This is a genomic window from Streptomyces sp. NPDC026206 (genome assembly GCF_040638465.1).
Classification (GTDB): domain Bacteria; phylum Actinomycetota; class Actinomycetes; order Streptomycetales; family Streptomycetaceae; genus Streptomyces.
This window is the reverse complement of the sequence record NZ_JBEZYL010000004.1, coordinates 54606-168403: the sequence shown is the minus strand read 5'-3', so window position 1 is coordinate 168403 and position 113798 is coordinate 54606. Positions and strand designations below refer to the sequence as shown.

Sequence of the window (113798 nt, the reverse complement as noted above, 5' to 3'; positions counted from 1 at the left end):
AGGTCCGCGTAGTGCGCGAGCTTCCCCGCCGAGGGGTGCACGGCGTACGGCACGACGTCCGGCTCCCCCTGACGCCCCGCCTCCTCCCACACCCGGCGCAGCTGCGGCAGCGTCTCCCGCAGACCGCTGCCGCCCACCGGAATCCAACCGTCCGCGTACTCCGCGACATGCGCGAAGAGCTTCGGCCCGGCCGCCCCGCCGATCAGCGTGCGCGGCCCCACCAGCGGCTCCGCGTCCTTGCGCTCCCGGGCCGGGTGCACGGGCTTGGGGTGCGCCCAGCTCGCCTGTACGGAGCCGAACTCACCCTCGTAGGCGGTGGGTTCCGCGGCCCACAGCGCCCGCATCAGCGCCATCCGGTCGCGCACCAGCTCGCGGCGGGTGTGCCACTCCACCCCGTGGTCGGTGGCCTCCTCCACGTTCCAGCCGTACCCGATGCCGAAGGTGAACCGGCCGCCGCTGAGGAAGTCGAGCGTCGCCGCCTGCTTGGCCAGCACGATCGGGTCGTTCTGGGCGACCAGCGCCACACCCGTACCGACCACGATCCGGTGCGTCACCGCGGCGGCCTGCGCCAGCGCGACGAACGGGTCGACCGCGCGCCCGTACTCGGGCGGCAGCGGGTCGCCCGCGGGCGCCGGCGTCTCCCGGCTGACCGGGATGTGGGTGTGCTGGGGAAGGAAGAGCCCGGCGAAGCCGCGCTGCTCCAGTTCACGGGCAAGCCGGACCGGGCTGATCGTCTCATCGGTGAGGAAGATCGTGGTGGCGATCCGCATGTGGGGGCACCTCCGTCGTCGCGTGGGACCACGGTATGCCCTGCGGTTCCACTTCGGCCCCCACGACAAACTGCCGACACACAACAGACGGGCATAACAACGCCCGCACCCGTTCCGCTGCCCGCCACCCGGGCGTACAACAGTGACACCACCGCACACGCGAGGGGGCAGCCGATGCACCGGCGCGACGTACTGAGACTGACGGCTATCGCCGGAGCGGCGGGTGTGCTTACGCTCGAAGGCGTGAGCTTCGCCCACGCCGACGGCCCCGACCGGACCGGCGGCGAAGAGACCCGTAAGGTCACCGGCCGGCTGCCGGCCGGCGCCCCGGACTACGTCCACCTCCCCGTGGAAGTACCGCGCGGCGTCCGCGAGATCGCCGTCTCCTACACCTACGACCGGCCCGTCGTCCCGCCGGGCACCCAGGGCAACGCCTGCGACATCGGCATCTTCGACGAGCGCGGCACGCAGCCGGGCGGCACCGGCTTCCGGGGCTGGTCGGGCGGCGCGCGCACGGAGTTCGCCATCAGCGCCGAGCGCGCCACGCCCGGCTACCTCGCCGGCCCCGTCCGGCCCGGCACCTGGCACGTCGTCCTCGGCCCCTACACCGTGGCGCCGCAGGGCCTGGCCTACGAGGTCATGGTCACCCTGCGGTACGGCAGCCAGGGAGCGACCCCGCAGGCCGTCTACCCGCCGCAGCGCGCCAGGGGGCGGGGCCGGGCCTGGTACCGGGGCGACAACCACCTGCACAGCGTCCACTCCGACGGCAGACGCACCCCGGCCGAGATCGCCGCCGCAGCCCGCGCCGCCGGCCTCGACTGGATCACGACGACGGAACACAACACGACGTCGTCCCACAGTGCGTGGCAGGGCCTGTGGGGCGACGACCTGCTGATCCTGACGGGCGAGGAGGTGACGACCCGTAACGGCCACGTTCTGGCCCTCGGCACGCACCCCGGCGCCTTCATCGACTGGCGCTACCGCGCCGGCGACGACCTCTTCGGACGTTTCGCGCGCAGAATCCGGCAAACAGGCGGGCTCGTCGTTCCCGCCCACCCGTACGCCACCTGCATCGGTTGCAGCTGGAAGTTCGGCTTCGCCGAGGCGGACGCGGTGGAGGTCTGGAACGGCCCCTACACCCCGGACGACGAGATGGCCGTCGCCGCGTGGGACGCCATGCTGGTCGCCTCCGCCCGTTCCAGCGGCCACTGGCTACCCGCCATGGGCAACAGCGACGCCCACCGCGAGCCCCAGGCGGTCGGCCTGCCCCAGACGGTCGTCCTGGCCGAGGACCTCTCCCGCGCCGCCCTGCTGGCCGGCATCCGCGCGGGCCGCAGCTGGATCGCCGAGTCCTCGGCCGTCGGCCTTTCCTTCTCCGCGACGGGCGGACCCGGCGCGCACGCGGGCATCGGCGAGCGGCTGCCCGTCGACCGCGACGCGGATGTCACGGTGACCCTGCGGGTCTCCGGCGTGCCGGACTGCTCGGCGTCCTTCATCACGGACCAGGGGCGGCTGTTCACCACCCCGGTTCCGGCGGGCGGCCGTGTGCAGTGGCGGACGTCGGCCGCCCGATCGGCGTACGTACGGGCGGAGGTCCGGCATCCGCCGGCCGACGGCGCCCCGGCCGACCTGCCGGGACCGATGGCGGCCATGACCAACCCCGTCTTCCTGGGCTGAGGCCGGGGGGCGGGACCGCCGGACGGAAGGGGGAATAGTTGGGAATCGTTCTCAGCCGTGCTCGGCGAAGGCCGCGACGATCTCGTCGCGGCCTGCACCGGAGGTGAGCAGCAGCCGCAGCAGCACCCGCGCCTTGTACGGATCGAGCATCCCGCCGTTGATCAGCCCGCGCCGCTGCAGATCCGCCTCCGAGCCGACCGCACCGTAGGTGTGCCGCAGCACCGAGCCACCGCCCGTCCGCGACGTCAGCACCACCGGCATGCGCGCGGCCAGGGCTTCGAGACCGGGCACGAGGACGGACGGCACATGACCGACACCGAACCCGGCGACCACCAGGCCCTGGTGCGACTGGCCCAGCACCTCCAGCTGCGCGCCGTCGTCATCGAGCGCGACACAGTGCAGGGCCACGCGCGTGGCGTCGAGCCGTACTCGTTCGAGCCCGCCGGTCAGCACCTCGCGGCGAGGCGGGCCGGTGAGCACGCGCACCCGGCCTTCGATGACGTGCCCGACCGGCCCGGCGTTCGGCGACGCGAACGTCGCCGTGCTGGTGCTGTGGGTCTTGCGCACCCACCGCGCCGCGTGGATCTCGTCGTTGAGGACCACCAGCGCCCCCAGCCCGCGCGCCGGTGACGACACCGCCACGCGCACGGCCGCCAGCACGTTGGCCGGACCGTCCGCCCCCGCGAGATCCGGGTTGCGCATGGCCCCGGTCAGCACGAACGGCGCCTCGTGCCGCCACACGAGGTCGACGAGGAACGCGGTCTCCTCCAGCGTGTCGGTGCCCTGCGTCACGACGACACCCGCCGCCCCTTCGCTCACCGCCCGCGAGGCGTCCTCCACCACGTCGAGGACTTGCGCAAACGTCAGACTGGCGCTGGGCACGGCCCTGACGTCCTGAACATCGAGCGCCACGCCGAGCTCCCGGAGCCCCGGCACGGCCGCGACGATCTCGTCCCCGCTCAACCGCGCCCCGGCTCCCCCGCCACTCGGCACACTCGGCACACTCGGCACCGAAATCGTGCCCCCGAGCGTGAACAGTGCGATCTCCACTCCGCGTTCCCTCCCCCGACACCGGCGCCCGGCGTCCATGCGCGTTGGGCGCCATCACCGTACAAGTGCGGGATTTCCCCGGCCTCATGAGGTGAGCCAACGGCGAGCGCGACGGGGTCGAGGCGTTCGGCAGACGGGCCTGCGTCAGAGCCTCGGCTGGGTGAAACGGATGCGGTTGCCGAAGGGGTCACGGAGGCCGCAGTCGGTTCCGTACGGGCGGTCGGTGGGCTCCTCGGTGAACTCCACGCCCCGCCGCAGCAGCGTCTCGTACGTCTTGCGGCAGTCGTCCGTGGTGAGGATGAGCCAGCCACCCATCGCACCCTTGGTCACCAGCTCGCGGACCTGCTGCGCCGTCTCCTCGGACATCGCCGGAGCGCCCGGCTTCTCCAGAAGGATCTGGCGCTCCGGGTGGCCGGGGACGCTGACGGTCAGCCAGCGCATGAAGCCCATGTCGACGTCGGCGTTGACCTCCAGGCCGAGCTTGCCGACGTAGAAGTCGAGGGCCTCGTCCTGGTCGAGGACGTATATCTGCGATTGCGTGATGGCGTTGAACATGTGCATCACGCTACGGGGCGAGCCGGACGAAAACTTATCCAAAACTGCTCAGCCGACGGACGGACGGTACGGGCAGTGCGGACGGTCAGATGCTCGGCCGCATCCACGCCATCGTGAAGCACGTCGGTACGCCCGTGGGCGCCGCTTCCTTGCGGTACGTCCTCGGCGACCGCCCGATGATGTCGCGAAACGTGCGACTGAAGGTTCCCGGGCTGCCGAAGCCGACTTCGAAGCAGATGTCCGTCACACTGCGGTCGGTCTCCCGCAGCAGGAACATCGCACGCTCGACACGGCGGCGCTGCAAGTAGCGGTGCGGCGTCTCGCCGAACGTGGCCCGGAAGGTGCGCGTGAAGTGCGCCTCGGACACATGGGCGATCCTGGCCAGGGCCGGGACGTCCAGCGGCTGCGCGAAGGAGCGGTCCATCGCGTCCCGTGCCCGAAGCATGCGGCGATTGGTCTCTTCTGCGGCGCGGCTCACGGCGCCATCACACCACGGTTCTGGTGCACTACGCCGCGCGTGCCCAGAGGTACTGCCGACCAGGCTGTCCTTTTCGGATCGCCGGACCGTTGGTCTGGAAGAAGCAGCCAGCCTAGAAGACTGATGAAGATCTTGGGGTGGTTGGTAGGGACCAGGTTCCGTTGTGGTGGTTGAGGCCGAGGTTGATGAGTCGGCGGAGGTTGAGGGCGGCGGCCCGGTGGTGGATCCAGCGTTCGCCTTTGATGGTGCCGCGACAGGGTATGCGGCGGTTTCCGTGGGCGACGAGCCAGGCGATGGTCCTTTCGACAGCGGGTCGCCATCGGCGGTAGTCGGCCTGCCAGGCGGGGTCGGTGGCCTGTTGCCGGGCGGTGGCTTGCAGGTGGTGGTGCGGTCGCCAGGTGACGACCCGGCCTCGTTTGGATGTGGTGCACCGGGCCCGCAGTGGGCACTGGGTGCACTGCTGGGCGTTGAACCAGGCCTTGCGCTGGTGATGCCGGCCGACGGGTGGCCCGAGCGGGGTGGTGCGTCCAGCGGGGCAGGTCACGGTGCTGGTGGTGGTGTCGATGCGGAAGTCGTCGAGGGTGAATCCGCCGGTCACGGCCCGCTTCGGTGCCGGCGGTTTGATCAGCAGGCGGTGCCCTGCGGCGATCAGCCGTTCCCGCAGGCGCCAGCTTGAGTAGGCGGAGTCGGCCAGGACTTCCAGCGGCTCGGTCTCCGCTTCGAGCAGGTCGGTGGCGACAGCAGCCTCGTGGTGTTCGGCTCCGGCGGCGGGTCTGAGCGTGACGGCGGTGATCAGCCCGGTTTCCGGTTCGACGGCGAGGTGGGCTTTGAACCCTTCTCGTCTTTGTGAGTACGACTTGTGCACGTGCCGGGCCTCGGGATCGACCGTGGAGACCATGCGGTCATAGGCGGTGCCGCGGGCGATGCGCCACCGTCCGTCCGTGCCGTCGGAGTCTTCGGCCGGCTCGACATCCTGCCCGCGACCAGGGCCAGAATCCCCACGGCATCCGCCGCTGCGGAGCCAAGATCCTGCTCGGGCAAACGGCCCAGCAGGTGCAGGGCGTCGGTGACCAAGGCGTCCACCAGTTGGAGGCGTGCCTGCTCGTCGTTCCAGGCGATGCGGGGTTTGCCCGGATCGGCGTAGTCGTGGGCCCCGCAGTCTGCGGCGGCCACGGTGTCGGCGCCGGGCACTTCGCGGATCACCCGGCGGATCGCGGCGATCAGCTGGGTCACTGTGTCCTGGGTGGCCACCGCGTCGTCCAGGACCGCGGAGTCCAGCGCCCTGCGGGGCTTGCCGTTCAGCACACCAGTGGCATCGACCACCTCGCGGACCGCGTCGAAGAGCCGGTCCGGACGTGCGGAGCGGGCCAGTCGGCGCCGGAAGTAGGCCAGTAGCGAGGAGTGGAAGCCAAGATCGTGCAGGCCCAGCCCGCATGCGGCCTTCCAGCGCAGGTCACACCGCAGTTCCTGGGCGGCCTCGATGTCGGACAAGCCGTTAAGAGTCTGCAGCACGATCGCACAGGCCAGCACTCCGGGCGGGACGGAGGGCCGGCCGTTCGGCGACGGATACATGTCGGCGAACACCGTCTCTGGGAACAATGCCTCGCGATGCTCGGCCAGGAACGCGTACACACTCCCGGCCGGGATCAACTCCCGGCACGTCGCCCACACATCCGGCCCCACTGGCTCAATCCGCGCCTGCCCCATCACGCCCGCAACCTTGGTCCGAGATCCGGGCCGTGGAGCAGGACATCGCGGGGCCCTCACCACCCGGCCCCAAGATCTTCATCAGTCTTCCAAGGACTGTCCGGCGGGTCACTATCGGATCCACAGACGGATCGCGGCGACGGTGACCGTGCCGTGAAAGACAAACGCTCTCTTGTCGTACCGGGTCGCCACGGCCCGGAAGCCCTTGAGCGCGTTGATGGTCCGCTCGATTTCGTTCCTTCGGGTGTAGCGCCCGGTCGAACCCAGCGGGGCGACCGCCTCGGCTGCCGCGCCACTGTCGGCTGGCCCGCTGGTCCCTGCGTTCTGGAATGGTGTGCCGGATCTGCCGTCGCCGCAGGTAGAAGCGGTTGCGCCGGGAGCTGTACGCCTTATCGCCGCACAGTTGGCCAGGGCGGGGCCGCGGGTGCCCGCCCGCCGGGCGTGGGACACGGATGCGGTTCAGGACCGGGATCAATTGCGGCGCATCACCCCACTGTCCGGGCGCGATCCCGCGACCCGGCTCAAACTGACGACACCACGCCTACAACCTCAGTAGAAGGCGTTGCTGGACCCAAGATGGCCAGGCCGACGCCCAAGCCGCCAGGAGAGGTGAAACAGGGAGCCGTTCGTCATCAGGAGGCCCGGCTGGCGCCGGGCCTCTTGTCTATAGCGCCCTGACCTCTTGACCACTGTGGCGATCGGGCAGTCAGCTGGCCTGAGCAGACCCGGCGGCCACGCGCTGGGGGCGCGCCGGGGCAGCTCGTGGTGAAACGTCTCGCAGGGGAACGGGCTTCACCAGGCGAGGGTAACTTCGCCGTGGCCGCCGGGGCCTGTCACCGCGCTCTTCCCGGCCTCGCCCGGCTCCCCATTTCCTCCCCCCCTGGCAGGGTGGCCGACCCCACTGGTACCACCGTCGCCTGCGCTGGCGCCGAGCCCTCCTTCACCGGTGTATCCGGTGTGCCCTCCCCTGGGGCGTCCACCCACGCCGCCCTGGCTCGGTCTGCCGCCGATTCCGTGGCTACGGCCGTGATGCCCCGCACCGGCGGCGTCGGTATCGCGGCCGGAAGTTCCGCGGTAGCCGTTGCCGACGGCCCCGCCGGTACACTTCCCCGTGCCTCCGACGCCGCCAAGGGCCGCAGGGCCGCCAGCACCACCGTCGGCGTCATTCCCCTTGCCGCTTTCCAACCAGACTCCGTACCTTTCGCCGCCGTAGCCGCCCTGGCCGCCCTGGCCGGCTTGGCCGCCCTTGCCACCGTCTGCTACCGCGGGCGTGCTGCCGTCCGGCAGGCCCAGGGAACTGGCGCTGCCATCGCCTCCATCTGTTCCGTTCATGCCGGCCTCGCCCCGCCCGCCGTACCGCGAGGTGTTCGCCTGGCCTCCGGCGCCCTCGCTGCCTCCGGTTCCGCCCGCTCCGCCCTGTCCGACAGTGATGGTCAGGGTGCTGCCCGCGGTGACCGCCACGAGGCACACGGTGTGGCCTCCACCACCCCCACCGCCTCCACCGCTGCCGGCTCCTCCGCCACCGCCGCGGCCACCGAACCCCCCGCTTCCGTAGCCGCCCGAGCCGCCTCCCGCGCCCCCGCCGCCACCGGCACCACCGCCACCACCGCCCCACAGGGCGACGGTGATCGCATCGACGCCTTCAGGCACCGTGAACGTCGTTTGCCCCGGCGACGAGAAGTGTTTGGTGTGGCTGGCGGCGGCAGCTTGCGCCGGCGAGGGCAGAGCGGGCAGGAGAGCAAGGGCAGCGGCAGCAGCAATCAGCTGTGTCGTTGCCGCCCGGGAAATCTGTGTCACACGGACTCCTAAGAAGGAAAGTGAGCCGCCGCACCAGCACGGGAGCCGGGCGGTGGCGGTCTGGCCCATGGGTGGGACCTTGTCGGGACAAGCCCCCCACCGGCTGCTCCCGGCAGGCGCAGGAGCTAGAGAACTACTCTTGGCCAGCGCGGCGTCGACCGTGCTGGAGGATGAGGTGGTCGCCGAGGCAGTCAGGTGCTGCGGGTCAGGGCACCGGAGATGGCTGCGTCTGGGAACGGCTGCCCTAGCACCGAACAGGGAACCAACGCTTCCGTACGGGGAGTTACTTCAGGGCGGAGTCGACGGTGGCGCCGGCGCCGGAGGTCACGGACTGCGCGGCGGAGTTGGCGGTGTCCTTGAGGTTGGAGACCGGGCCCGGCTCGGGGGTGGGCGGCGGGGTGGAGCCACCGGGGGGCGGCTGCTCTTCGGAGGAGCCGCCATTGGCGTCGCACTGGTAGGTGTCGGTGACCTTGTGCTCCTTGGTGATCTTCCCCGGGGCAGGGGGAGACGATCGCGACCGGCAGCGGGCCCAGGCCATGACCGCGGCCGTGGCCGTCGGCCATCGCGGCGGACGCCTGGCCGAGGACCATGGCGGACGCGGCGGTGGCCACCAGGGCGGCGGCCAGACGGGTACGCGCAGCGAACATGAACTACTCCTGATGACGCGTAGTTTCGAGTTTGGGAAGAAGATGAGGCGTGGCCGGCGTGCTGGCTGGACGGCCGGGGCCTCGGCGGACTGCCGGAGCAACCAGCAGGAAGGAAACCCCGTCAGGGAGAAACCCGGCGATGAGCACCGTTTTTTACGGGCCTTCGACCGGACCGGTCAAATTGTCTGATGAGCAGGCCGAAAACGTTCCCAGACGCATGTGCGAGTCTCGTCGATATCAGCGATCACGGCCGAGGCGGGACCTGTATCCGGCTCGCTCGGCGTTACCTCAAACTCGTACGCGGCGCATCGGACGAGTGAACATCGCCGTCCGCAACTCCCGATTCCCGTGTGCGCCGAACTCATGTGTCCGTACGAGTGATGACTGTCTACCTAAATGGTCATCACACCGCTGCGGGGGACCTACCGCTTCCCCGACCCGCTTCCGGGGTTGACTTCCTGAGGGCGGGTGGTTCCGTCATCGCGGACGACTGCCGCCCGCACGGCGGTCCCGTGCCAGCCAGCCGATGCCCCGGAGGGGGGTACGCACGCACACCCGAGGCGCCGTCACCGGACGGCGGGGAACCGTTTCTGGAGCCCGACCGCACTCGCCCGCTGTTTCCCGTGCCGGAGCAGGTCCGGCTCATCCTTCGTCCAGCGCATCCTTCGAGAGCGGTGAGTACGTGAACGAGCCTGGGCAGCCCGGTCCTAGTCGGACGCGGCCGGGCCCGCGCCGCCCTCCACAGCTGGAGCCCCACCGACGCCACCGCGGTGTACGCCGCACTGCCACCGACCGGCGGGGCAGTACGGCCGTCGCAGCCCTGTGCTGCTACAAATGGGTTACCGCTTACCACCTGCCGCGTCCTACACACCCGACCTCAACCCCGTGGAAGGCATCTGGTCGGTCCTCCGCCGCATCAGCCAGGCCAACCCCGCCTACACCGACCCCGGCCACCTCATCCGCCGGCTACGACACGGCCTCCGCCAGATCCAATACCGCAGCGACGTCATCGACGGATGCCTCACCGCGACCCGGCTCAAACTGACGACACCACGCCTACAACCTCAGTAACGACTGCGCGGTGATTCCGCCATCGCCCGCCCCGCCCTGTGTTCCTTGGAAGGTGCGGCTCCAGCCGAGCCCACTCCGCGTCCGTAAGATCACCCCGCCCCCACACGGGACCGAACGATCCACCACCAGCCCCGTCACGCGACCCGTAGGACAGGCCCTAGAAATCCAGTGAAGATGTTGGGATTGGGCCCTTCGGCGGATGGGCGGGGTGGCCCCTTTCCCCTGTTCAGGGGCTGGTTGGTGTCAGGGTCCAGGTTCCGTTGCGGTGGTCGAGTCCGAGGTTGATCAGTCGGCGGAGGTTGAGGGCTGCGGCCCGGTGGTGGATCCAGCGTTCGCCGTTGATGGTGCCGCGGCAGGGCAGGCGGCGGTTGCCCCGGTTCACGAGCCAGGCGATGGTCCGTTCGACGGTGGGCCGCCAGCGGCGGTAGTCGGCCTGCCAGGCGGGGTCGGTGCCTTGCTGCCGTGCGGCTTCCTGCAGGTGGTGGTGCGGGCGCCAGGTGACGACGCGGCCGCCTTTGGCGGTGGTGCACCGTGACCTGAGCGGGCATCCGGTGCACTGCTTCGCGGTGAACCATGCCTTGCGTTGCTGGTGTTTGCCGCCTGGCGGCAGCAGGACGGTGGTGTGGCCGGCCGGGCAGGTCACGGTGCCGGCCGCCGCGTCGATGCGGAAGTCATCGAGGGTGAACCCGCCGGTGACGGCCTTCTTCAACGCGGCCGGTTTGATCAGCAGCCGGTGCCCGGCCTGGGTCAGAGCCGCGCGCAGGACGGCGGTGGAATAGGCGGAGTCGGCCAGGACGTCCAGGACCGGTGTCTCCTCGTTCAGCAGGTCCAGGGCGACTGCGGCTTCATGGTGCTCGGCCCCGGCGGCGGGCCGCAGCGTGATGGCGGTGATCAAGCCGGTCTCGGGCTCGACGGCGAGGTGAGCCTTGAAGCCGTCCTGATAGCGGGAGAGGGTCTTGTGGACGTGCCGGGCATCGGGGTCGACGGTGGAGACCATCCGGCCGTAGGCGGTGCGGCGGGCGATACGCCACCGTCCGTCGGTGCCGTCGGAGTCGTCAGCGGGTTCCACGTCCTGCCCGGCCACCAGGGCCAGGATCCCCACGGCATCGGCCGCCCTGGGGCCGAGGTTCTGCTCGGGAAGGCGGCCCAGTAACTGCAGGGCATCGGTGACGAGCGCGTCCACGAGCTGGGCGCGCGGGCCTCTTCATCGTTCCAGGCGATCCGGGGCTTGCCCGGATCGGTGTAGTCGTGCGCCCGGCAGTACTCGGCGGTGACCGTGTCGGCGCCGGGGACGTCGCGGATCACGCGGCTGATCGCGGCGATGAGCTGGGTCACGGTGTCCTGGGTGGCCACCGCGCCCTCGAGCACGGCCGAGTCCAACGCCCGCCGGTGCTTGCCCTTGATCACTCCGGTGGCGGCCACCACCTCGCGCACCGCGTCGAAGATCCGGTCCGGTTGCCGTGAGCGGGCCAGCCGGCGCCGGAAGTACGCCAGCAGGGACGGATCGAAGGCCCGGGTCACCCAAGTCTGGTCGGTGCAGGCCAGTCGCAGCCACTCGTCCTCGCCGATCTCCTCGCGCCGTACGGGCTCCCAGGCGGTGCCGTTGGGGCGATAGACGGCGTTGCCGAGGAAGAGCTCCCGCGGCACGCTCTCGACAGCTTCGCGGAGCGCGGGATCGGTCAGCGCTCCGGTGGCGGCGATCGTGTCGGCGAGTTCCCGGCGGTACCGGGCGCTGTCGGCGTTCATCGAGGTCCTCCTCGGTATTCGAGCTGATCAGCGATGGCCCGGGGTAGGCGCGTACAGCCTTGGTCACATCGGGCGGAACCTCGACGGGGGCGTAGACCAGCTTCTCGTAGTGCAGCCGCCCTCTCCTTTGATCGCGTTCCGGCTGATCAGTGTGGTGCGTTCGTGGCCCGGCCAGTAGATGGCGGTTTCCGACGCGCGTGTACGGAGTCTCTGTGTTCCACGAGCCGGGTGTTCGCTCTCCTCATTCCGGCCCAGTCGTGCCGTCGCTCGGACGTGTGCCGCTGTGCGGTGAGCCCGAGGCATACGGCGCAGGTCTCGGCAGGCCCTACGACGATCACGCCGGGTCCTGACCCGTGGGCCATGGCGACGACGGAGGTTCCTCCTCCTTTGGGCTGCAGCTGCCGCTGGTGGTGGCGGAGCTCTTCGGCGGACCGGGCGAGGCCCCTGGCGAAGCTGATCGCCGAGACGTAGCCGTCACCGGGGCCGAGCCCGAGCCGGTGCCGGGCCTCGCGCGCTGCGGCGAGGGCGTCGTCGCGGAACGGGTCCCCCACGGGCCGCCCGGCGGCGGCTGCCTCCACCTCGTAGGCGGCCGCGCTGATGAAGGCCCGCAGGCGGTTCGTGAGCGCCCGCACCTGGCTGGGCGCGGGCAGCCAGCGTTCGGTGGCAGTGGCCTCGCGGATCGCGTCCTCGATCAGCGCCATAGGGGTGGCGGGCGGCGGCTGCTGCGGCCTGAAGGTGATCCCGCCGGCGGTGTTACCGGTGCGGGTGAATGGAGGCATGGCGGCTCCTTGGAGGGATGCACATACGGCGGCCGGATCTGTGGCTCGTGCTCTTCAACCACCCTGCCGGGGGGCGGACTTAAGATTCAAGCGAATCTGCGCTGAATCCGCGCTAGCGTCAGAACTGGCAAATGCCACGGCGCCAACAGAGCTGCGGCGCAGGACACTTCCGGCACGTCCGGCGACCACATAGGCGCGCAGGAGGGGAACAGGGAGGTGCAAGACGCAAACATGCGGTGCCACACTCAGCCATGGAAGCAAGCGGCCACGGAAGGCGATGAGGGTGGGAGCACGGATCGGCCCGACGGCTCGACGGATCGAACTCGGTATCGAACTGCGTAGGCTGCGCAACGAAGCCCGGATGACACTCGAGCAGGCAGCCAAGGGGCTGGGATTCAGCGAGACCCAGCTTCAGCGCGTCGAGACCGGGAGCATCCCCCTCAAGCAAGCCGGGCACTTGCGGAATCTACTCAAGCGGTACGGCATCACGGACGAGGAGCACGTCACGACCCTCATCCAGTTGCACCGTGAGTCTGGAAGCCAGGAATGGACTTCCTTCGCCAGCACGGTGCACCCCACCGTAAGAACGTTCGTAGGCGTCGAATCCGTAGCATGCGCCATCAAGGCGTGGCATCCGACCCTCGTTCTGGGATTGCTCCAGACCGAGCGGTACGCAACCGCCGTCTTCGAGATGGAGAAGATGCACGACGAGTTCACGAGCGAGTACATTGAGCAGAGCGTTCGTCTGCGCATGCTGCGCAAGGAGCTATTGACTCGGCAGGCAGACCCAGTACAACTCTGGGCAATCCTGGGAGAAGCAGCGCTGCGTCACGTCGTCGGAGACACCGACGTGATGCACAAGCAGTACGCGGAGATCGCTGCACTGTCGGAGCTGGAAAACGTCACGGTTCAGATCCTGAGAACAAGCGAGATCGGCTACCGGTTCGGGAGCGACTTCACGGTCCTCGATCTGGGCGAAGCATTGCCTTCGGCAGTCCAGGTCGACGTGCCGTGGGGTGCTGTGTCCATGTCGGATAAGCCACGTGAGGTCGGGCGATTCTCGCGCAAGTTCGATGGCCTTCGCGCCTCGGCCATGCCACCCGAAAAGACTGCGGGGTTCCTGCAGCAGCTATCGAGAGAACTCACTGATGCCTAACATACGCACCACGTCGACACCTGCCTCCACTCAGGAGAGTGCGTGGGCCAAGTCCTCCTACAGCAACGCCGGTCAGAACTGCGTTGAGGTCACCGGCCTCACGGCGCGGTCCGCCCAGGTAGGAGTCCGCGACTCCAAGGACAAGAGCGTCCCGGCGCTCCACGTAATGCCGTGGGCCTGGGCCTCGTTCATCCACGAGGTCCAGTCCGGCCAGTTCGGTTGAACAGCCCGTAGGGCCGCGGTGTCCTCCCGCGCACCAGGAAGGGCACCGCGGCAAGGGGTTCAAACGCAACCGCCCCCTCACCTAACCTCTCCCTGTCCACACCCATCGTGATCGTCGCCGCACGGGAGAAGCCGCATGTTCTGGGACCCGCCGCCCACCATCGACCGCGAGCCCGCCACCGGCGCCGTCCTGCTGACCGGCATCCCCGGCAGCGGCAAGTCCACCGTGGCGGCGGCGTTGGCGGCCCGGTTCCAGAGGTCGGCTCATGTCGAGGTGGACGGACTGCAGGGGCTGATCGTCAGCGGAGGCCGGTGGCCGTCGATGACGCAGGACGCGGAGGCGGACCGGCAGATCTTCCTGCGGGCCCGCAACGCGTGCCTTCTGGCGGGCAGTTTCCTCGCGGCCGGTTTTCTGCCCGTTCTCGACGACGTCGTGGTCCGCCGCGCCCACCTCGACTTCTATCGCACCACCCTGACGGCCGGGCCGCTGCACGTCGTCGTCCTTGCCCCCGGCCCGGCCGTGGCCTGGCAGCGCAATCTCGCCAGGGAGAAGGCGCTGACCACGGACTGGTCCCCGCTGGACGAGGCGATGCACTCGGAGCTCGCGCACCAGGGGATCTGGATCGACAACGCGAAGCAGTCGGTCGAGGAGACGGTCGAGGAGATTCTGTCCGCGACCGGACTGACGCACCTCGCGAGCGCGAGCCCAAGCAAAAGCGCAACCGCAACCGCAACGAGCCTCAGTCCTCGGCCACCAGCACCGGCGTCGTCCGAGTGAGCACCTCGCCCCGGAAGAACGCCGGGCTGCGGCGGCGCATCAGTTCCATGAGCACCGCTCCGGCAAGCAGCAGACCCACCCCGATGACGAAGACGGAGCCGACGCCGAACACCGAACTGCCGCTGCCGTACTCCGGGTCCCACATGTCGTAGAGGGTCTTGCAGAAGACGGCCGCCAGCAGCAGGCCGCCTATTACCGGGAAGACGCCCTTGAAACATGCGTCGCGCAGGGACCTGCGCAGCTCGCCGCGGAAGAACCAGGCGCACGCGAACGCCGTGATGGAGTAGTAGAAGCAGATCATCAGGCCCAGCGCGTAGACCGTGTCGATCAGTACGTTCTCGCTGACGAAACTCATCACCGCGTAAAAGACGCCCGTGGCCACCCCGGCCGCGATCGTCGCCCGTCCGGGCGAGCGGAAGCGCGGGTGGATGCGCGCGAACGACGGTGGCAGCGCCTGGTACGTGCTCATCGCCAGTACCGTCCGCGCCACCGGCAGGAACGTGGTCTGCAGGCTCGCGGCGGCCGAGGCGAGGACGGCGACGAAGAGCAGGACGCCGAGGGCGGTGCCCATGACGGGTCCGGCGAGGGCGGCGAAGACGTTGCCGGCGGTTTCGGGGTTGCCGAGACCGGTGCCCTTGTCGCCGACGCCGGAGAACATCTGGGCGGCGACGGCGGTCAGCAGGTAGGAGCCGACGAGTACGACCATGGCCACCAGGGCGGCCCGGCCGGGGGTCTTGGCGCTGCCCTCGGTCTCCTCGTTGACCGTCAGGCACACGTCCCAGCCCCAGTACATGAAGATCGACAACGACAGCCCGGCCGTGAAGGCGCTGAAGGACTGCACCCCGAAGGGGTTCATCCAGCTCCAGGAGAAGTCGAGGGAGCCGGAGAGCTCGCCGGATCCGGCCTTGCCGATGGCCATCGCGATGAACACCGCGAGCACGGCCAGTTGCAGGCCGACGAGGGCGTACTGCACCCCCTTCGTGGCGGTCATGCCGCGATAGCTGACGGCGGTGGCCACGGCGATGAAGGCCAGGCAGGTCAGGACATGGACGAGCCGGTCGTCGTCCAGGGCGGCGATCGAGTCAGTGCCGGTGAGTTCACCCAGCAGCAGATAGAAGAAGGAGGTCGCGACGCCCGCGAGGTTGGACAGCACGATGATCGTGGCGATGACCAGGCCCCAGCCGCACATCCAGCCGATCCGGGGCCCGAAGGCCCGTACCGTCCAGGTGAAGGACGTCCCGCAGTCGGGGACGGCGCTGTTCAGCTCGCGGTAGGCGAAGGCGACCAGCAGCATCGGGAGGAAGCCCGCGAGGAAGACGGCGGGCATGTGCACCCCCACCTGGCCGGCCGTCGGGCCGAGGGTGGAGGTCAGGCAGTAGACGGGCGCGACGGTGGAGATCCCGATGACGGCGCTGCCCAGCAGCCCGACGGAATTGCCGCTGAGGCCCTTGGCGCGTACTTCTCTGCCGTCGCTGCCCGCGACGTTCATTACCGTGTCTCCGGCCTGTGGCCGCGGATGTACCTGAACCATGGCGAGGACGTTAAACGCTGCTGTTTCCGCATCCGGAGGTTTAGCTTCCGAGCATCGGACCTTGAATTGTCCAAGCTACGAGGCCTATTGACCTTGCAAGCGAAGACAGTGCCCCCCTTACGGACGGTAACACCCAGGAGTAACCCGTCCCACCGCCCCTGCGGGAACCGCAGCGCCGCCCCTTTTGTGCCGGTTCAAAAATTTCCCGTCGCCACCGTCCCGGTGTCCCGCCCCGACCGCAGCACCCGCCCCGGCACCGCCCCCGTGATCACATCGTGCCGGACCGTCTCCACACCGTTCACGCGCACGCTCACCACGCCCAACGCCCGTGAGTCCAGGCGCGGTCCGTCCCCCGGCAGGTCGTGCACCAAGGTCGCCGGCCCCGCGTCGATCCGCTCCGGATCGAAGAGCACCAGGTCCGCGCACCACCCCGCGGCGATCCGGCCCCTGTCCCGCAGGCCGAACAGCCGCGCCGGGTCGTCGGTCAGCATCCGCACTGCCCGCTCCAGGGACACCAGCCGCCGCCCCCGCAGGCAGTCCCCGATGAAGCGCGTCGTGTAGGGCGCCCCGCACATCCGGTCCAGGTGGGCGCCTGCGTCCGAGCCGCCGAGCAGGATGTCCTCGTGGTCCCAGGTCTGCCGGCGCAGCTCCCAGCTCGCGGGGTCGTTGTCGGTGGGCATCGGCCACAGGACCGTCCGCAGCTCGTCGGCGGCGCAGATGTCGATCAGGGTGGCGAAGGGGTCGGTGCCGCGCTCGGCGGCGATGTCGCGGACGACGCGGCCGGTGAGGCCGTCGTTCTCCTTGGCGTAGGTGTCGCCGATGACGTACCGGCCGAAGTCGGTCAGCCGGCGGAAGCCGCCCGCCTCGGGGCTCGCCGCGCCGCGCAGCATCGCGGCCTGTACCGCCGGGTCGCGCAGGCGGGCGATGCGCTCGGGCACCGGCAGCGCGAGGAGCGGCCCCCAGCCCGGGAGGAGGTTGAGGGCACAGTAGGTGCCCAGGGACATGTTCATGGGCGTGAGGATGGGCATGGTCAGGGCGACGATCCGGCCGCCCGCCGCGCGGGCGCGCTCGCTCGCGGCGAGCTGGTGCGGCACGCGCCCGGGGGCGGCGGACTCGATGGTGAGGACGTTCCAGTTCAGGGGCCGCCCGGCGGCGGCCGTCAGCGCCACCAGGAGGTCGGCCTCCTCCTGCGTGAAGCGGTCCAGGCACCCGGCCACGATGGCCTCCAGCTGGGTGCCCTCGTGCTCGCCGACGGCGCGGGCGAGGGCGAGGAGCTCGCCGGGGCGGGCGTGGCGGGAGGCGACGGGGTTGCCGTCGCCGTCGGAGTGGGTCGCGGAACGGGTGGTGGACAGGCCCCAGGCGCCGGCGTCCATGGCGTCGTGGAGGAGGGTGAGCATCCGCCGCAGGCGGTCGTCGTCGGGCGTGCCGCCGACGGCGTCCGGCCCCATCGCGTAGCGGCGCAGGGCGCAGTGGCCGACCATGAAGCCGGCGTTGACGGCGGTGCGCCCGTCCAGCGCGTCGAGGTAGTCGCCGAACGACGACCAGGTCCAGGGCGCGCCCTCCTCCAGGGCGGTGAGGGACATGCCCTCGACCTTGCTCATCATCCGGCGCGTGTAGTCGGCGTCGGCCGGCCGGCCGGGGTGGAGGGGGGCGAGGGAGAAGCCGCAGTTGCCGCCGACGACGGTGGTGACGCCGTGGCTCATGGAGGGTGCGGCGTAGGGGTCCCAGAAGAGCTGGGCGTCGTAGTGGGTGTGCGGGTCGACGAAGCCGGGGGCGAGGACGAGTCCGTGCGCGTCCTCCTCGGTGCGGGCCCGTGCGCCCACCCGTCCGCCCGCCTTCACCGTGGCCGGGCCGCGGTCGATCACCGCGATCCGCCCGTCCCGTATGCCGACGTCGGCGACGTAGGAGGGTGCTCCGGTGCCGTCGACGACGGTGGCGCGGCGGATGAGGTGGTCCAACACGGGTGGGGTCCTCTCACTCGACGTTCCGGCGGTACGGGCGTACGGGCGTACGGGCGTACGGCGAGCAGGGGCCGGGGCGGCGGCCCGGGAGGCGCCGCCCCGGCGTGTGAGGGCGCCGGCTCAGGCTCCGGCGGCGGCTGCCCGGCGGTAGCGCGTGGTGCGGTGGACCGGGTCCGTGTCGATCTTCGGGATGACGTGCTCGCCGATCAGCCGGATCGTCCGCAGGGTGTCGTCGCGGGGCATGCCGACCGGCAGCCCGAAGGAGAGCTGGTCGGCGCCCGCCTGCTCCCAGCGCTTGCACTGCCGGAAGACCTCGTCCGGATCGCCGCAGATCATCAGCTCCTCGGCGATGAGCAGCTCGATGAGCTCCTCGGTGTACTCGGGCAGCAGCTCGGGCCACTCGGGGATGCCGTCGGGGCGCGGGAAGGTGTCGTGGTAGCGGAAGAGCAGCGACTGCAGGTAGTGGAGGCCACCGTTGACGGCGACCTCGACGGCCTTCTGGTGCGTCTCGGCGCAGATGGCGGTGGAGGTGACCATCACGTTGTCGTTGACGAAGTCGCCGACGGCCCGGGCCTCCGCGATGGCGGTCTTGTACGAGTCGACGACCCACTCCATGTCGGAGACCTTCTGCACGCTGAAGCCGAGGACGCCCAGCCCCTTGCGGGCCGCCATCGCGTACGAGGAGGGCGACCCGGCGGCGTACCACATGGCGGGGTGGGAGGGTCCGTACGGCTTGGGCAGGATCCTGCGCGGCGGCAGCGACCAGTGCTTGCCCGCGAAGCCCCCGTACTCCTCCTGGCGCCACATCTTCGGGAACTCGGCGATCGTCTCTTCCCAGATCTCCTTCGTGGCGTCCATGTCGGTGACGCCCGGCAGGAAGCCGAGGATCTCGTGGCTGCCCGCGCCCCGGCCGGTGCCGAACTCGAAGCGCCCGCCGGAGAGGTGGTCGAGCATGGCGGCCTTCTCGGCCACCTTGACGGGGTGGTTGACCTGGGGCAGCGGGTTGAAGATGCCGGAGCCGAGGTGGATGCGCTCGGTGGCGTGAGCGAGGTAGCCGAGGAAGACGTCGTTGGCGGACAGGTGCGAGTACTCGTCCAGGAAGTGGTGCTCGGAGGCCCAGGCGTACTTGAAGCCGGAGCGGTCGGCCTGGATGACGTATTCGGTCTCCTCCATCAGCGCGTGGTGCTCGGCCAGGGGGTCGGTGCGCGAGCGGCTCGCCGGTACATAGCCCTGCACGAAGATCCCGAATTCCACGGAGGTCACCGCCCGTCTTCCAAGGTATCTGACGGATCGTCAGACGAAGTTGAAGCGACTCTGGCACCGCCTCCGGGGAGCGTCAAGCGCCCCGGCCCGCTCACTGTGGCGCAAGGCCCGGCCACTCGCCGGGGGCAACCCCTGCCACTCGCCGGGGCAATACCCCGCCGCTCGCCGGGGCAATGCCCCGCCCCGCTCACTGGGGCAGCGCGGGGCCCGCCAGCCAGCCGCCGTCCACGACGATCGGCTGCCCGGTGACGTACGAGGAGTCGTCGCAGGAGAGGAACAGCGCCACCCTCGCCATCTCCTCCGGCCGCCCGACCCGCCCCAGAGGTACGCACTTCCCGAAGTACGCGTCCATCTCCTGCCGGGGCACCTTCCCGCCGGGGTTGGCCATGGGGGTGTCCACGCCACCGGGGCACAGGGCGTTCACGCGGATGCCCCGGCCGGCCAGCTCCAGCGCCGCCACCCGGGTCATGGCCACGATCGCACCCTTGGTCGCCGCGTACGCGGCGAGGGAAGGCAGGCCAGAAAGGGCGGCGTACGAGGCGGTGTTGACGATCGTTCCACCGCCGGACGCGGCCAGTTCGGGTGCCGCCGCCCGCATGCCCAGGAAGGTGCCCGTCTGGTTGACCCGCACCACCTCCTCGTACTCGGCGAGCGAAGTGTCCACGAGGCCGTTGCGGGGCGCGATTCCGGCGTTATTGATGAGCCCGTCGAGTTTGCCGAAGGCCCTCTTGGTGAAGGCGACAGCCTCGTCCCAGCCGGCCTCCTCGCCCACGTCCAGATGGATGTAGCGCGCCGCGCTCTCCCCGAGCTCCTTGGCGAGGGCCTCCCCCGGCGCGTCCAGTACGTCGGCCAGCACGACCCGGGCGCCCTCGGCGACGAAGAGCCGTGCCTCCTGTTCGCCCTGGCCGCGGGCCGCGCCCGTGATGAGTACGACGCGGCCGTCCAGCTTGCCCATGTCCCCTCCTCCTTGCCTGCCGTCACGTCCGTGCGTCGCGCTGCCGGTCGGGCTACGCGTTGAGCCCTGGCGCCACCTCGGCGGCGAACGCGGCCATCTGGTCGAGAAGTTCGCCGGCGTCCCGGCAGCGGAAGCGCACCTGTATCTGGTCGACGCCCATGTCGCGGTAGGCCCGCAGTGACGCGGCGAGCGCGTCCGCCTCACCCGTCAGCGTCCGAGGTCCGGTGTCCCAGCCCGGCCGCCCGACGTACAGCGCCCCGGTGATGGCGCCCACCGCGAACGGCCCTGACCGCCCGGCCTCCTCGCGCAGCCGCCGCAGTTCCGCGATCCGCCGCGGAAGACGGTCGCGGGGGTCGCCCTGGGAGAGCCAGCCGTCGCCGCGCTGCGCGGCCCGGCGCAGCGCGGCGGGCGAGGAGCCGCCCACCCACAGGGGCGGGCGGGGGCTGCGTACGGGACGGGGGGCCTGGCCGAGATCGCCGAAGGCGAACCGCTCGCCCCGGAACTCGGGGTACTCCAGCGGCCCGAGTGCCGCCTTCAGGGCGTCGACCGTCTCGTCCAGGACCGCGCCGCGCCGTGCGAAGTCCACGCCCAGGGCCTCGAACTCCTCCCGCACGTGCCCGGCGCCGATCCCGAGGACCAGGCGGCCGCCCGCGAGCCGGTCCACCGTCGCGTACTGCTTCGCCGTGAGCAGGGGGTGCCGCAGTGCGGCCACGGCCACGTGGCTGAGCAGCAGGACGCGTTCGGTGACGGCGGCGAGGTGGGCGAGCGTGGCCACGGGGTCGTACCAGACGGTGCCCATGGCGGCCGCCAGCCGTCTCGGCACGGCCACGTGGTCGCAGGTGGCGACGTAGGCGAAGCCCAGCCGGTCGGCGGCCCTGGCCACCCGGCGCAGTTCCGCGGGGCCGGCCGCGGCCTCCCAGGGCTCGGCGTAGAGGGCGCTCTGCGACTGGACGGGCAGCTGGAGCCCGTACGACAGCCTGCCCTCGGGCAGGACCCGCAGGCCGTGCGGCGCCCCCGTCTCAGGCACCGGGCCACAGGCCGTCGGAGGTGAGGCCGAGCAGTTCGATGGCGTTGCCGCGCACGACGCGCTCCACGGTCTGCGGGGCGAGGTGGGCCATCTGCTCCTCGGCGACCTGCCGGGACCTGGGCCAGGTGGAGTCGGAGTGCGGGTAGTCGGTCTCGTAGAGCACGTTCCGGGCACCGATGGCGTCGAGGTTGCGCAGGCCGAAGGCGTCGTCGAAGAAGCAGCCGTACACATGCCGGGCGAAGAGCTCGGAGGGCGGGCTGAGCACCTTGCCGGCGACACCGCCCCAGCCGCGGTTCTCCTGCCACACCACGTCCGCCCGTTCCAGAATGTACGGAATCCAGCCGATCTGGCCCTCCGCGTACATGATGCGCAGGCGCGGGAAGCGGTCGAACTTGCCCGACATCAGCCAGTCGGCCAGTGAGAAACAGCAGTTGGCGAAGGTCAGCGTGGAGCCGACGGCGGGAGGCGCGTCCGCCGAGGTGGAGGGCATCCGGGACGAGGAGCCGATGTGCATGGCGACGACGGTCCCCGTCTCGTCGCAGGCGCGCAGGAAGGGGTCCCAGTCGTCGCTGTGGATGGAGGGCAGGCCGAGATGGGGCGGTATCTCGGAGAAGCACACGGCCGGTACGCCCCGTGCGGCGTTGCGGCGGACCTCGTCGGCGGCCAGACCGGCGTCCCACAGCGGGACGATCGCCAGCGGGATCAGCCGGCCGTGCGCGTCCGGTCCGCACCACTCCTCGGCCATCCAGTCGTTGTAGGCGCGCACGCACAGCAGGGCCAGTTCGCGGTCGGACGCCTCGGCGAAGGTCTGGCCGCAGAAGCGCGGGAAGGTCGGGAAGCAGAGCGCGGATTGGACGTGGTTGAGGTCCATGTCGGCCAATCGCTCGGCCACGCTGTACGAACCCGGCCGCATCTGTTCGTAGGTGATTCCTTCGAGCCGGATCTCGTCCCTGGAGTATCCGACGGCTGTATCCAGCCGCGTGAGAGGACGGAACAAATCCTCATAGACCCACCAGTCCGCCACCGGGCCGTCGTCCCCGGGGGCGCCCATGACGGGCGTGAAGCGCCCGCCCGTAAAGGTCATGTCCTTGACCGGAGCTCTTACGATCCGCGGTCCGGTGTCATGGAATTTCGCCGGAAGCCGGTTCCGCCAGACGTCGGAGGGCTCGACCGTATGGTCGTCCACCGAGATTATCTTGGGGAAGCTCGCCATGGCGAACACGGTAGCGCCGATCTGACATACCGTCAGCAGTGGGCCGTAGCGCTCCCCGCACGGCCGCCCGGAGAGGGCCGGACCCCTGCTGACGCAGAGGGCCTGAACAAGGCAGACTGGCCGGTGCGACCGAGCAGGACAGGCAGGGGGTCACGATGGCCGGCGACACAGGGCACGGACAGCAGCTGCGGTTCACCGTGCTCGGGCCCGTCCGCGCCTGGCGCGGAGACGAACCGCTCCACACCGGATCGCCCCAGCAGCGGGCTCTGCTCGCCGCCCTGCTGCTGCGCGGCGGGCGCACCGCCACCGCGCCCGAGCTGGTCGACGCCCTCTGGGGCGAGGAGCCACCGCACGCGGCCCTCGCCGCGCTGCGCACGTACGCGAGCCGGCTGCGCAAGGCCTTCGGGCCCGACGCCGACGCCCTGGTCAGCGAGGCGGGCGGCTACGCGATCCGGGTCGGGTTCGGCGGACTCGACATCGACACCGCGGAGCGGCTGGCCGCCGAGGCCGACAAGGCCCGCGGCGCCGGCGACCGCTGCCGCGCACGCGACCTGACGAACGAGGCCCTGGCCCTGTGGGACGGCGAGCCGCTGGCAGGCCTGTCCGGCCCGTACGCCGACACCCAGCGCGCCCGCCTGGAGGAGTGGCGCCTGTCCCTCCTGGAGACCCGGCTCGACCTCGACCTGGAGGTCGGCTGCCACGCGGAGGCCGTCTCCGAGCTCACCGCGCTGACCGCCGCGCACCCGCTGCGCGAGCGGCTCCGCGAGCTGCTGATGCTCGCCCTCTACCGCAGCGGCCGCCAGGCCGAGGCCCTCGCCGTCTACGCCGACACCCGGCGGTTGCTCGCGGACGAGCTGGGCGTCGACCCCTGCCCCGAGCTCGCCGAGCTCCAGCAGCGCATCCTGAACGCGGACACCGAGCTCAACGTCCACTTCTCCACCGCCGACCGCCCCCTCGCCGGTCCCACGTTCGTCCGGCCCGCGCAGCTGCCGGCGACCGTCTCCGACTTCACCGGCCGGGCCGCCTTCGTCGACGAGCTCAGCGACCAGCTCGCCACGGCCGAGGGCCGGGTCATGGCGGTCTCCGCCGTCGCCGGCATCGGCGGCGTCGGCAAGACCACCCTCGCGGTGCACGTCGCCCACGCCGCCCGGCACCACTTCCCCGACGGCCAGCTCTATGTCGACCTGCAGGGCGCCGGCCCCGTGGTCGCCGAGCCGGAGGCCGTGCTGGGGGCGTTCCTCAGGGCCCTCGGCGTACCGGATTCCGCGATTCCGGACGGAGTGGAGGAGCGCGCCGCGCTCTTCCGCTCCACGCTCGACGGCCGCCGCGTCCTGGCCCTGCTGGACAACGCCCGCGATGCCGCCCAGGTCCGCCCGCTGCTGCCCGGCAACGAGGGCTGCGCCGCCCTCGTCACCAGCCGCGCCCGCATGGTCGACCTCGCCGGCGCGCACCTCGTCGACCTCGACGTGATGAGCCCGGAGGAAGCGCTCGTCCTGTTCACCCGCATCGTCGGCACGGAACGGGTCGGTGCCGAGCGCGACGCCGCCATGGACGTCGTCGCCGCCTGCGGCTTCCTGCCGCTCGCCATCCGCATCGCCGCCTCCCGGCTGGCCGCCCGGCGCACCTGGACCGTCTCCGTCCTGGCCCGCAAGCTCGGCGACGAGCGCCGCCGCCTGGACGAGCTCCGCGCCGGCGACCTCGCCGTCAAGGCCACCTTCGAGCTCGGCTACGGCCAGCTGGAGCCCGGCCAGGCCCGCGCCTTCCGCCTCCTGGGCCTCGCCGACGGCCCCGACATCTCGCTGGCCGCCGCGGCCGCCGTGCTGGACCTGGACGTCGACGTCACCGAGGAGCTGCTGGAGTCGCTGGTCGACACCTCTCTGCTGGAATCCGCCGCACCGGGCCGGTACCGATACCACGACCTCGTACGCCTCTACGCCCGTTCCTGCGCCGAACGCGACGAGCAGCCGCCCGCCGAGCGGACCGCCGCGATGTCCCGGCTGCTGGACTTCTACCTGGCCACGGCCGCGGGCGTCTACGTCATGGGACGGCCCGGCGACCAGCTCCTCGCCCACCTGACGCCCACCACCCACCCGGGGCTGGACTTCACCGACCGCACCGCCGCCGGCGACTGGCTGTTCGCGGAGGCCGGCTGCCTGCTGGCGTGCGTGCGCCAGCACGCCGACGCCACCGGTGACACCCTGCGGCGCGCCACCGACCTGCTGCTCGCCGCCAAGGACCTGGCGGAGTCGGGCGCCGACTCACGGCAGTACGAACAGGCCGCCGCGGCCCTGCTGCGCGCCTCCCAGGCCGCCGGCGACCCCCGGGCGGAGGGACGCGTGCGGACCGTGCTGACGCATGTGCACAACTGCGCGGGCCGCTTCGACCAGGCCGACGAGCAGGCACGGCACGCCGTGATCCTCGGTCGCAAGTACGGGGACCCGATCCCGTGCTGCTACGCCTCCAACAGCCGTGGCATCACCGCCATGTACCAGCGCCGCCACGAGGACGCCGAGGCGTACATCGGCCAGGCGCTCGCCGCGTTCCGCGCCGACGGCAACCGCCCCGGTGAGGCCAGCGCGCTCTGCAACCTCTCCCGCGCGCACCAGGCCACCGGGCGGGTCCAGTCGGCCGTGCACCTCGCCGAGCAGGCGATCGTCATCTACCGCGAGGCCAACGTCTCCTGGCGGCTGGCCAACGCCCTGTACGCGTACGCGGTCGCCCTCACCCACGCCGGGCGCCACGAGGAGGCCATGGCGAGGCTGGTGGAGGCCCTGCCGGTCTTCCGGGACAACAGGCAGCGGCTGTGGGAGGGAATGACGCTCTTCCGCATGGCGGAGCTGTACCTGGCCACCCGCCAGCCCGCCAAGGCCGCGGCCTACGCCGAGCAGGCACTGGCCCTGCTGCGGGGCATCGGCGGGGAGTGGCGGCGGGCCAACATCCTGACCGTCCTGGGCCGTTCCCTGGAGGCGTTCGGGCAGTCGGGGCGCGCGCACGCCTGCTGGACCGAGGCACTGGCCATCTTCGATCAGCTGGACGCGTCCGAAGCAGCCGAGGTACGAGGGCTGCTGGCGCCGGCCGCTGCCGCATAAAGGCGCCCGGGAAACCCTGCCACGTGCCCGTTCATCGATCGTTTATCGCGACACGCCATTCTAAGGAATGTCGATCCGTCGCGTCGGGGGGCAGTCGGGTCGTAGGTGAGGCCTCACCTCTAGGGTGAACAGCCCTAATGTGCCCGTCCGGCGGTCCTCGGGGGAGTCGCCGGGCGGGCTCTGCACTCCCCATCAGCCCGGAACGACTCGCACTGACCATCGGAGACTGACGCCATGAGCGATGACACGAAGCTCAAGCCACCCGCAGCGGACACCCCACAGGACGACCACATGACGGACGACCCGCTCGTCGGGGCCAAGGTGGCCGGGGCGAAGGCGGCCGGGGCGAAGCCGGGGGATGCGCCGCTCACACCGCAGGACGACCACATGACGGACAACCCGGCGTTCGTGATGAAGGACGATCACATGACGGACAACCCGGCCTTCGTCCTGAAGGACGACCACATGACGGACGTTCCGGCGTTCGCGATGAAGGACGACCACATGACGACGGACAAGCCGATCTGACAGACCTGGTTCGCGTGCCGGGGAGCTTCCGCCAGACATCGGCCGGAAGCTCCCGGACACACCGGACCGCCCGGGGGGGGAACGGGGGAACGGGGGACCCCCGGGGGAAACAGCGACCCCAGCGGGAAAGCCGGCGGGTAGTGCTACGGGGGGTAGCAACGGGGGCCCGTCGGAATACGGAGGACACGGCCCTACGGGGGCACCAGACACCCGGGGGGATGGGCACTGTTCGCCGAAGGGGGCTCGCAAGGGGTATCGACAGGGGCCGGCGTCGACGGCGCGGAGGGGGAGCCGTCGGGGCCGGCCCTTGCGGCTGCCCGGACGTTTTCGGCCGAACGCCTTACGCCGCCTTCACCCACCGGTACGTTCACTGACAAAGCACCACGACCGACCCGCGCACCACAACCCCCGAGCAGAGGAGCCGAAATGAATCTCAGAATGACGGACCACGCCACGGCGCGCAGCAGGAAGGCACTCGTCGTACTCGGTGTCGCCGCGGCCGCGGCGGTCCTCGGTGTGGTGCCGGCAGCAGCCGACGATCACGCCCGCGTCGCCGCGGCGCCGGCGGCCCACGGCGTGGCGCCGGCACCGGCCGATGACCACTCCACCACCGTGCAGTCCCTGTACGCCCCCACGGCGGCCGCAAAGATATTCGACGACCACTCCACCGGCGTCCTCGACCAGCTGAACGGCGGCGCCGACGATCACAGCACCGGTGCCACCACGGTCCTGCGTCTGCGCTGACCGGCGGCCGGCGGCGGGGCATGCCGCCCCACCGCCCACCGCCCGCGGGGCCGCGGCCGGCCAGGACCGGCGGCCGCGGCCCCGCCCACCGCGCTACTCCGCGGCACGCTCCCGCAGCAACCCCTTGCGCACCTTCCCCGAGGCGTTGCGCGGCAGCTCCTCCACGAACTCCACCTCGCGCGGCACCTTGTAGTTGGCCATCTCCCGGCGCGCCCAGGCGATCACTGCCTCCGCCGTGGCCCCGGCCCCCTCTTCCCCTCCCGTGCGGCGCACCACGAACGCCTTGCCGACCTCGCCGAGCCGGGCATCCGGCACGCCTACTACGGCGACCTCCGCGATGGCCGGGTGCCGGGCCAGGACCTGCTCTATCTCGGCGGGGCAGGCGTTGAAACCGCCCACGATGAACATGTCCTTCACGCGGTCGGTCACCCGCAGATTGCCCTCGGCGTCCAGGACGCCGATGTCGCCCGTGTGCAGCCACCCCCCGGCGTCCAGCACCCGCGCCGTGCCCTGCGGGTCCTCGAAGTAGCCGGACATCACCTGGTAACCGCGCACCAGGATCTCGCCGGGCTCGCCCGGAGCCAGCGCGGCCCCGTCGGCGCCGGTCACCTTGACCTCGGTGTCCGGGATGGCCCGGCCCGAGGTCCCTGCGACGACGTCCGCCGGGTCTCCGCGCCGGCACATCGTGACCAGCCCGGTGGCCTCGCTCATGCCGTACGCGGTCAGCACGGTGGCGATCCCCAGCTCGCCCCGCAGCCGGTCGATCAGCTGCCGGGGCACGACCGCCGCCCCTGTCACGACCACCCGCAGCGACGAGAGGTCGTGCGCCGCCCGGGCCGGGTGGTCCAGGAGCGACTGAAGGAGGGTGGGCGGGCCGGGCAGTACGGAGATGCGCTCGGCCGCGATCCTGGCCGGCACGGCCTCCGGGGTGAAGACGGGCTGCGGGACCATGGTCGCGCCCCGCATCAGACAGGCGATGACGCCCGCCTTGTAGCCGAAGATGTGGAAGAACGGGTTCACGATCAGATAGCGGTCTCCTTCCCGCAGTCCGGCCAGCTCGCTCCAGACGCCGAAAGCGCGCAGCGTCTGGGCGTGGGTGATGACGACGCCCTTGGGCTCGCCCGTGGTGCCCGAGGTGAAGAGGATGTCCGAGGCGGCCCCGGGATCCACGGCCTCGGCACGGGCCCTCACGGCTTGGGCGAGCACGGCGTCCCCGGCGGTGAGGAACTCCTTCCACGTGCGGAGGTCGCCGGGTGCGTCGTCCGCCAGGACGACGACGTCCCGCAGGTGCGGCAGCCCGGGCAGCGGCCCCGCCCCTCCAGCGGCGCCGCGGGGGTGCGGCTCCCCCGCGGCACTGCGCAGCGCCGCCACGTAGGAGGTGCCGAGGAAGGTGCCGGTGACGAAGAGCAGCCGGGCCCGTGTGCGCTCCAGCACCCGGACCGCCTCTGCTCCCTTGAAGCGGGTGTTCACCGGGACGAGCACGGCACCGGCGGTGACTGCGCCCAGGGCGGAGACGATCCAGTCCAGGGTATTCGGGGCCCAGACGGCCACCCGGTCGCCGGCCCCGGCTCCGGCGGCGACGCACGCGGCCGCGGCCCGCTCGACCCTCTCCCCGAGTTGCCGGTACGTGATCCGGGTCCGCCCGTCGACCACGGCCTCGCGATCCGCGTACCGCTCGGCCGCCGTGCGGACGAGCGCGGGTATCGAGCCGAACTCCAGGTCGCCGCGCATCGCACGCCCTCCTTCACCCCGGGCCGGCCCCGCACCCGGCACGCCAGCTGACGTAGCGTCAGATTAGCGATAGCCTTCCGCGCTGTCAGCACCGACAGCACGGAGGTGGCGATGACGGCAACGCTCAAGGACACCACTGCGATCGTCGGCATTGGCCAGACCCCCTTCGCCCGACAACTCCCCGAATCCGAAAAAACGTTGGCCTGTCACGCCGTCCTCGCCGCTCTGGACGACGCGGGCATCTCCCCCTCCCAAGTCGACGCGTTCGCCTCCTACACCATGGAGACCACCGACGAGGTCGAGATCGCCAAGGCCATAGGCGCGGGCGACGTGACCTTCTTCTCCCGAGTCGGCTACGGCGGAGGCGGCTCCTGCGCGACCGTCGCCCACCTCGCCGCCGCCCTCACCACCGGACAGGCGACCGTCGGCGTCGCCTGGCGCTCACGCAAACGCGGCTCCGGCCCGCGCCCGTGGGCCGACACCCGCGCACAGCTGCCCACCCCCGGCCAGTGGACGCGGCCCTACGGGCTACTGCGCCCTGCCGACGAGATAGCCCTGCTGGCCCGCCGGTATATGCACGAGTACGGCGCGACCCGCGACCACTTCTTCAACGTCGCCCTCGCCTGCCGCAACCGCGCCAACCAGAACCCCGCCGCGATGATGTACGAGCGTCCCCTGACGCGGGAGATGTATATGACCTCCCGCTGGATCAGCGAGCCGCTCTGCCTCTTCGACAACTGCCTGGAGACGGACGGGGCGCTGGCATGCGTCGTGGTCACCGCGGAACGCGCCCGCGACTGCCGCCGCCCCCCGGTCTATGTGCACTCCACGGCCCAGGGACTGCCGCCCCAGCACCACGGCATGGTCAACTACTGGACGCACGACCCGCTGGCCGGCCCCTCCTGGACCGCGGCCCGGCAGCTGTGGAAGACGGCCGACTTCGGCCCGGCGGACGTCGACGTCGCCCAGATCTACGACGCCTTCACGCCGCTGATCCCGCTCTCCCTCGAGGGCTATGGCTTCTGCGGACGCGGTGAGGGCGCGGCCTTCTCCGAAGGCGGCGCGCTCGAACTCGGCGGCCGGCTCCCGGTGAACACCGGCGGCGGTGGTCTCAGTGAGGCTTACGTCCATGGCTTCAACCTCATCAACGAGGGTGTCCGGCAACTCCGCGGCACCTCCACCTCGCAGGTGCCCGGCGCCTCGACCTGCCTGGTCACGGCGGGCGAGGGCGTCCCCACATCGGCACTGCTGCTGAGGAGTTGAGTGCTCATGCCCTCCATGATGAGGGGCACCACTGACAATGGGCTTCTGCTGCCCGTCCCGGACGAGGACGGGCAGCCCTTCTGGGACTTCGCCGCCCGTGGTGAGCTGCGGGTTCAGGCCTGCGCCGACTGCCACCGGCTCCGCTTCCCGCCCCGGCCCTGCTGCCCTTACTGCCGGTCCTTCACCGACGAGTGGCGCCGGATGTCCGGGCGCGGCCACATCTGGTCGTACGTACTGCCCCACCCGCCCCTGCTGCCCGGCTATGCGGAACAGGCCCCGTACAACGTCATCGTCGTCGAGCTCGCCGACGCCCCGGGCATCCGCCTCGTCGGCAATCTCGTCGCCCAACCCGCTGCCGCGCTCGGCTCCGCCGACCCGGCCGGACTGCGGATCGGCGCACCCGTCACGGTCGCCTTCGCCGAGGTCGCGCCGGGCGTCACCGTGCCCCGCTGGCTGCTGGAGCGTTCATGACCCTGCACACGGAACGGCGCCCGGACGGCGTCGCGCTCGTGATCCTCAACCGGCCCGAGCGGCACAATGCCATCGACCTCGCCACGGCGAAACAACTCGAGTTCGCCTGGCGCGACTTCCGCCGCGACGACTCCGTACGGGCCGTCGTGCTCACCGGCGCCGGGGACCGCGCCTTCTGCACCGGCATCGACCGCTCCGCCGACGTGCCGCAGCCACGTTCCCCGTACTCGGTGGACGACCCCCTGCGCACGATCGGGCCCAAGGCCGCCGATCTGTGGAAGCCCGTGATCGCCGCGGTCGGGGGCATGGCGTGCGGCGGGGCGTTCCACCTGCTGGGCGAGGCCGAGTTCATCGTCGCCTCCGAGAACGCGACGTTCTTCGACCCGCACACGTCGTACGGCATGGTCAGCGCTTACGAGTCCGTTCGCATGGCCCAGCGCATGCCGTCCGGCGAAGCCGCGCGGCTGGCCCTGATGGGCACCGCGGAACGCCTCTCCGCCCGCCGGGCGTACGAGACCGGCCTGGTCTCGGAGCTGACACCGCCCGGCCAGGCCACGGCCGCCGCCCTGCGCGCGGCCGCCGTCATCGCCTCCTACCCGACAGAACCGGTCCAGGGCACGGTCCGCGCCCTCTGGGCGGCCAAGGAGGCCGCCGGGGCGCATGCCCTGGCCCTGGCCCCGCACTTGATATCGCTGGGCAACCTGTCCGGCGCCGACCAGACGGCGCGCTTCGCCGCCCGCGACCGCGGCTACCGGGTGCGGTGACGCCTCCCGAGTGCCGGGAGGCCTCGCCCGCGGCTGCGGTGAAGCCTCCTGCCGGGAAGACAGGGACGGTAGACCTGCGGAGCCGCACCCCGGTCCGGCGCCTGCAAACGGCCCCGCACCGGGGTCAGCGCCGGGAGTGTCCCGTGCCCTTCGCCGCGTCCAGGGCGTAGACGCACCGGTCCTTGCTGCAGGCGTAGACCACACCGGCCACGGCCACCGGGGATCCCGTGATCTCGCCGCCCGTGGCGAGCTTCCAGCGGAGCTGGCCGCCCGCCGCGTCCAGCGTGTAGAGGCAGTGGTCCGCGGAGCCGAAATGGACCCGGCCGTCGGCGACGACGGGGGCGCCGACGATGTCACCGCCCGCCGCGAAGCGCCACTTGGGCGTGCCGGTGACCGCGTCCAGTGTGTACAGCGCACCACCGCTGCCCAGGTGGACGGCGCCGGCCGCGACCAGCACCGGCTCCGTCGACTGGCGGGCCTCCGTCGCGATCCGCCAGCGGTCACGGCCGGTCGTCGCGTCCAGGGCGTACACCGTGCCCAGGTAGTCGGCGATGTAGACACCGCCGCCCGTCACGGCGGGGCCCGGGGCGAAGGCGGGCGGGCTCAGGAAGACCGCCGGCGCCTCGAACCGCCAGCGCACGTCACCGCGTGCCACGTCGATGGCGAGTACCCGCGTCCCGGCCGCGACGTAGACCATCCCGTCCGGTGCGGACAGCAGCCGTACCGGCACCCCGCCGCAGGACGCCGCATCGCCCACCGGGTACGACCAGCGCTCCACGCCCGTACGGGCCTCGAGCGCGCGCAGCCGCGCGTCGGCCCAGACGTAGACCGTGCCGTCGTGGACGGCCGGGCCGCAGTCCGGGGTCTCGAAGTCGGTCTGGGCGCCGCTCATCTCCCACAGCAGTTCGCCGTTGGCGGCCTCCCACGCCTGCACACCGCCGCCGCGGGTGCCCGTGACGATCGTTCCCCGGTCGGCCTTGAGCGAGTAGACCCAGCCGTCCGTGGCCAGTCGCCACCGCTCCGCGCCGTCGGCGGCGTCGAGCGCGTACAGCGTGGGCCCGTCGGAGGCGTGTATGCGGCCGTCGGCGACAGCCATCGCCCAGGCGACGTCCCGCGTCTTGAACTGCCGCCGCCCGCTGGCCACGTCGAGCGCGTGGACCTCGAAGGACGTGACGTACAGCAGCTCTTCGGACACGACGGGCGTGCCCCACACGTCGTTGGACATGCGGAACCGCCACGGCCGCCAGCGGCCCTGGTCGCTCTGGGCATTGGTCCCGCCGTCGGGCGACGGCGCCGGTGCGGGCGCCTGCCCGGGCACGGCGGCCGCCGAGGCCCCCGCCGGTGGCCGTACCCAGCCGGTGGTGGGCCCCGCTCCGGCCTGCGCGTGCGGCTCCCGGGCATCGGCGACCCGCGGCCCGGGCCCGATGGGCACCTGCGACCCGGCCAGGCGTACGGTCCCCTCCGGCGCGGGCGCGGCGGGCGCACCGGCGTGCCGCCCCTGGGCACCGACGGCGCCGGCCGCGGGCCGTACGCCGTGCGGCCCACTGAGACCGCCCCGCGGGTCGGGGGCGCCGACGAGGCCGGAGCGCCCGGCGCCCATGTGCCCCTCGCCCCATCCGGTACCGGCCCGGGCACCCGGAGGGGGGTCGTAGGCCATTGACGGCTCCGGCGCGGGGGGCTGGACCGGTGGCGGTGGGGCGGCCGAGCGGCTCCGGCTGCCGCCTCGCCCGCCGGCCGCGCCGATGGCCGAGGGCCGGTGACCGGCGCGGCGCTGTTCGATCAGGGTGACCGCGTTGTCGGGCAGCCACGCCGAGGCCGTGCCGCTGTCGTCGCCCCCGCCGGAGGCGAACAGGTGCGGCGCCAGCTGCGACTGCAGGTCCGCCGGGCTCGGGCGGTTCTCCGCCGCCATCTGCATGCAGGAGTCGATCAGGGGGCGCAGCTCGTCGGGCAGGCCGCTCAGGTCGGGCCCTTCCCGCAGCAGCATGAAGACGGTCTCGACCGGATTCGCGCCGTGGAAGGGCGCGTGCCCGGTCGCGGCGAAGACCAGGGTGGAGCCGAGCGAGAAGATGTCGCTGGCCCCGGTGACGCTGCGGGAGTCGCGCGCCTGCTCGGGTGACATGTACGCAGGCGTGCCGACGGCGACGTTCGTCATGGTCAGCCGGGTGTTGGAGACACCGGAGGCGATGCCGAAGTCGATGACCCTGGGGCCGTCCTCCACCACAAGCACATTCGACGGCTTCAGATCCCGGTGCACCAGCCCCGCGCCGTGGATGGACTGCAGCGCCTCCGCGATGCCGGCGGCGAGCCAGCGCACGGCCTGGGCCGGCAGCGGCCCGCACTCGGTCACGATCTCCTCGAGCGAAGGCGCGGGGACGTAGGCGGTGGCCAGCCACGGGACGGCCGCCCTCGGGTCGGCGTCGACGACGGCGGCGGTGTAGAAGCCGCTGACCGCCCGGGCCGCTTCCACCTCACGGGTGAACCGGACCCGGAAGAGCTGGTCCTCCGCGAGTTCCGTGCGCACCGTCTTGATCGCCACCCGCCGGCCCGACGCCGAGCGGGCGAGATAGACCAGCCCCATGCCGCCCGCACCGAGTCGGCCGAGCACCTCGAACGGGCCGATCCGTCTCGGGTCGTGCTGCGTAAGCTGCTCCACCACTGACCTGCCACCTCCCCGTGGGGCTTGAAGGGTTTCAGCCCCGTGCAGCGCATCACCGCGAATTATCCCGGGGTACGCACCCTGATTCTTCCTGGCGAAGCCCCCGGTTGCGAACCCGGGGCACGCTTCGCCGTGTCTCCGCCATACAGGCCCATATGCCGCCATATGCGGACCTGTCCGTCTTGCGCGCCTCTCCCTCTCCTCCCCGCCCCCGCCGGTCAGCCCGGTATCGGGTGGGAAACGTCGATGACGGCGAAGTCGGCCCCCTGGTCATCGGCGAGCAGCGCGAAGCGCCCGTACGGGGTGTCCTGGGGCTCCCAGCGGATTCTTCCGTGCAGGCGCTGCACCGCGCGGACGACGGCGTCGCAGTCCTCCACTACGAAGTAGACCAGGAAGTGGGCGGGCATCTCCCGGGGGAACCGGTCGTCCATGACGGCCCGGCCGGCGACCGCGTTCTCGGGTGTGGCCGGCGCCCCGGCGGGCGTCCAGACAGCGAACTCGATGCCCGCCTCGTCGCTCAGGTCATGGGTGGCGAACCCGAAGACCTCCTCGTAGAAGGGATCGATCGCCTTGGCGTCCCAGGTGTAGGCCTCGGTCCAGCCGTACGCGCCCGGCTCGCCCCGCTTCTCGAACCCTTTGTGGCTGCCGGCCTCCCAGACGCCGAAGACCGCGCCACCGGGGTCGGCCGCCATCAGCATCGTGCCGAATCCGCCGATGGCCATCGGCCCCATGATGATCTGGCCGTGGGCGGCCCGGATCCTGTCGCCCGTGGCCGCCGCGTCCCGTGAGGCGAAGTAGACGGACCAGGCCGTCGGCATCCTGCCGTCCGGCTTGGGGGCCAGTGCCGCGACGTTCTTCCCCCCGTGGAAGGCCTGGGTGTAGTGGCCGTACTCGCCCCCGGCGTCCTCGAACGTCCAGCCGAGGATCTCGCCGTAGAAGCGCTTGCCGGCCGCGACGTCGGACAGCATGACGTCCGCCCAGCACGGGGCGCCTTCCGGGAATCCGTCCGTGACTGTGCTCATGGTCCGGCCTCCTTCTGCGCGGTCGGGCGAGGCGTCCTGTCCACTCGGAGTGTTTGCGAGGCGCCCTGTCCACTCGGAGTGTTCTCGCCTGCCACGGTAGAGGCGGAACGCGGATCCCGCGCGGCCTGTGGAAAACCGCGAAGCGGCCCCGGCAGACACCTCGCCGGGGCCGCCGTCCACGGCTTGTTGATAGGACAATTCACCGGTACGGGCCAATCCGCTCTCGCCGTCTCGGCGCCCCTTCACACCCAACCTGACCTGCGCTTATACCCCATCGACCACCCCCGCCCCCATTTGCATGCGGCCGAATCGCGCTCCGATCACCCCTCGGTAAGCTGACGGCATGACAGGACAAGTACGCACCGTCGACGGCCGGGTGGCCGGTCGGCGCGGCCAGGCGACGCGGCAGAAGCTGCTCGACTGCCTCAGCGAAATGCTCAGCTCATCGCCGTACCGCGATGTCAAGGTCATCGATGTCGCCCGCAGGGCCGGCACCTCCCCCGCGACCTTCTACCAGTACTTCCCCGACGTCGAGGGCGCCGTGCTCGAGATCGCCGAGGAGATGGCGAAGGAGGGCGCCGATCTCACCGGCCTGGTCGCCGGGCGCTCCTGGGTGGGCAAGTCCGGCTGGCAGGCGGCGGAGGAGCTCGTCGACGGCTTCCTCGGCTTCTGGCGCAAGCACGAGGCGATCTTGCGCGTGGTCGACCTGGGAGCCGCCGAGGGCGACAAGCGGTTCTACAAGATCCGCATGAAGATTCTCAACGCGGTCACCAATTCCCTCACGGACTCCGTCAAGGAACTGCAGTCCAAGAACAAGGTGGACAAGGACGTCAGTCCGGCAGCCGTGGCCGGTTCGCTCGTCGCGATGCTTGCGGCCGTGGCCTCGCACCAGAAGGGCTTCCAGAGCTGGGGCGTCAAGCAGGCCGAGCTGAAGCCGAACCTCGCGCTGCTCGTGCACCTCGGAATCACCGGCAAGAAGCCGACGAAGTAGCCCACAGCGCGCAGGCGCCACAACCGCACCACCTCGCACGTCCTGTCATCGCAGCGGCGGGCCGTCCGGGCTCGGCCCCGGGCGGCCCGCCGCGGCGCACCGCGACGCGGCCTGCCCGCCCCGCGCTCCCGGCCGCTGCGGCCCTGGGGCCCGCGCCGCCGGCCCTACCGGCGCTCCAGCCGGAAAAGCCGGATCTCACGCTCCACCCGCGCCTGGTAGCGCGCGTACGGGGGCCAGAACTCGACCACCGCCGCCCATGCGGCCTCCCGCTCGGCGCCGCGCAGCAGCCGCGCCCGCACAGGGATGTCCCGCCCCTTCCAGCTGATCCCGGCCTCGGGGTGCGCCATGAGATTCGCCGTCCAGGCAGGGTGGCCCGGCCGCCCGAAATTGCTGCCGATCAGGGTCCAGGCGCTGTCGGTGCCGTCCGGCATGCACGCGAGCGGCGTCCGCCGTGCCAGTCCGCTCTTCGAACCCGTCGACGTCAGCAGGACGGAAGGCAGCATGTACGCGGTCAGCAGTACTTTGCCGCGCGTCAGCCGGTGAACCGCCCGGTCGACCGCGGGAACGAAGTGCGGTGCGACCCGCGCGAACGAACGGGTCGAGGAGACCGTGCGCACCACGCGTCTGACAGCGGACATCACAGCACCACCGCTTCCCGGGCCCCCGGCGCGTCAAACAGTCCGGCCACGCGCGCCGCGCGCGCCCTGAGCCTGTGCACGGGACCGAACAGCAGCTCGTCGGACGCCGCCCGCTTGAAGTACATCTGCACATCGTGTTCCCACGTCACCCCGATGCCTCCGTGCAGCTGGATCGCCTCTCCGGCGGCCACCCGGGCCGTTTCCAGAGCCTGTGCGAGCGCGAGCCCTCCCACGGCGGGCTTTCCTGACCACGCCGCGTAGTACGCCGCCGAGCGGGCCGCCTGCACGGCCACGTACAGGTCCGCCAGCCGGTGCTTGACGGCCTGGAAGGACCCGATCGGCCTGCCGAACTGTTCCCGCACGCGCGCGTACTCCACGGTTCGCTCCAGCACCCGGCCCGCCGCGCCCACCGCCTCGGCCGCGAGAACGGCGGCCACGCCGCCTCCTGCCGCAGCCAGCGCGGCCCGCACATCACGGTCCGGCGCGCCGAGCGGCTCCGCCTCCGCGTCCCGCAGCTCGATACGGGCCTGGGGACGCGTCTCGTCCAGAGCGGTCAGCCGCGTACGGACCACCCCGTGCGCCGCCTCCGGCCGGAGGACGAACAGCGAGGTGCGGCTGCGGGCGTACCCGCCCGCGTGTGCGGCGATCAGCAGCAGGCCCGCACTGTGGCCGTCGAGCACCTGCCCGGCCTGCCCGTAGAGCCGCCAGCTGTCGCCCGTCCGGTGCGCCTGCACACCGCCGGCGCGCCCCCCGCCCGACCAGTCGCCAGGGGCCGGGCCGGTCAGCGCGAACGCGTCCGACAAGGTGCCGGCGGGCACCGCGAACGCCCCGGTCAGCCGGCCGGACGCGAGGCGTGGCAGCAGCGCCGCGCGCTGCCGCGATGTGCCCAGGGCGGCTACGAGAGGGGTGGTCAGCGCCGCCGTGGCGACCAGTGGCGACGGCAGCAGCGCCCGTCCGGTCTCCTCGCAGGCCAGGGCCAGCTCGGTGGGGCCGCAACCGGCTCCGCCGTACCGCCGCTCCACCGCGAGCCCCGGCAGCCCCAGCTGGTCCGCGAGCCGGTGCCACAGCTTCTCGTCGTGGCCGGCCGAGGTCAGCACTGCCGCCCTGGCCTCGTCCGGACCGGAGTTCTTGAGCAGCATGTCGCGCAGGGTGCGCCGGATCTCCACCTGCTCTTCGCTGAACGCGGAATCCATCGGCGGCCTTCCCTCAAGCGGTACTGACGGGCCGTCATATTAGGTGCGGGCGGGCCGCTTTCCCAGGGCCGAGACGAAGCCGATGCCGGACCGACGAGCAGTCCAGCTGATGTACCGTCAGTTTCATGACCCCAGGCAAGCGCAAGGTCGCTGTCGTCGGCGTCGCCCTCTCCGACTGCGGCCGGCTCGATACGGTCACGCCGTACGCCCTGCACGCCCAGGCCGCCCGCCGGGCCCTCGCCGACTCCGGCCTCGACAGGTCCCTTGTCGACGGCTTCGCCTCGGCCGGGCTCGGCGCGCTCGCCCCTGTCGACGTCGCGGAGTACCTGGGGCTGCGACCCACCTGGGTGGATTCGACCTCCGTCGGCGGCTCGACCTGGGAGATCATGGCCGCCCACGCGGCCGACGCCATCGCGGCAGGCCACGCCGATGTCGTCCTGCTCGTGTACGGCTCCACCGCCCGCGCCGACATCAAGGCCGGCCGCCGCACGTCGAACCTGTCCTTCGGAGCGCGCGGCCCCGCGCAGTTCGAGGTGCCCTACGGGCACACCCTCATCGCCAAGTACGCGATGGCGGCCCGCCGTCATATGCACCAGTACGGCACCACACTTGAACAGTTGGCCGACATCGCCGTTCAAACCCGCGCCAACGCCGCCCGCAATCCGCACGCCATGTACCGCACACCCATCACTGTCGACGACGTGCTCGGCGGCCCTGTGATCGCCGACCCCTTCACCCGGCTCCACTGCTGCATCCGGTCCGACGGCGGCTGCGCCGTAGTGCTGGCGGCCGAGGAGTACGCGGCGGACGCGGCCAAGCCACCGGTGTGGGTGCTGGGCACCGGTACCGCTGTCTCGCACACGACGATGTCCGAGTGGGAGGATTTCACCACCACCGCGGCGGTCACCTCGGGGCGTCTGGCCTTCGGCCGGGCCGGAGTCGCCCCACAGGAGATCGAGGTGGCGCAGCTGTACGACGCCTTCACCTACATGACCCTCGTGACGCTGGAGGACCTCGGTTTCTGCCCCAAGGGCGAAGGCGGCGCCTTCGCCGCCCAGGGCCGGCTGACCGTCGGCGGCGGCCTGCCCGTCAACACGGACGGTGGCGGCCTCTCCGCCTGCCACCCCGGCATGCGCGGCCTGTTCCTCCTGGTGGAGGCCGTACGCCAGCTGCGCGGGGAGGCGGAGGAGGGCCGCCAGGTCCGCAAGGCGGGCGGCTGGCTGCCGCGCCTCGCCGTCGCGTCGGGCACGGGCGGCTGGTTCTGCTCCTCGGGCACGGTGGTACTGGGCCGCGGCTGACGCAGTCCCGACGCGCGGCTACCCGGCGCCCACCGACGGCCGGAAGACAGGCACGGGCGGCAGGTCTCCCTCGGGATCACTCCGGTAGTCGGCCCGCAGCGGCATGCCGATCCTCAGCTCGGCGCCGGGGCAATCGATCACCTCGGTCATCATGCGCGGCCCCTCGTCGAGGTCGACCACAGCCGCCGTATAGGGAACGCGTGCGTCGAAGGGCGCGAGGTCGTTCACATGGACGACGGACCAGGTGTAGAGCGTGGCGCGACCGCTCGCCTGCTCCCAGACGACGTCCGCGCTCCAGCAGCGCGGGCAGAACTCACGCGGGTAGTGGTGTGCCTTCCCGCAGCCCCTCGCGCGGCAGCGGCGTATCAGCAGCTTCCCTTCGGCCGCGGCGTCCCAGTAGGGCCGCGTGAAGTTGTCGACCTCCGGCACGTCGAAGCGCGGCGTTCCCGCCAACGAGCCCACCTCCCAGGCGCCCCGGCCGCAGGGCCCGTTCCACCCTTCCGGCGCGCACGGACCATTCCTGACGGCTTACCAGGTCGCTAATCTGACTCCACGTCAGCTTATCGGCCATCGAGCAGGAGTGGGCGAGAACGATGCTCGGATCGACTCACGGCACCCTCACCACCACCTCCCGTCCGGCCCGCGTGGTGGCCTGTGGCCGACGACAAGGCCCCATGGTCCACGGCACGGCCCCTTCCCCCGCCGACGACGTGGATGTCAGCGGGCGCGCTCTACGCTCCGACGTCCCCGACCTTGACCGTCTCTTCCGCCCTGAGACCGTGGCCGTCATCGGCGCCTCGGAGACCGAGGGCCGCCCGAATACCGGGATCACCCGGCAGCTCATCGCCTGGGCCGAGCGCGTCGGCGCCCGCCTGCATCCCGTCCACCCCACCCGTGCGACCGTATTCGGCCTCCCTTGTCATCCGTCCGTCAGCGACCTGCCGGACCGCATCGACGTCGCCGTCCTCCTCGTCGGCGACCCGGTCCCCGTCGTCGAGGAACTCGCCCGCTGCGACGTGGCGTTCGCCGTCGTCTTTGCTTCCGGTTTCGCGGAGACCGGCCCCGAGGGCGCCACGGCGCAGGCCCGGCTCGCCGCTGCCGTCCAGGGCACCGGAATCCGCCTGCTCGGCCCCAACACCAACCTCAACGCCTTCGAGCCCGTCCGTGACGATCTCACCGGGCCGGCCATCGCCCTGATCACTCAGTCAGGCCACCAGGGCCGCCCGGTCTTCGCCCTGCAGGAGCTGGGCATCCGGCTCTCGCACTGGGCCCCGACCGGCAACGAGGCGGATCTGGAGTGCGCCGACTTCATCTCCTACTTCGCCACCCGGCCCGAGGTCGGGGCCATCGCCGCGTATGTGGAAGGGCTCAAGGACGGCCGCTCCTTTCTGCTCGCCGCCGACCGCGCCGCCCGTCACAAGGTGCCGGTCGTCGCCGTCAAAGTGGGCCGGACCGAGGTCGGCGCCCGCACCGCCGCCTCCCACACCGGCAAGCTGACCGGCGCCGACGACGTGGTGGACGCGGCCATGCGGCAGTTCGGCGTCATCCGCGTGAACGGCCTTGACGAGCTCCAGGACACCTCGGCCCTGCTCGCCCGCGCCCGCCCGCCCCGCGCCGACGGCGTCGCCGTGTATTCGATCTCCGGCGGCACGGGCGCCCACTTCGCGGACCTCGCCACGACGGCCGGGCTCCGGCTCCCCGTCCTGCCCGCCACGAGACAAGCCGAACTCCACCAGTGGATACCCGACTACCTGAGCACTGCCAACCCCGTCGACAACGGCGGGCATCCCGTCGGCGACTGGCGCGGCCGAAAAATCATCGACGCCATCCTCGCCGACCCCTCCATCGGCGTCCTCGTCTGCCCGATCACCGGCCCCTTCCCCCCTCTGAGCGACAAGCTCGCGCGGGACCTCGTCGACGCGGCGGAGAAGACGGACAAGCTGGTCTGCGTGGTCTGGGGTTCCCCGGTCGGCACCGAGGACGCTTATCGCACCACCCTCCTCGGTTCCTCGCGCGTGGCCACCTTCCGCACGTTCGCCAACTGCATCACCGCCCTTCGCGCCTATCTCGACCACCACCGCTTCACCGCCGCTTACCGCTCCCCCTTCGACGAAGCGCCCCGCTCCCTGTCCCCTTCGGCCCGTAAGGCCCAGGCACTGCTGCGCCCGGGCGAGCAGCTCAGCGAGCATGCGGCGAAGCAGCTCCTGCGCGCGTACGGCATACGCGTGCCCCGCGAACAGCTGGTCACCAGCGCTGCCGCCGCCGTGCGGGCAGCCGGGCAGATCGGCTATCCGGTCGTCATGAAGGCCTCCGGCCCCCAGCTCGCCCACAAGTCGGACCTGGGTCTGATCAAACTGGGCTTGACCTCCGCCAGCCAGGTACGCGACGCCTATCGCGAACTCACCGACATCGCCCGTTACGAAGGCCTCCCCTTGGACGGCATCCTCGTCTGCCAGCTGGTGGGGCGCGGCGTGGAGATGGCCGTCGGCATCACCCACGACAGCCTCTTCGGCCCCACGGTGACGGTGGGCCTGGGCGGCGTGCTGGTGGAGGTTCTGGACGACACGGCAGTACGCGTACCGCCGTTCGGCGAGGATCACGCACGGGCCATGCTCGGCGAACTGCGCGGGCGAGCCCTTCTGGACGGCGTCCGGGGGGCTCCCCCGGCCGACGTGGACGCCCTCGTCGAGACCGTCCTGCGCGTCCAGCGCATGGCGCTGGAACTGGGCGGCGGCCTCTCCGAGCTGGACCTCAACCCCCTGGTGGTGCTCGAGCGCGGCCAGGGCGCCGTGGCCCTCGACGCGCTGGCCTTCTGCCGCTGACCCCGCGGCCGGCTCGCCTCCGCGACCACCCGGCCGCGCGCGAACCGCCCGTAGGACAAGGAGCTTTCCCATGAACCTCTCCCCCCGTGGGACATCCCCCGAGCCCCGGGGACACGGCGAAGCAGACGGCTCCATCGTGTCCCCTGGGTCCGATGACTCATTGGTACTGCACCCCACTGACAACGGCGTCGCCCGGATCACCCTCAACCGCCCTCATTCGCTCAACGCCATCACTCCTGACCAGCGAGAACGCCTCGTTTCGGAATTAAGCCGGATCTCCGCCGACCCTGCCGTCCGAGCTGTGATCATCACCGGCGCGGGCGAGGGCTTCTGCTCGGGCGCCGACCTGCGGGCCACTCCCGCGGCGGCCGTCGCGCTGCGCCTTCCGGGCGATGTGGCCCGGACGATCCGCGACGGCGCACAGCGGCTGATCAGTGCGGTGCTGGACTGCGAGAAGCCCGTGATCGCGGCCGTGAACGGCACCGCCGCGGGGCTCGGCGCGCATCTCGCGCTGGCCTGCGATCTGGTCCTGGCCGCGGAATCCGCGCGGTTCATCGAGGTCTTCGTCCGCCGGGGTCTGGTCCCCGACGGCGGTGGGGCGTATCTGCTGGCCCGCCTGGTCGGGCCGCAGCGCGCGAAGGAGCTGATGTTCTTCGGCGACGTGCTCTCGGCCGCTGAGGCGGAACGGTTCGGACTGGTCAACCGCGTGGTGCCGGACGCGGAGCTGGCCGGGACGGCACAGACGTGGGCCGAGCGACTGGCGGCCGGACCGACGCGCGCGCTCACGCTCACGAAACAGCTGGTCAACGCCTCGCTCGACGTCGATCGTACGTCCGCGTTCGCCGCCGAGGCGGCCGCGCAGGAGATCAATGCGATGACGGCGGACGCAGCCGAGGGCGTCGTCGCCTTCATGGAGCGTCGCCGTCCGGTTTTCCGGGGGCGTTGAAGGCTCCGGCGTCGTCAGCGCGGGCGTGAAACGCTTCCAAACTGACGCTGCATCAGTTTCAATGGCTTCATGATGGGACACGCCGGGATGGCGGCCATCGCCATGCGCTGTCTGCGGTCGACAGGCGTAGCGGGCTCCGCCGCCCCGCCTCTCGATCCTCTGCCTCGCCCGCAGCTGCGTGCGGTACGAGCAGATGAACGACCTCCGCCGGCACCGGAGGAGTTCCGGAACGTGCTCGGCCACTTCGCCAGCGGGGTCACCGTCATCACCGCGCCCGGCGTGGAAGGGCAGCAGCCCGCGGGCTTCGCCTGCCAGTCCTTCTCCTCCCTGTCGCTCGATCCTCCGCTGGTCGTGTTCATGGTGGCCCGTACCTCCACCAGTTGGCCGCGCATCGCCCGCACTGGAGTGTTCTGCGTGAACATCCTCGGCTCCGGGCAAGGAGCGCTCTGCCGGGGTTTCGCGGTCAGAAGTTCACAAACAGCCGACAAGTTCGCCGACGTGCCACACGAGCGGACGCCGGTGACAGGCTCACCGAGAATCGAGGGCGTACCCGCGTGGGCCGACTGCACGATCCACGCCGTGCACACGGCCGGGGACCATCTCATCGTCGTCGGACGCGTGGAGACGCTGGGCGTGGACGAGAGTGCGGCGAGCGCCGGGCCGCTGCTCTTCCACCGGGGTGCGTTCGGGACCTTCGACGACTTCGGCGAACACGGCGGCTGAGAGCGGCCTCATTTCTTGTGTCTGACCACCTTGGTCAGGGTGTAGCGCTTGCCGGAGCCGGGCTTGCCGATCTCGTGGTAGATCCGCGGCTCCTTCTCCGTGCCGATGACGCTCCAGTCCCTGGCGAGCTCACAGGCGCTGATCCGCAGGGAGACACTCTGCACGCGCCCGCCGTCCTTCACCGCCTTCCACGTCCCGGATCCGTCGCAGTCCTTGGGCTTGTCCTTGCCCGCACCGTCCCAGATGAAGTTGTCGAGCCCGTCAGCGACCGCGTTGCCGTCCGAGGCGAGCTCGACCGTGCCCCCTCGGCCGTCGGTCCAGGTGCCCGCGAGATCGGACTTGGTCAGCCGCGGTGGCTCGTACACCGTGACGAGCCCACTGGCGTACGCCCCGGTACCCAGCGCTCCGACCACCAGCCAGGCGATCAGCCCGCCACGCGTCACTCTCAGGGCGACGCTTCCCGAACGGCCCTGGCGAACCCGCCGGGCCGCCGCCTGCCCGGCCAGGGTGGCGGGCAGGAGCCCGGCCGTGAGGAACGCCCACCACACGAGGTAGCTGAGGGGCGGCGCGAAACGGAGGCTGCCCAGCGCCGCCACGCCCCCGAAGACCACTACCGCCGCCACCGAGACCGCCGACACTGCGGCGACGGCCCACAGCCGGCTCCCGCTCCGCCCTGCGCCCGCCGAGATCCGGCGGGCCACCGCCAGGGCGGGCATCACGGCGGCGGCGGTGACGAAGCCACTGACCAGCACGGTCAGGAGGAGTACCCCGAGTACGAGCGCGATGATCACAAGAAGGCCGCTGGGCATGCCGTCGTGCTCGCGTGAGAGCAGTGCGAACACACCGGCCGTCCCGGCGATGAAGACCTCGGCACAGAGCGTGGCCATCGACGCGCAGAACGCGGCGCCGAAACCGTCGCTGCCTGTGACCCCTTTGGCTGCCGCAGAGGGCTTCCCGGGCGCGGCGTCGGTCGCCTCGTCCGGTATCGCGTGCGGCTCAGCCTTCTGTGTCATGTGCGCCCCTCTCTCCCAGAATGATTTCCCCAGAGGCCGAGAGGTTCCCTCGCGAAGGGCCCGGGACCGCGCTCGGCCTACCGGTCCGCCGCATTCCACCGACAATGAGGTCCGGACATACCACCGCACCGGCGTCAGCCGCCCAGGCGGACCACTCTTACGAATGAGTCCCGTTTGACCCGAATCCGGGCTGCCTGAGAACCGGAGGTACAAGCCAACCCCACACTCAGGCAGCGGCCGGCGCAAGACCTGCGGCAGGGATCACATAAGGGGCGGACCGGGTCACCGGTCGAACGAGAGGACGCCGCGCGCCACCGTACGGTTGTGCACATCGTCCGCCGCCCGCTCGAAATCCTCGACCGGGTAGACCCGGGTGACCAGCTCGTCGAGCATGAGCCGGCCTTCGCGGTAGAGCTGCGCATAGAGCGCGATGTCGCGCTGCGGGCGGGAGGAGCCGTAACGGCAGCCGAGAATCGACTTGTCGAGGTACATGGACGAGACGAGGAAGGAAGCCTCGGCACCGGCGGGCGGCACACCGAGCAGCACGGCCTGGCCGTGCCGGTCGAGGAGATCGACCGCTGTCCGGATGAGGCGGGTGTCACCGACGCACTCGAAGGCGTGGTCGGCGCCCGTCGGAAGTATCTCCCGCACGGCGGCCGCGGTGTCGGGGACGGCGGAGGCGTCGATGAAATGCGTAGCGCCGAAGAGCCGCGCCGTCGCGCCCTTCGCCGGGTTCGCGTCCACGGCCACAACAGTTGAGGCGCCGGCGATCCGTGCCCCCTGCAGGACGTTCAGCCCGATGCCGCCCGCGCCGATGACGAGGACGGACTCGCCCTGTCCCACCTTGGCGCGGTTGAGCACGGCGCCGACACCGGTCAGGACGCCGCATCCGATGAGGGACGCCGGAATCAGCGGGACGTCGTCGGGAAGCTTGATCGCCTGGACCGCTTTGACGACCGTGCGCTCCGCGAAGGCGGAGTTGGACGCGAAGTGGAAGAGCCTCTGCCCCTTGCGGGAGAAAGGCCGGCCGGGCCGGCCGATCGCCTGGCGGCACATGGTTGGCCGGCCCCGGTCACAGTCGGCGCAGACGCCGCAACCGGCCAGTGTGGACAACGCGACGTGATCGCCGCACATGACATGTGTGACGCCCGGCCCGACCGCCTCGACGACCCCCGCGCCCTCGTGGCCGAGGACCACGGGAACGGGATAAGGGATGGTGCCGTCGATGACCGACAGATCGCTGTGGCAAAGACCGGCGGCGGCGATGGCGACGAGGACCTCGCCGGGGGCCGGGGCCCGCACTTCCAGGTCGTCGACGACCTGCGGCCGCTTCCCGTCGAAGATGACGCCTCTCATGGTGGTGGTCCTCTCCGGCAGCGGGGGTGGAGCGGGTCAGGACGGCCACACGACCGACTGGAGCTCGCTGTAGGCCTGGAGGGCGAAGGAACCGCCGTCACGGCCGATTCCGCTTTCCTTGAAGCCGCCGAAGGGCGTCTCCGAATGGCGCTGGACGGTGTTGATGCCGACGTTTCCGCTGTGCAGCCGGGCGGCGAGGGCCCAGGCCCGGCCGGTATCGGCGCTGAAGACGTAGTCGTAGAGGCCATAGGACGTGCCGTTGGCGATACGGACCGCCTCGTCCTCGTCGTCGAAGGCGATGACGGCGACGACGGGCCCGAAGATCTCCTCGCGCGCTACGGTCATGCCGGGCGTGACATCGGCGATGAGGGTGGGAGCGGCGTAGAACCCGGGCCGGATGCCGGGGCGCGTGCCCCCGGCGACGATCCGAGCCCCTTCCGCACGGGCTCCGGCGATGTACTCCTCGACGCGGTCACGCTGCGCGGCGGAGATCAACGGGCCGACGACCGTGGAGTTATCCACAGGGTCCCCGACCGTCAGTGCCCCGGCGTACTCTTTGAGACCGGTAACGACCCGCTCGTGCAGCGATCGATGGACGAGCACCCGGGTCGGTGCCGTGCAGATCTGCCCGCTGTGGAACGCCCAGACCGAACCGACCGCTGTGATCGCCGACTTGAGCACCTTGTCGTCGGCGTCCCCCAGGACGATGGCCGCACCCTTGCCGCCCAGCTCCATCAGGGTGCGCTTCATCGACCTCCCCGCGGCTTCGGCGATCTTCTTTCCCACCGCGGTGGAACCGGTGAAGCTGACCATGTCGACGGCCGGGTGCACCACGAGCGCCTCGCCGACGGCGGGACCCGACCCGGTGATCACGTTGAACACGCCGTCGGGAACGCCTGCCTCCTGGAACAGCGGACCCAGCTCAAGACAGCTGAGGGGGTCCTGGGGGGCCGGCTTGGCGATGACTGAGTTGCCCATGGCCAGGGCAGGAGCAGCCTTGCCCGCGAGATTGACGACAGGGAAGTTGTAGGAGGTGATGCAGCAGACCACGCCCACGGGACGACGGACCGCGGCGGCACCGATCAGGCCGCCGGGAGCGAATGGGCCGGCTTTGACGGCCTGCGGCGCGAGCGGGATGACATGCGGCTCCATCGCGCCGCGCGCGTAGCGCCGGAAGCGGTCCGCTGCTGTGGGTACCTGCAAGGACGAGGCGATGCGCATGGTCGCTCCCGTCTCCGCCTGAAGGAGGGAGACGAGCTCTCCCGCCCGTTCGGTGAGCAGATCGGCGATCCGGTCCAGCACGGCCGCGCGTTCGCGCGGATCGGTACGGGACCAGCCGCCCTGTGCGGCCCGCGCGGCGGTCACGGCGTCGGCGACTTCGGCGGAAGTCGACTCCGGGGCCTCCCCGACGACCTCCTCGGTCGCCGGATTGACAACTGGATAGTGCCCCTTTTCCGGCGCGCGCCAGGCGCCGGCGATCCAGTGCCCGTACGCCGTCATGGCCGCGGCTCCTTCGGCAGGCCGAGGACCCGCTCGGCGATGATGTTGCGCTGGATCTCGTCGGAGCCGCCGTAGATCGTGTCGGCCCGGCTGAAGAGGAACAGGCGTTGCAGGGCGTCGAGTCGGTACGGCCTGTCGGCATGCCAGTCGTCCGGTCCCAGGGCGGCGGGCGCGCCGCGCACCTGCATCGCCAGTTCACCGAGCCGTTTGTGCCAGCCGCCCCACAGCAGCTTGGCGACGCTGGGCGCCCCGGGGTCGAAGCTGGGTGCCCCGGGGTCGTCCGCCGTTCCCAGGGTTCGCAGGGCGTTCCAGCGCATGGCCTGCAGGTCTGCCCATTGCCGTACGAGCCGGTCCCGTACCGCCGGCTCCGCTGCGGCTCCGGACTCGATGGCGAGGCGGATCACCTGCGTCAGCTCGGCCGCGAAGCCGATCTGCTGGACGAGCGTGGATACTCCGCGCTCCCGCGCCAGGAGTCCCATGGCCACCCGCCAGCCGTTGCCCTCGCCGCCGACGAGGTGCCCGGCCCGGGCCTCGGCGCCGTCGAAGAACACCTCGTTGAAGTCGGCGGACCCTGACATCTGCCTGATCGGACGGACCTCGATGCGGCCTGGCTGGTCCATCGGCACGAGAAGGAAGGAGAGTCCGTGGTGGCGCCGGGATCCCTCGGTGGAGCGGGCCAGCAGGAAGCACCAGTCGGCCTCATGGGCGAGGGATGTCCAGATCTTCTGTCCGCTGATGCGGTACGTCCGGCCGCCGGCGGCGCGCACAGCTGCTGTCCTTACGGCTGCCAGATCCGACCCCGCGCCGGGTTCGCTGTAGCCCTGGCACCACAGTTCCTCGCCCCGGGCGATGGCGGGGAGGAAGCGGGCGCACTGCGCCTCGTCGCCGTGGGCGATGAGGGTGGGCGCAAGGAGGTTCTCGCCGAGGTGGCCGAGGCGGGCAGGTGCCTGGGCTCGGGCGTACTCCTCGGCCCAGACCACCTGTCCGGTCGAAGTGGCGGTCCGGTTGCCGTAAGTGCCGCGTGCGGGGCTCCAGCCGAGGCCGATCCAGCCGTCGGCGCCGAGTTCGCGTTCCCAGGAGCGGCCGGCGGCGCGGGCCGGTTCACCGATGGCGTGCTCTGTCAGCCAGGCCCGCGCCTCCTGGCGAAATGCCTCGTCCTCCGGCCCGAATGCGTAGTCCATGACCTCTCCCGTCGCAGCCCGACGCTTCAGGCGTCGGGACGTTGTCCGGCGGCGGCGTCGGCCATCACCTGGAGCCGATCCAGCATCGGCATCGGGTCGGCGCCGACCGTTCCTGGGAGAAGGTCGGCGATCCGCTCGGGGGTCCAGCGCCCGTCCGCGTAGGCGGCGCGCAGTTCGCGTGGCTGGGCCCAGACCGCGATCTTGGGGCCGGCCACCGTGTAAACCTGTCCGGTGATCCGCTCTTCGCGGGCACGCTCGCTGAGCAGGTAGACGACCAGCGCGGCCACGTCCTCCGGCTCGCCGATCTCCTTGAGCTTCATGGGGACGTTGGCGGACATCCGGGTCCGGGCCACGGGGGCCACACAGTTGGCGGTGACCCCGTACTGGTGCAGGCCCAGTGCGGCGCTGCGGACGAGGGAGATGACGCCGCCCTTGGCGGCGGCGTAGTTGGCCTGCGCCACGCTGCCCTGATGGTTGCCGCTCGTAAAGCCGATGAGGGTGCCGCTGCGCTGTCGGCGCATGACGGCGGAGGCGGCACGGAAGACGGTGAAGGTGCCCTTCAGGTGGGTGGCGATGACCGGGTCCCACTCGTCTTCGGTCATATTGAAGATCATGCGCTCGCGGAGGATTCCCGCTACACACACGACGCCGTCGAGCCGCCCGTACCGCGCCAGTGCCGTGTCGACGATGCGCTGGCCTCCGGCCATGGCCGACACGTCGTCCGCGAGGGCGGTCGCCTCTCCGCCGGCCGCTTCGATCTCCTTGACCACCGCGGCCGCCACCTCACTGGTGGGCTCGTCGCCCGCGATGGACACACCATGGTCGTTGACGACGATCTTGGCTCCCTCGGCGGCGCTGGCCAGGGCGACGGCTCTGCCGATGCCCCGCCCTGCTCCGGTGACGGCGACCACCTTGCCTGCCAAGAAGTTCCCCACGGCGTTCCCCTTCCCGCAGTTTCTGACGGTCCGTTAGATTTTTGGGCAGGGCGAGCGCAAGCACAAGACCCGTCGACGAAGCAAAGGCGGGCATCGCCGGATCACGACTCCTGGAGGAATTCCATGCCACTGCCGGGTGAGTTCCATGAGCTGGCCAAGCGAGTGAACAACTGGGGCCGCTGGGGTGCGGACGACGAGATCGGCACCCTCAACCTCATCACCGACACGGTCGTCCGCGCAGCAGCCGCGACCGTCACCAGCGGGCGCCGCGTTCCGCTGGCCGTCCCCCTCCAGCAGGACGGAGTGCAAACGGGCTTGATTCCCGGCAGGGTCAACCCACTGCACACCATGGTCGCCATCAATGTGGAGATGTTCGGCCCCGGGACCATCGCCACCAGCGACGACACCGTGACCATGGGCCTCCAGGCCGGCACCCACTGGGACGGGCTGGCCCACATCTCGCACAGCGGGAAGCTCTACAACGGGCGCCCGGCGGACTCGATCACCGCACATGGGCGCGCCGCGTTCAGCGGCGTCGAAAAGGCGGGGCACATCGTCTCGCGCGGGGTGCTGCTCGATGTCGCACGCGCCCGGGGCGTGGACCGGCTCGACGAAGGTCACGCCGTCACACCGGAGGATCTGGAGACGGCGGAGGGACTGGCCGGAGTCACGGTCCGGCCCGGTGACATCGTGCTCGTGCGGACTGGCCAGATTCAGCGGTATCTGACGGGCGAGAAACAGGCGTACGCCTACCCTTCGCCCGGCCTTTCGATCCGCACTCCCGAGTGGTTCCATGCCCGCGATGTCGCGGCAGTCGCCAACGACACCCTCACCTTCGAGGTCTTCCCCCCGGAGATCGAGGACCTGTGGCTGCCCGTACACGCGCTCGACCTGGTCGAGATGGGCATGCCGCAAGGTCAGAACTGGGACCTGGAGGGGCTGTCGGAGGCCTGCGTCGAGGAACAGCGATACGCGTTCCTGCTGGCGGCCATGCCCGAGCCGTTCGTCGGCGGGACCGGGACACCGGTCTCCCCTATCGCAATCTTCTAGAGGCCGGGGCTCGCGCCGCGACTCCCTGACCACGGCCCCTTGGGGCCCGTCAGAGTTCGGGCGGGCGGCGGCGCACAGATGCGCACCCCGAGCACGGCACCGTACGCCGCCACCCAGCTCCGGCGCCTGAGCCCTGTTGTCGCGCCGGGCCGCGACCCGCACTCGCCAAGGCAGCCCTGGTCACCTGGGCCTCTCGACGTCCCCTCGCAACGAATCGCTGCATCCAAGGGTGATCACGTGAACACTTCACGTCAACACCTGGTCTGGACTTTGTCGACTAAGCCCGATTTGTCACGGCGTGTTGTGGCTCAAAAGCGCCGGTCCACAGCGGAACCCCGCGGTCGACCTCGCACCAGATGCGCTTGCCGGCGCCCTCACGGTGCCACCCCCAGCGGTCGGCCAGGCCGTCCACGAGCTCCAGGCCCCGCCCGCCAGTGTCATCACCCTCGGCGCATCGCCGACGCGGCGGACGGGCACTGACGTCGGTCACTTCGACCCGGACCGTGCCCACGGGCGGCCCCGCGGCCACACCGACAGCAGCGCCCGCACCGGGGAAGAGCATCCGCAGCACGGCCGGGCACCCCGTGTGCACCACGGCGTTGGTGACCAATTCCGAGATCAGCAGGATCAACGTCTCCGCCAGAGGCTCATCGGCCCCTATGCCGGATCCGGCGAGCCGCGACCGTGCCCACCTGCGAGCCCGCCCCACCTCCGCGGGGTCGGCCCGAACCTCCATCTGCATCTGAAGCACCTGCACCGCTCACACCATCCGAACCGGCGGACACAACGCCTCGCGTCTCAGGGGGCTCACGGAACGTGATTCCCTTCCGAGACAGCATGGTTGACGTTCAGTTACCCCAACAAGCGCTTCAGGCATATTCCGGCGCAAAGGAGTATGCGTGCTGCATACTGTGCGACGCGCGCTGTCGGGTCTCGAACAACGAGGTCTCTCGAACCCCGCAGCCATATGAGCGGGGGGCATTCCCGCCCCCGGCGCGGCCGCTTCGGCAACACCGGTTTTGTTGCGCCCCTGAACCACTCGCATCCCACGGAGAGTACCCGAGCCCCGGCCCGACTCCGCACTGTGACGAGTAACGCGAAGAACACAACTCGATATCGACGCAGCGTGATCATTTATCGGCCACAAGGCCTATATTTCACCCACACCGATTACACAGCGCCATTCGGGTGATTCGCAATTTCCGTCGAGCAATTTTCCGGAACGCCGAGAAGAGCGGCAGCCAACGCCTCCTCGGCCTCTGCCGTCGGCTGCCACTGTTCGACCCTCAGCCATGCCCGCTTCAGGTGGGGATGGACATCGGCGTCCCAGGTGAAACCCGTACCTCCATGCAGTTGCAAACAGTCACGGGCATTACGGACAGCAGCCTCGTCGGCGAGCAGTTTGGCACCATATATGTCACTTACCGTAATGAGCAATGATGCCGCATATACGCTACTGCGTGCTATTTCCGTACGGACGAGCATTTGTGCGCAGAGATGTTGCACGGCCTGGAACGTCCCGATCGGACGGCCGAACTGGGTACGGTTTTTCGCATGGGCGACCGCCATTTCGAGAGTGCGAACGGCACTGCCGAGTTGTTGAGCCGCGGTCAGCAATACGGCTTCCCCGCGCAGGCGAGTGGCACTGACCCCGCCGACGACCGGCTCGGCTCCCTGGTCATGGGCGAGCCGGTCCACATGGTGCAGCGGCGTGGTGGGATCGACCGAACGTACGGGCTGCGCCGCGAGCAGGCCCGGGCCTCTGCCTCCGCTCGCTTCCAGTACCCGGGGCGTCGAACCGTCCAGGAGCAGGACGACGTCGGCCACGGCGAGGTGTTCGACCATGCCGGGCCGGTCCAGGGCCGTCACCACCTTCGTCCCCTCGGCCGCACCGGGCACCAGGCCCGCCGCGAGATGGGTGGCGACCAGCGGGCCGGTCAACTGGGCCCGGCCGGCCTCCTCGAAGACGAGCACCGCCTCCGGCAGCCCGAGGCCGACACCGCCGTCCTCTTCGGGCAGTCTCAGGCAGAAGAAACCGGCTTTCCCCAACTCACTCCAGAGCGCCCGGTCGAAGCGGCTCGCCGGATCTTCACAGTCCACCACGGCGCGCAGCTTCTCCCGGGGGAAGCGTGCTGCGAGGAGCTCGCGCATTCCCGCCCGCAGTGCGCATTGATCGTTGCTCAGCCGGAAATCCATGATCGCCGTCACCGTCCCCTGGGCAGGCCGAGGATGCGCTCGGCGATGATGCTGTGCTGGATCTGGGAGGTGCCCGCGGCAATGGTGTACGCGAGGGAGGAGAGGCGCTCAGTGGTCCACTCGTGATCGGCGTCCAGCGACCTGGGACCGAGAATCTCGGCGGCCGCTTCGTACAGTTCCTGGCGGGCCAGGGAATAGCGCAGTTTGAAGACGGATGCACCGGCACCGGGCACACCGTCGCCTCCCGCGCGCAGTGAGCCCTCGGCTTCGCTCGCATTCCACTGGACAAGGCGCCACAGGGCTGCGAACACGGCGTTCAGACGCCCGAGCCGGCGGCGCAGGACGGCATCGTCCCAACGGCCGTTCTCCCGTGCCGCGGCGGCCAGCCGTCCGAGAGTACGGCGGCAGGCGACGATCTCGCCGGCGAAGGCGGTGCCACGCTCGAAGGACAGGGTCACCATGGTGACGCGCCAGCCGTCGTTCTGCGCACCGATGCGGTGGTCGACGGGCACCCGCACCCCGTCGAGGAAGACTTCGGCGAACTCCGTGGACCCCGCCAGGGTCCGCAGGGGACGTATGGTCACACCGGCGGCGTCCATCGGCATGGCCAGCCAGGACAGTCCCCGGTGCCCGGAAGCCGAGGGATCGGTACGCACGAGAAGCTCGCACCAGTCGGCGACCTCGGCGTGCGAGGTCCAGATCTTGCTGCCGGTGACGATGTACGCGTCGCCGTCCCGGACGGCCCGCGTGCGCAGGGATGCGAGGTCGGAGCCGGCGTCGGGCTCCGAGAAGCCCTGGCACCACACCTCCTCGCCACGCAGGATCGGTGGCAGCCAGCGGGCGCGCTGTGCGCTTGTGCCCTCCGCCGCGATGGTGGGGCCGGCGTGCAGCAGGCCGACGAAGTTGGCGCCGACATAAGGCGCACCCGCCCGCTCGGTCTCCTCCAGGAAGACCAGGTGCTGGGTGGGCGTGGCACCCCGGCCCCCGGCATCGGCGGGCCAGTGCAGGCCCGCGTACCCGGCGTCGTACAGCGCCCGCTGCCACGCGCAGTCGTAGGCACGGCGGGCGGGCCAGTCGGCAGCCGGTGGTTTGGCGGGCAGTCGCGGCAGCGTTTCGAGCAGCCAGGCCCGCAGTCCTCGCCGGAAGTCTTCCTCTTCCGGAGTTCGGTCGAGGTCCATGGGCGGTCACACGGCCGGGTCGTCGAGGTCCAGACCGAGCATCCGGATGGCATTGCCGCGCATCAGCTTGTGGACGGTCTCGTCGTCGAGGCCCTTCACATGGTCGAGGGCCACCCGTTTGGTGTGAGGGAAGGTGGAGTCCACGTGCGGGTAGTCGGTCTCGAAGGTGGCGTTGTCGCGGCCCACCGTATCGAGTGAGGCGATTCCGTGTTTGTCGCGGAAGAAGCAGCAGAAGATCTGCCGGTAGTAGTAGGTGGAGGGCGGTTCGGGGATGACATCGCGCACGCCGCCCCAGGCGCGGTGCTCCCGCCACACGTCGTCCGCGCGTTCCAGGGCGTAGGGGATCCAGCCCATCTGGCCCTCGCTGTACGCGAGCTTGAGCCGGGGGAAGCGTACGAGGACGCCGCTGAAGAGGAAGTCCGACATCGAGGCCATGGCGTTGTTGAAGGACAGGGTCGCCTGCACGGCGGGTGGGGCGTCGGGGGAGGCGGCGGGCATCTGCGAGGAGGAGCCGATGTGCATGTTGACGACGGTCTCCGTCTCCTGGCAGACGGCGAAGAGGGGATCCCAGTAGCCGGTGTGGATGCTGGGCAGGCCCAGGTGGGTGGGGAGTTCGCTGAAGGTCATGGCGCGTACGCCGCGTGCGGCGTTCCGCCGGATCTCCGCGACGGCGAGGTCGATGTCCCAGAGGGGAACGATGCACAGCGGGATGAGCCGGCCGCTGCTGTCGCCGCACCATTCCTCGACCATCCAGTCGTTGTAGGCCCGCACGCACGCCAGGGCGACCTCCTTGTCGCGCGCCTCCGCGAAGGTCTGCCCGCAAAAGCGGGGGAAGGTCGGGAAGCACAGGGACGCTTCGACGTGGTTGAGGTCCATGTCCTTCAGGCGCTCCACCGGGTCCCAGCAGCCCCGGCGCATCTCGGCCCGGGTGATGCCCTCCAGGGTCATGTCGTCCCGGCGGAAGCCGACGGCCGCGATGTTGCGCTTGTACGGGAACCGGAGGTCCTCGTAGACCCACCAGTCGGCGGGCGGACCGTCCGGGTCCATGGTGATGACGTACTTCCCGCCGACGTACTTCAGCTCACCGATACCGGTGGTCAAGGGGCGGGGCCCGCGGTCGTGGTACCGGGCGGGCAGCCAGGTCTCGAAGAGGTGGGCGGGCTCGATCACGTGGTCGTCGACACTGACGATGCGCGGCAGGTCCATGGGGCTCCCTCGCTTTCCTGACGAGCCGTCAGTTTTCTGGGGAGGCTAGCCGCCACCCTCTGGACCGACAAGCACACCCGCCCTACGCTCCCGCATCACATGACGGAGCGTCGGAGCGCGAGAGGGGCATCATGCAGACCAGCGCCGCCGGGGACCTGGCCACATCCCGCACGCTGTGGGAACTCCTCGAACGCCGGTCCGCCCTCACCCCCGACGCACTCGCACTCATCCAAGCCGGTGACCCCGTGGAACCGGGTGGCGCCGACCGCCGGGTGACCTTCGGTGCGCTGCGCGGCCACGCCGAGCGCGTGGGCGCCGGACTTCACACCCTCGGCGTGCGCCCCGGCAGCCGCGTCGCCTGGCAGCTGCCCACCCGCATCGAGACGGTCGTCCTGACCCTCGCCCTGGCCCGTCTGGGTGCCGTCCAGACGCCCCTCATCCCCTCCTGCCGTGACCGCGAGGCCGGCCACGCGCTGCGGGCCACCGAGGCCCGGTTCTTCGCCGTACCGGGCGTCTGGAGGGGCTTCGACCACGCCGCGATGGCCCACCGCCTCGCCCGGACGCTGCCCGCCCCACCGCTGGTGTTCGAGGCCTACGACGCCCTCCCGGAGGCGGACCCCGCCGGGCTCCCGCCCGCCCCCACCGACGGTACGGCCGTCCGGTGGGTCTACTGGACGTCCGGCACGACCTCCGACCCCAAGGGCGCCCTCCACACTGACCGCAGCCTCATCGCCTCCGGGACGTGTCTCGCCAACGCGCTCGGCCTCACCCCCGACGACGTCGGCTCCATGGCCTTCCCGTACGCGCATGTGGCCGGGCCCGACTACACCGTGATGGCGCTCCTGTGCGGGTTCCCGGCGGTTCTCCTGGAACACTTCGCGCTACCCGGTTCGCTCGGGGCCTACCGGCGTCACGGCGTCACCGTGGCCGGGGGCTCCACCGCGTTCTACTCGATGTTCCTCGCCGAGCAGCGCAAGGACCCCACCCGCAGACTCCTGCCGGCGCTCCGGCTCATGGCGGGCGGCGGGGCGCCCAAGCCGCCCGAGCTGTACTACGAGGTGGTCCGCGAACTGGGCTGCCGGCTCACCCACGGGTACGGCATGACCGAGGCCCCCATGATCACGATGGGGACTCCGGACGATCCGCACGACAAGCTCGCCGGCACGGAAGGCAGGCCCCCGGCGGGAATGGAGATCCGCGTCGTCAGCGCGGACGGCGAAGTGGCCCCGGCCGGTACGGACGGAGAGATACGGCTGCGTGGAGAGGCGGTCTGCCAGGGCTATCTCGACCCGGTCCGGACCGCCGAGGCATTCGACGCGGACGGCTTTCTCCGCACCGGCGACCTCGGCCACCTCACTGACGACGGGTACCTGGTGCTCACCGGGCGCGCGAAGGACATCATCATCCGCAAGGGCGAGAACATCTCCGCGCAGGAGATCGAACAGCTCCTCTACGAGCATCCCGGCGTCGAGGACGCGGCCGTCATCGGCCTCCCGGATGCCACACGCGGGGAGCGTGTGTGCGCCGTGGTCCAGCAACCCGCGGGAGCGGCGACGCTGACCCTCGAAGCCGTGACCGCTCATCTGCGGCATGCGGGGCTGGCCGTGCACAAGCTGCCCGAGCAACTGGAGCTCGTCGACGCGCTGCCGCGCAACGAAACGCTCCGCAAGGTCCTGAAGTACCGGCTGCGCGAGCGGTTCTCCGGCCGGGCACGCCCCTGACGGCAGAGCAGGGAAGGCGTTCGGTTCCCGCCCACCCCTTCGCCATGCGCTGTGCGGCCAGACGTCAGCCGTGGGCCCGGTAGGTGGCCGTGGCCTGCTCGAAGAAGCCGTCCACCGAGCGCTGTTCGTTCATCGGACCGCGCACCTGGATGAGGTGGTAGCGGTCCCCCAGAATCATCGCGGCATTGCGGACATAGACCTGGCGGCCGCTGCTGTCGTTCCAGTGGAACGCTCCCTCCGCCGTCGCCGTCCCGCCGACGTCGGTGCGGCGCAGGCCTGAGGCGCCCGACCAGGAGGAGGAGCGGTAGGGAGCCAGCTCGGGCTCCTTGTCCTGCTGGTAGGCCATCGGGTCGCTGCCGAACTGCGACACGCTGTCCCGGCCCGGCACCACGATCAGCTCGTAGTCGCCGCCGACGTAGACGACCTGGCCGCGTTCGTTCTCACCACGGCGCTGCCACTCCTTGGCGACGGCCACGGTGAAGCCCCTGGGGTCCTTGCGGGTGGTGAAGCCCTTGGAGTCACTGCGCTGCTCGCCGCGGTCGTCCTGCGAACCGGTGGCGGAGGTCTGGCCCATCCGGCCGTTGGAGCCGGGGTTGTTGGGGGCCGCACTCAGGGCCCCTGCGGAGCCGGTGCGGTCCGACGGGGCCTGACCGGCGCTCTCCTCCGCGCCCGGCATGAACAACAGGGCGTACAGCACGGCCCCGATCAGGGCGAGCAGGACCAGGCCGAGGAGCAGCCGCCCCAGGCGCTGCGGGGCGGGGGCGGTGCGCACGCTCTGCTCCTGCAGGTGCCCCGTGCTGTGGAACCCGCTGCGCTCAGGGGCCTGCGGCGGCCGGCTTCCGCGGTCCTTGCCCGTCTTCTTGTGCCGACCATGGACGGCGGACGATGCCGGCTCGGCGGCGGAGACCCGGCCGCGTCGGCGGCGCACCAGTTCGCCACGGCGACGGACCACCGGCAGCCGCCGGGGGTCGGCGGGGGCGGGGCCGATCGACGGCACGGTGACCGTGCGGCTGCCGATGTCCGGCTCCGGCGCGGACCGGATCAGGGAGCGGAGCCAGCCCCGGAGCTCCTCGAACTCCGGGCGCTCGGTCGGGTCCTTGCGCATCAGTGACTCGACGACGGGCCGCAGCGCACCGCACTCCTCCGCGTACGCCGGCGGTTCGGCGCAGACCACCTGGACGAGCTCGGCCGTGCTGTCCTCCGGGAAGGGGGCGTGCCCCTGGACCACGCGGAAGAGCAACGCGCCCAGCGCCCACAGGTCGGCCGCGGGGCCCACGGGGGGTGCGAGCTGCCAGTTCTCCTGCACCGGCCAGGCCTGCTCGGGTGCCCAGCGCTCGGTGACGGCGCCGACCACGACCATGCGGGCCTGCCGGGCCCGTTCGGCGGCGAGGGCGCTGCCGGGGCCGCCGGCGTGCGCCCAGCCGCCTGATGGGCGCCGGTCGGGCGCCGCACCGGTAGCGGGCCCCTGCTCTCCCGGAGCGGCGGGCGCGCTCTGCGGTGCCGCGCCACCGTGGTTCGCGGCGTGGCCCGGGGCCGCGCCGGCCATCGGGGCGTCAGCGCTCCAGGGCTGGCGGGAACCGGGCTCGGGCGCGGTGCCACTGGCGGCGCTGCCACCGCCCCAGGTGGCCGCCCCGGTCGCCGGGCGGGGGCCGGCTTCGGCGGCCGCGCGCGCGGCCGCGGCACGGGCGGCCGCGTGGTACGCGGCGATCGCCCCGGCCCGCACCGCCCGTGCCGCCCGTCCCTGGCCGCGCTCGTCGTCGTCGGCGGCGGCACCCGGCCGGGCGAATCCGCCCGTAGGGCCCTGGTCGCGGTGAGCGGGGCCGCCCTGCGACGGCACACCGGCCGACCGCCCGGCAGGACGCCCTGCGGCGTCGGCGGCGCCTCGCACCCCGGGGATACGTCCCGCACCGGGCAGTTGCGGCCGGCCCGGCTCCGGCGCGCCTCCGCCGTCCCGGCCGCCTGGCGCGTACGGCAGGCCTGCCGCGCCCCGAGCCGTCGGGGGCGGGGGCACCGGGTCGTACCCGCAGAGCGCCTCCTCCGCCGCGCCGGCGGCCAGGCCCGTGAGGATGGCGCGGCCGTCGTCGCAGATGAGGACCGTGCGGACGGTGATGTTGCGGTGGGTCCAGCCCTGGGTGTGCAGGGCTCGCAGGGCGGCGAGGACGTCCGCGGCCACCTCTGCCGCGCGGTGCGGGGAGAGGGTGCGCTCGGCGAGGAGGGCGGCGAGCGGGCGGGCGGAGACGAGTTCGCTGACGATCCAGAGGCTGCCCGCCTCGGCGAAGACGTGGAAGACCTGGTCCAGCCGGGGATGGTCGGGGACCTGCGCGGCAGCGGTCGCGGCCGCCAGGGCGCGGCGCACCGCCGGGTCGCCGGGCCCCTGGCCCGTGCGCCCCGGGCCACCGCTGCCGGCTCTGCCGCCGGAGCCGGGCCCGCCCGCGGTCCCGGCCCCGAACGCGCTCGCGGCCGCAGGCACGCTCGCAGCCCCGGACGCCCCCGTTCCGGCCGTGGCCCCGCGCGCGGACGCGTCGCCCAGGACCTCGGCGTCCACGACCTCCGGCAGCGGGATCTGCCGGACCAGGACCTCCTGGCCGCTGTAGGTGTCGAAGGCCCGGGTCTCCACGAGCTCGAAGGCGTCCGAAGGGGGCAACGGCAGGCGGTAACGGTCGGCGAGCACCCGGCCCGCGTAGTCGTCCACGACGCCTCCCCAATCGTGCGATCCGCCCCACCGTGCGATGCACCACCATGGCCGCGCACAACCACCCAAAGATGGTCGTTCAACTGCCTATTGCGGTTGCGTACGGTCCACGACGACTCACGATACGTGCCGAACCCGCCCCTTCGGGCCCGTACGGCTCAGTACGTCCCCAGCACGACGCCCGTTGTGCCCCCGGCGTGGCGTGCGTGCCGGTCGCCCGCGCGCCGGTGCCTTCAGCGGGAGCGGGAAAAGCCGTCCGGAGCGTCGAATACCGATGTGGTCGAGACGACCGAGGACTTCTTGTGCGAAGGGGACGGACCGCTCTTGCCGTCCTCACCCTTGTCGCCGCCCAGGGTCAGGGCGAGGATCGCGCCGATGACGGCCAGAACGACGACGACCGCCGCGATGAACAGCACGCGACGCGGCACGACGTCCGTGATCGACGCCCGGCCGTAGGTCCCGGTCCGCGAGCCGACGCGGCCCCGGGCACTGGCGGCGACGCTGCCCACGCGCAGCTTCACCGGCTGTCCGGGCCCCTCGGACTGGGCGGTGACCGACGAGCCGGCGGGCGTGGCGTCCCGCAGGGGCCTGAAGGCGCCCGGCGTCCGCTGCGTGGCCGAGCGGCCGTCGTCGCTGCGCGACCCCCCGGCCGCGCCCGAAGCCGGCCGGGAACGCGACGCGGAGGAGGATCCGGCCGAAGAGGCCTGCGCGTCCGCGGTCCGCGAGGACGAGGAAGACCTGGGGGAGGCCGAGGACGACGACGTCCGGCCGCTGTAGCCGTAGCCGCCCTTCTTCGTCCCGGACGACGTGGAAGCCGGCCGGGAGGGCTTCTCAGGTATGGGCGGGATGGCGAGTGCCTGGGTGGCGTCCAGGTCCGGATTCGGGGCGGGCGGCTTGGGCAGGCGCTCGTCCGGGGCGTTGACGGCGTCCGCCAGCAGGGCCCGCGCGCCCGCCTCGTCCAGCCGCTTCTGCGGGTCCTTGGCGAGCAGCCCGTACATGACGCCTTCCAGCGGGCCGGCGTTGCGCGGCGGCCCCAGGGGTTCGGTCATGACTGCCGTGAGGGTCGCTATGGCCGACCCCTTGTCGTACGGAGGGGCGCCCTCCACGGCTGCGTAGAGCAGGCCGCCCAGGGACCACAGGTCCGCCGGGGGGCCGGGCTTCTGGCCCCGCGCCCGCTCGGGGGATATGTAGGAGGGGGCGCCGACCAGCATGCCGGTCGAGGTGACCGAGGGGTCGCCCTCGACCTGGGCGATACCGAAGTCGGTGAGGACGACACGGCCGTCGTCCGCGATGAGCACGTTGGAGGGCTTCACATCGCGGTGCAGGATGCCCTGACGGTGCGCGGCGCCCAGTACGTCGAGGACGGCCAGGCCGACCTCGGCGGCTCTGCGCCACTTCAGCGGCCCGTCCTCACGGATGACATCGGCGAGCGAGCGGCCCTCGATGAGCTCCATGACGATCCACGGGCGGTCGTCCTCTTGCACGACGTCGTAGACCGTGACCGCGCCGGCGCTGCGGATGCGGGCGATGGCCTTTGCCTCGCGCAGCGTCCGTGTGATCAGGCGGCGCTTCTCGTCCTCGTCGATATTGGCCGGGAAGCGCAGCTCCTTCACCGCGACCACACGGCCCAGCGTCTCGTCGGTCGCCCTGTGGACCGTGCCCATGCCACCGCGCCCGAGGACGTCCCCGAGGCGGTAACGCCCGGCGAGGAGGCGCCCTGTCGTGCCCTGCGTCTGCTCCGCCTCCGACATGCGTCCCCTCTGGCAATCAGCTCTGCGACCAACCGACCCTGGCAGAGCGACCATTGTCTCTCATCCGCGGACCGGCGGAAGGCCAGGGTCCGAGAGGCCATGGATGATGGGCGCATGCCGACGCGCACCGCCCTCCCGCGCCTCACCGCGGCCATGGCCGCGCTGAGCTGCGCCGTAGCGGCGTCGGTGACGACGGGATGCGGCGGCGTCGGCGCCCGCTCCCCTCTACAGGACCTCGTTTCGGAACGGTCGGTTCCCGGTGCTGCCGAGCTGTCACAAGACGCTCATGGGGTGTTCCGGTTCGATACGGCGGGCGTGTCGGACGTGGGAACCGGACGCCCCATCCGCCTCACGGACCGCTTCCGTGCCGGAAGTGTCACCAAAACGGTCATCGCCACCATCACCCTCCAGCTGGCGGCCGAACACCGGCTGGACGTGGACGATCCGGCCACCGAGCACCTGCCGCGGGCGACCGCGGCCACCCTGCTCCGTGTCCGGTACGGGCCTTCTGTCACGGTCCGCCAACTCCTCACCCACACCAGCGGTCTGTTCTCCTACACCGACGACCAGGCCTTCTTCAGCGACTTCTTCGGCCAGGGCTTCGCCGCCCACCGCTTCGTGTCCCACTCCACGGACTCACTGATACGGACCGCCCTGGCGCACCCCCCGTACGCATCACCCGGCGCCCGCTACCACTACTCCAACACGGACTATCTACTCCCCGGTATGGTCATCCGTCAGGTCATCGGCCGCTCCTACGCCGCCGAGGCCATGCGCCGCGTCATCGCCCCCTTGCACCTGGCCGGCACCAGCTTCCCCGGTACCCGCACCACGCTCCCCTCCCCGCACGGCCGCGCCTACAGCGTGTCAGGGCCCGGCCCCGCCGACGACGTCACCGACCTCAACCCGTCCGCCGCGGGCGCCGCGGGCGAGATGGTGTCCACCCTCCCCGACCTCAACCGCTTCTTCGGGGCCCTGCTCGACGGCACGCTGCTGCCGCCGCCCCAGCTGCGCGCCATGCTGGACACCGCGGCCACCGGCGGCCGCTACGGCATGGGCCTGTTCCCCGTCCGGCTGCCCTACCGGCGCACGCTGTGGGGTCACACGGTGAGATCAACGGTTCGTACGTCCAGACGCTCGGTACCGCCGACGGCCGCCATCTGGTCAGCTATCGCGTCAACAGCGACTCCCGGATCCCGGCGAAGGCCGAAGCGGGACTGCTGGCAGAGGAGTTCTGCCGCTGACCCGGCCAGGCATTCTTGACCTCGGCCGGAGTGGCCCCGCGGTCGGACCGGTCAGCTCGGCTGGATCTCCGGTGCCCCCAGCCGTGCCGCGTCCGCCGTCAGGTCATCGGGCTGCCGCTGGGACTCGCGCTCGGCCGCCACGCGCTTCTCGTAGTGCTCGACCTCCTTGTCGACCTGCGCCGCGTCCCAGCCCAGGACGGGCGCGATCAGCCCGGCGACCTCACGGGCGCAGCGCGTGCCCCGGTCGAAGGTCTCGATCGAGATCCTCGTCCGGCGCGTGAGCACGTCGTCCAGATGGCGTGCTCCCTCGTGCGAGGCGGCGTAGACGGCCTCCGCCCGCAGGTAGTCCTCCGCGCCGCTCAGCGGCTCGCCCATGGCCGGGTCGGCGGTGACGTAGGACAGCACCTCGTCCACCAAGGAGCCGTACCGGTTGAGCAGGTGTTCGACGCGTGCCACGTGCAGGCCCGTGCGCTGGGCGATCTGGGCCCGCCCGTTCCACAGCGCCCGGTAGCCCTCCGCGCCCACCAGCGGCACGTCCTCGGTGACGCAGTCCGCCACCTTCTGGGCCAGACCGTGCACCGCCTCGTCCACCGCGTCCTTCGCCATCACCCGGTACGTGGTGTACTTGCCGCCCGCCACGACCACCAGCCCCGGTACCGGGTGCGCCACGGTGTGCTCGCGGGAGAGCTTGCTGGTGGCGTCGGACTCGCCGGCCAGCAGCGGCCGCAGGCCCGCGTACACGCCCTGGACGTCGTCACGGGTGAGCGGCACGGCGAGCACGGAGTTGACGTGTTCCAGCAGATAGTCGATGTCCGCGCTGGACGCGGCCGGGTGGGCCTTGTCCAGGTCCCAGTCCGTGTCCGTCGTGCCGATGATCCAGTGCCTGCCCCACGGAATCACGAAGAGCACGCTCTTCTCGGTGCGCAGGATCAGGCCGGTCGTGGAGTGGATGCGGTCCTTCGGAACGACCAGATGGATCCCCTTCGAGGCCCGTACGTGGAACTGGCCGCGCTCGGCGATGAGCTGCTGGGTGTCGTCCGTCCACACACCCGTGGCGTTGACGACCTGCCGGGCGCGGATCTCGAACTCGGCCCCCCTCTCCCCCGAGGCTGCCTCCAGGTCCCGCACCCGGGCGCCGACCACGCGCTCGCCCTCGCGCAGGAAGCCCACGACGCGGGCCCGGTTGGCGACGTCGGCGCCGTAGGCGGCGGCGGTGCGCACGAGGGTGGCGACGTAGCGGGCGTCGTCCATCTGGGCGTCGTAGTACTGCAGGGCACCGATCAGCGCGTCCTTGCGCAGGCAGGGGGCGACGCGCAGCGCCTTCCTGCGGGTGAGGTGACGGTGGGCGGGCAGGCCGCGGCCGTGGCCGGAGGAGAGGGACATGGCGTCGTAGAGAGCCACGCCGGAGCCCGCGTAGAAGCGCTCCCACCCTCTGTGCTGCAGCGGGTAGAGGAAGGGCACCGGCTTCACCAGGTGCGGGGCCAGGCGCTGCAGCAGCAGACCCCGCTCCTTGAGCGCCTCGCGCACCAGGGCGAAGTCGAGCATCTCCAGATAGCGCAGCCCGCCGTGAATGAGCTTGCTGGACCTGCTGGACGTGCCGGCCGCCCAGTCCCGCGCCTCGACCAGCCCGGTCGTCAGGCCGCGGGTGGCCGCGTCCAGCGCGGTGCCCGCGCCGACCACGCCGGCGCCGACCACCAGGATGTCCAGTTCCCGCTCCGCCAACCGGGCGAGCGCCTGTCCGCGCTCGGCCGGCCCGAGTGTCGCTGTCCTCACCACTGCCTCCCGCCTGGCCGCTCTCGCCGCCGCTGCCGGTGACCTGCCGCCGCCGGTCTCGTCACGCCCTGCCGCGCCGCACCGCTCCCGCGTCGCGCCCGTACGCCGCGCCCTACGCCGTACCGGAGCCGCACCCGCACCACGGCCGCGCCGTGCCGGGCGGGCACCCGTTCTCCTTCGATGCTGCCCCAGATCGGCCGCTTCGGCCGTGCCGGAGGCACCGGACCCGGGCCGGGGGCGGTGCCGGAAGCCGTGCCACGCCGCGGCAATACCGCATAACAGTCATATATCCGCCTAACCTGATGTAACGGCCGATCCCCGCCGGAAATCCCCTCCGGGAAGGACCGCATCCCGTCATGCCAGCAGATCTCGCCGTCATCGGCCTCGGCCACCTCGGACTCCCGCTCGCCCAGGCCGCCACCGCCGCCGCCATCCCCACCGTCGGATACGACCCGGACGTCCACACCGTCGCCGAGCTCCGCGCCGGGCGCATGCCCTCCGAGGGCGCCGACGGCTGCCTCACCGCCGCCGGGATCCGCCGCATGCTCTCCGCCGGCTTCCGCGCCACGACCGAGGACGCCGAGCTCGGCCGGGTCCGTACGGCCGTGATCTGCGCCCCCACCCGGCTGGGCGAGGACGGGGCCCTGGACCTGAGCGCCATCGCCGATGCCGCGCGCACCCTCGCAGCCCGGCTGCGCCCGCACACCACGGTGCTCCTGGAGTCGGCCGTCTACCCCGGCACCACGGAGGACTTCCTGCGCCCCATCCTCGAATCGGGCTCCGGGCTGCGCGCCGGCCAGGACTTCCACCTCGCCTACTCCCCCAGCCGCTTCGACCCCGGCAACCGCGACCACGCCTACGCCAACACCCCGAAGGTCATCGGCGGCCTCACCCCCGCCTGCACGGAGGCGGCCGCCGCCTTCTACGGGCGCGTCTGCGAGCGGGTCGTGCGCGCCCGCGGCCCCCGCGAGGCGGAGGCCGTCAAGGTTCTGGAGACCAACTACCGGCACGTCAACATCGCGCTCGCCAATGAGATGGCGGTCTTCTGCCACGACATCGGCGTCGACCTCTGGGACGTCGTGCGCTGCGCCGAGACCAAGCCGTTCGGCTTCCAGGCCTTCCGCCCGGGACCGGGCGTGGGCGGCCACGGGGTGCCCATCGACCCCAACTACCTCTCCTACAAGGGACGCAGCCTCGGCTATCCGCTGCGCATGGTGGAACTGGCACAGGAGGTCAACGGGCGGATGCCGCGCTACGTCATCCAGCGCTGCGCCGCACTCCTCAACGAACACGGCAAGTCCGCGCGCGGCGCCCGCGTCCTGTTGCTGGGGGTCAGCTACAAACCGGACATCGGCGACCAGGAGGGCTCGCCCGCCCGCGAGATCGCCTCCCGGCTGATGGAGATGGGCGCCCAGCTCAGCTACCACGACCCCTACGTCCCGCAGTGGCGCGTCCTGGGCCACCCCGTGCCCCGCGCGGACTGCCCCCACGAGGCCGCGGCCGACGCCGACCTGACGGTCCTTCTCCAGCACCACCGCAAGTACGACCTGCAGGGGCTCGCGGTCAAGGCCCAGCTGCTGCTGGACACCCGTGGCGCGAGCCCCGCAGGAGCGGCACACCGCCTCTAGCGCCTACAGCACCACTCGCGCCACCGGCCCGCGGCGCTCCCGCGCCCCGGAGGCACGGCAGCCGCTAGAGCCGCCCGGTCGACAGCAGCCGCGGCTGGGCGTCCAGAACGGTGCGCAGGGAGGCGAAGTTCTCCACGCAGCGACCGGTACCCACGGCCACGCAGTCCAGCGGGTCCTCCGCGATCAGCACCGGAATGTCGAGCTCCTTGGTCAGCCGCGTGTCCAGTCCGCGCAGCAGCGCGCCGCCGCCGGTCAGCACGATGCCCCGGTCCATGATGTCGCCGGACAGCTCCGGCGGGGTCTCGTCCAAGGTCTGCCGCACAGCCATGACGATCGCGTCCACCGGCTCCGAGAGCGCGTGCCGGATCTCATCGGCCGTCAGCTCCAGCGTCTTCGGCAGGCCGCTGACCTGGTCCCGGCCGCGGATGGTGCAGCGGTCCCCGGGCCGCAGGCCCTGGGTCTCCTCCGGGTCGCCCGCCTCCTCCTGGCCGGCCTTCATCGCCTGCCGTGCAAGGGCCGAGAGCCCCGCCTGCGACCAGTAGTCCGTGGGCGAGGCGGAGCCGATGGTCATCTTGATCTCTTCGGCGGTGCGCTCCCCGATCGCGAGGGCGTACTCCTTCTTGATGTACGACATGATCGCCGCGTCCATCGCGTCGCCCGCCGTACGCACCGAACGGGCGGTGACGATGCCGCCCAGCGAGATCACGGCGACCTCGGTGGTGCCGCCACCGATGTCGACGACCATGCAGCCGGTCGGCTCGCTGACCGGCAGGCCCGCACCGATCGCCGCCGCCATGGGCTCCTCGACCAGGTGCACCTGCCGGGCGCCGGCCTGTGAGGCGGCCTCGATGACGGCGCGGCGCTCGACGCCCGTGATGCCGGACGGCACGCACACCACGACGCGCGGCCGGGAGAAGCGCCGGTTGCCCATGACCTTCTTGATGAAGTGCCGCAGCATCCGCTCGGCTATCTCGAAGTCGGCTATGACGCCATCGCGCAGCGGGCGGATGGCGACGATGCTGGAGGGGGTGCGGCCGATGGTCTCCTTGGCCTCGAAGCCGACCGACAGCACGCTGCCGTCCTCGGCGTTGACGGCGACGACCGAGGGTTCGTTGAGCACCACTCCCTTTCCCCGCACGTACACCAGCGTGTTCGCGGTGCCGAGGTCGATACCCATGTCCCTGCCGCTGAACGACTTGCTTTGCGCCATAAGTCGCCAGTATTCCCTACGATCGAATGTTTATACGGCGCTCACATGGGTGGCAGACAACGCGAAAGGCCCGGACCGCCGCAGCGGTCCGGGCCTCACCTGGCGTTACGTCAGCGGTTGTCGTGCTGCGACGGTGCGACCGTCACCTCGACGCGCTGGAACTCCTTGAGCTCGCTGTAGCCCGTGGTCGCCATCGCCCGGCGCAGCGCGCCGAAGAAGTTCATCGACCCGTCCGGGGTGTTCGAGGGACCGAGGAGGATCTCCTCGGTCGTGCCGACCGCGCCCAGGTTCATGCGCTTGCCGCGCGGGACGTCCTCGTGGATGGCCTCCATGCCCCAGTGGTGGCCACGGCCCGGCGCGTCGGTGGCGCGCGCGAGCGGGGAGCCCATCATCACGGCGTCGGCACCGCAGGCGATGGCCTTCGGCAGGTCGCCGGACCAGCCCACGCCGCCGTCGGCGATGACGTGGACGTAGCGGCCGCCGGACTCGTCCATGTAGTCGCGGCGGGCGGCGGCCACGTCGGCCACGGCGGTCGCCATCGGGACCTGGATGCCCAGGACGTTGCGGGTGGTGTGCGCCGCGCCGCCGCCGAAGCCGACGAGGACGCCCGCCGCGCCCGTGCGCATCAGGTGCAGGGCGGCGGTGTAGGTGGCGCAGCCGCCGACGATGACCGGCACGTCGAGCTCGTAGATGAACTGCTTGAGGTTCAGCGGCTCGGCGGCGCCGGAGACGTGCTCGGCGGAGACGGTCGTACCGCGGATCACGAAGATGTCCACGCCCGCGTCGACCACGGCCTTGGAGAACTGCGCGGTGCGCTGCGGGGAGAGCGCGGCGGCGGTCACGACACCGGAGTCGCGGACCTCCTTGATGCGCTGCCCGATCAGCTCCTCCTTGATCGGAGCGGCGTAGATCTCCTGCATGCGCTTGGTCGCGGCGTGCTCGTCCAGCTCGGCGATCTCGGCGAGCAGCGGCTCCGGGTCCTCGTAGCGGGTCCACAGGCCCTCGAGGTTGAGGACGCCGAGGCCGCCCAGCTCACCGATGCGGATGGCGGTCTCGGGCGAGACGACCGAGTCCATCGGGGCGGCCAGGAACGGCAGCTCGAAGCGGTAGGCATCGATCTGCCAGGCGATCGAGACCTCCTTCGGGTCGCGGGTACGGCGACTCGGGACGACGGCGATGTCGTCGAAGGCGTACGCCCGGCGGCCGCGCTTGCCGCGCCCGATCTCGATCTCAGTCACGTGTGTGGCCTTTCACTTTCCTTGGCGCTCCGTCTGCCGCATCCAGTATCCCCGACGCGGCGGAGCCCGCGGCCTTTCGGTCGCGGGCTCCTACGGCGCTGTGCGAAGCTCCGACTACTACCGGCGGGAGTAGTTCGGCGCTTCGACCGTCATCTGAATGTCGTGCGGGTGGCTCTCCTTGAGGCCCGCCGACGTGATCCGCACGAAGCGGCCCTTGTCCTTGAGCTCCTGGATGTCCGCCGAGCCGACGTAGCCCATGGAGGCCCGCAGACCGCCGATGAGCTGGTGGGCGACCGAGGACAGCGGGCCGCGGTAGGGCACCTGGCCCTCGATGCCCTCGGGCACGAGCTTGTCCTCGGAGAGGACGTTGTCCTGGAAGTAGCGGTCCTTGGAGAAGGAGCGGGCCTGGCCGCGCGACTGCATCGCGCCCAGCGAACCCATGCCGCGGTACGACTTGAACTGCTTGCCGTTGATGAAGACCATCTCGCCCGGCGACTCCTCGCAGCCCGCGAGCAGCGAGCCGAGCATCACCGTGTCGGCACCGGCGGCGATCGCCTTGGCGATGTCACCGGAGTACTGCAGACCACCGTCGCCGATGAGCGGCACACCGGCGGCGTGGCACGCCTGGGCGGCCTCGTAGATCGCGGTGACCTGCGGCACGCCGATGCCGGCGACGACGCGGGTGGTGCAGATCGAGCCGGGGCCGACGCCGACCTTGACGCCGTCCACACCCGCGTCGATCAGCGCCTGGGCGCCCTCGCGGGTGGCCACGTTGCCGCCGACGACGTCGACGTTGATGTTGGACTTGACCTTGGAGATCATGTCGAGGATGCCGCGGCTGTGGCCGTGGGCACTGTCGACGACCAGGAAGTCGGCGCCGGCCTCGACGAGCGCCTGGGCGCGCTCGAAAGCCTCGGCGCCCACACCCACCGCCGCGCCGACGACCAGGCGGCCCTCGGAGTCCTTGGCGGCGTTCGGGTACTTCTCGGCCTTGACGAAGTCCTTGACCGTGATGAGGCCCTTGAGCACACCGGCGTCGTCCACCAGCGGCAGCTTCTCGATCTTGTGGCGGCGCAGCAGCTCGATCGCGTCCTCGCCGGAGATGCCCACCTTGCCCGTGACCAGCGGCATCGGCGTCATGATCTCCCGCACCTGGCGGCTGCGGTCCAGCTCGAAGGCCATGTCGCGGTTGGTGACGATGCCGAGCAGCCTGCCCGCCGCGTCGGTGACCGGCACACCGCTGATGCGGAACTTCGCACACAGCGCGTCCGCCTCGGCCAGCGTGGCGTCCGGGCGGACCGTGATCGGGTCGGTGACCATGCCGGACTCGGAGCGCTTGACCAGGTCGACCTGGTTGGCCTGGTCCTCGATGGAGAGGTTGCGGTGCAGCACGCCCGCACCGCCCTGGCGGGCCATGGCGATGGCCATGCGCGCCTCGGTGACCTTGTCCATCGCGGCGGACAGCAGGGGGATGTTGACCCGCACGTTGCGCGAGACGCGGGAGGCGGTGCTCACGGCGTTCGGCAGGACCTCGGAGGCGCCCGGCAGCAGCAGGACGTCGTCGTATGTCAGACCGAGCATCGCGAACTTCGCAGGCATTCCGTCGACGTTGTCAGTCATGACACCTTCCCAAATGGTCTTGCCCCGGCGAGGACTCCCATGCTAACGGCCGTCACGGGTGTCCCATTCCACGAGCACTGAGGCTCGCGTCACTTGGATATTCATACGAACATGTCGGCGCTCACCGTCCGTTCGTCGTGTGCTCACTGCTCCGCGAGTGCCCGGAGCCTGCTGAGCGCCCGGTGCTGGGCGACGCGCACGGCGCCCGGCGACATGCCGAGCATCTGCCCCGTCTCCTCGGCCGTAAGCCCCACGGCGACCCGCAGCAGGACCAGCTCCCGCTGGTTCTCCGGGAGGTTGGCGAGCAGCTTCTTGGCCCACTCCGCGTCACTGCTGAGCAGGGCCCGCTCCTCCGGCCCCAGGGAGTCGTCGGGCTGCTCCGGCATCTGGTCGGAGGGCACGGCCGTGCTGCCCGGGTGCCGCATGGCGGCCCGCTGCAGATCGGCGACCTTGTGCGCGGCGATGGCCACGACGAAGGCTTCGAAGGGGCGCCCCGTGTCGCGGTAGCGCGGCAGGGCGCACAGCACCGCCAGGCAGACTTCCTGCGCGAGGTCGTCCACGAAGTGGCGGGCGTCGCCCGGCAGCCGCGACAGGCGCGTGCGGCAGTAGCGCAGCGCGAGCGGGTGCACCAGAGCGAGCAGGTCATGGGTGGCCTGCCGGTCACCCTCCACTGCGCCGGCGACGAGCGCGCCAATGGCTGTCGTGTCGTCGTCGCGCATCGGTCCATGGTGCCTTGACGCCGGATTGTCCGTGGCACCGCATCCGTAGTTGTGCACCGAAGCGTTATGAGCGGGTGCGCCGGCGGTCATGTCCCGCACCTTCCCATCACGCCCTCCCGAGCCGTCCCCGAGGAACTCCATACCCCAAGGATGCGGCAGCGCGCGGGAAACGTGCAGCGGGCCGGGAAACGGCGGCTCCCGGGCGGGCGGCCACAGCGGCCCGCCCCGCCCGCTCCCCGGCGGGCGGGGTACGTCAGTCCCCCGCTTCGACGCACTAACACGACACCCTCAGAGCTGCCCCGAACCGCCCGCCGCCGCCCTAGCGGACCAGGCCCCAGCGGAAGCCGAGCGCCACCGCGTGCGCCCGGTCCGAGGCGCCCAGCTTCTTGAACAGCCGGCGCGCGTGGGTCTTGACCGTGTCCTCCGAGAGGAACAGCTCACGGCCGATCTCGGCGTTGGACCGGCCGTGGCTCATGCCCTCCAGCACCTGGATCTCCCGGGCGGTGAGCGTGGGCGCGGCCCCCATCTCGGCGGAGCGCAGCCGCCGTGGAGCGAGCCGCCAGGTCGGGTCGGCGAGCGCCTGGGTCACGGTGGCGCGGAGCTCGGCGCGCGAGGCGTCCTTGTGGAGATATCCGCGCGCCCCGGCGGCGACCGCGAGCGCGACCCCGTCGAGGTCCTCGGCGACCGTGAGCATGATGATGCGTGCGCCGGGGTCGGCGGAGAGCAGCCGTCGGACGGTCTCCACACCGCCCAGTCCGGGCATGCGTACGTCCATCAGAATGAGGTCCGAACGATCGGCGCCCCAGCGGCGGAGGACTTCCTCGCCGTTGGCCGCCGTGGTCACGCGCTCGACGCCGGGCACGGTCGCCACCGCGCGACGGAGCGCTTCTCGGGCAAGCGGGGAGTCGTCGCAGACGAGGACGGATGTCATGGCCGCCCTCCGCAGCTGATGCGCGTCACCTTGAGCCTCCAGAGGCTGGTACTGATCGTCACCTGTGCGATTGACGACGCGCGGGCACCTGCCACTGTCCCGACTGCTTCATGCGTCAACCGCCTCCGCACTCTCAACGACGGTCACCCGAAAGAGTTACGGGCTTGGTCGGCCGTGTTCGGCACTCTACGTGAGGGCGCGGACACGGAGCAGGGCGCACGGGGGGCGCCCTGCCCACCGGCCAAGCTATGCCCCATTTGCCCACTCGGGCCTGTTTTTCTTCCCATTTGCTGGCGTCTGTGGCTAGATTCGCAATGAGTCATATTTTCATCTGCTCACACAGCTGATGCATGACAGAGGTATGGACGGGTACTGCAACGGATCAATCCGGATCGGATCGCTCCGGGCACTCCGGCAGATCGCTTCGACAGGTCACATCGACACATCGCTTCGACAGATCGTCTCGAGGGGATAAGCAATGGCAGATTTCTCCCGCCTTCCCGGTCCCAACGCCGACCTCTGGGACTGGCAGCTCCTGGCGGCGTGCCGAGGGGTCGACAGCTCGCTCTTCTTCCACCCCGAGGGCGAACGCGGCGCAGCCCGCAGCGCCCGCGAGACCTCCGCGAAGGAGGTATGCATGCGCTGCCCGGTACGCGCCGAGTGCGCGGCGCACGCGCTGGCGGTACGGGAGCCCTACGGCGTCTGGGGCGGCCTGACCGAGGATGAGCGTGAGGAGCTCATGGGGCGCGCGCGGCACCGGTCCATCACGGCGAGCGGCGCGGGCGCCGGCGCCATGACCGCCTGAACGCCCGGGGGCGCACACCCGCACCGAGGAGACTTTCGATCGAGGAGGCCCCCAGGAGGGCCCTGAAGAGGCCCCGAGGAGGCCCGGCTCATCCGGCGGCCGGTCTAGCGACGCGCCGCCGCCACCAGCCGGTCCAGCATCGCCGCGACCGCGGGCACCCGGGCCAGGTCCGGCAGCGTGAGGGCCACGATCTCGCGCTGAACGACCGGCTCCAGGGGAACCGTGCGCGTGCCCTTCGGGCGTACCGACTCCAGCGCCAGCTCGGGCATCACGGCCACCCCGAGCCCGGCCCCGACCAGCCCGAAGACGGCCGGGTAGTCATCCGTCGCGAAGTCGATGCGCGGCGTGAAGCCCGCGCTCTCGCAGACCTCCACCAGATGACGACGGCAGCGCGGACAGCCGGCGATCCACGGCTCGCGCTCCAGCTCGGCGATCCCGATCCGCTCCGCTCCGGCGAGCCGGTGCCCCTCCGGAACGACGCCGATGAGGCGGTCGGTCAGCAGCGGCCGTACGACCAGGTCGTCCCACTCCGCGCCGGCGGCGGGGTCGGCGCCGCGCACATCGGGGTAGCGGAAGGCCAGCGCGATCTCGCAGTCGCCCTCGCGGAGCTTCTCCACCGAGCGCGGCGGCTCCGCCTCGACGAGGGAGACCCGGGTGCCCGGGTGGGCGGCCCGCATCTCGGCGAGCGCGGTCGGCACCAGCGTCGAGCTGCCGCTGGGGAAGGACACCAGCCGCACCCGCCCCGCCCGCAGCCCCGCGATGGCCGCGATCTCCTCCTCGGCGGCGGTCAGGCCGGCCAGGATGCCCGTCGCGTGCCGCACGAGGGCCTCGCCCGCCTCGGTCAGGCGCATCTCACGGCCCGTCCGGATCAGCAGGGGCGTGCCGGCCGACTGCTCCAGAGCCTTCATCTGCTGGCTGACGGCGGGCTGGGTGCAGCCCAGGTCGCGGGCCGCGGCCGAGAACGAACCGGTGGTGGCCACCGCGCGCAGCACCCTGAGATGACGAGCCTCGATCATAGAACCGAGCATAAGCCCACCTTGGAGCAGGTGCGAAATAATCAGTGGCTGCTTTGAGAGTGCCCGCCTACTCTTGATGCCCATGCACCTGATCTCCGTGAACTTGGGCCGTGACCGCACCGCCGACGACCGCCCCGGCCTCACCGGCGCCTTCACCGGCGGCATCGGCACCGGCATCGACAAGCGCCCCGTCGCCGGGCCCGTCGCCGTGGCCGCCCCCGGCCCGAAGGGCACGGCGGGCAGCGGGCTCGCGGGAGACACGTTGGTCGACCTCCGCCACCACGGCGGGGACCACCAGGCGGTGTACGCGTTCGCCCGCGAGGACCTCGACGGCTGGGAGCGGGAGCTGGGCCGCTCGCTGCCGGACGGCTCGTTCGGGGAGAACCTCACCACGAGCGGCGTCGACGTCAACGACGCGCGCATCGGGGAGCGTTGGCGCATAGGTACGGATCTGCTGCTGGAGGTCGCCTCGCCGCGCATACCCTGCCGTACGTTCGCCGACTGGCTGGGTGAGACGGGCTGGATACGCCGGTTCACACAGGAGGCCGCGCCCGGTGCGTATCTGCGCGTCATCGAGCCGGGCGAGATCCGTGCGGGCGACCCCGTCACCGTCGTCCACCGCCCCGGCCACGAGGTGAGCATCTCCTTCGCCTTCCGTGCCGTGACGACCGAACGGGACCTGCTGCCCGGCGTCCTGGCCGCCGGGGACGCGCTGGATCCGCAGATGCGGGAGAAGGCCCTGACGTATATGGAGCGCCAAAAGCCGTCCGCCCAGCGCCCGGAGGGGCAAGGATCCCACCGGGACGGCAGCCAGGACGACACGCCGAGCACTAACGTTCTTGTATGACGACTGCACTGATCACGGGAGCCACAGCCGGCATCGGCGCGGCCTTCGCACGGCGGCTGGCGGCCGACGGACACAACCTGGTCATCGTCGCCCGCGACGAGAAGCGACTGAGCGAGCAGGCGACCGAACTCCACGACCGCCACCGGGTGGAGGTGGAGGTGCTCCGCGCGGACCTGTCGCAGGACGCGGGCATCGCGGCGGTCGAGGCCCGGCTCTCGGATCGCAAGAACCCGGTGGACCTGCTGGTCAACAACGCCGGCTTCGGCAACAGGGGCCGCTACCTCGAGGTTTCGATGGCCGACGAGCTGACCATGCTGAAGGTGCACTGCGAGGCGGTGCTGCGGCTGACCTCGGCCGCGGCCGCGAGCATGCGCGAGCGCAGGCGCGGCGGGGTGGTCAACGTCGCCTCGGTCGCCGCGTTCGTCCCCCGGGGTACGTACGGGGCGAGCAAGGCGTGGGTGGTGCAGTTCACCCAGGGTGCCGCTCGGGACCTGGCGGGAAGCGGGGTGCGGCTGATGGCGCTGTGCCCGGGCCTCGTCCGGACGGAGTTCCACCAGCGGGCCGGGATGGGGACGGACAACGTGCCCGGCTGGATGTGGCTGGACGCGGACAAGCTGGTGGAGGCCGCCCTGAAGGACCTGGCCCGCGGCAAGGCGCTGTCCATCCCGGATCCGCGGTACAAGGCGCTGACCGGCCTGATGAAGCTGGCCCCGCGCCGGGCGGTCTCGCGCGCGGGCGCGACGACGGGCCGCAGGTACGGGCCGAAGTAACGGAACACCGGCCTCCCGGGCGGGCAATCCAGGTCTAGCCTGGAAATATCACCCGGGAGGCGCCATGACATTCGTACAGGTAATCGACTGCAAGACCAGTCGATACGACGACATGAACCGGCTGATGGACAGCTGGATCGCGGCCACCGAGGGCAAGCGCACCGCCACCCACTCGATCGTCGGCCGTGACCACACCGACAGTGACCACTACGTGGAGATCATCGAGTTCCCGTCCTACGCCAAGGCGATGGAGAACTCGAACCTCCCCGAGACCAACCGGATCTTCGAGGAGATGGTCGCGCTCTGCGACGGCATGCCCTCCTTCACCGACCTCGACGTGGTCCGCGACGAGCAGCTGAACAAGGCGACGGCCCGCCGCTTCTACGAGGAGGTCGCCATCGGCGGCGACCTGGACCTCATCGACGAGCTCTTCACGGCCGACTACCGCGACCACGACGTCGGCAAGGAGGAGGAGACCGTCGTCGGGTGCGAGGCCATGAAGCAGGATGTGGCGGCCTGGCGGGACGCCTTCGACTTCGACTTCACCCTCCACTGCCAGCCGGCCGAGGGCGATCAGGTCATCGCCCACTGGACCTGGCGGGGCACCCACAAGGGCGACTTCATGGGTCTGCAGCCCACCGGCCGGACGGCCACCATGGACGGCGTGACGATCCACCGCTTCGTGGACGGGAGGATCGCGGAGGGTTGGTGGATCTACGACATGCTGGGGCTGCTGCGACAGCTGGGCGCGGCGGGCCCGTAGGAGTGCCGGGCTCGCAGGAGCCCTGGGTTCGTGGAGCCCTGGGTTCGTGGAGCCCTGGGTTCGTGGAGCACGAACGGCCCGGCCCGGCCCCCCTCTCGGGGAGACCGGGCCGGGCCGCTGTACGAGGTGCGTCAGTGCGAGTGGCCGTGACCGTGGCCGTGACCGGCCTCGGCGGACTCCTCTTCCTTCTTCTCGACGACCAGGGTCTCGGTCGTGAGCAGCAGGGAGGCGATGGAGGCGGCGTTCTCCAGGGCGGAGCGGGTGACCTTGACCGGGTCGATGACGCCGGCCTTCATCAGGTCGCCGTACTCGCCGGTCGCGGCGTTGAAGCCCTGGCCCTTGTCGAGCTCGGCGACCTTCGAGGTGATGACGTAGCCCTCGAGGCCCGCGTTCTCGGCGATCCAGCGCAGCGGCTCGACGACGGCGCGGCGGACGACCGCGACACCGGTGGCCTCGTCGCCGGTCTTGTCCAGGCCGCCCTCCAGCACCTTGGCGGCGTGGACGAGCGCGGAGCCACCACCGGAGACGATGCCCTCCTCGACCGCGGCGCGGGTCGCGGAGATGGCGTCCTCCAGACGGTGCTTCTTCTCCTTGAGCTCGACCTCGGTGGCCGCACCCACGCGGATGACGCAGACGCCACCGGCGAGCTTGGCGAGGCGCTCCTGGAGCTTCTCGCGGTCCCAGTCCGAGTCGGTGGTCTCGATCTCGGCCTTGATCTGGTTGACGCGGCCGACGACGTCCTCGTGGTTGCCGCCACCGTCGACGACCGTGGTGTCGTCCTTGGTGATGGTCACGCGGCGGGCGGAGCCCAGCACGTCCAGACCGGCCTGGTCGAGCTTGAGGCCGACCTCCTCGGCGATGACGGTGGCACCGGTGAGGGTGGCCATGTCGCCCAGCATCGCCTTGCGGCGGTCGCCGAAGCCCGGGGCCTTGACGGCCACGGCGTTGAACGTGCCGCGGATCTTGTTGACGACGAGGGTGGAGAGCGCCTCGCCCTCGACGTCCTCGGCGATGATCAGCAGCGGCTTGGAGGCACCGCCCTGGATGATCTTCTCGAGCAGGGGCAGCAGGTCCTGGATCGAGGCGATCTTGCCCTGGTGGATCAGGATGTACGGGTCGTCGAGGACGGCCTCCATACGCTCCTGGTCGGTGACCATGTACGGCGAGAGGTAACCCTTGTCGAAGGCCATGCCCTCGGTGAAGTCGAGCTCCAGGCCGAAGGTGTTGGACTCCTCGACGGTGATGACACCGTCCTTGCCGACCTTGTCCATCGCCTCGGCGATGAGCTCGCCGACCTGCTTGTCCTGCGCGGAGAGCGCGGCCACAGCGGCGATGTCGGACTTGGAGTCGATCGGACGCGAGGTCGCGAGCAGCTCCTCGGAGACGGCCTTGACGGCGGCGTCGATGCCCTTCTTCAGGGCGGCCGGGGAAGCGCCGGCGGCGACGTTGCGCAGACCCTCGCGGACCAGCGCCTGGGCCAGCACGGTCGCGGTGGTGGTGCCGTCACCCGCGATGTCGTTGGTCTTGGTCGCCACCTCCTTGACGAGCTGGGCGCCCAGGTTCTCGTACGGGTCGTCGAGCTCGACCTCACGCGCGATGGTCACACCGTCGTTGGTGATGGTGGGGGCGCCGAACTTCTTGTCGATGACGACGTTGCGGCCCTTGGGACCGATCGTCACCTTCACGGTGTCGGCAAGCTTGTTGACGCCGCGCTCAAGGGCGCGACGGGCGTCCTCGTCGAACTTCAGGGTCTTCGCCATGGGTTACGTATCCTTCGCCGTATCTCTCAAACGAACTGCGCCCCCGGTGCCCGGCTAGCAGGCACGGGAACCAGGGGCGCAGATCAAAAGCATTCGAAAGCTCGAAAGCCTCGGGCTCGAAAGCCTTGGGGTGAATTACTTCTCGACGATCGCGAGAACGTCGCGGGCCGAGAGGACGAGGTACTCCTCGCCGTTGTACTTCACCTCGGTGCCGCCGTACTTGCTGTAGAGCACGACGTCACCGACCTGCACGTCGAGCTCGACGCGCTTGCCGTCCTCGACACGGCCCGGGCCCACGGCCAGGACGACGCCCTCCTGGGGCTTCTCCTTGGCGGTGTCCGGGATGACCAGGCCGGAGGCCGTGGTCTGCTCGGCGTCGAGCGGCTGGACCACAATGCGGTCCTCGAGCGGCTTGATGGCAACCTTGGAGCTGGCGGTCGTCACGATCCGACCTCCCCCTTCGGAGATCCGGGGTTAACTGTCTGAGGGTGGCGACCTGGTGGATCCGTCGTCGCGGGTGCCGGATCCGCCCGTCGCCTTGTCTGGCACTCGCCGGTGGAGAGTGCCAACGGAGCCGAGACTATGACGCGGTTAGCACTCGGTCAAGCGGAGTGCCAATTCATCGCGCGGCGAGCTTTGGCTACCCGCTGTGCCGGGGACGTACTCCTGGGACTTCACCCCGGGCGCCGGACCACGGCTCCGCGCGGCGTCCTCGAACCCCCGGCTCCCGTCGTGAGCCGCCCCCGGACCGGCTGGGCGGAGCTACAGGTAGTCCTCCAGACGAGCCACCGTGTAGCCCTGCCGCTGGATGCTGCGCAGCATGTTGGTGACCATCCGCGTCATCGAGGTGCCCTTGAGCTCCTGCGGGCCGCGGAAGTGCGCCAGGACGATGTCGCCGGGGCGCAGCTTGTCGCTCTGCGCGTAGCGCATGTCGTTGATCTGCATCGTGACCTCCCAGAGCACGAGCGCCCGCACCCCGCAGCCGCCCGCGGCGGTGAGCGTGGCGTCGTTGTAGTTGCCGTAGGGCGGCCGGAAGAGCGCCGGGCGGGTGCCGAGACGCTTCTCCAGGGCGTCCTGCTGCCCGCATATCTCGCGCCGCTGGGCGTCGGCGGAGAGGGTGCGCAGGTCGGGGTGGGTGAGGGTGTGGTTGTCGACGCCGTTGCCGAGGGCGCGCAGCTGGTCGAAGTAGCCGTAGCCGCTGCCCGCCCGGGAGATGCTGTCCGTCAGGAACATGGTGAACGGCAGCTTCAGGTCCTTGGCCATCTTCAGGAATTCGGGGTCCTTCTCCGCCCCGTCGTCGAACGTCACGAAGACGACCTTGTCCTGGGTGGGTATCCGCCGCACCGTCCGCGGGGTACCGCCCGGCCTCACGTCCTGGAGCAACTTGGTGGCGGGCGGGGCCGGCGGGGCGGCGAGCGGCTTGTCCAGCCCCCAGCGGCGGTACGCGTCGTCGGGCGCCGCGGGTGTCGTGGACGCGGCCGGAGCGGACGAACCCGCCGCGTGCGGCTTCTTGTCGCGGGCGGAGGAGGAGCCGGAGCACCCGGAGAGAAGACCGGTCAGCAGCAGGGCGGCGGAGGCGAGGGCGGCGGCGCGAAGGCGGCGGCCGGAAACAGACGGGCTCACGCGAACGATTCTTGTGCATGCGTTCGACGCGTCCGCGGGGGGCGGGCGGCGCCCGGGCGGGCCTCAGGGCGACGGTAGAGCTGCGACAGCCGCCGCCCACGGGTACGACTCCACGCTGTCGCCCTGCTCGGGCTCGTAGCCGTCCTTGCCCAACAGCACCCTCACGCCCGCGTCCCGCAGGAACGCCACACTGCGGGCGAAGACGGGGTGCGCCGCCTGAGCGGCGCCCAGATGGGGGAGGGCCACGAGGGGCAGGCCGAGGCCGATCGCCTCGGTGATCAGGCCGAGCGCCAGGGTGTCGGAGATGCCGGCGGCCCACTTGTTGACCGTGTTGAAGGTGGCGGGCGCGACCAGGATCGCGTCGGGCGGCGGCAGCACGTCGGGCTCCCCGGGGAGCTTGTACTGATGCCGCACGGGGTGACCGGTCAGCGCGGCGAGGGCGGGGACCTCTGTTTCCAGCCACCGGTGGGCGTACGGGGTGAGGACCAGGCACACGTCCCACCCGGCGGCCCGGGCGGCGCGGACTCCGTCGGCGGCCCGGACGGCCGGCGCCGCGGCGCAGCAGACCAGGTAGAGGGTGCGCTTCGTGGTCGTCGTCACCAGGGCAGTCCACCGCGTGCGGCACCGGCCCGCAAGAGAGAATGAGACACGTGCCAGCACCGATCTCCCCCACCGACGCCTTCACCGCCCTCCTCACCGACGAGGGCCGCGCCCTCCTCGACGGACTGCGCGACTACGACCCCTCCCAGGAGCTCGCCACGGCGACCCGGCTGCGCCGCGAGCACCCGGCGGACCTGGTGTCGGCGGCCCTCGGGCAGGCACGCCTGAGGCAGCGCGCGGTGGCGAAGTTCGGTGCGGAGGACGCGTACCGGATGTTCTTCACGCCGCACGGCGTGGAACAGGCAACGCGCGCCTCCGTCGCGCTCCACCGCGCCCGGCGCTTCTCCGCGCTCGGCGTGCGCCGCCTCGCGGATCTCTGCTGCGGCAACGGCGGCGACGCGATTGCCCTGGCCCGGGCCGGCATCTCGGTGCTGGCCGTCGACCGTGACCCGCTGACCTGCGAGGTCGCCCGCGCCAACGCCGAGGCGCTGGGCCTGGCCGACCTCATCGAGGTGCGGTGCGCCGACGTCGCGGAGGTCGACGCCTCCTCGTACGACGCCCTCTTCGTGGACCCGGCGAGGCGCGGCGGCCGGGGCCGCATCTTCGACCCGGAGGCGTACTCCCCGCCCCTGTCGTGGGCCGTCCAGGCGGCTCGTTCCGCCCCCCGCGCCGCACTCAAAATCGCGCCGGGCGTGCCGCACGAGGCGATCCCCGACGACGCCGAGGCGGAGTGGATCTCGGACGGGGGCGATGTGAAGGAGGCCGTGCTGTGGTTCGGCACGCAGCCGGGTACGCGGCGGGCGACGCTGCTGCCGGGCGGTGCGTCCCTGGTCGGGCGGGGACTGCCGGACCCGGCCGTACGGCCCGTGGGCCGCTATCTCTACGAGCCGGACGGCGCCGTGATCCGCGCGCACCTGGTGGCGGAGGTCGCGGAGGAGCTCGACGGCGGGCTGATCGACGAGACGATCGCGTACGTGACGAGCGACGAGCTGCGGGGGACGGCTTACGCGGCGGCGTACGAGGTCACGGACGTGCTGCCGTTCAACCTGAAGCGGCTGAAGGCGATCGTGCGGGAGCGCGGGATCGGCGTCGCCGTCATCAAGAAGCGGGGGTCGGCGGTGGAGCCGGAGGAGCTGCGCAGGAAGCTGAAGCTGGGCGGCCCGAACTCCTGCGTCATCGTGCTGACGCGCGTGGCGGGCGCGCCGACGATGCTGCTGGGGCAGCCGGTGACGCAGGGCTAGACCGTTCTTTGCCCGGTGTGCGGCCAGCGGTTCGATCTACTGCGGACATCCCCGCCATGCTCTGTTCTGGTGACCTACGCGGCATGAACGTATCCGCGCCCGGGCACGACCGTTGCGCTGGGCGTGAGGACGCACCGCACGGGCTCTGCTCTCGCCCTGTTCATCGGCTTGCTCACCGGCATCGCGCTGCCCGCGGCGCCGGCATGGGCCGGCGGCCTCGGCGCCGGCATCCTCTCCCCAGCCGTCGACAACGGCTGCGCCAACCACGACTGGCGATCCACCGCCCGCGGTGGCACGACCACCGCCGCCGGAGCCGCTGGAGGCGACCGGGTGGCGGTCCCTGTTGCCGGCCCCCTCAACCAGTGCGGCGGCGCCGACGTCCCGGTCTCCCTCGACCAGCTCTTGAAAAAGTCGATCGACATCCAAGGGGGGCAGGCCACCATCGGCGAGCTGATGAATGCTGCCGCTGCCACCAATCGCGTCACCTTTGACCCCGCGGCGTTTGAGTAAGTCGCTGCCGGGGCCGGTAACGGCGTCAGTCGCCCCGCCAGATGTTGTCGAAGGCCGACTGCTCGATGGCTCGCCGTTGCCGGAGGAGCTCCAGCTCCATCACCGCGCCATTGACCGCGGCGAGCACGGTGTCCACCGCGTCGTCGGCCACGCCCGGAGCGGCGGCCTCCGCGTTCCCCTCGTCGCGGATCCCGACGGCCGTCACGAGGGCGGTCAGGGCGGGCTTGCCGGTCTGCCGGAGCTCCCCCGCCAGTCGGCGCCCGGACGCATCGGTCAGCACTGGCCGACCGGGCCGGAAAGTCATCCAGCTGCGACGCTGCCGCCTGACGTGCCCGTCCGCCTCAAGAGCGGCCACGTAGGCCGAGGCCAGGTCGCGTCCCCTGCGCCACAGCCAGTCGTCGACCGACTCGTACGGTGCTTCCCGGACGAGGGCGGCCACGGCCTGGTCCAGCAGGCGGTCAGCCGTCTCCGTCCGGTGGCCGGGCACGATCCGATCGCCCTGATCACCGCCCAGCGTGACGGCCCCGGCGGCCAGCAGATCGATCAGCTCGGCGCCCGCCAGCGCCAGCGAGATCTCACCTCGCTCGACGGGGTGGCCGGGCGCCTCGTCCATGACGGTGATCACCAAGTCCCGGGGTGTGGTCATGGAAACGCTCCAGGGGTAGCCGATCAGTCCGCGAACTTTTTGAGCTGCTCGGTTTCCAGCGTGAACCCGACCGGGGCGGGGAGCTCGACCGGCATGCCGTACGGCCGTGACGTCAGGCTGCGGTAGCTGCCGTCCTTCGGTTCGGAGTGGACCGTGGCCGTGCAGTCTTCGGGGTCGATGAGGAGGTAGACCGGGATCTCCGCTGCCGCGTAGGCGTCGCGCTTCTTCAGGCACAGCTTCTGGAGCCACCTGATGATCTCGTCGTGATCCCCGTCCGGCACCGGCTTGACCTCGATCTTTCCATTGATCAACTCCAGGCGCACGGTGTCGGGGGTCATGGCGTCGCCTCCTTGCCCCCATCGTGCCCCGACATCGGGTGGTGCGTCATGCACCGCGGTCATGCGTGATTCCTTTCGGGTTCGCGGTTGATCGCCCGGAGGAGGGCCGCCTTTGCGTGCACCTCCTCCGGCGAGAGGGCCGCCGGTGCGGCGACCGTATGTGGTTCGCCCCGGCAGTCGCGGCAGAGGCCACCGGGGAGCGCCTCCGGGCGGCCGGGGGCGGCGCAGACGGTGCACTCGACGAGCCGGAGCGTCGGGGCCGCCGCGTCCGGCCGCTGCTCGGGAGGCAGCTTGTCGACGAGTCGACGGCGGGCCAGCGCCGCCGCATGATGCACGGGCGACGGCAGCCCGTCTGTGAGGGCCCGTACGACATGGCCCTCTCCGGCGCCCCGTTCCAGCCATGCCGCTGCCAGCGGTTCCAGGTCGACGCAGTCGGCGTGCGACAACGTCATGCGGGGGTCCGTGCGGCCGACGGTGGCCAGCACCGCGTACGCGCGTGAACGGCGCGCGGGCGCCGTCGGCTCGGGGACCTCACCCGTGAGGACGGACGTCCACCAGGCGTCGCCCCGCGCGGTGCGCGAGAAGTAAGAGCGCGTCACCCAGTGATAGGCGCCGTCGTCACCCTTGAGGTGTTCCTTTACCCGGCGCAGGTGCCCGGCTTCGGAGAGCCGTCGCAGGGCGGTACGACAGGCGGCCTGGCCGTATGCGGGGAGCTGGGCTGCCAGCGTTTTCGCGTCCATGGCCGCGCCCTCGGGCAGGCGGTCGACGAACACGGCGATCTGCGCCTCGCGGGGCGGGAGGTGTGCGAAGTCGGTGGCGGTGCGCGGGGATTGGTCCGGCGCGCTCTTCTTGCCGTAGCCCGACTTGGCCATCGGGTACGCGTGCGGGGCGCGCGCGGCGGCGCTAGGGTTGGCGTCAGCCATGGATCGACTCTCATTCGATCTTGATGGTCAGACCCCGGCTTGGTGCTGCTAACACCGACCGGGGTCGTCTATTGTTCCGGACGCTAGAGGATCGCGACGATGCGTCGCAACCGGATCACGGAAAGTGAACTGCGCGTGGTATACGCGTGGTTGGGGAGGGTGGGTGGGTTGAACCCACCGCCCATTCCTTACAAAGAGGGCTCGGAGCCCGGAGCTCAAGCCCCGGCATCAAAGAGCTCCGCTCCGCTGCGCTGCGCGGACATGAAGTGTCTCTGCGCCGCAGCGCGGCTTGGGCGGGGAGGGCCCCGGGGCTCCGCCCCTTGAGCCCGCCCGCTGCGCGGACTTGCCGTGCACATCCGGCACGGCAGTGTTCCCCCGATACCCGGGCCGCACGCCGCGCACCACTCCCGCTCCGGGCTCGCCCAGCAAGGCCGCGCCAGCGGGCGGCCTCCGGGGGCGGAGCCCCTGGTGCCTCCGCCCCCAAGCCGCGCAGCGGCGCAGCGCACACTCGCCACCGCGAAGCGAAGCGGAGCGACCCCCTGCGCTCAGCCCCCGACGGCGAGGGCAGCGACGAACGTCGCCCAGGAGGGCGCTGGGAAGGCCAGTTCCGGCCCGGGTATTCGCTTCGAGTCCCGGACCCGTACCTCCCGGGGCCCGGGGCTCACCTCGATGCAGTTGTCGGCGTGCTGATTGCTGTAGCTGGACTTAAACCACGAACTCATGCTGCTCACAGCTCCTCCAGCAGCTTGGCGATGAACCGAGCGGAATCATCTGGGCTGAGGGCCACTTGATAGATCAGCGAGAGAGCATGACCGATGTCGCTGACCCTTTCAGACTCGGTCACGAGCACCCCCGCGAAGCTGCCCTCCTGGTAGGCAATCCGCTCATTGCCGGGCAACTCCATCATGACGACTGAACCGTTGAGCCCCAGTTGATGCGCTCCACTCGGCATGACCTGGATCTTTACATTGCGCCGGGCGCCAACATGCAGCAAGTGCCGCAGCTGCCCCTTATGGGTCTCGATGTCGCCGAGTGGAACAGACAGAGGCGTCTCACCGATGACGAAGGAGAATGCCGTGGACTGTTTGTCCAGCGCTTGGTGGCGTCGAAGCCTGACGGCGACCCACTCGTCAATGGTCGTGTCATCCAGAGGTGGCCAGCGCTTACCAAACAGTGCCCGCGCGGTCCCCTCGGTCTGAAGCAACCCTGGGATGAGCATCGGCTCACTCGAACTCAGTGCGAGCGCTTCGGCCTCGTACTGGAAGTAGTCCTGCGCCGCCGACCGCGGCCCCTCCGGCTTGAGGAACGGGTGCGCCGCCTCCAGCAACCCACCCGCCCCGCACATCTGGTCCGCAACCTGCAGCACCCGCAAACTCGGCCGCCGCCGCCCCTGTTCCATCGACTTGATGGCCTCGTAGCCGTACCCGGCCTCCTTGGCCAGTTCCTCCCGCGAGACCCCGCCGCGCTCCCGCCACCGCTTCAGCTGATCCCCGCAGTACCGCCACCCGATCGGCGGCTGAGAGTCCGCTTCTCCCATGGGCCACCCCTTCCCATCGCTACTACATAAAGTAGCCACCTGGGAACACTCAGGTGTCGCAGATCACACACAGAGCCCACGCCCCGAACGGGTGAACCATCGCGTGATCGCACTTATCCGTACCGCCAGTCCGCCGACGATGCCGGTGGGGCACCCAGCCCAGGCGTAGCCTGGCATGAGCGACAAGGGAGGACAGCGATGACCGCCGATCCCATCACCGAGCCGGTGAACAAGCCGCACGAGCAGGACCCCATCGATCTACTGATCGCGATCGAGGAGGCGTCAGAGGCGCCGATTCGACCCGAGTACTTCGAGGGGATGGTGGTTGTGCCACCGCAGCCGGACTTCGAGCACGGCGACGTCGCCGGAGACATCTACCACCAGTTGCGCTGCGCCGGAATCCGGCTGGCCGGCTTCGGTATGGGCTTCCGCACCGGTGTGGACACAGAAGGCAAGGACGAGACCCTCTCTCTCGCCGTCCCTGACTTCTACGTTCTGCGCCGCAAGCCCACCGAACTGGACAAGGCATACCTCAAGGTTCACAAGGGCTGGTACCCGATGGACCTGCTCGCCCTCGTCGGGGAGGTGACGTCCAGCAATCACGAGACGGACACCGGCCCCAAGTACCGCAGTTACGCCGCTGCGGGGGTCCCGATCTATGTGCTCGTCAACCGAGAAGAGAACCGGGTGTACGTCCATACGAACCCGGTTGCCGACCAGGACGAGCCCAGGAAGAGCTTCTACCGCACGACGTCGACTGCCACGCCGGGTGAGAAGCTGCCGCTTCCTGCCCCCTACCCGCCGCTGGACACCTCAGCGCTGCTCCCCTGACCTGCCTGCCCCATTACCTTGGCTCGCCAGCTCGCAACGAAGCGGTTCATAGGGCCGAAGTCCCGGAGCCGGATCACCTCGTCAGCTACCTCGGCCAGTTCCTCGCTATAGGCAGCCAGCGAATCCGGCATGACCGTTGTGACGGCTTGCCGCAACTCAGCCAGCGTGGTGCGCTGCTGCGCAGAAGCCACAGGTTCTCCCATGGACGGAATTCTGTTCCGTACGCTCACCGTACCCAGCCCAAACAGGCATCCGATCACCTGATCGAACGACTGCCGGGCGAGCCTTGACCGCTCGCCCTACGAGTACAGGTTGTCCTTGCTCAGCTCGTGGAAGTGGTCGTGGTCATGACTGTGCTCATGGGCGTGCCCGTGAGCACCCGGCACGTGCGTCTCCGTCACCGGCAGCGACGAGTCCGCCGACAGGTCCCACGACGACGCCGCGCGTCCCCGCGCCACCATCTCCGCGCCCAGCGCCGCCACCATCGCACCGTTGTCCGTGCACAGCTTCGGGTGCGGCACGCGCAGCGTGATGCCCGCGTCCTCGCACCGGCGCGCGGCCATGGCCCGTAGCCGCGTGTTCGCGGCGACGCCGCCGCCGATCATCAGATGGTCGACCCCGTTGTCCTTGCAGGCGCGGACGGCCTTGCGCGTCAGCACGTCGACGACCGCCTCCTGGAAGGAGGCCGCCACGTCCGCGACCGGGACGGTCTCACCCGCCGCGCGCTTGCCCTCGATCCAGCGGGCCACGGCAGTCTTGAGGCCGGAGAAGGAGAAGTCGTATATCGGGTCCCGGGGGCCGGTCAGGCCGCGGGGGAAGCGGATGGCGTCGGGGTCGCCGTCGCGGGCGTAGCGGTCGATGACCGGGCCGCCGGGGAAGCCGAGCTGGAGGACGCGGGCGATCTTGTCGAAGGCCTCGCCCGCCGCGTCGTCGATGGTGGAGCCGAGCGGGCGGACGTCGGAGGTGATGTCGGGGGCCAGCAGCAGCGAGGAGTGGCCGCCGCTCACCAGCAGGGCCATCGTCGGCTCGGGCAGCGCGCCGTGTTCGAGCTGGTCGACGCAGATGTGCGAGGCGAGGTGGTTGACGCCGTAGAGGGGCTTGCCCAGCGCATAGGCGTACGCCTTCGCCGCCGAGACGCCGACGAGCAGGGCGCCCGCGAGGCCGGGGCCCGCCGTGACCGCGATGCCGTCGAGGTCGGAAGCGGCGACACCCGCCTCCTTCAGGGCGCGCTGGATGGTGGGGACCATGGCCTCCAGGTGCGCGCGACTGGCGACCTCGGGGACCACGCCGCCGAAGCGGGCGTGCTCGTCGACGCTGGAGGCGACCGCGTCGGCCAGCAGCGTGTGACCGCGGACGATACCGACGCCGGTCTCGTCGCACGAGGTCTCGATGCCGAGGACGAGGGGTTCGTCAGCCTTGCGAGCCATGGGGGATTCCTTGCACTGCGGAGTTCGGATCGGAGAGGCGCATGACGAGCGCGTCGATGTTGCCGGGCTGGTAGTAGCCGCGGCGCACGCCCACGGGCTCGAAGCCGAAGCGCTCGTACAGGCGCTGGGCACGGGTGTTGTCGACGCGCACCTCGAGCAGCACCTCGTGGCACTCGAAGGCCGTGGCGGTCGTCAGCAGTTCGGCGAGGAGGCGGGCGCCGAGGCCCGTGCTCCAGTGGTCCTGGTCCACGGCGATGGTCTGGACGTCGCCGGTGCCGTCGATGGCGGCGAGCCCGGCGTAACCGATGATGCGGGGCTGCCCGTCGGCGGCGGGCAGGTCCTCGGCCACGACGTAGCGCCGGTTGGCGTTCGCGCCGCGCGCGTGCGCCAGCTCGGACCAGAAGAGCCCTTTGGACCACGCGTCGTACGGGAAGAGCTCGCGCTCCAGCTCCAGCACCGGTGCGATGTCCCACCAGCGCATCTCGCGGATGCGCACGGTCGCGGTCGACGTGCTCACTGGGGTGTGACCACCTTGTAGTTGGCCGGAACCTGCGCGTCCGGGCGGCGCAGGTACAGCGGCTGGTCCGGCAGGAACTCCCCGCCGGTGCGCAGCTTCTCCGCGGCCAGCGCGGCCAGCGCACCGGCCGACTGGTGCTGGGGCAGGTCGGCCCGTACGTCGGTGAAGGCATCCGGGTAGAGGACCGCGCCCGCGCCGACGGCCGTGAGGCCGGCGACCCGCTCGGCGAGCTCGGCCGGGCGGTCCACCGCGGGCTCGGTCAGGCGCGTACGGGCGTCGGCGTACCGGGCCCAGTAGACCTCCTTGCGGCGGGCGTCCGTCGCCACGACGAATTCGCCCTCCAGGCCCGCCTGCCCGGCCGCGTACGCGATGCCGTCGAGCGTGCACAGGCTGTGGACGGGGACGGACAGCACGGCGCCGAAGGTCGCGGCGGTGACGATCCCGACGCGCAGGCCGGTGTAGGGGCCGGGGCCGACGCCCACGACGATGCCGGTGACGGCGTTCAGTTCGCGGCCCGCCTCGCCGAGCACCCGGTCCACGGCGGGCAGCAGCAGCTCCCCGTGCCGACGGGCGTCGACCTGGCTGGACTCGGCGACGACGGACTCGCCGTCGTAAAGGGCGACGGTGACAGCGGGGGTGGCGGTATCCAGAGCGAGCAGCAGCACGAGACAAGCGTACGGCGCGCCATGGGGCGTGCGGTGCGCGCATGGGCCCCGGCCGGGGGCGCGGCGGGGGCACGGACCGGGTGCTACGGTCAGCCGCAAAGCCGTACGAGCAGTACGACCAGTACGAGCGGTACCGGCGACACCGCAGGACAAAGCCGTACGCAGGACGAAAGGGTGCGCAGCGTGGCACGCAGCAGCTCGGGGGTCATCGTGGCCGCGCTCACGGCGGCGGCACTGGCCGGAGTCGGCTTCCTGGCCTACCAGGCGGAGGCCGCGCCCGACCGTCCCGCGAGCTCGCACGCCGCGGGCCGGGGCTCGTCGGACAAGGCGAAGGACCAGGGCTCGGACGCCTCGGGCAAGGGCACCGGCGCCACCGGCCAGGGCCAGGGCGCCGACGCGGCGCCGGACGGCTCGGGCACGGGCCTGCGGGTCGTCTACGGGCTCGGGCAGAAGCGGGTGTGGCTGGTCGGCTCCGACGGCAAGGTCATCCGCAGCTACGAGGTGGCGCCCAGCACCGTGAACCCGCCGCCGGGGAACTACGCGGTGACCTCGCGGTCGCCGAACGTCACCGGTTCGGACGGGATTCCGGTCGAGCACGTGGTGCGCTTCCACCGGGACGCCGTCACCGGCATCGTCTTCGGCTTCAGCGCGGCGGTGGACGGCTCGTCGCCGGACCCGGCCTCGGCGAAGAAGACGGGCGCGATCCGCGAGAAGCCGGCGGACGGCCGGGCGATGTGGGAGTTCGCGGTCGCCGACACGAAGGTCGTCGTCGTCCCGTAAGGAACGCGACAACCGCGAGGCCCCAGGGCCGCGGAGCCTCGTGAAGACCCGCGGAAGACCCGCGGAAGACCCGCGGAAGACCCGCGGAAGACCCGCGAAGACCCCCCGAGGCCCGCGACGCCGGGCGATGCCGCACGGTCCGTGTCACCCGTCCGGGCTACACGGCACGCATCGCGCGTCGCAGCCGCACGGGACGGATCGTGCGTCGCCCGGTCGCACGGGACGGATCGTGCGTCGCCCGGTCGCACGGGACTGGTTCGAGCGCCGCCCGGTCGCACGGCACGGGCCGACCACCGGAGCCCCACGGGACGGGCCGACCGCCACCCGCCGCACGGCACCGGTCAATCACCGCAGCCCCACGAAACGGGCCGACCGCCGCAGTCCCCACCACGCGGAGCACGCGCCGCAGCCTCAGGCGGCGTCCCGCTGGATGGGCCGCTGGCGCGTCCGCGGCCCGGCTTCGCGCGCCTCGTCCTCCGCCTCGTCCTCCGGCGCGTGCTCCGCCCCGTCCCCCGCCCCGTTCCCCGCCCCGTCCTCCGGCGCGTCCGGCGCGGGTGCCTTGGGCGGCGTGGAGACGGCGTCGGCCGCGGCGCAGGACGCGAGGAGGTCACGCATCGACGGGGGGCGCTCCTCGGAGCGGTCCGCCTCGGCGGCAGTGGGCTCTTGGGCCGGCATCAACGCCTCCTGGGGCAGCTCGGGCCGGGCAGAGAAGTTAGGTAGACCTAACTGGCTCTCCGTACTCCATGTGACCACGCCCGGCGGCGCACGCGCAACATCTTGCCGACGCCTTGTCGGAACGCACAGCAGAGCGTACTGCGAGGCGTGCCCCAGGAGGTACGGCGAAGCCTGCCGCGGACGCGCCGCGAGCCCGCGCTCGGGGGTCAGCCCAGCGACGTGAGATCCGCGCCCGCCCAGCGCTCACCGACGCCGGTAATGGTCACACTGCGTACATCGTCGGCGTCGTCGGCCGGGGCATCCAGACCCACCGCCCGCTCGATGACGACCCGCAGCCGGTCCTCCGACAGCTCCTCGACCTTGCCGTCGCCCCACTCGACGACGATCACGGACTCCGGCAGCGAGACGTCGAGGTCCAGGTCCTCCATCTCGTCCAGGCCGCCCGAGAGCCGGTAGGCGTCGACGTGGACCAGGGCGGGGCCGTCGCCCAGCGGCGGGTGCACTCGGGCGATGACGAAGGTCGGGGAGGTCACGGCGCCGCGGACGCCGAGCCCCTCGCCCAGTCCGCGGGTCATCGTCGTCTTGCCGGCGCCCAGCTCACCGGAGAGCAGGACCAGGTCGCCCGGGCGCAGCAGCGCGGCCAGCCTGCGGCCCAGCTCGCGCATGTCCTCGGCGGACTTGACCGTGAGCTGCGTGGCCGCGGCCGCCGGAGCCGCGGAGGTGTCGTGCGGGACGTTCATATCCGCCGATGGTACGGGGCCGCGGCGGCAGTACGAAGTCTCAGGCGCCCGGCTGCGCCCCGGCCGGGCGCTCCTGCGGGACCTCGCCCACGCCGGCCGCGGCCAGCAGCCCGGCCAGGTGCGCGCCAACCGTCGCCGGCTGCTCCAGCATCACCAGATGCCCCGCTCCCGGGACGATGACCAGCTCGGCGTCCGGCAGCGCCCCGGCGATGACCTCGCTGTGCCCGCTCGGCGTGATCAGGTCCTTCTCGCCCGCCAGGACCAGCACGGGCAGGTGGTCAAAGGCGGCCAGCGCCGCCACCTTGTCGTGCGCGTCGAAGGCGGGGTAGAACGCGGCGACCACGTCCACGGGCGTCGCCTCGATCAGCCGCTCGGCGAACCGGGCGACGGCGGGGTCGACGTCCTTCGACCCGAACGAATAGCGCTTGATGATGCCCGCGAAGAGGTCCGCGGTCGCCCGCCGTCCCCTCTCGATGAGCTCGGTCTGCGCCACCATCAGCTTGAAGGCGCCCGGCAGGACGGCCCGGCGCATCAGGTTCATGCCGGCGGCCGGGAGCCCGAACGTGACCTCGGAGAGCCTGCCCGAGGACGTGCCGATGAAGGCAGCGCCGACGACGCGCTCGGCGATCAGCCGGGGGTGGTGGGCGGCCAGGGCCATGGTCGTCATGCCGCCCATCGAGTGCCCCACCAGCACCAGCGGCCCCTCCGGGGCGGCGGCGTCGATGACGGCCTTCAGGTCGCGGCCGAGCAGGTCGATGCTGACGTCCTCGGTGCCCTCGCCGCTCCTGGCGCAGGCGGAGCGGCCGTGGCTGCGCTGGTCCCAGAAAACGGTGCGGACGGCGCCGCGCAGGGCGGCGCGCTGGAAGTGCCAGGAGTCCTGGTTGAGGCAGTAGCCGTGGCTGAAGACGACGGTGACGGGGGGCCCGGGCCGACGGCCGAAGAACCGGGGGCCCCGCCGGCCGCCTTCGGCCGGCTCGACCTCGTCCACCTCGTAGTGGAGCTCGGTGCCGTCCTCGGCGACCGCGATGCCGGGGGTGCCGCGCAGTGTTCCGTACGGGCCGGCCGCGTCCAGCGCGAGCCGCGCCTTGCGGCGCATGCCGCGCCCGACGGTGAGCCGCTCCAGGGCGACGCCAGCCGCGGCCCCGGCGGCGACGACTCCGACCGCCGCGCCCGCGACGCCCGCCCCGCGCCGCCAGGCGGCCGCGCCCACGCCCGCGACCGCTGTGACCTGCTTGCCCGTACTGTCGCCGCCCTCGCTCATCTCACGCCCCCGTGTCGCCGCTCTCGGTGCCGCCCTCGTCGCCTTCCCGGATCTCTCCCACATAGACGCGCGGAACGCGCGCGGAGATGCGTGTGACGACCTCATAGGCGATGGTTCCGGTCGCCCGTGCCCAGTCCTCGGCGGTCGGTTCGCCCCGGTCCCCGGGGCCGAAGAGCACCGCTTCCTCGCCCGGCTGCGCGCTGTCGCCGCCCAGGTCGACGACGAACTGGTCCATCGCCACCCGGCCCGCGACCGTGCGCCACTTGCCGCCGACCAGCACCGGGCCGGTGCCGGAGGCGGCACGCGGGATGCCGTCCGCGTACCCGACGGGAACCAGCGCGAGGGTGGTCCCGCCGGGTGTCGTGTACAGATGGCCGTAAGAGACACCGTGGCCGCCCGGCACGCTCTTGACCGAGGCGAGGGAGGCGGACAGCGTCATGACCGGCTTGAGCCCGAGCTCCTCGGGCGTGCCGACCTCGGGGCTCGGCGAGATGCCGTAGACCGCCACTCCGGTCCGTACGAGATCGAACTGGGCCTCGGGGAGGGTGAGGACCGCCGGGGAGTTGGCGATGTGACGGACCTCGGGGGCCAGCCCCTGGGCCTCGGCGTAGGCCACGGCGTCCTTGAAGACGCCCAGCTGGGCCTGGATGGAGGGGTGCCCCGGCTCGTCGGCGCACGCGAAGTGCGACCACACGCCGGTGACCCGTACCAGGCCGGCGAGCTCGGCGTCCCGGGCGGCGGCGACGAGCTTCTCCCAGTCGGCGGGCTGGCAGCCGTTGCGGCCGAGACCGGTGTCGATCTTCAGCTGTACGCGGGCGGGGCGGCCCGCGGCGCGCACGGCCCCGGTCAGCTCCTCAAGGGCCCACAGGCCGCTGACGGAGACGTCGATATCGGCCTCGACGGCCTCGCGCCAGGGGCCTCCGGGCGTCCACAGCCAGCACATCAGCCGGCCCGTGTCCCCTGCTGCGCGCAGCGCCAGCGCCTCGTGCGGAGTGGCCGTACCGAGCCACTCCGCTCCGGCCTGCCGGGCGGCTTTCGCGCAGGGCACCGCGCCGTGGCCGTACGCGTTCGCCTTCACGACGGCCATCAGCTGCGCCCGCGGGGCGCGGGCCCGCAGAGCACGTACGTTGGCCCGCAGGGCGGCCAGGTCGACCACTGCACGGGCGCGCATCGCTGTCTCACTCATCCCGGCCAGTGTCTCAGGCCACGGCACCCGGCGGGGCCGGGGTGGGGTGTCGCGTGCGGGACGGCTGGGGAAGGCTGGGCGCATGAGGACTGGCTACAGCGTGGAGACCGTACGGGCCGCCGAGCGCGCGCTCATGGCCGAACTCCCCGAGGGCGCGCTGATGCAGCGCGCGGCGGCCGGCCTGGCCGCGGCGTGCGCGGATCTGCTCGGGCGCGTCTACGGCGCGCGGGTGGCGTTGCTGACCGGCAGCGGGGACAACGGGGGCGACGCGCTGTACGCGGGGGCCCGCCTGGCCCGGCGGGGCGCGGGGGTGACGGCGGTCCTGCTGGCGCCGGAGCGGGCGCACGCGGGCGGGCTGCGGGCGCTGCGGCGGGCCGGCGGACGGGTGGTGGCCGCCGCGGACGGGGTGCCGGCGGTGCGCCGGGCGGATCTCGTCGTGGACGGCATCGTCGGCATCGGGGGCAGGGGCGGCCTGCGGCCCGGCGCGGAGAGCCTGGTGATGGCGGCGGAGGAGGCCGGAGCCCTGGTCCTCGCCGTGGACCTGCCCAGCGGCGTCGACGCGGACACCGGCGAGGTGCGCGGCGCGGCGGTGCGCGCCGACGCGACGGTCACCTTCGGCACGTACAAGCCCGGGCTGCTCATCGACCCGGCGCGCGAGCACGCGGGGGCGCTGCGCCTGGTCGACATCGGGCTCGGGCCGTGGCTGCCGGACGAGCCCGGCGTGGAGGCCCTCCAGCACGCCGACGTGGCCGCGCTGCTGCCGCGCCCGGACGCCGAGAGCGACAAGTACCGCCGGGGCGTGGTCGGCATCGTGGCCGGCTCGGCCCGCTACCCGGGCGCGGCGGTGCTCGCCGTGGCGGGTGCCCTCAGCGGCGGCGCGGGCGCGGTGCGCTACGCCGGGCCGGCGGCGGAGGCGGTGATCGCACGCTTCCCGGAGACCCTGGTCTCGGCCGGCCCGCCCTCGAAGGCGGGCCGGGTGCAGGCCTGGGTGGCCGGTCCGGGCCTGGGTGACGGCGCCGAGGGCCGCCGGGCGCTGGCGGACGTACTGGCCTGTGACGTGCCGGTGCTCGTGGACGCGGACGGCCTGCGGCTGCTCGATCCGGAGACGGTACGCGCCCGGAGCGCGGCCACCGTCCTGACCCCGCACGCGGGCGAGGCCGCCGCCCTGCTGGGCCTCGCCCGCGAGGACGTGGAGTCCTCGCGCCTGGCCACGGTACGGGCGCTGGCCGAGCGGTTCGGCGTCACGGCGCTGCTCAAGGGCTCGACGACGCTGGTGGCCCATGGAGACCACGCGGTGCGGATCAACCCGACGGGGACCCCGTGGCTGGCGACGGCCGGCAGCGGGGACGTCCTGTCGGGCCTGACGGGCTCCCTGCTCGCGGCGGGCCTGACCGGCCGGGACGCGGCCTCCGTGGGCGCCTATCTGCACGGCCTGGCGGCCCGGGAGCTGGGCGCGGCGCCGATCACGGCGATGGGGGTGGCGCAGGAGATCCGGGGGGTGTGGCGGGACGTGTCGGCGGGGTGAGGCTCAGCCGGGCCGCCACCTGGTCCCGGCGGCGTGAGGCTCAGCCGGTTCGCCCCTGGTCCCGGTCCCGCTCGCCCCGCAGCCACACCTCGGGTCGCCCGCCGAGCCGCCTCAGCGCCTCCTCGTGGGCGCTGTTCTTGACGACGAACGCCAGCCCGTCCTCGTAGGAGAGCCTGCCGATCACCGCGTTCGCGTAGTGCTCGGTGTCGAAGCGGTCCCAGGCCCAGGCGAGCTGGGCCCGGACCTGCCGCGAGGGGTGCGTCGCGTACCGCGCCAGGAGGGGGATCGCCCGGTCGTCCGCCACGGTCGTGGCCGTGACGACGACCGCGTGGGCCACCTCGTCCGACAGCCCTTCGGGGCCCGGGAGCAGGTCCAGCACGATCTGTCCCGCCTCCGCCAGCGCCTTGGCCGACTCCGTGTCGCACGGCGGCACCAGCTCCGCCGCCGCCTTCTCGACCCGGGTCCGCACCTCGGGGTCGACCTCGGTCGCCTGCTCCAGGCAGGCCGCGGCCAGCAGGTGCAGCCGGTGGCGGTTGCCGTCCTCGCGGTCGCCGCGCTCCAGGAGCATCCGCAGCAGCTCCGCGCGTGCGCGGGGCGGTGCGTGGCCGACGGCCATCCGCAGCACGTCCTCCCACTGGTCGTCGTGGGCGTGGTTGACCAGCAGGTGGAAGTCCCAGTCGTCGACGGCGGCCTGGGCGCCCAGGTAGTCCTGGAAGGTGCGGTGGATGAAGTCGAGGGTGCCGGTGGTCGGCCGGCGCAGCAGTCCGCTGCGGACGACGAGGTGCCGCAGGATCTCCTCGGCGGTGCCCTTGGCCGCCACGGCCGGCATGGCGGGCAGGGCGCGTTCGAGGATCTCGACGGCCTTGTGCCACTCGATCTCGGACCGGCCGTTGCGGATCAGCCAGTAAGCGATCTTCTGTAACAGCGCGATCTGCGCCTGTTCGAGCTCCGGGCCCTCCAGGCCGACCACGATCTCCCGCTCGCGGTCGCGCCGGATCAGCAGCAGGTCCAGCGCCGCGCGGTAGAGCTCCATGCGGCCGTGCGGCAGGTATCCGCGGCGGGAGCGGTTGAGGGCGCAGATCAGCGCGCACATCAAGGGGTTGGTGGCCAGCCGTCCCAGGTCCCGCTTCGCGACGACGGCCGTGCTCAGGGACTCGCGGAGGATCCCCAGCCGCTCGTCGCCGTCCTGGCCCGCCGCGGTGTGCCACCGGTCGATGAAGGCCAGTACGTCCGCCCGGCTCATCGGCAGCAGTTCCAGCTCGGCGAAGCCGGCGTCCGCGAGCCAGCCCTCCCGTACCGCCGACGGCCGCGTGGTGATGACGTACCGCGCCTCGGGATAGGCGGCCAGCAGGTCCTTGACCCACTGCAGCGTGCGCCGGCGGTCGGCCTCGGGGACCTCGTCCACGCCGTCGATCAGCAGCAGCGCCGTGCCCTCGTCCAGCCGTGCGGTCACCCACCCGCGCGCCGCGGGCGCCCCGGCCAGTGGCCCGGCGGCGGCGGCGAGGAACTCCTCCGGCTGGGGAAGCTCACCCCTGCGGATGAGGGTCCGCAGCGGCAGCATCAGCGGCATGCAGCCGCTCAAGTGGCCCAGCTCCGGCGGCAGGTCACCGCGGGCGGTCGTCGTGGCCAGCCACTGCAGCAGCGTGGTCTTGCCCGACCCGGCGGCGCCCCGCAGCAGTACGCGCCGGTGCCCTGCCAGTGCCTCCTCCGCCCGCTGCGGCGAGGGCACTTCGCGTGCGCCGGCGTCCCCGCGGCGCGGGGCGGGCCCCTCCCCGTCCGTGGCCCGTGGGGCACCGGTCAGCTCCAGGCTGAGGTACGCGGCGTCCAGCGGCCAGGTCTCCCCCTCGCCGTCCGAGAGGGTCAGGCCGATGATGGTCAGCTCACCGGACTTCTCGATGACGTAGTCGCGCAGGCGTCGCTCGAAGGCCTCGATCTCCAGCTGCCGCGGCGACGCCAGTGAGCGCGACTCGGGCTTGTGCCCGGCCAGCAGGCACTCGCTGAGGAAGGTGAACTCCGACCACAAGGTGGCCGACGGGGTCACCGTGAGCCGGCCGTGCCGCCAGCCACCGGGGTCGGCGCACACCACTCCCGCGAGGAGCCCGTCCACGAACACCGCGGCGCCGGACATTCCCGCCCACGGCGAGCCGCCGTCGGCGGCGGGCGCGGGGACAGCGAACCCGCTGTCGAGCACGTGCCGGCCGCTGAGGAGGTTGCTGCCCGGTTTGAGGGTGCCGAGGACCTGCTCGGTGTCGAGCTCGCCGCACGCGTCGCGCTGCACGTGCGGGTAGCCGATGGCCTGGGCGTTCGGCCAGGCCCGCAGGTCGTACGCCCGCCCCCACACGAGCGGTTCGAAGGCGGGCGCGGCCTCCTCGGCCACCGGATCCCGCTCGGCGACGAGCAGCGCGGCATCGCAGCGGCGGTTGTCGTCGCGCGCCCACACCACCCGGCAGCGGACCCTGCCGACGCCACCCGGCACGATCACGGAGGGTGCCTCGCAGTCGCCCACCACATGCGCGGCGGTCAGCACCACATTCGGTGTGAGCAGATAGCCGCTCCCCTGACTCCGCCCGAATACCGCCGCAACGCGTTCCCTCGCCGGGTGCACAGCCCTCTCCCCCGTCGCTCTCCCAAGGGGACTTGACGATACGCCGGCTGCCGCACGGAGTCAGCGGGTTCGGGCGGACGGGCGGACGAGGCGTCCGCCCGGTCCCCCGGACCGGGCGGACGCCGGCCGGTCAGGCCGCGGCCCCCGCGGCACGCAGCCCCGCGATCAGCCACTCGACGGCCGGGCCCATGTCGGGCTCGCGCCATCCGTTGATCACCGCGAGCAGCCGCCAGTACCGCTCGTACCGCGAGTCGTGGCCGATCTCCATGCGCTCCAGCAGCCACGCCCGGAACTCGGGGTTGTCCTGGCGTCCCGTCATCTGAGCCGAGGCGGCGACCAGTTCGTCGACCACCGGACGGGCTTCGGCCGACTCCGGCGCGATCCCCGCCGCCCGGGCCGCGGCCGTCCGCTCCTTGATCAGCGCGGCCTGCCGCCGCGTCTCCTCGACACCGGGCCGGCCGGCCTCCCCCCAGGCCCGCACCTGGTCGTCGGCCGCCCTGCGCATGCCCGCGCGGAAGGCGTCGTCCTGCACCAGCTCCGCCAGCTCCACCCAGGCGCCGACCTGTGCGGGCGAGGGGTCGTCCGGCAGCACCGGCATGGCGTCGCGCATCGTGGCCAGGAAGCCGGGATCGACGTCCAGCCCCTCGAAGGCGCGGTCGATGAAGTCCTCGATCAGGCGGCGGCGCTCCTGATCGGTGAGGTGGGCGAGCTTGTGCATGAGTTCCAACTCCTCCGGTGTCGACCCGCGTCCGGCTACCGCCCCCAGCACGGCCCGGCGCAGCCGCAGGGTGCGGATCTGCGTGTCCAGGGCCTCGGCGTGCACGGCGGCGACCTCGGCGACGGTGACCTCGCGCTCCAGCACGCGCCGGATGGCGCCGAGGCCGACGCCCAGTTCGCGCAAGGAGCGCACGAGGCCGAGACGGGCCAGGGCCTCCGGCCCGTAGAGCCGGTAGCCCGCGGGTGTGCGGTCGGTCGGCGGCACCACCCCCGCATCGGACCAGAACCGGATCGTCTTGACCGTCAGGCCGGTCAGCCGGGCCAGTTCACCGATGGAGTAGAGGGGGGTGCCGTCGTCCATGTCCACCACCTTGATGTCTCCCGTCAGTGGAGGGTCAACTCACTTCTCCGCGATCACCACCGCAGACGCCACTCCCGCGTCGTGGCTGAGCGAGAGGTGCCACGAGGTCACCCCCAGCGCCTCGGCACGGGCGGCCACCGTTCCCCTGACCACGAGTCGCGGCTGCCCGCTGCCCTCCGTGACGACCTCGGCGTCCGTCCACAGCAGCCCGGCGGGCGCCCCCAGGGCCTTCGCCAGGGCCTCCTTGGCGGCGAAGCGCGCCGCGAGGGAGGCGGTGCCCCGCCGCTCGCCACCGGGCAGGAACAGCTCCCGCTCGACGAACAGGCGGTCCGCCATGCCGGGCGTGCGCTGCAGCGCGGCACCGAAGCGGTCGATCTCCGCGACGTCGATCCCGACCCCGATGATCATTCGACCGTCACCGACTTCGCCAGGTTCCGCGGCTGGTCGACCTCGTTGCCACGGGCCGTGGCGAGCTCGCACGCGAAGACCTGGAGCGGCACGGTGGCGACCAGCGGCTGGAGCAGCACCGGGGTGGGCGGGATCTCGATGAGGTGGTCGGCGTAGGGGCGTACGGCCTCGTCGCCCCGCTCGGCGATGACGATCGTGTGGGCCCCGCGGGCCCGGATCTCCTGGATGTTCGACACGATCTTGTCGTGCAGCACCGACCGGCCGCGCGGCGAGGGGACGACCACGACGACGGGCAGGCCCTCCTCGATCAGCGCGATCGGACCGTGCTTGAGCTCGCCCGCCGCGAAGCCCTCGGCGTGCATGTACGCCAGCTCCTTCAGCTTCAGGGCGCCCTCCAGGGCCACCGGGTAGCCCACGTGCCGGCCGAGGAAGAGCACGGTGTTCTTGTCGGCGAGGGACCGGGCCAGCTCCCTGACGGGCTCCATGGTCTCCAGCACCTCCTCGACCTCGCCGGCGATCTCCGACAGCTCGCGCACCACGCTGCGGACCTCGTCGCCCCACTTGGTGCCCCGCACCTGACCCAGGTAGAGCGCCACCAGGTAGCAGGCCACCAGCTGGGTCAGGAAGGCCTTGGTCGAGGCGACGGCGACCTCCGGGCCGGCGTGCGTGTACAGCACGGCATCGGACTCCCGGGGGATGGTGGAGCCGTTGGTGTTGCAGATGGCCAGCACCTTCGCGCCCTGTTCGCGGGCGTGCCGCAGCGCCATGAGGGTGTCCATCGTCTCGCCCGACTGGCTGATGGCGACGACGAGCGTGCGCTGGTCGAGGATCGGGTCCCGGTAGCGGAACTCGCTGGCCAGCTCGGTCTCGCAGGGGATGCGGGTCCAGTGCTCGATGGCGTACTTGGCGATCATCCCGGCGTGGAAGGCCGTGCCGCACGCCACGATGACGACCTTGTCGACCTCCCGCAGCACGGACGCCGGGATCCGCACCTCGTCCAGGGTGAGCGAGCCCGCCCCGTCGATCCGCCCGAGCAGCGTGTCGGCGACCGCCTTGGGCTGCTCGGCGATCTCCTTCAGCATGAAGTAGTCGTAGCCGCCCTTCTCGGCCGCCGAGGCGTCCCAGTCGACGTGGTACGCCCGCACGTCGCCGTCCGCCGGCGCGCCGTCGAAGCCGGTCACGGTGACACCGTCGCGCCGCAGCTCCACGACCTGGTCCTGGCCGAGCTCGATGGCCTCGCGGGTGTGGGCGATGAACGCGGCGACGTCCGAGGCGAGGAAGTACTCGCCGTCGCCGACGCCCACCACCAGCGGCGAGTTGCGGCGGGCGCCGACCACGACGTCCGGCTCGTCCGCGTGCACGGCCACGAGCGTGAAGGCGCCCTCCAGGCGGAGGCACACCTGCCGCATGGACTCGGCCAGGTCGCCGCAGGAGGAGAAGGCCTCCGCCAGCAGGTGGGAGACGACCTCCGTGTCGGTCTCCGAGCCCAGGTCGTGGCCCCGCCCGGTGAGCTCCGCCCGCAGCTCGGCGAAGTTCTCGATGATGCCGTTGTGGACGACGGCGACCCGCCCGGCGTTGTCGAGGTGGGGGTGGGCGTTGGCGTCCGTGGGGCCGCCGTGCGTGGCCCACCGGGTGTGGCCGATGCCGGTGGGGCCGGACGGGAGCGGCCGGCCGGCGAGCTCCTTCTCCAGGTTCGCGAGCTTGCCCGCCTTCTTCGCGGCGGCGAGCCCGCCGTCGGCCAGCACCGCCACTCCGGCCGAGTCATAGCCGCGGTACTCCAGCCGCCGCAGCCCTGCCAATACGACATCGAGGGCGCACTGCCCTCCCACATAGCCAACGATTCCGCACATGGGGTGCAGCGTACGGCCCGGGGGTCAACGCCCGCGGTCGATCCGGTCGATGGCCTCCTGGACCAGTTCCAGGTACTCGACCTCCTCGCAGCGCGGCTTGCTGCCGAGGACGTAGCGGTCGAGGCAGTCATCGAGATCCTGGCCGAGATCCTCCTCCGGCAGCTCGGCGGCGAGGTCGCCGCACACCTGCTCGGCGAGGTCGCCGCGGGCGGCGGCGGGCGCCGGGACGCCCAGTCGCACGAGGTGGCGTACGCGCCTCCTGGCGAGCCGGAGTACCAGAACGAAGACGAACATGACAGGCCCCTCGCGTCGTGCGGACCGGGGGCAGGAACGTAGTACTGACCCGCGAGTAGGTACAGGCCCCGGGCAGAACTTCACCCACGGGGACTTCTCCGCTCCCTTCCGTCACTGCTCAAACGGCACCCCGAAGTCATCCCTCCGCCCCTCCCGCGCGCACAATGGGCCCGTGCCGACCACCATGGAGCAGTCGCAGCAACGACGCCGCGCAGACTCGTCCCCGTTCGTGGACCTGACCCGCGCGGAGTGGAGCGCCTTGCGCGAGAACACTCCGCTGCCGCTGTCCGCGGAGGAGGTCGAGCGGTTGCGCGGGCTCGGCGACGTCATCGACCTCGACGAGGTCAAGGACATCTACCTGCCGCTGTCCCGGCTGCTCAACCTCTACGTGGGCGCCACCGGCAGCCTGCGCGGCACGCTCAACACCTTCCTCGGCGAGACGCTCGGCGAGAAGGGCGCCCAGCGCGGCACGCCCTTCGTCATAGGGGTCGCCGGCAGCGTCGCGGTCGGCAAGTCCACCACGGCCCGGCTGCTGCAGGCCCTGCTGGCCCGCTGGCCCGAGCACCCACGCGTGGAGCTGGTCACCACGGACGGCTTCCTGCTGCCCAACGCCGTGCTGCACCGCCGCGGGCTGATGTCGCGGAAGGGCTTCCCCGAGTCGTACGACCGGCGGGCGCTGACCCGGTTCGTGGCGGACGTGAAGGCCGGCAAGGACGAGGTCTCCGCGCCCGTCTACTCCCACCTGATCTACGACATCGTGCCCGGCGAGCGGCTGACCGTGCACCGCCCGGACATCCTGATCATCGAAGGCCTCAACGTCCTGCAGCCCGCCCTCCCCGGCCAGGACGGGCGGACCCGCGTCGGGCTCGCCGACTTCTTCGACTTCAGCGTGTACGTGGACGCGCGCGCCGAGGACATCGAGCGCTGGTACTACGAGCGGTTCAGGAAGCTGCGCGCCACCGCGTTCCAGGACCCCGAGTCCTACTTCCGCAGGTACACCCAGGTCTCGGAGGAGGAGGCCCTGGACTACGCCCGCCGGAACTGGCGCACGATCAACAAGCCGAACCTGCTGGAGAACGTCGCCCCGACCCGGGGCCGCTCGAACCTGATCCTGCGCAAGGGACCCGACCACAAGGTGCAGCGGCTCTCGCTGCGCAAGCTCTGACCACCGGGACACACATGCTGCATCTGCGGATGATCACGCCCGCCGACCGCACCGACGAGGTCGTCGCCCTCGTCGAGCGGACCGTCGGCACCACCCACCTCGCCGTGCTCACCGGAGCAGCGCGCAGTCCGCAGGGCGACATCGTGCTGTGCGACGTGGCCCGCGAGGCCGCCGACGAGCTCCTGGAGAAGCTGGGGGCCGCGGGTGTGCCGGAGTGGGGCGCGGTCTCCGTCGACGACGTGGACCTGACGCTCTCGCGGCGTGCGGACATCGCCGAGGAGGAGGCCCCGGGCGAGGGCGCGGACGCGATCGTGTGGGAGTCGCTGGTCGGTGAGACGCACGAGGAGTCGGCGCTGACCGTCACGTTCCTGGCGTTCCTGACGGTCGCCACGATGCTCGCCGCGTGCGGCGTGATCATCGACAGCGCGATCCTCATCGTGGGCGCGATGGCGGTGGGCCCGGAGTTCGGCCCGCTGGCCGGGCTGTGCACGGCGATCGTGCGGCGCTCCCCGCGGCTGGCCTGGCGGTCGCTGGCGGCCCTGCTGATCGGCTTTCCGGTGGCGATGGCGCTGACCGGCGGGTTCAGCCTGCTGATGGACTGGCTGGGCCTCTTCCACGAGGCGAAGTTCCTCGCGCCGCGCCCGCAGACGGCGTTCATCTGGCAGCCGGACGCCTTCTCGTTCATCGTGGCGTTCCTGGCGGGCGTCGCCGGAATCCTCTCCCTGACCTCGGCGAAGTCAGGGGCGCTGATCGGTGTGGCGATCTCGGTGACGACGGTGCCGGCCGCCGCGAATGCCGCCGTCGCGCTGTCCTACGGCAACTGGTCGGAGACCCGCGGCTCGGCCGTGCAGCTGGCGCTGAACCTGCTGGGGATCGTCGTCGCCGGCACGCTCACGCTCCTCGCCCAGAGGCTGTTCTGGGCGAGGCAGCGAAAGGAAGCGGCGCTGCAGAGCGCCTAGCCCAGCGCCGACTTCACGACGTCGGCCAGGCGCTGCGCCACCGCGCGCGCCTGCTCGATGTCGGCGGCCTCCACCATCACCCGCACCAGCGGCTCGGTGCCGGACGAGCGCAGCAGCACCCGGCCCGTGGCGCCCAGCTCGGCCTCGGCGGCGTTGACGGCGGCGGCGAGCTCCTGCGAGGAGCCCACGCGGGACTTGTCGACGTCCCGGACGTTGATGAGGATCTGCGGCAGGCGCTCCATGACGGCGGCCAGGTCGGCCAGCGGGCGGCCGGTGGCGGCGACGCGGGCGGCCAGCATCAGGCCGGTCAGGGTGCCGTCACCCGTCGTGGCGTGGTCGAGGACGATGACGTGGCCGGACTGCTCGCCGCCCAGGGCGAAGCCGTTCGCCTTCATCTCCTCCAGGACGTAGCGGTCGCCGACCGCGGTCTGGACGAGCTGGACGCCCTCGCGCTCCATGGCCAGCTTGAAGCCCAGGTTGGACATCACGGTGGCGACGACGGTGTTCTTGCGCAGCGAGTCCGCCTCGCGCATGGCGAGCGCCAGCACGGCGAGGATCTGGTCGCCGTCGATCTCGTCGCCCTTGGCGTCCACGGCCAGGCAGCGGTCGGCGTCGCCGTCGTGGGCGACGCCCAGGTCGGCGCCGTGCTCGACGACGGCGGAGCGCAGCTTGTCCAGGTGGGTGGAGCCGCACTCGAAGTTGATGTTGAGGCCGTCGGGCTCGGTGCCGATGGTGACGACCTCGGCGCCGGCGCGCGAGAAGGCCTCGGGGGACACGCGGGAGGCGGCGCCGTGGGCGCCGTCGATGACGACCTTGAGGCCGTCGAGGCGGTTGGGCAGGACGCCGATCAGGTGGGCGACGTAGTTGTCGAAGCCCTGGTCGTAGTCGCGCACCCGGCCGACGCCGGCGCCGGTGGGCCGGTCCCAGGGCTCGCCGGAGGCGTGGGAGCGGTAGGTCCGCTCGATGCGGTCCTCGAGCTCGTCGGCGAGCTTGTGGCCGCCGCGGGCGAAGAACTTGATGCCGTTGTCGGGCATGGCGTTGTGGCTGGCGGAGAGCATCACGCCGAGGTCCGCGCCGAGGGCGCCCGTCAGATAGGCGACGGCGGGCGTGGGCAGCACGCCCACGCGCAGGACGTCCACGCCGGCGCTGGCCAGCCCGGCCACGACGGCGGCCTCCAGGAACTCACCGGACGCGCGCGGGTCGCGACCCACCACCGCCACCGGGCGGTGGCCCTCGAACGTACCCGCCTCGGCGAGCACGTGCGCCGCGGCGACCGAGAGGCCGAGCGCGAGCTCCGCCGTCAGATCGGCGTTGGCGACACCGCGCACACCGTCCGTACCGAAGAGTCGTCCCACAGGTGTCCTCCGAAAAAGCGGGGCGGGGCCCGAACGGGCCCCGAACATACGTGCCAAGTCCTGACCGGTAATGGCCGAACGCCCCGGCGGCACGGATCGTGCCGCCGGGGCGTTCGGGCAGTGCAGCGAAGCGGCGTGTTTAGCGCTTGCTGTACTGCGGAGCCTTGCGGGCCTTCTTCAGACCGGCCTTCTTGCGCTCGACCGCACGGTCGTCGCGGCTCAGGAAGCCGGCCTTCTTCAGCGGGCCGCGGTTGTTGTCCACGTCCGCCTCGTTCAGGGCGCGGGCCACACCGAGGCGCAGGGCGCCGGCCTGGCCGGAGACGCCGCCACCCGAGATGCGGGCGATGACGTCGTAGCGGTCGTCGAGCTCGAGCACCTTGAAGGGCTCGTTGACTTCCTGCTGGTGCACCTTGTTGGGGAAGTAGTCCTCAAGGGTGCGACCGTTGATCTTCCACTTGCCGGAGCCCGGAACGATCCGGACGCGGGCAATGGCGTTCTTGCGGCGGCCCAGGCCGGCGGCCGGCTGCGGGTCTCCGAAACGGGACGCGAGCGACTCGGAGGTGTACTCCGACTCAACGACCTCGGTCTCGGTGGTGTACTCCTCGACGCCCTCGTCGAGCGGCATCTCGGGGGTGGTCTCAGCCACGATTCTCCTCAGACTTTCTGGTTCGGCGGTGGCCGGGACTTAGCCCTGCTTGACCTGGGTGATCTCGAACGGCACCGGCTGCTGGGCGGCGTGCGGGTGCTGGTCGCCCGAGTACACCTTCAGCTTCGAGAGCATCTGACGGCCGAGGGTGTTCTTGGGCAGCATGCCCTTGATCGCCTTCTCGACGGCCTTCTCGGGGTTCTTGTCGAGCAGCTCGTCGTAACGGACGGAGCGCAGACCGCCCGGGAAGCCGGAGTGGCGGTAGGCCATCTTCTGGGTCTTCTTGTTACCGGACAGGTGCACCTTGTCGGCGTTGATGATGACGACGAAGTCACCCATGTCCATGTGCGGGGCGTACACGGGCTTGTGCTTGCCGCGCAGCAGGGAGGCAGCCTGAGAGGCCAGACGGCCCAGGACGACGTCCTGCGCGTCGATGATGTGCCACTGGCGCGTGACATCGCCGGGCTTGGGGCTGTACGTACGCACGGTCGTAGCCTTCGCTTCTTCAGTGAGTGGGTCCTGACACGGTCCGCCGGGGACGATCACCCAGCCTTGGCCGCACGACGGGGACGCAACCCGCGCGCTGGCCGCCGGGAATCAGCCTGGCGGACAAGCGTAAGGGCCCCTCGCGTGAGAACGACCAAGCCAATACGCATAACGAACTCGTAGAGTACCGGGCAGCCCCCATCCGGGTCAAAAGAGGCCCACCACCGGCCCCGCTCAGCGCTTCCTGGCCACCCGCCCCTCGTCCCACACCGGCTCCGGCACTTCACGGACGAGACCGTCGGCCCCGAAGACCACGAAACGATCGAACGAACGCGCGAACCAGCGATCGTGCGTCACCGCCAGCACCGTCCCCTCGTACGCCTCCAACCCCTCCTGAAGAGCCTCCGCGCTCTCCAGGTCCAGGTTGTCCGTCGGCTCGTCCAGCAACAGGGCCGTGGTGCCGGCGAGCTCCAGAAGCAGGATCTGGAAGCGGGCCTGCTGGCCGCCCGACAGCTTGTCGAAGGGCTGGTCGCCCTGCTTCTCCAGCTCGTAGCGGCGCAGCACCGACATCGCGCCGCCCCGGTCCCTGGCGTGCTCGGTCCACAGGATGTCGACGAGCGTGCGGCCCAGCAGCTCCGGGTGGGCATGGGTCTGGGCGAAGTGGCCGGGCACGACCCGCGCGCCCAGCTTCCAGGCTCCGGTGTGACGCACCGGGTTCTCGGCGTCCCCCGCGAGCAACCGCAGGAAGTGGGACTTGCCCGAGCCGTTGGAGCCCAGCACCGCGACCCGCTCGCCGTAGAAGACCTCCAGGTCGAACGGCTTCATCAGCCCGGTCAGCTCCAGTCCGGCGCAGGTCACCGCCCGGACGCCCGTGCGGCCGCCCCGCAGCCGCATCCGGATGTCCTGCTCGCGCGGCGGCTCCGGCGGCGGGCCCGCCTCCTCGAACTTCCGCAGCCGGGTCTGTGCCGCGGCGTAGCGGGAGGCCATCTCGTGGCTGACCGCCGCGGCCTGCCGCAGATTGATCACCAGCTTCTTGAGCTGGGCGTGCTTCTCGTCCCAGCGCCGCCGCAGCTCCTCGAAGCGGGCGAACCGCTCCCTGCGGGCCTCGTGGTACGTGCCGAAGCCGCCGCCGTGCACCCAGACGTCGCTGCCCGCCGGGCCCGGCTCGACGCTGATGATCTTCTCGGCGGAGCGGGCCAGCAGCTCCCGGTCGTGGCTGACGAAGAGAACGGTCTTCTTCGTCTCGCGCAGCCGCTCCTCCAGCCAGCGCTTGCCGGGGACGTCGAGGTAGTTGTCCGGCTCGTCCAGCAGCAGCACCTCGTCCGTGCCGCGCAGCAGCGACTCCAGGACCAGGCGCTTCTGCTCACCGCCGGAGAGGGTGGCCGCCCGGCGCCACTGGGCCTTGTCGTAGGGGACGCCGAGCGCGGCCGTGGTGCACATGTCCCACACCGTCTCGGCCTCGTAGCCCCGCACCTCGGCCCAGTCGGACAGGGCCTGGGCGTAGGCCATCTGCGCAGCCTCGTCGTCCACGGCCATGATCGCGTGCTCGGCCGCGTCGACCGCCGCAGCCGCCTGGCGGATGCGCGGCTGGGCCACCGAGAGCAGCAGGTCCCGGACCGTACGGTCGTCCCGTACGGACCCCACGAACTGCGGCATCACGCCGAGCCCGCCCGTGACCGTGACCGATCCGCCGTGCGGCTGGAGCTCGCCCGCGATCAGCCGCAGCAGCGTGGTCTTGCCGGCGCCGTTGGCCCCGACGAGGGCGACCGCCGCCCCTTCTCCCACCCGGAAGGACACATCGCCGAGCAGCGCCCTCCCGTCCGGGAGGTAGTACTCCAGATGTGCTGCTTCGACGTGTCCCATGCGGTGAATTGTCGCCGCTCCCGGGGCACCGACCCAACCGGTTTACGATGCACGCCATGAGCTTTGGGCAGGGAGGGCCGCACGAGGCCCCGGGGGATCAGCCGTCCACGCCGCCGTGGGGGCCACCGCCACCCCAGGCGCCACAGGCATCGCAACCACCACAGGCGCCCCACGCGCCTCAGCTGCCGCCGCAGGTCCACCCGGGCACCGCCCAGGCACCCGGCTGGCAACAGCAGATACCCGGGATACCCCAGCACGGCGGCCCGGGCGCCCCGGACTGGGGACGGCTCGCCGAGGAGACGGCCGCGCGCGGCCGCCGCCGCAAGTGGCTGCTGCTGGGCGGCGGCGTGCTGGCCACCGGCGCGGTCGCCGCGATCGTGGCCACGGCCGTCATGAAGTCGGACAAGGGCGGCAAGGCCCTGCCGGCCGCCGAGAAGCTGCCCAGCGCCTCGGCCGGCACCCCCGAGCCGTCGTTCTCCCAGGTGGCCCCGCCCAACCCGCGCGAGTTCATCTCCAGCGAGGAGAAGGACAAGGCGCCGCTGTCCACCAAGACGCTCTTCCCGCACTCCAAGCCGGTCCTCGACAAGCGCACCTACAAGCGGTCCGCCACGGACACCACCACCGACTGCGCCTCCGCCACCCAGGGCGGCCTCGGCCAGGTCCTCGCCGGCAACGGCTGCCAGAAGGTCATGCGCGCCACGTACGAACGGGACGGGGTCGCCGTCACCGTCGGCGTCGCCGTCTTCGCCGACAAGGCCGCCGCCGACAAGGCGAAGGCGCAGGCCACCGGCAACATCACCGCCCTCGCCGGCGACGACGGCCCCGCCTTCTGCCGCGCCACCGCCTGCCGGCTGACCGCGAACGCCGAGGGCCGCTACGCCTACTTCACCGTCGCCGGCTACACCAACGGCAGCGCCGTCCCCTCCGACGACACCAAGGCCCTGCAGGCCGGCCGGGACGTCGCCGGCTACACCTTCCGGCGCATCATGTACCGCGCCACCGCCCAGGCGACGGACGCGGCGTCGCCGAAACCGTCCGGCAAGGCCTCGCCCAAGCCCTCCGCCAAGGAGTCACGGGCGGCCGAGCCGTCCGGCTCCGCGTCCCCCAAGGACTGACCCGCGGGGCAGGAGCGGCCGGGACGGCCGGGGCAGCCGGGACGGCCGGGGCAGCCGGAGCGGCCAGGGCGCCGAAGTGGCCGGGCGGCCGGAGCAGCCGAGGCCACCGAAGTGGCCGGGGCGGCCGGGGCGGCCGGGGCGACCAGGACGGCCGGGGCAGCCGGAGCGGCCAGGGCGCCGAAGTGGCCGGGCGACCGGAGCAGCCGAGGCCACCGAAGTGGCCGGGCGACCGGAGCAGCCGAGGCCACCGAAGTGGCCGGGCGACCGAAGTAGCCGGGCGACCGGAGCGGCCGACGCGACCGGGCGACCGAAACGGCCGGAGCAGCCGGAGCAGCCGGAGCGGCCAGGGCGCCGAAGTGGCCGGGCGGCCGGAGCAGCCGGAGCAGCCGGGCGACCGGAGCGCCGGGGCGGCCGCGCGCCGGGTCCGGGCCTAGTCCGCGCCGTCGCTGTCGCCCGCCTCGCCGCCCTCGCCGTCCTCGGCGGGCCCCGGACCGGGGCCCGCGTGCGGAGGCGGCGCCGTGGGCGGCCGCTCCGCACGCTGGAGCCTCTCCACCTTCGCCACCTGCGCCGCCATCAGCTGCTCGGGGATCTCCACGGCCCCCGGGTCGGACAGGTGCGTCGCGAAGAACATGGACAGGGTCGACCCCGTCCGTACGACCGTGACCAGGCTCGGCGCCTTCTCCGCCGCGTTCACCAGGCGGTACGCCATCGCCTCGTCACCCAGCCGGGGCGCCGGGAGCGTACGCACCTCCTCGAACCGCTGCGGCTGGCCCTCACCGGTCTTCATCCGGAACCCGCCCGCACACCCCTGCGCCGCCGACCGCAGCTCCCGCAGCGTGCTCTGCGCGCCGTCACCCTCGTACGCCGAGACCCGGATCGTGCCGAGCAGCCCCTGGAAGCCCTGCTCCGTGCTCGCCTTGGCGAAGGTGTTGACCACCGAGGCCTCGGGCGCGGGCTGCGGCTGCGAGCCCAGCGCCACCACCAGCGGCCGGCAGGCCTCGCTGCCGGTGCTGGGCAGCCCGTGCCCGGCCGTGCCCGCCGACGCCTTCTCGACCACGAAGCCCGGCACCTCCTTCGGCCCCAGCTCCACATGCCTGAGCTGGGCATGGCTCAGCACCCGCACCACCTGCCGCTCGTCCTTGTCCTCGGCGTCCCCGGCTGTCCTTCCGCCCCCCGCACCGCCGGACCCGCCGCCACAACCGGCCGCGAGCCCCAGCACCGCGACCGCGGAGACCACCACCGCCACCTTCGCCCTCACGCTTCCCGCCTCCCAGCGCTCCACCGAGCGGTCCTCGCCCCACACCTTCTTGCGACGTGACCCAAGCCACAATGTAGGCTGCGCAGGCAACTGAAATCCCTCCCAACGGTCTTAACCGGCGGTTCGGGCCACGCGGAACCGCCGGGCCGATCAGCAAGGGAAGACCAGGACACCACCCAGGCCAGGGGGAAGGACGGCCGCGGCGCCCTCGGCGCGTCGCGCACACCACCGCCATGAAGATCTCTTTCCTTTTGCAGAACGCCTACGGCATCGGCGGCACCATCCGCTCCACGTTCAACGTCGCCGGCGCCCTCGCCGCCCGGCACGACGTGGAGATCGTGTCCACCATCCGCAGCGGCGAGAAACCCCGGCTCCCCCTGCACCGCAAGGTCAAGCTGGTCAATCTCATCGACCGGCGCGCCGAGAAGGGCGCCGACCGCGACCACCCGCTGCTCTCCGAGGACAGCCGGTACGTCCCCCCGGTCGAGGCCAAGGGCGCGCACTTCAGCGCCCTCACCGACGAGCGGGTCGCCGAACACCTGGCGCGCACCGACGCCGACGTCGTCATCGCCACCCGCCCCGGGCTGGTGATGTACCTCGCCGAGTTCGGCCAGGACCGCTACCTGCGGATCGGCCAGGAGCACCGGATCTACGGCACCCACGAGCCGACCATCCGTGCCTACCAGGACGCGGCCATCCCCCGCCTCGACGCGCACACCACGGTCTCCGAAGCGGACGCGAACACCCACCGGGAACAGTTCCCCGACGCCAGGACCGCGATCACCTGCCTGCCCAACGGCTGCCCCCCGTCCGAGGTCGAGCCCTCCGACGGCAGCGCCAAGCTGGTCGTCGCCGCAGGCCGGCTCATCCCCGTCAAGCGCTACGACCTGCTCGTCAAGGCCTGGGAGACCGTCGCGGCCACCCGGCCCGACTGGAAGCTGCGCATCTACGGCCGCGGCCCCGAACTGGCGAAGCTGCGCGCACAGATCGACACCCTCGGCCTGAACGAGGCCGTCACGCTCATGGGTGCCCACTCCCCCATCGAGACCGAGTGGGCCAAGGGCTCGATCGCCGCCGTGACCTCCCGCGAGGAGTCCTTCGGCATGACGATCGTCGAGGCCATGGGCTGCGGCGTCCCCGTCGTCGCCACCGACTGCCCGCACGGCCCCGGCGAGATCATCACCGACGGCGAGGACGGCCTGCTCGTCCCCGTCGGCGACAGCGACGCCATCGCCAAGGGCCTGCTCAAGCTCATCGAGGACGACGAGCTGCGCCGCACCATGGGCGCCGCCGCCCGCGTCTCCGCTCAGCGGTACGCCCCCGAACGCATCGCCGACGCCTACCTGGAGCTCATCGACAGCCTCGGCGGCCCCCGCCCCGCGGCCGAAGAGCCCGCACCCGGAGCCACCCCCGAGCCGGAGCCCGAGCCCGAGGCGGACTCCCCGGCCCGCCACGTACCGCTCGCGAAGCGGCTGCGCCGCACGGTCGGCAGGATCGTCCGGCCATTGCGCCGCCGCCCGGCCATCGCCTCCCCCGCCGCTCCGGCGGCGAAGACCACCCTCAAACCGCTGCGCCCGGTCGCCTCCTGCCGCGTCGGCGCCGACGGCGACATCCTTCTCTCCGTGGACAGCAAGGGCATCAGCGGCGACGAGCTCTCCCTCACGGTCACCCGCCGCAAGGAGGGCAGGCCCGTCGAGGTCGCCCTGCGGCCCCCGGCCGACGGGACCGGCCCGTACACGGCCGTGCTCGAACGCGCCCGCATGCGGCTGGGCGAGGGCCGCTGGGACCTGCACGTCGTACGGGCCGAGGACAGGGCCCGCCGCCGCGTGGTGTCCCATCTCGCCGAGGGCCGCGGCCTGGTGGACCTGGAGCCACTGCCGGGTGCCCCGTTCACCTGGTGGGTGCCGTACCCGACCGTGGACGGCTACCTCGCCCTGCGGGCCTGGCACCGCCACGCACACGCCGAGGCCCGTTCCGTACAGGCAGCCGGCGACGCGTTCACCGTTGAAGGCACCCTGCACGGCACGGAGTTCACCGCCGACAGCAACCCGGTCGTCCTCGGCACCCCGCGCGGCGAGGCCGCGTCCGAGGTGACCGTGGACGTCGAGGTCGTGGACGCCACGGCCTACCGCTTCACCGTCCCCTACGAGCGCCTGCGCGCGGCCCGCACCGGCACCGGCGCCACGACGTGGGACCTGGCCCTGCGGCTCGCCCCCGACGCACAGCCGGTGAAGATCGGCCGCCTCATCGGCGACATCGTCGACCGCAACAAGACCGACCTCTACCCAACGGTCGCAGGCGTCCGCCCGTACTTCACGGTGAACAGCGACCTGGCGGTCAACCTGACGGCCTCCGAAGAGGCCTGACACTCAATCGCCGGACGGGGGCACATCACGCCCGTCCGGCGTTTGAGGACAACAACCAGCCCGTCCGGCGTTTGAGGACAAGAAACGGCGAAAGGGCGGGGCGGGGAAAATCCCACCCCGCCCTCACACACCTAACAGCACCCAGCCCCCGGCAACGTCCTCCTATTGCGCGCCGCAAGATTCCGCGCGGCAAGCTCGGAGTCCGCCGGATACCCGACCTCCTCCAGCGTCAGCCCGTGCGGCCGCACCACATGCACCGCCGAATCGCGCACCCCCGCGCGAAGCACCTTGCCCGGCCAGTCCACCGGCCGGTGCCCGTCACCCACGAACAGCATGGCGCCCACCAGCGACCGCACCATGTTGTGGCAGAAGGCGTCCGCCCGCACGGTGGCCGTGATGACGCCGGAGGCGTCCCGTTCCCAGCTCAGCTGCTGGAGCGTACGGATCGTCGTCGCGCCCTCGCGCTTCTTGCAGTACGCGGCGAAGTCGTGTTCGCCGACCAGCTGCCGGGCGGCGGCGTTCATCGCGTCGACGTCCAACGGCCAGTCGTGCCAGAGCACATGACCGCGCAACAGGGGATCCACACCGGCGGTGTGATCGACGACCCGGTAGGCGTACCGCCGCCAGATCGCGGAGAAGCGCGCGTTGAACCCGGCCGGAGCCTCGGCGACCTTCCACACCCGGACGTCGTGGGACAGCCGTCCGGCGAGCCGGCGCAGCAGTTTGTCCTCGTGCTCGGCCCAAACCTCCGCCGGAAGATCGACATGAGCGACCTGGCCCCGCGCGTGCACACCCGAGTCCGTACGGCCGGCGACCGTCAGCTCGTAGGTCTCCTGGGACCGCGTCACGGTCCGGATCGCGGCCTCGATCTCGCCCTGGACCGTGCGCTGGCCCTCACGCTGCTTGGCCCAGCCGGAGAAGTCCCTGCCGTCGTACGACAGGTCCAGCCGCACCCGGACGAACCCGGGCTCCACCTCGTCACTCACCGAGTGTTCCTCTCAGAAATGCGGAACGGGCCCGCCCCGTAGGAGCGGACCCGTCCAGACGGCCCAGGCTGGGCCCCTCCTGCGCCGAAGGCGGCGCCAGGAGGGAGCGTCAGGCGTCCTTCGACTCCTCGGCCGGAGCCTCGGCGGCAGCCTCGGACTCCTTGACCGCACGCTTGGTGGCGGCCTCGGCCTCGGCAACGGTCGCCTTCTTGGCGATCTCGCCCTCGACCAGCTCGATCACAGCCATCGGGGCGTTGTCGCCACGACGGTTGCCGATCTTGGTGATACGGGTGTAGCCACCCGGACGCTCGGCGAAGCGCGGAGCGATCTCGGTGAAGAGCACGTGAACGATGCCCTTGTCCGTGATCGTCTGCAGCACCTGGCGACGGTTGTGGATGTCGCCCTTCTTCGCCTTGGTGATCAGACGCTCGGCGACCGGACGCAGGCGGCGGGCCTTGGCCTCGGTCGTGGTGATGCGGCCGTGCTCGAAGAGAGACTTGGCGAGGTTCGCCAGCATCAGCTTCTCGTGCGCGGCACCGCCGCCCAGACGGGCACCCTTGGTGGGACGCGGCATGGTGTTTCTCCTTGTTCTCTGCACCGGCCGTATCAGGTACCGATGTCAGGTCCCAGTGGGCGGTTGCCCACCGGAAGTGTGCAGATCAAGCCCGTCCGGCGATCGAGGACAAGGCCTCGGTCACCGGACGGGGCCGGATCAGTACTGCTCGGTCTCGACGAAACCCGCGTCCGCGTCGTCGTCGGCGCCGAAGGCGTCGGCGGCAGCGGTCGGGTCGAATCCGGGCGGGCTGTCCTTGAGGGCCAGGCCCATGCCGGCCAGCTTCGCCTTGACCTCGTCGATCGACTTCGCACCGAAGTTGCGGATGTCGAGCAGGTCCGCCTCGGAGCGGGCGACGAGCTCACCCACGGAGTGGATGCCCTCGCGCTTGAGGCAGTTGTAGGACCGAACGGTGAGCTCG

General features: G+C 71.6%; 98 protein-coding genes and 4 pseudogenes (2 of these 102 cut by a window edge). 33 read left to right on the top strand and 69 right to left on the bottom strand.

What is annotated here, in order from left to right; all coding sequences use genetic code 11:
- Positions 1-770, bottom strand: partial view of a TIGR03619 family F420-dependent LLM class oxidoreductase gene (locus AB0F13_RS09235; RefSeq protein ID WP_362077621.1) — the 5' portion only. It extends 88 nt beyond the left edge of the window; only the first 770 of its 858 coding nucleotides appear in the window; its start codon is at positions 768-770; the stop codon falls past the left edge of the window.
- A gap of 174 nt (positions 771-944) precedes the next feature.
- On the opposite strand from AB0F13_RS09235, the gene AB0F13_RS09230 reads away from it, so the two are divergent.
- Positions 945-2447, top strand: coding sequence for a CehA/McbA family metallohydrolase (locus AB0F13_RS09230; protein ID WP_362077618.1), 1503 nt, complete (start codon positions 945-947; stop codon positions 2445-2447).
- Between the two features lie 51 nt (positions 2448-2498).
- On the opposite strand, the gene AB0F13_RS09225 is transcribed toward AB0F13_RS09230, so the two are convergent.
- From AB0F13_RS09225 to AB0F13_RS09200, 6 genes and pseudogenes are all read right to left on the bottom strand, one after another.
- Entirely contained in the window at positions 2499-3497 is a 999-nt protein-coding gene (locus AB0F13_RS09225; protein WP_362077615.1) for an asparaginase, read from the bottom strand.
- 144 nt (positions 3498-3641) lie between these two features.
- On the bottom strand, positions 3642-4052 hold the full coding sequence (locus AB0F13_RS09220; RefSeq protein ID WP_362077612.1) for a VOC family protein: 411 nt from the start codon (positions 4050-4052) through the stop codon (positions 3642-3644).
- Positions 4053-4137: 85 nt separating this feature from the next.
- A complete protein-coding gene (locus tag AB0F13_RS09215) occupies positions 4138-4530 on the bottom strand; it encodes an AraC family transcriptional regulator (RefSeq protein WP_362077609.1) in 393 nt (130 codons plus the stop codon).
- 112 nt (positions 4531-4642) lie between these two features.
- Positions 4643-6237 (bottom strand): annotated as a pseudogene (locus AB0F13_RS09210) (IS1182 family transposase).
- A gap of 111 nt (positions 6238-6348) precedes the next feature.
- A pseudogene (locus AB0F13_RS09205) lies at positions 6349-6486 on the bottom strand (IS5/IS1182 family transposase); the annotation flags it as partial.
- A gap of 1831 nt (positions 6487-8317) precedes the next feature.
- Complete coding sequence (locus AB0F13_RS09200) at positions 8318-8572, bottom strand: hypothetical protein (RefSeq protein WP_362077606.1); 255 nt, start codon at positions 8570-8572, stop codon at positions 8318-8320.
- Between the two features lie 943 nt (positions 8573-9515).
- Between AB0F13_RS09200 and AB0F13_RS09195 the strand changes: the two genes are divergently transcribed.
- Positions 9516-9752, top strand: coding sequence for a hypothetical protein (locus tag AB0F13_RS09195; RefSeq protein WP_362078103.1), 237 nt, complete (start codon positions 9516-9518; stop codon positions 9750-9752).
- On the opposite strand, the pseudogene AB0F13_RS09190 reads toward AB0F13_RS09195, so the two are convergent.
- From AB0F13_RS09190 to AB0F13_RS09180, 3 genes and pseudogenes are all read right to left on the bottom strand, one after another.
- Positions 9751-9858: pseudogene (locus tag AB0F13_RS09190) on the bottom strand (IS5/IS1182 family transposase); the annotation flags it as partial. The gene AB0F13_RS09195 and the pseudogene AB0F13_RS09190 overlap by 2 nt on opposite strands.
- Before the next feature lie 120 nt (positions 9859-9978).
- Positions 9979-11264 (bottom strand): annotated as a pseudogene (locus AB0F13_RS09185) (transposase); the annotation flags it as partial.
- 380 nt (positions 11265-11644) lie between these two features.
- On the bottom strand, positions 11645-12277 hold the full coding sequence (locus tag AB0F13_RS09180) for a DUF6415 family natural product biosynthesis protein (protein WP_362077603.1): 633 nt from the start codon (positions 12275-12277) through the stop codon (positions 11645-11647).
- A gap of 277 nt (positions 12278-12554) precedes the next feature.
- Here AB0F13_RS09180 and AB0F13_RS09175 point away from each other — a divergent pair, with 277 nt between their 5' ends.
- The 3 genes from AB0F13_RS09175 (at position 12555) to AB0F13_RS09165 (ending at position 14433) form a co-directional block, all read left to right on the top strand.
- Positions 12555-13433 (top strand): helix-turn-helix transcriptional regulator, encoded by an 879-nt coding sequence (locus AB0F13_RS09175; RefSeq protein WP_362077600.1) that lies wholly within the window; start codon positions 12555-12557, stop codon positions 13431-13433.
- Positions 13426-13656, top strand: coding sequence for a DUF397 domain-containing protein (locus AB0F13_RS09170; protein ID WP_362077597.1), 231 nt, complete (start codon positions 13426-13428; stop codon positions 13654-13656). Before AB0F13_RS09175 ends, AB0F13_RS09170 begins: the two co-directional genes overlap by 8 nt.
- A gap of 135 nt (positions 13657-13791) precedes the next feature.
- Positions 13792-14433: an AAA family ATPase gene (locus tag AB0F13_RS09165; RefSeq protein WP_362077594.1), complete on the top strand. Its 642-nt coding sequence runs from the start codon at positions 13792-13794 to the stop codon at positions 14431-14433.
- Here the strand turns inward: AB0F13_RS09165 and AB0F13_RS09160 are convergent.
- The 6 genes from AB0F13_RS09160 to AB0F13_RS09135 all read right to left on the bottom strand — a co-directional run bounded on the left by AB0F13_RS09160 (position 14396) and on the right by AB0F13_RS09135 (position 22383).
- The gene (locus AB0F13_RS09160; protein WP_362077592.1) at positions 14396-15964 is read right to left on the bottom strand and encodes an APC family permease; all 1569 of its coding nucleotides are present in this window, start codon (positions 15962-15964) and stop codon (positions 14396-14398) included. The genes AB0F13_RS09165 and AB0F13_RS09160 overlap by 38 nt on opposite strands.
- 194 nt (positions 15965-16158) lie before the next feature.
- Positions 16159-17925, bottom strand: a complete 1767-nt coding sequence (locus AB0F13_RS09155; protein WP_362077589.1) for a D-aminoacylase — start codon at positions 17923-17925, stop codon at positions 16159-16161.
- A 120-nt stretch (positions 17926-18045) separates the two neighbouring features.
- Positions 18046-19179 carry an LLM class flavin-dependent oxidoreductase gene (locus tag AB0F13_RS09150; protein ID WP_362078062.1) on the bottom strand — a complete coding sequence of 378 codons (1134 nt, stop codon included), beginning with the start codon at positions 19177-19179 and terminating at the stop codon, positions 18046-18048.
- Positions 19180-19375: 196 nt separating this feature from the next.
- Positions 19376-20143 carry a glucose 1-dehydrogenase gene (locus AB0F13_RS09145; protein WP_362077586.1) on the bottom strand — a complete coding sequence of 256 codons (768 nt, stop codon included), beginning with the start codon at positions 20141-20143 and terminating at the stop codon, positions 19376-19378.
- A gap of 52 nt (positions 20144-20195) precedes the next feature.
- Positions 20196-21143 (bottom strand): TIGR03619 family F420-dependent LLM class oxidoreductase, encoded by a 948-nt coding sequence (locus tag AB0F13_RS09140; protein WP_362078059.1) that lies wholly within the window; start codon positions 21141-21143, stop codon positions 20196-20198.
- 19 nt (positions 21144-21162) lie between these two features.
- A complete protein-coding gene (locus AB0F13_RS09135) occupies positions 21163-22383 on the bottom strand; it encodes an amidohydrolase family protein (RefSeq protein ID WP_362077583.1) in 1221 nt (406 codons plus the stop codon).
- Positions 22384-22538: 155 nt separating this feature from the next.
- Here AB0F13_RS09135 and AB0F13_RS09130 point away from each other — a divergent pair, with 155 nt between their 5' ends.
- The 3 genes from AB0F13_RS09130 to AB0F13_RS09120 all read left to right on the top strand — a co-directional run bounded on the left by AB0F13_RS09130 (position 22539) and on the right by AB0F13_RS09120 (position 26744).
- Positions 22539-25472: a BTAD domain-containing putative transcriptional regulator gene (locus tag AB0F13_RS09130; RefSeq protein WP_362077580.1), complete on the top strand. Its 2934-nt coding sequence runs from the start codon at positions 22539-22541 to the stop codon at positions 25470-25472.
- A gap of 234 nt (positions 25473-25706) precedes the next feature.
- Entirely contained in the window at positions 25707-26000 is a 294-nt protein-coding gene (locus AB0F13_RS09125; RefSeq protein WP_362077577.1) for a hypothetical protein, read from the top strand.
- 426 nt (positions 26001-26426) lie between these two features.
- Positions 26427-26744, top strand: a complete 318-nt coding sequence (locus AB0F13_RS09120; RefSeq protein WP_362077574.1) for a hypothetical protein — start codon at positions 26427-26429, stop codon at positions 26742-26744.
- Between the two features lie 93 nt (positions 26745-26837).
- Here AB0F13_RS09120 and AB0F13_RS09115 read toward each other — a convergent pair whose 3' ends face one another.
- Complete coding sequence (locus AB0F13_RS09115) at positions 26838-28475, bottom strand: FadD3 family acyl-CoA ligase (protein WP_362077571.1); 1638 nt, start codon at positions 28473-28475, stop codon at positions 26838-26840.
- 111 nt (positions 28476-28586) lie between these two features.
- Here AB0F13_RS09115 and AB0F13_RS09110 point away from each other — a divergent pair, with 111 nt between their 5' ends.
- Genes AB0F13_RS09110 through AB0F13_RS09100 form a run of 3 tightly spaced genes read left to right on the top strand, consistent with a single transcriptional unit; the run spans position 28587 to position 30973 of the window.
- Entirely contained in the window at positions 28587-29738 is a 1152-nt protein-coding gene (locus AB0F13_RS09110) for a lipid-transfer protein (RefSeq protein WP_362077568.1), read from the top strand.
- Between the two features lie 6 nt (positions 29739-29744).
- The gene (locus tag AB0F13_RS09105) at positions 29745-30209 is read left to right on the top strand and encodes an OB-fold domain-containing protein (RefSeq protein WP_362077565.1); all 465 of its coding nucleotides are present in this window, start codon (positions 29745-29747) and stop codon (positions 30207-30209) included.
- Positions 30206-30973, top strand: a complete 768-nt coding sequence (locus tag AB0F13_RS09100) for an enoyl-CoA hydratase/isomerase family protein (RefSeq protein ID WP_362077562.1) — start codon at positions 30206-30208, stop codon at positions 30971-30973. Before AB0F13_RS09105 ends, AB0F13_RS09100 begins: the two co-directional genes overlap by 4 nt.
- 124 nt (positions 30974-31097) lie before the next feature.
- Here AB0F13_RS09100 and AB0F13_RS09095 read toward each other — a convergent pair whose 3' ends face one another.
- Positions 31098-33629 carry a PQQ-binding-like beta-propeller repeat protein gene (locus tag AB0F13_RS09095; protein WP_362077559.1) on the bottom strand — a complete coding sequence of 844 codons (2532 nt, stop codon included), beginning with the start codon at positions 33627-33629 and terminating at the stop codon, positions 31098-31100.
- A 218-nt stretch (positions 33630-33847) separates the two neighbouring features.
- Positions 33848-34651: a VOC family protein gene (locus AB0F13_RS09090; RefSeq protein WP_362077557.1), complete on the bottom strand. Its 804-nt coding sequence runs from the start codon at positions 34649-34651 to the stop codon at positions 33848-33850.
- A 343-nt stretch (positions 34652-34994) separates the two neighbouring features.
- On the opposite strand from AB0F13_RS09090, the gene AB0F13_RS09085 reads away from it, so the two are divergent.
- On the top strand, positions 34995-35642 hold the full coding sequence (locus AB0F13_RS09085; RefSeq protein ID WP_362077555.1) for a TetR family transcriptional regulator: 648 nt from the start codon (positions 34995-34997) through the stop codon (positions 35640-35642).
- A gap of 164 nt (positions 35643-35806) precedes the next feature.
- Here the strand turns inward: AB0F13_RS09085 and AB0F13_RS09080 are convergent, their stop codons facing one another.
- Both AB0F13_RS09080 and AB0F13_RS09075 read right to left on the bottom strand, forming a co-directional pair.
- The gene (locus AB0F13_RS09080) at positions 35807-36280 is read right to left on the bottom strand and encodes a nitroreductase family deazaflavin-dependent oxidoreductase (protein ID WP_362077552.1); all 474 of its coding nucleotides are present in this window, start codon (positions 36278-36280) and stop codon (positions 35807-35809) included.
- On the bottom strand, positions 36280-37473 hold the full coding sequence (locus AB0F13_RS09075; protein ID WP_362077549.1) for an acyl-CoA dehydrogenase family protein: 1194 nt from the start codon (positions 37471-37473) through the stop codon (positions 36280-36282). The genes AB0F13_RS09080 and AB0F13_RS09075 overlap by 1 nt, the downstream gene beginning before the upstream one ends.
- A gap of 125 nt (positions 37474-37598) precedes the next feature.
- Between AB0F13_RS09075 and AB0F13_RS09070 the strand changes: the two genes are divergently transcribed.
- Positions 37599-38771 carry an acetyl-CoA acetyltransferase gene (locus AB0F13_RS09070; RefSeq protein WP_362077546.1) on the top strand — a complete coding sequence of 391 codons (1173 nt, stop codon included), beginning with the start codon at positions 37599-37601 and terminating at the stop codon, positions 38769-38771.
- Between the two features lie 18 nt (positions 38772-38789).
- Here the strand turns inward: AB0F13_RS09070 and AB0F13_RS09065 are convergent, their stop codons facing one another.
- A complete protein-coding gene (locus tag AB0F13_RS09065) occupies positions 38790-39224 on the bottom strand; it encodes a Zn-ribbon domain-containing OB-fold protein (RefSeq protein WP_362077543.1) in 435 nt (144 codons plus the stop codon).
- A gap of 140 nt (positions 39225-39364) precedes the next feature.
- Here AB0F13_RS09065 and AB0F13_RS09060 point away from each other — a divergent pair, with 140 nt between their 5' ends.
- The 3 genes from AB0F13_RS09060 to AB0F13_RS09050 all read left to right on the top strand — a co-directional run bounded on the left by AB0F13_RS09060 (position 39365) and on the right by AB0F13_RS09050 (position 43262).
- Positions 39365-41593: an acetate--CoA ligase family protein gene (locus AB0F13_RS09060; RefSeq protein ID WP_362077540.1), complete on the top strand. Its 2229-nt coding sequence runs from the start codon at positions 39365-39367 to the stop codon at positions 41591-41593.
- A 70-nt stretch (positions 41594-41663) separates the two neighbouring features.
- Positions 41664-42539: an enoyl-CoA hydratase gene (locus AB0F13_RS09055; protein WP_362077537.1), complete on the top strand. Its 876-nt coding sequence runs from the start codon at positions 41664-41666 to the stop codon at positions 42537-42539.
- A gap of 87 nt (positions 42540-42626) precedes the next feature.
- Entirely contained in the window at positions 42627-43262 is a 636-nt protein-coding gene (locus AB0F13_RS09050) for a flavin reductase family protein (protein ID WP_362078056.1), read from the top strand.
- Positions 43263-43270: 8 nt separating this feature from the next.
- Here AB0F13_RS09050 and AB0F13_RS09045 read toward each other — a convergent pair whose 3' ends face one another.
- The 5 genes from AB0F13_RS09045 to AB0F13_RS09025 all read right to left on the bottom strand — a co-directional run bounded on the left by AB0F13_RS09045 (position 43271) and on the right by AB0F13_RS09025 (position 49247).
- Entirely contained in the window at positions 43271-44275 is a 1005-nt protein-coding gene (locus AB0F13_RS09045) for a hypothetical protein (protein WP_362077534.1), read from the bottom strand.
- A 282-nt stretch (positions 44276-44557) separates the two neighbouring features.
- Positions 44558-45631 carry a Zn-dependent alcohol dehydrogenase gene (locus AB0F13_RS09040; protein ID WP_362077531.1) on the bottom strand — a complete coding sequence of 358 codons (1074 nt, stop codon included), beginning with the start codon at positions 45629-45631 and terminating at the stop codon, positions 44558-44560.
- Positions 45632-45667: 36 nt separating this feature from the next.
- Positions 45668-47131 carry an aldehyde dehydrogenase family protein gene (locus AB0F13_RS09035; protein WP_362077529.1) on the bottom strand — a complete coding sequence of 488 codons (1464 nt, stop codon included), beginning with the start codon at positions 47129-47131 and terminating at the stop codon, positions 45668-45670.
- Complete coding sequence (locus AB0F13_RS09030; protein ID WP_362077526.1) at positions 47128-48312, bottom strand: acyl-CoA dehydrogenase family protein; 1185 nt, start codon at positions 48310-48312, stop codon at positions 47128-47130. The genes AB0F13_RS09035 and AB0F13_RS09030 overlap by 4 nt, the downstream gene beginning before the upstream one ends.
- Positions 48313-48338: 26 nt before the next feature.
- On the bottom strand, positions 48339-49247 hold the full coding sequence (locus AB0F13_RS09025) for an SDR family NAD(P)-dependent oxidoreductase (protein ID WP_362077523.1): 909 nt from the start codon (positions 49245-49247) through the stop codon (positions 48339-48341).
- A gap of 123 nt (positions 49248-49370) precedes the next feature.
- Between AB0F13_RS09025 and AB0F13_RS09020 the strand changes: the two genes are divergently transcribed.
- Positions 49371-50297: a cyclase family protein gene (locus AB0F13_RS09020; RefSeq protein WP_362077519.1), complete on the top strand. Its 927-nt coding sequence runs from the start codon at positions 49371-49373 to the stop codon at positions 50295-50297.
- A gap of 277 nt (positions 50298-50574) precedes the next feature.
- Here AB0F13_RS09020 and AB0F13_RS09015 read toward each other — a convergent pair whose 3' ends face one another.
- From AB0F13_RS09015 to AB0F13_RS09000, 4 genes are all read right to left on the bottom strand, one after another.
- Entirely contained in the window at positions 50575-51054 is a 480-nt protein-coding gene (locus AB0F13_RS09015) for an ATP-binding protein (RefSeq protein WP_362077516.1), read from the bottom strand.
- A 413-nt stretch (positions 51055-51467) separates the two neighbouring features.
- The gene (locus tag AB0F13_RS09010) at positions 51468-52493 is read right to left on the bottom strand and encodes an acyl-CoA dehydrogenase family protein (RefSeq protein WP_362078053.1); all 1026 of its coding nucleotides are present in this window, start codon (positions 52491-52493) and stop codon (positions 51468-51470) included.
- Between the two features lie 8 nt (positions 52494-52501).
- The gene (locus tag AB0F13_RS09005) at positions 52502-53671 is read right to left on the bottom strand and encodes an acyl-CoA dehydrogenase family protein (protein WP_362077514.1); all 1170 of its coding nucleotides are present in this window, start codon (positions 53669-53671) and stop codon (positions 52502-52504) included.
- 6 nt (positions 53672-53677) lie between these two features.
- The gene (locus AB0F13_RS09000) at positions 53678-54877 is read right to left on the bottom strand and encodes an amidohydrolase family protein (protein ID WP_362077511.1); all 1200 of its coding nucleotides are present in this window, start codon (positions 54875-54877) and stop codon (positions 53678-53680) included.
- A 131-nt stretch (positions 54878-55008) separates the two neighbouring features.
- Here AB0F13_RS09000 and AB0F13_RS08995 point away from each other — a divergent pair, with 131 nt between their 5' ends.
- Positions 55009-56598 carry an AMP-binding protein gene (locus AB0F13_RS08995; RefSeq protein WP_362077508.1) on the top strand — a complete coding sequence of 530 codons (1590 nt, stop codon included), beginning with the start codon at positions 55009-55011 and terminating at the stop codon, positions 56596-56598.
- Positions 56599-56662: 64 nt separating this feature from the next.
- Here AB0F13_RS08995 and AB0F13_RS08990 read toward each other — a convergent pair whose 3' ends face one another.
- Both AB0F13_RS08990 and AB0F13_RS08985 read right to left on the bottom strand, forming a co-directional pair.
- Positions 56663-59290 carry a protein kinase gene (locus tag AB0F13_RS08990; protein WP_362077505.1) on the bottom strand — a complete coding sequence of 876 codons (2628 nt, stop codon included), beginning with the start codon at positions 59288-59290 and terminating at the stop codon, positions 56663-56665.
- A gap of 233 nt (positions 59291-59523) precedes the next feature.
- Complete coding sequence (locus AB0F13_RS08985) at positions 59524-61041, bottom strand: serine/threonine-protein kinase (RefSeq protein WP_362077502.1); 1518 nt, start codon at positions 61039-61041, stop codon at positions 59524-59526.
- A 99-nt stretch (positions 61042-61140) separates the two neighbouring features.
- On the opposite strand from AB0F13_RS08985, the gene AB0F13_RS08980 reads away from it, so the two are divergent.
- Positions 61141-62304: a serine hydrolase domain-containing protein gene (locus tag AB0F13_RS08980; protein WP_362077498.1), complete on the top strand. Its 1164-nt coding sequence runs from the start codon at positions 61141-61143 to the stop codon at positions 62302-62304.
- A 32-nt stretch (positions 62305-62336) separates the two neighbouring features.
- Here AB0F13_RS08980 and AB0F13_RS08975 read toward each other — a convergent pair whose 3' ends face one another.
- Positions 62337-64058 (bottom strand): glycerol-3-phosphate dehydrogenase/oxidase, encoded by a 1722-nt coding sequence (locus AB0F13_RS08975; RefSeq protein ID WP_362077495.1) that lies wholly within the window; start codon positions 64056-64058, stop codon positions 62337-62339.
- Positions 64059-64414: 356 nt separating this feature from the next.
- Between AB0F13_RS08975 and AB0F13_RS08970 the strand changes: the two genes are divergently transcribed.
- The gene (locus tag AB0F13_RS08970; protein ID WP_362077492.1) at positions 64415-65686 is read left to right on the top strand and encodes a nucleotide sugar dehydrogenase; all 1272 of its coding nucleotides are present in this window, start codon (positions 64415-64417) and stop codon (positions 65684-65686) included.
- Between the two features lie 64 nt (positions 65687-65750).
- Here the strand turns inward: AB0F13_RS08970 and AB0F13_RS08965 are convergent, their stop codons facing one another.
- The 5 genes from AB0F13_RS08965 to AB0F13_RS08945 form a co-directional block, all read right to left on the bottom strand.
- The gene (locus tag AB0F13_RS08965; RefSeq protein ID WP_362077489.1) at positions 65751-66896 is read right to left on the bottom strand and encodes a rod shape-determining protein; all 1146 of its coding nucleotides are present in this window, start codon (positions 66894-66896) and stop codon (positions 65751-65753) included.
- A 110-nt stretch (positions 66897-67006) separates the two neighbouring features.
- Positions 67007-68134 carry a GuaB3 family IMP dehydrogenase-related protein gene (locus tag AB0F13_RS08960; protein WP_362077486.1) on the bottom strand — a complete coding sequence of 376 codons (1128 nt, stop codon included), beginning with the start codon at positions 68132-68134 and terminating at the stop codon, positions 67007-67009.
- 117 nt (positions 68135-68251) lie between these two features.
- Positions 68252-69754 (bottom strand): IMP dehydrogenase, encoded by a 1503-nt coding sequence (gene guaB, locus AB0F13_RS08955; RefSeq protein ID WP_362077483.1) that lies wholly within the window; start codon positions 69752-69754, stop codon positions 68252-68254.
- A 143-nt stretch (positions 69755-69897) separates the two neighbouring features.
- The gene (locus AB0F13_RS08950; protein WP_362077480.1) at positions 69898-70473 is read right to left on the bottom strand and encodes a sigma-70 family RNA polymerase sigma factor; all 576 of its coding nucleotides are present in this window, start codon (positions 70471-70473) and stop codon (positions 69898-69900) included.
- A gap of 319 nt (positions 70474-70792) precedes the next feature.
- On the bottom strand, positions 70793-71404 hold the full coding sequence (locus tag AB0F13_RS08945) for a response regulator transcription factor (protein WP_003948568.1): 612 nt from the start codon (positions 71402-71404) through the stop codon (positions 70793-70795).
- A 478-nt stretch (positions 71405-71882) separates the two neighbouring features.
- Between AB0F13_RS08945 and AB0F13_RS08940 the strand changes: the two genes are divergently transcribed.
- A complete protein-coding gene (locus AB0F13_RS08940; RefSeq protein ID WP_099199465.1) occupies positions 71883-72209 on the top strand; it encodes a WhiB family transcriptional regulator in 327 nt (108 codons plus the stop codon).
- Positions 72210-72313: 104 nt separating this feature from the next.
- Here AB0F13_RS08940 and AB0F13_RS08935 read toward each other — a convergent pair whose 3' ends face one another.
- A complete protein-coding gene (locus AB0F13_RS08935) occupies positions 72314-73225 on the bottom strand; it encodes a LysR family transcriptional regulator (RefSeq protein ID WP_362077477.1) in 912 nt (303 codons plus the stop codon).
- Between the two features lie 82 nt (positions 73226-73307).
- Here AB0F13_RS08935 and AB0F13_RS08930 point away from each other — a divergent pair, with 82 nt between their 5' ends.
- The 3 genes from AB0F13_RS08930 (at position 73308) to AB0F13_RS08920 (ending at position 75605) form a co-directional block, all read left to right on the top strand.
- On the top strand, positions 73308-74072 hold the full coding sequence (locus tag AB0F13_RS08930; RefSeq protein ID WP_362077474.1) for an MOSC domain-containing protein: 765 nt from the start codon (positions 73308-73310) through the stop codon (positions 74070-74072).
- Positions 74069-74842: an SDR family oxidoreductase gene (locus tag AB0F13_RS08925; protein ID WP_362077471.1), complete on the top strand. Its 774-nt coding sequence runs from the start codon at positions 74069-74071 to the stop codon at positions 74840-74842. Before AB0F13_RS08930 ends, AB0F13_RS08925 begins: the two co-directional genes overlap by 4 nt.
- A 64-nt stretch (positions 74843-74906) precedes the next feature.
- Positions 74907-75605, top strand: a complete 699-nt coding sequence (locus AB0F13_RS08920; RefSeq protein WP_362077468.1) for an ester cyclase — start codon at positions 74907-74909, stop codon at positions 75603-75605.
- 131 nt (positions 75606-75736) lie between these two features.
- On the opposite strand, the gene groL is transcribed toward AB0F13_RS08920, so the two are convergent.
- From groL to AB0F13_RS08900, 4 genes are all read right to left on the bottom strand, one after another.
- The gene (groL, locus tag AB0F13_RS08915) at positions 75737-77365 is read right to left on the bottom strand and encodes a chaperonin GroEL (protein ID WP_362077465.1); all 1629 of its coding nucleotides are present in this window, start codon (positions 77363-77365) and stop codon (positions 75737-75739) included.
- A gap of 135 nt (positions 77366-77500) precedes the next feature.
- Complete coding sequence (groES, locus tag AB0F13_RS08910; RefSeq protein WP_362077463.1) at positions 77501-77809, bottom strand: co-chaperone GroES; 309 nt, start codon at positions 77807-77809, stop codon at positions 77501-77503.
- 318 nt (positions 77810-78127) lie between these two features.
- Positions 78128-78988 (bottom strand): polysaccharide deacetylase family protein, encoded by an 861-nt coding sequence (locus AB0F13_RS08905; protein ID WP_362077460.1) that lies wholly within the window; start codon positions 78986-78988, stop codon positions 78128-78130.
- 63 nt (positions 78989-79051) lie between these two features.
- Positions 79052-79588, bottom strand: coding sequence for a flavoprotein (locus tag AB0F13_RS08900; protein WP_362077457.1), 537 nt, complete (start codon positions 79586-79588; stop codon positions 79052-79054).
- A gap of 50 nt (positions 79589-79638) precedes the next feature.
- On the opposite strand from AB0F13_RS08900, the gene AB0F13_RS08895 reads away from it, so the two are divergent.
- Positions 79639-80829, top strand: coding sequence for a methyltransferase domain-containing protein (locus tag AB0F13_RS08895; RefSeq protein WP_362077454.1), 1191 nt, complete (start codon positions 79639-79641; stop codon positions 80827-80829).
- Positions 80830-80952: 123 nt separating this feature from the next.
- A complete protein-coding gene (locus AB0F13_RS08890; RefSeq protein WP_362077451.1) occupies positions 80953-81339 on the top strand; it encodes a hypothetical protein in 387 nt (128 codons plus the stop codon).
- 25 nt (positions 81340-81364) lie between these two features.
- Here AB0F13_RS08890 and AB0F13_RS08885 read toward each other — a convergent pair whose 3' ends face one another.
- The 5 genes from AB0F13_RS08885 to AB0F13_RS08865 form a co-directional block, all read right to left on the bottom strand.
- Positions 81365-81985 (bottom strand): GPP34 family phosphoprotein, encoded by a 621-nt coding sequence (locus AB0F13_RS08885; RefSeq protein WP_362077448.1) that lies wholly within the window; start codon positions 81983-81985, stop codon positions 81365-81367.
- Between the two features lie 23 nt (positions 81986-82008).
- A complete protein-coding gene (locus AB0F13_RS08880; RefSeq protein ID WP_362077445.1) occupies positions 82009-82323 on the bottom strand; it encodes a Uma2 family endonuclease in 315 nt (104 codons plus the stop codon).
- 59 nt (positions 82324-82382) lie between these two features.
- A complete protein-coding gene (locus AB0F13_RS08875) occupies positions 82383-83246 on the bottom strand; it encodes a hypothetical protein (RefSeq protein ID WP_362077442.1) in 864 nt (287 codons plus the stop codon).
- Between the two features lie 545 nt (positions 83247-83791).
- Positions 83792-83968 carry a DUF397 domain-containing protein gene (locus tag AB0F13_RS08870; protein WP_362077439.1) on the bottom strand — a complete coding sequence of 59 codons (177 nt, stop codon included), beginning with the start codon at positions 83966-83968 and terminating at the stop codon, positions 83792-83794.
- Positions 83969-83973: 5 nt separating this feature from the next.
- Entirely contained in the window at positions 83974-84783 is an 810-nt protein-coding gene (locus AB0F13_RS08865; protein ID WP_362077436.1) for a helix-turn-helix transcriptional regulator, read from the bottom strand.
- A gap of 198 nt (positions 84784-84981) precedes the next feature.
- On the opposite strand from AB0F13_RS08865, the gene AB0F13_RS08860 reads away from it, so the two are divergent.
- Positions 84982-85614: a Uma2 family endonuclease gene (locus tag AB0F13_RS08860; RefSeq protein WP_362077433.1), complete on the top strand. Its 633-nt coding sequence runs from the start codon at positions 84982-84984 to the stop codon at positions 85612-85614.
- A 299-nt stretch (positions 85615-85913) separates the two neighbouring features.
- On the opposite strand, the gene tsaD is transcribed toward AB0F13_RS08860, so the two are convergent.
- Genes tsaD through tsaB form a run of 3 tightly spaced genes read right to left on the bottom strand, consistent with a single transcriptional unit; the run spans position 85914 to position 88223 of the window.
- Positions 85914-87041, bottom strand: coding sequence for a tRNA (adenosine(37)-N6)-threonylcarbamoyltransferase complex transferase subunit TsaD (gene tsaD / locus AB0F13_RS08855; protein WP_362077430.1), 1128 nt, complete (start codon positions 87039-87041; stop codon positions 85914-85916).
- Positions 87025-87522, bottom strand: a complete 498-nt coding sequence (gene rimI / locus AB0F13_RS08850; RefSeq protein WP_362078050.1) for a ribosomal protein S18-alanine N-acetyltransferase — start codon at positions 87520-87522, stop codon at positions 87025-87027. The genes tsaD and rimI overlap by 17 nt, the downstream gene beginning before the upstream one ends.
- 32 nt (positions 87523-87554) lie before the next feature.
- On the bottom strand, positions 87555-88223 hold the full coding sequence (tsaB, locus tag AB0F13_RS08845; RefSeq protein ID WP_362077427.1) for a tRNA (adenosine(37)-N6)-threonylcarbamoyltransferase complex dimerization subunit type 1 TsaB: 669 nt from the start codon (positions 88221-88223) through the stop codon (positions 87555-87557).
- A 183-nt stretch (positions 88224-88406) separates the two neighbouring features.
- Between tsaB and AB0F13_RS08840 the strand changes: the two genes are divergently transcribed.
- Positions 88407-89003 (top strand): hypothetical protein, encoded by a 597-nt coding sequence (locus AB0F13_RS08840; protein ID WP_362077424.1) that lies wholly within the window; start codon positions 88407-88409, stop codon positions 89001-89003.
- Between the two features lie 411 nt (positions 89004-89414).
- Here the strand turns inward: AB0F13_RS08840 and AB0F13_RS08835 are convergent, their stop codons facing one another.
- The 4 genes from AB0F13_RS08835 to alr form a co-directional block, all read right to left on the bottom strand.
- The gene (locus AB0F13_RS08835) at positions 89415-89678 is read right to left on the bottom strand and encodes a hypothetical protein (protein ID WP_362077422.1); all 264 of its coding nucleotides are present in this window, start codon (positions 89676-89678) and stop codon (positions 89415-89417) included.
- Between the two features lie 206 nt (positions 89679-89884).
- Positions 89885-90418 (bottom strand): tRNA (adenosine(37)-N6)-threonylcarbamoyltransferase complex ATPase subunit type 1 TsaE, encoded by a 534-nt coding sequence (gene tsaE, locus AB0F13_RS08830; protein WP_362077419.1) that lies wholly within the window; start codon positions 90416-90418, stop codon positions 89885-89887.
- Positions 90419-90458: 40 nt separating this feature from the next.
- Positions 90459-91679, bottom strand: coding sequence for an alpha/beta hydrolase (locus AB0F13_RS08825; RefSeq protein WP_362077416.1), 1221 nt, complete (start codon positions 91677-91679; stop codon positions 90459-90461).
- Position 91680: 1 nt separating this feature from the next.
- Positions 91681-92865, bottom strand: a complete 1185-nt coding sequence (gene alr / locus AB0F13_RS08820; RefSeq protein WP_362077413.1) for an alanine racemase — start codon at positions 92863-92865, stop codon at positions 91681-91683.
- Positions 92866-92947: 82 nt separating this feature from the next.
- Here alr and AB0F13_RS08815 point away from each other — a divergent pair, with 82 nt between their 5' ends.
- On the top strand, positions 92948-94390 hold the full coding sequence (locus AB0F13_RS08815; RefSeq protein WP_362077410.1) for an NAD(P)H-hydrate dehydratase: 1443 nt from the start codon (positions 92948-92950) through the stop codon (positions 94388-94390).
- Positions 94391-94430: 40 nt separating this feature from the next.
- Here AB0F13_RS08815 and AB0F13_RS08810 read toward each other — a convergent pair whose 3' ends face one another.
- The 5 genes from AB0F13_RS08810 to AB0F13_RS08790 all read right to left on the bottom strand — a co-directional run bounded on the left by AB0F13_RS08810 (position 94431) and on the right by AB0F13_RS08790 (position 100625).
- Entirely contained in the window at positions 94431-96995 is a 2565-nt protein-coding gene (locus AB0F13_RS08810) for an NACHT domain-containing protein (RefSeq protein WP_362077408.1), read from the bottom strand.
- A gap of 130 nt (positions 96996-97125) precedes the next feature.
- Positions 97126-98073: a MerR family transcriptional regulator gene (locus AB0F13_RS08805; protein ID WP_362077405.1), complete on the bottom strand. Its 948-nt coding sequence runs from the start codon at positions 98071-98073 to the stop codon at positions 97126-97128.
- Positions 98074-98112: 39 nt separating this feature from the next.
- Positions 98113-98481 (bottom strand): holo-ACP synthase, encoded by a 369-nt coding sequence (locus tag AB0F13_RS08800; protein ID WP_362077402.1) that lies wholly within the window; start codon positions 98479-98481, stop codon positions 98113-98115.
- Positions 98478-100331 carry a glutamine--fructose-6-phosphate transaminase (isomerizing) gene (gene glmS, locus AB0F13_RS08795; RefSeq protein ID WP_362077399.1) on the bottom strand — a complete coding sequence of 618 codons (1854 nt, stop codon included), beginning with the start codon at positions 100329-100331 and terminating at the stop codon, positions 98478-98480. The genes AB0F13_RS08800 and glmS overlap by 4 nt, the downstream gene beginning before the upstream one ends.
- 24 nt (positions 100332-100355) lie before the next feature.
- Positions 100356-100625, bottom strand: coding sequence for a hypothetical protein (locus AB0F13_RS08790; RefSeq protein ID WP_362077396.1), 270 nt, complete (start codon positions 100623-100625; stop codon positions 100356-100358).
- Positions 100626-100797: 172 nt separating this feature from the next.
- Between AB0F13_RS08790 and coaA the strand changes: the two genes are divergently transcribed.
- A complete protein-coding gene (gene coaA, locus AB0F13_RS08785) occupies positions 100798-101790 on the top strand; it encodes a type I pantothenate kinase (RefSeq protein WP_362077393.1) in 993 nt (330 codons plus the stop codon).
- A 14-nt stretch (positions 101791-101804) separates the two neighbouring features.
- Entirely contained in the window at positions 101805-102749 is a 945-nt protein-coding gene (locus tag AB0F13_RS08780; RefSeq protein ID WP_362077390.1) for a DUF389 domain-containing protein, read from the top strand.
- On the opposite strand, the gene glmM is transcribed toward AB0F13_RS08780, so the two are convergent.
- The 4 genes from glmM to AB0F13_RS08760 all read right to left on the bottom strand — a co-directional run bounded on the left by glmM (position 102746) and on the right by AB0F13_RS08760 (position 107099).
- Positions 102746-104104 (bottom strand): phosphoglucosamine mutase, encoded by a 1359-nt coding sequence (glmM, locus tag AB0F13_RS08775; protein ID WP_362077387.1) that lies wholly within the window; start codon positions 104102-104104, stop codon positions 102746-102748. The two genes, AB0F13_RS08780 and glmM, sit on opposite strands and share 4 nt — an antisense overlap.
- A 139-nt stretch (positions 104105-104243) precedes the next feature.
- On the bottom strand, positions 104244-104750 hold the full coding sequence (gene rpsI / locus AB0F13_RS08770) for a 30S ribosomal protein S9 (RefSeq protein ID WP_362077384.1): 507 nt from the start codon (positions 104748-104750) through the stop codon (positions 104244-104246).
- 39 nt (positions 104751-104789) lie between these two features.
- Positions 104790-105236 carry a 50S ribosomal protein L13 gene (gene rplM, locus AB0F13_RS08765; RefSeq protein ID WP_362077381.1) on the bottom strand — a complete coding sequence of 149 codons (447 nt, stop codon included), beginning with the start codon at positions 105234-105236 and terminating at the stop codon, positions 104790-104792.
- Between the two features lie 234 nt (positions 105237-105470).
- Positions 105471-107099 carry an ATP-binding cassette domain-containing protein gene (locus tag AB0F13_RS08760; RefSeq protein WP_362077378.1) on the bottom strand — a complete coding sequence of 543 codons (1629 nt, stop codon included), beginning with the start codon at positions 107097-107099 and terminating at the stop codon, positions 105471-105473.
- 56 nt (positions 107100-107155) lie between these two features.
- On the opposite strand from AB0F13_RS08760, the gene AB0F13_RS08755 reads away from it, so the two are divergent.
- Positions 107156-108214, top strand: a complete 1059-nt coding sequence (locus AB0F13_RS08755) for a hypothetical protein (RefSeq protein WP_362077375.1) — start codon at positions 107156-107158, stop codon at positions 108212-108214.
- A 430-nt stretch (positions 108215-108644) separates the two neighbouring features.
- Here the strand turns inward: AB0F13_RS08755 and AB0F13_RS08750 are convergent, their stop codons facing one another.
- A complete protein-coding gene (locus tag AB0F13_RS08750) occupies positions 108645-109496 on the bottom strand; it encodes a hypothetical protein (RefSeq protein ID WP_362077372.1) in 852 nt (283 codons plus the stop codon).
- Between the two features lie 209 nt (positions 109497-109705).
- Between AB0F13_RS08750 and AB0F13_RS08745 the strand changes: the two genes are divergently transcribed.
- On the top strand, positions 109706-111838 hold the full coding sequence (locus AB0F13_RS08745; protein ID WP_362077369.1) for a glycosyltransferase family 4 protein: 2133 nt from the start codon (positions 109706-109708) through the stop codon (positions 111836-111838).
- Between the two features lie 131 nt (positions 111839-111969).
- Here AB0F13_RS08745 and truA read toward each other — a convergent pair whose 3' ends face one another.
- The 3 genes from truA to AB0F13_RS08730 form a co-directional block, all read right to left on the bottom strand.
- On the bottom strand, positions 111970-112824 hold the full coding sequence (gene truA / locus AB0F13_RS08740) for a tRNA pseudouridine(38-40) synthase TruA (RefSeq protein ID WP_362077366.1): 855 nt from the start codon (positions 112822-112824) through the stop codon (positions 111970-111972).
- Positions 112825-112933: 109 nt separating this feature from the next.
- Entirely contained in the window at positions 112934-113398 is a 465-nt protein-coding gene (rplQ, locus tag AB0F13_RS08735) for a 50S ribosomal protein L17 (protein WP_030368392.1), read from the bottom strand.
- A gap of 138 nt (positions 113399-113536) precedes the next feature.
- Positions 113537-113798, bottom strand: the 3' end of a protein-coding gene (locus AB0F13_RS08730) for a DNA-directed RNA polymerase subunit alpha (RefSeq protein WP_004946635.1). Its footprint extends 761 nt past the window's final position; the window shows 262 of its 1023 coding nt (coding positions 762-1023); its start codon lies beyond the right edge, outside the window; it ends in the stop codon at positions 113537-113539.

Bases quoted from the DNA above. Each gene is read 5' to 3' on its own strand.
- AB0F13_RS09230 (WP_362077618.1), top strand. From the start codon at position 945: ATGCACCGGCGCGACGTACTGAGACTGACGGCTATCGCCGGAGCGGCG.
- AB0F13_RS09220 (WP_362077612.1), bottom strand. From the start codon at position 4,052: ATGTTCAACGCCATCACGCAATCGCAGATATACGTCCTCGACCAGGAC.
- AB0F13_RS09200 (WP_362077606.1), bottom strand. From the start codon at position 8,572: ATGGCCTGGGCCCGCTGCCGGTCGCGATCGTCTCCCCCTGCCCCGGGG.
- AB0F13_RS09195 (WP_362078103.1), top strand. From the start codon at position 9,516: ATGGGTTACCGCTTACCACCTGCCGCGTCCTACACACCCGACCTCAAC.
- AB0F13_RS09180 (WP_362077603.1), bottom strand. From the start codon at position 12,277: ATGCCTCCATTCACCCGCACCGGTAACACCGCCGGCGGGATCACCTTC.
- AB0F13_RS09175 (WP_362077600.1), top strand. From the start codon at position 12,555: ATGAGGGTGGGAGCACGGATCGGCCCGACGGCTCGACGGATCGAACTC.
- AB0F13_RS09170 (WP_362077597.1), top strand. From the start codon at position 13,426: ATGCCTAACATACGCACCACGTCGACACCTGCCTCCACTCAGGAGAGT.
- AB0F13_RS09165 (WP_362077594.1), top strand. From the start codon at position 13,792: ATGTTCTGGGACCCGCCGCCCACCATCGACCGCGAGCCCGCCACCGGC.
- AB0F13_RS09160 (WP_362077592.1), bottom strand. From the start codon at position 15,964: ATGGTTCAGGTACATCCGCGGCCACAGGCCGGAGACACGGTAATGAAC.
- AB0F13_RS09145 (WP_362077586.1), bottom strand. From the start codon at position 20,143: ATGGGCAAGCTGGACGGCCGCGTCGTACTCATCACGGGCGCGGCCCGC.
- AB0F13_RS09135 (WP_362077583.1), bottom strand. From the start codon at position 22,383: ATGGCGAGCTTCCCCAAGATAATCTCGGTGGACGACCATACGGTCGAG.
- AB0F13_RS09130 (WP_362077580.1), top strand. From the start codon at position 22,539: ATGGCCGGCGACACAGGGCACGGACAGCAGCTGCGGTTCACCGTGCTC.
- AB0F13_RS09125 (WP_362077577.1), top strand. From the start codon at position 25,707: ATGAGCGATGACACGAAGCTCAAGCCACCCGCAGCGGACACCCCACAG.
- AB0F13_RS09120 (WP_362077574.1), top strand. From the start codon at position 26,427: ATGAATCTCAGAATGACGGACCACGCCACGGCGCGCAGCAGGAAGGCA.
- AB0F13_RS09115 (WP_362077571.1), bottom strand. From the start codon at position 28,475: ATGCGCGGCGACCTGGAGTTCGGCTCGATACCCGCGCTCGTCCGCACG.
- AB0F13_RS09110 (WP_362077568.1), top strand. From the start codon at position 28,587: ATGACGGCAACGCTCAAGGACACCACTGCGATCGTCGGCATTGGCCAG.
- AB0F13_RS09105 (WP_362077565.1), top strand. From the start codon at position 29,745: ATGCCCTCCATGATGAGGGGCACCACTGACAATGGGCTTCTGCTGCCC.
- AB0F13_RS09100 (WP_362077562.1), top strand. From the start codon at position 30,206: ATGACCCTGCACACGGAACGGCGCCCGGACGGCGTCGCGCTCGTGATC.
- AB0F13_RS09090 (WP_362077557.1), bottom strand. From the start codon at position 34,651: ATGAGCACAGTCACGGACGGATTCCCGGAAGGCGCCCCGTGCTGGGCG.
- AB0F13_RS09085 (WP_362077555.1), top strand. From the start codon at position 34,995: ATGACAGGACAAGTACGCACCGTCGACGGCCGGGTGGCCGGTCGGCGC.
- AB0F13_RS09080 (WP_362077552.1), bottom strand. From the start codon at position 36,280: ATGTCCGCTGTCAGACGCGTGGTGCGCACGGTCTCCTCGACCCGTTCG.
- AB0F13_RS09075 (WP_362077549.1), bottom strand. From the start codon at position 37,473: ATGGATTCCGCGTTCAGCGAAGAGCAGGTGGAGATCCGGCGCACCCTG.
- AB0F13_RS09070 (WP_362077546.1), top strand. From the start codon at position 37,599: ATGACCCCAGGCAAGCGCAAGGTCGCTGTCGTCGGCGTCGCCCTCTCC.
- AB0F13_RS09060 (WP_362077540.1), top strand. From the start codon at position 39,365: ATGCTCGGATCGACTCACGGCACCCTCACCACCACCTCCCGTCCGGCC.
- AB0F13_RS09055 (WP_362077537.1), top strand. From the start codon at position 41,664: ATGAACCTCTCCCCCCGTGGGACATCCCCCGAGCCCCGGGGACACGGC.
- AB0F13_RS09050 (WP_362078056.1), top strand. From the start codon at position 42,627: ATGGCGGCCATCGCCATGCGCTGTCTGCGGTCGACAGGCGTAGCGGGC.
- AB0F13_RS09045 (WP_362077534.1), bottom strand. From the start codon at position 44,275: ATGACACAGAAGGCTGAGCCGCACGCGATACCGGACGAGGCGACCGAC.
- AB0F13_RS09040 (WP_362077531.1), bottom strand. From the start codon at position 45,631: ATGAGAGGCGTCATCTTCGACGGGAAGCGGCCGCAGGTCGTCGACGAC.
- AB0F13_RS09035 (WP_362077529.1), bottom strand. From the start codon at position 47,131: ATGACGGCGTACGGGCACTGGATCGCCGGCGCCTGGCGCGCGCCGGAA.
- AB0F13_RS09030 (WP_362077526.1), bottom strand. From the start codon at position 48,312: ATGGACTACGCATTCGGGCCGGAGGACGAGGCATTTCGCCAGGAGGCG.
- AB0F13_RS09020 (WP_362077519.1), top strand. From the start codon at position 49,371: ATGCCACTGCCGGGTGAGTTCCATGAGCTGGCCAAGCGAGTGAACAAC.
- AB0F13_RS09010 (WP_362078053.1), bottom strand. From the start codon at position 52,493: ATGGATTTCCGGCTGAGCAACGATCAATGCGCACTGCGGGCGGGAATG.
- AB0F13_RS09005 (WP_362077514.1), bottom strand. From the start codon at position 53,671: ATGGACCTCGACCGAACTCCGGAAGAGGAAGACTTCCGGCGAGGACTG.
- AB0F13_RS09000 (WP_362077511.1), bottom strand. From the start codon at position 54,877: ATGGACCTGCCGCGCATCGTCAGTGTCGACGACCACGTGATCGAGCCC.
- AB0F13_RS08995 (WP_362077508.1), top strand. From the start codon at position 55,009: ATGCAGACCAGCGCCGCCGGGGACCTGGCCACATCCCGCACGCTGTGG.
- AB0F13_RS08985 (WP_362077502.1), bottom strand. From the start codon at position 61,041: ATGTCGGAGGCGGAGCAGACGCAGGGCACGACAGGGCGCCTCCTCGCC.
- AB0F13_RS08980 (WP_362077498.1), top strand. From the start codon at position 61,141: ATGGATGATGGGCGCATGCCGACGCGCACCGCCCTCCCGCGCCTCACC.
- AB0F13_RS08970 (WP_362077492.1), top strand. From the start codon at position 64,415: ATGCCAGCAGATCTCGCCGTCATCGGCCTCGGCCACCTCGGACTCCCG.
- AB0F13_RS08965 (WP_362077489.1), bottom strand. From the start codon at position 66,896: ATGGCGCAAAGCAAGTCGTTCAGCGGCAGGGACATGGGTATCGACCTC.
- guaB (WP_362077483.1), bottom strand. From the start codon at position 69,754: ATGACTGACAACGTCGACGGAATGCCTGCGAAGTTCGCGATGCTCGGT.
- AB0F13_RS08950 (WP_362077480.1), bottom strand. From the start codon at position 70,473: ATGCGCGACGACGACACGACAGCCATTGGCGCGCTCGTCGCCGGCGCA.
- AB0F13_RS08945 (WP_003948568.1), bottom strand. From the start codon at position 71,404: ATGACATCCGTCCTCGTCTGCGACGACTCCCCGCTTGCCCGAGAAGCG.
- AB0F13_RS08940 (WP_099199465.1), top strand. From the start codon at position 71,883: ATGGCAGATTTCTCCCGCCTTCCCGGTCCCAACGCCGACCTCTGGGAC.
- AB0F13_RS08935 (WP_362077477.1), bottom strand. From the start codon at position 73,225: ATGATCGAGGCTCGTCATCTCAGGGTGCTGCGCGCGGTGGCCACCACC.
- AB0F13_RS08930 (WP_362077474.1), top strand. From the start codon at position 73,308: ATGCACCTGATCTCCGTGAACTTGGGCCGTGACCGCACCGCCGACGAC.
- AB0F13_RS08925 (WP_362077471.1), top strand. From the start codon at position 74,069: ATGACGACTGCACTGATCACGGGAGCCACAGCCGGCATCGGCGCGGCC.
- AB0F13_RS08920 (WP_362077468.1), top strand. From the start codon at position 74,907: ATGACATTCGTACAGGTAATCGACTGCAAGACCAGTCGATACGACGAC.
- groL (WP_362077465.1), bottom strand. From the start codon at position 77,365: ATGGCGAAGACCCTGAAGTTCGACGAGGACGCCCGTCGCGCCCTTGAG.
- AB0F13_RS08885 (WP_362077448.1), bottom strand. From the start codon at position 81,985: ATGACCACACCCCGGGACTTGGTGATCACCGTCATGGACGAGGCGCCC.
- AB0F13_RS08880 (WP_362077445.1), bottom strand. From the start codon at position 82,323: ATGACCCCCGACACCGTGCGCCTGGAGTTGATCAATGGAAAGATCGAG.
- AB0F13_RS08875 (WP_362077442.1), bottom strand. From the start codon at position 83,246: ATGGCTGACGCCAACCCTAGCGCCGCCGCGCGCGCCCCGCACGCGTAC.
- AB0F13_RS08870 (WP_362077439.1), bottom strand. From the start codon at position 83,968: ATGAGTTCGTGGTTTAAGTCCAGCTACAGCAATCAGCACGCCGACAAC.
- AB0F13_RS08865 (WP_362077436.1), bottom strand. From the start codon at position 84,783: ATGGGAGAAGCGGACTCTCAGCCGCCGATCGGGTGGCGGTACTGCGGG.
- AB0F13_RS08860 (WP_362077433.1), top strand. From the start codon at position 84,982: ATGACCGCCGATCCCATCACCGAGCCGGTGAACAAGCCGCACGAGCAG.
- tsaD (WP_362077430.1), bottom strand. From the start codon at position 87,041: ATGGCTCGCAAGGCTGACGAACCCCTCGTCCTCGGCATCGAGACCTCG.
- rimI (WP_362078050.1), bottom strand. From the start codon at position 87,522: ATGCGCTGGTGGGACATCGCACCGGTGCTGGAGCTGGAGCGCGAGCTC.
- AB0F13_RS08835 (WP_362077422.1), bottom strand. From the start codon at position 89,678: ATGCCGGCCCAAGAGCCCACTGCCGCCGAGGCGGACCGCTCCGAGGAG.
- tsaE (WP_362077419.1), bottom strand. From the start codon at position 90,418: ATGAACGTCCCGCACGACACCTCCGCGGCTCCGGCGGCCGCGGCCACG.
- AB0F13_RS08825 (WP_362077416.1), bottom strand. From the start codon at position 91,679: ATGAGCGAGGGCGGCGACAGTACGGGCAAGCAGGTCACAGCGGTCGCG.
- alr (WP_362077413.1), bottom strand. From the start codon at position 92,865: ATGAGTGAGACAGCGATGCGCGCCCGTGCAGTGGTCGACCTGGCCGCC.
- AB0F13_RS08815 (WP_362077410.1), top strand. From the start codon at position 92,948: ATGAGGACTGGCTACAGCGTGGAGACCGTACGGGCCGCCGAGCGCGCG.
- AB0F13_RS08805 (WP_362077405.1), bottom strand. From the start codon at position 98,073: ATGGACGACGGCACCCCCCTCTACTCCATCGGTGAACTGGCCCGGCTG.
- AB0F13_RS08800 (WP_362077402.1), bottom strand. From the start codon at position 98,481: ATGATCATCGGGGTCGGGATCGACGTCGCGGAGATCGACCGCTTCGGT.
- glmS (WP_362077399.1), bottom strand. From the start codon at position 100,331: ATGTGCGGAATCGTTGGCTATGTGGGAGGGCAGTGCGCCCTCGATGTC.
- AB0F13_RS08790 (WP_362077396.1), bottom strand. From the start codon at position 100,625: ATGTTCGTCTTCGTTCTGGTACTCCGGCTCGCCAGGAGGCGCGTACGC.
- AB0F13_RS08780 (WP_362077390.1), top strand. From the start codon at position 101,805: ATGCTGCATCTGCGGATGATCACGCCCGCCGACCGCACCGACGAGGTC.
- AB0F13_RS08760 (WP_362077378.1), bottom strand. From the start codon at position 107,099: ATGGGACACGTCGAAGCAGCACATCTGGAGTACTACCTCCCGGACGGG.
- AB0F13_RS08755 (WP_362077375.1), top strand. From the start codon at position 107,156: ATGAGCTTTGGGCAGGGAGGGCCGCACGAGGCCCCGGGGGATCAGCCG.
- AB0F13_RS08745 (WP_362077369.1), top strand. From the start codon at position 109,706: ATGAAGATCTCTTTCCTTTTGCAGAACGCCTACGGCATCGGCGGCACC.
- rplQ (WP_030368392.1), bottom strand. From the start codon at position 113,398: ATGCCGCGTCCCACCAAGGGTGCCCGTCTGGGCGGCGGTGCCGCGCAC.